The organism is Nocardioides marinisabuli (assembly GCF_013466785.1).
Taxonomy (GTDB): domain Bacteria; phylum Actinomycetota; class Actinomycetes; order Propionibacteriales; family Nocardioidaceae; genus Nocardioides; species Nocardioides marinisabuli.
Genome location: NZ_CP059163.1, coordinates 2,429,658 through 2,541,148 on the forward strand (window position 1 = coordinate 2,429,658; position 111,491 = coordinate 2,541,148).

Below are 111,491 nucleotides of genomic sequence, written 5' to 3' on the forward strand. Positions count from 1 at the left end.
TGCCCAGCCCCGACGTGTCGGGCACGGCCAGCGCGTCGAGGAAGGCCTGCTCGACGTCTCCGCGCGGGCGCCCGACCGCCACGTGCCCCACGACGCGGCCCCCGACCTCGGCGACCCACGCGCGCTCCTGGCCCTCGCGCACGACGAACTGCTCGACGGGGAACGGCAGCGGCCACCGCATCGGGTACGACGAGGTCGGCTGCTGCCCGGCCAGCGACGACACCAGGGCGGGCAGGTCGCGGGGCTCGCGCAGGCGCACGACGGGGGAGGGGAGCACCGCGCCATCCTGCCCACCGACCCCCGGAAAGGCCCGCGGGACGGGCCCTCGAGGGGGTGGCGACGCCCCGAATTGACGCTTCCGGGACAGCCGACCTAATGTTCTTCTCGTTGCCCCGGCAGCCGGCCGAAAGGCCCGGTGAGGGGGAGACAGCAGGACCCGAGGTCACCGCCTCGCACCTCCAGCAGCAGGACTCGCTGGCAGGTCTGTCGGTGTGCCTGGGGGCGGATGCTCGCCAGCCGAGTGTCGCGCAGCTCCCCGGAGTTGACGCGGTACACCCGGACGGGTAAGTTTCTGCAGGTTGCCCCGCCGCTGGTGCCGAGAGGTGCTGGGACGGTGTGCGTCTGATTCTTGAGAACTCAACAGTGTGTCATAGTCGACGAATTAGTTTGTTATGCCCCGTCGATCATGGATGTCTTTGGATGTTTGTGGTTGATGGTTTCTTTGGTAAGACGATAATTCTGACAATTGTCAGTTTTGTTCTCTTGTCAGGCATCTCTTTTTCCGCATCCTGCTCTTTTGGGTGGGTGTGGTGTTGTTTTTCAACGGAGAGTTTGATCCTGGCTCAGGACGAACGCTGGCGGCGTGCTTAACACATGCAAGTCGAGCGGTAAGGCCCTTCGGGGTACACGAGCGGCGAACGGGTGAGTAACACGTGAGTAATCTGCCCCTCACTTCGGATAAGCCTCGGAAACGGGGTCTAATACCGGATATGACCGCTTCTCGCATGAGATGGTGGTGGAAAGTTTTTTCGGTGGGGGATGTGCTCGCGGCTATCAGCTTGTTGGTGGGGTAATGGCCTACCAAGGCTTCGACGGGTAGCCGGCCTGAGAGGGTGACCGGCCACACTGGGACTGAGACACGGCCCAGACTCCTACGGGAGGCAGCAGTGGGGAATATTGGACAATGGGCGGAAGCCTGATCCAGCAACGCCGCGTGAGGGATGACGGCCTTCGGTTGTAAACCTCTTTCAGTAGGGACGAAGCGCAAGTGACGGTACCTACAGAAGAAGCACCGGCCAACTACGTGCCAGCAGCCGCGGTAATACGTAGGGTGCGAGCGTTGTCCGGAATTATTGGGCGTAAAGGGCTCGTAGGCGGTTTGTCGCGTCGGGAGTGAAAACACCGGGCTTAACTCGGTGCTTGCTTTCGATACGGGCAGACTAGAGGTATTCAGGGGAGAACGGAATTCCTGGTGTAGCGGTGAAATGCGCAGATATCAGGAGGAACACCGGTGGCGAAGGCGGTTCTCTGGGAATGACCTGACGCTGAGGAGCGAAAGTGTGGGGAGCGAACAGGATTAGATACCCTGGTAGTCCACACCGTAAACGTTGGGCGCTAGGTGTGGGGTCCATTCCACGGATTCCGTGCCGCAGCTAACGCATTAAGCGCCCCGCCTGGGGAGTACGGCCGCAAGGCTAAAACTCAAAGGAATTGACGGGGGCCCGCACAAGCGGCGGAGCATGCGGATTAATTCGATGCAACGCGAAGAACCTTACCTGGGTTTGACATACACCGGAAAGCTGTAGAGATACGGCCCCTTTTAGTCGGTGTACAGGTGGTGCATGGCTGTCGTCAGCTCGTGTCGTGAGATGTTGGGTTAAGTCCCGCAACGAGCGCAACCCTCGTCCTATGTTGCCAGCACGTCCTTCGGGATGGTGGGGACTCATAGGAGACTGCCGGGGTCAACTCGGAGGAAGGTGGGGATGACGTCAAGTCATCATGCCCCTTATGTCCAGGGCTTCACGCATGCTACAATGGCCGGTACAAAGGGCTGCGATCCCGTGAGGGGGAGCGAATCCCAAAAAGCCGGTCTCAGTTCGGATTGGGGTCTGCAACTCGACCCCATGAAGTCGGAGTCGCTAGTAATCGCAGATCAGCAACGCTGCGGTGAATACGTTCCCGGGCCTTGTACACACCGCCCGTCACGTCACGAAAGTCGGCAACACCCGAAGCCGGTGGCCTAACCCCTTGTGGGAGGGAGCCGTCGAAGGTGGGGCTGGCGATTGGGACGAAGTCGTAACAAGGTAGCCGTACCGGAAGGTGCGGCTGGATCACCTCCTTTCTAAGGAGCACACGCCCCGATACCAGACGACTGTTCTGGTACGCATGGTGGTGTTCACTAGTGGAATCGTCGATGATGTCTCCGTTCCTGGTGGGCGGGGTCTTCTCAGTACTACCCGTATGCACGCTCTGCTGAGCGTGTGTGGGGGTGTGGAACCTGGAGATCTCTGCTGGTCGGGTCGGGGTTGGCACACTGTTGAGCTTTGAGGGATCAGGTGACTGGTTGCTCGTTGCCTCCTGGTATCCCAGGTCCACCGGATGGTGGGGTTGGGGGCTTGGTGGGCTGGTTGTTTGTGAATTGGATAGTGGACGCGAGCATCTGACGCGATCAATGTGCCTGCCTCTTGTGTGGGGTGGGTGTGGTTGGTCGTGTCTTTCTAGATGTGTAATTAATCTAGTCTTTGTAGTTTTTGTTGAGTGTTTGTGAGACAAGCTATGAAGGGCACATGGTGGATGCCTTGGCATCAAGAGCCGATGAAGGACGTAGGAGCCTGCGATAAGCCCTGGGGAGTTGGCAACCAAGCTGTGATCCGGGGGTGTCCGAATGGGGAAACCCAGCTGGAGTCATGTCCAGTTACCCGCGCCTGAATATATAGGGTGTGTGGAGGGAACGTGGGGAAGTGAAACATCTCAGTACCCACAGGAAGAGAAAACAATAGTGATTCCGAGAGTAGTGGCGAGCGAAATCGGATGAGGCCAAACCACGTACATGTGATACCCGGCAGGGGTTGTGTATGTGGGGTTGTGGGATCGCATGGGTGGGTCTGCCGGCCTACCACACAGTAAGAAATCGTCTGTGAAGTTGAAGTCCGCTGGAAAGTGGCGCCGTAGAGGGTGATAGCCCCGTAAGTGTAAGCAGTCGACTGTGATGCGACATCCCAAGTAACACGGAACCCCTGAAATTCCGTGTGAATCTGGCGGGACCACCCGTTAAGCCTAAATACTCCTTGATGACCGATAGCGGACAAGTACCGTGAGGGAAAGGTGAAAAGTACCCCTGGCGGGGAGTGAAATAGTACCTGAAACCGTGTGCCTACAATCCGTCGGAGCCTTACTCATCCTTGTGGTGATGGGGTGACGGCGTGCCTTTTGAAGAATGAGCCTGCGAGTTTGCGTTGTGTTGCGAGGTTAACCCGTGTGGGGAAGCCGTAGCGAAAGCGAGTCCGAATAGGGCGTCTGAGTAGCACGATCAAGACCCGAAGCGAAGTGATCTATCCATGGGCAGGTTGAAGCGCGGGTAAGACCGCGTGGAGGACCGAACCCACTTAGGTTGAAAACTGAGGGGATGACCTGTGGATAGGGGTGAAAGGCCAATCAAACTTCGTGATAGCTGGTTCTCCCCGAAATGCATTTAGGTGCAGCGTTGCGTGTTTCTTGCCGGAGGTAGAGCACTGGATAGCCGATGGGCCCGACCAGGTTACTGACGTTAACCAAACTCCGAATGCCGGTAAGTGAGAGCGCAGCAGTGAGACTGCGGGGGATAAGCTCCGTAGTCGAGAGGGAAACAGCCCAGACCATCAGCTAAGGCCCCTAAGCGGTGACTAAGTGGAAAAGGATGTGGAGTCGCACTGACAACCAGGAGGTTGGCTTGGAAGCAGCCACCCTTGAAAGAGTGCGTAATAGCTCACTGGTCAAGTGATTCCGCGCCGACAATGTAGCGGGGCTCAAGTCATCCGCCGAAGCTATGGCATTCACATAAGCCCAGCACCCACTTGATGGGTGTTCAGGTGTGTGGATGGGTAGGGGAGCGTCGTGTCGCGAGTGAAGCGCCGGAGTGATCCAGGTGTGGATGCGACACGAGTGAGAATGCAGGCATGAGTAGCGAATCACGTGTGAGAAACACGTGCGCCGAATGATCAAGGGTTCCAGGGTCAAGCTAATCTGCCCTGGGTAAGTCGGGACCTAAGGCGAGGCCGACAGGCGTAGTCGATGGACAACGGGTTGATATTCCCGTACCGGCAAAGTAGCGCCCATGACGAACCCGGTGATGCTAACCATCTGAAACTCAGCCGACCGGACCCTTCGGGGCGAGGCGGTTGAGCGTAGCGTGGGACCCGAACTGGTAGTAGTCAAGCGATGGGGTGACGCAGGAAGGTAGTCCAACCGTACCGATGGTTGTGTACGGCTAAGCATGTAGGGCGAGATCTAGGCAAATCCGGATCTCTGACTTTGATGTCGGGCTTGAGATGTGATGGGGACCCCGTTGGGGGGAAGTGGATGATCCTATGCTGTCGAGAAAAACCTCTAGCGAGCTATGCGCCGCCCGTACCCCAAACCGACTCAGGTGATCAGGTAGAGAATACTAAGGCGATCGAGCGAACCACGGTTAAGGAACTCGGCAAAATGCCCCCGTAACTTCGGGAGAAGGGGGGCCCGGAACGTGAACACCCTTGCGGTGGGAGCGGGAAGGGCCGCAGAGACCAGGCCCAAGCGACTGTTTACTAAAAACACAGGTCCGTGCGAAGTTGTAAGACGATGTATACGGACTGACTCCTGCCCGGTGCTGGAAGGTTAAGAGGACCTGTTAGAGCAGCAATGTTCGAAGCGGAGAATTTAAGCCCCAGTAAACGGCGGTGGTAACTATAACCATCCTAAGGTAGCGAAATTCCTTGTCGGGTAAGTTCCGACCTGCACGAATGGAGTAACGACTTGGGCGCTGTCTCAACCGTGGACTCGGCGAAATTGCACTACGAGTAAAGATGCTCGTTACGCGCGGCAGGACGGAAAGACCCCGGGACCTTTACTATAGTTTGGTATTGGTGTTTGGTTCGGCTTGTGTAGGATAGGTGGGAGACTGTGAAGCATTCACGCCAGTGAGTGTGGAGTCATCGTTGAAATACCACTCTGGTCGTACTAGATGTCTAACCTAGGTCCGTTATCCGGATCAGGGACAGTGCCTGATGGGTAGTTTAACTGGGGCGGTTGCCTCCTAAAGAGTAACGGAGGCGCTCAAAGGTTCCCTCAGCCTGGTTGGCAATCAGGTGGCGAGTGTAAGTGCACAAGGGAGCTTGACTGTGAGACAGACATGTCGAGCAGGGACGAAAGTCGGAACTAGTGATCCGGCGTCGGCATGTGGAAGCGACGTCGCTCAACGGATAAAAGGTACCCCGGGGATAACAGGCTGATCTTCCCCAAGAGTCCATATCGACGGGATGGTTTGGCACCTCGATGTCGGCTCGTCGCATCCTGGGGCTGGAGTAGGTCCCAAGGGTTGGGCTGTTCGCCCATTAAAGCGGCACGCGAGCTGGGTTTAGAACGTCGTGAGACAGTTCGGTCCCTATCCGCCGCGCGCGCAGGAAACTTGAGAAAGGCTGTCCCTAGTACGAGAGGACCGGGATGGACGAACCTCTGGTGTGCCAGTTGTCCCGCCAGGGGCACGGCTGGTTAGCTACGTTCGGAAGTGATAACCGCTGAATGCATCTAAGCGGGAAGCACGTTTCAAGATGAGGTTTCCCACCGGGTCAACCGGGTAAGGCCCCCAGCAGAACACTGGGTTGATAGGCCGGAGGTGTACAGCAGCAATGCCTAGCCGACCGGTACTAATAGGCCGAGGGCTTGTCCCACAACCACTCAGCTGAACCTGCAAAGGCTGTTCGCGTCCACGAATCCAACACACACAACACACGTGTCATCACATGTGAATAATGGCTTGGCACACACGCCACCCAGTGATCATCTACCTGGGGTGTGTGCCGCAAGAGTTACGGCGGCCATAGCGAAAGGGAAACACCCGGTCCCATCCCGAACCCGGAAGTTAAGCCTTTCAGCGCCGATGGTACTGCAACCGAGAGGTTGTGGGAGAGTAGGACGCCGCCGGACAATTCTTCGCAGCAGCCCCACCGCACCGCGGTGGGGCTGCTGTCATTTGCGGGCCCGGTGTGATGATGGGGCTCCTGCCGTCGCACCGAGAGGCCCGCGCCCATGGCCGAGACCGAGCACCGCGTCATCCGCGTCTTCCTCCTCGACGACCACGAGGTCGTGCGCCAGGGCCTGCGCGCCCTGCTCGAGGCGGCGGGCGGCATCGAGGTGGTGGGGGAGTCAGGGCTGGCCGAGGAGGCCACCGCGCGCATCCCGGCGCTGCGCCCCGACGTCGCCGTCCTCGATGCCCGGCTCCCCGACGGGTCCGGCATCGAGGTGTGCCGAGCGGTCCGGGCCGTCGACCCGTCGGTGCGGGCGCTGATCCTGACGTCGTACGACGACGACGAGGCGCTGTTCGCCGCGATCATGGCCGGCGCCTCGGGCTACGTGCTCAAGGAGGTGACCGGCCTCAACCTCGTGGGTGCCGTCCGTCAGGTGGCCGACGGCAACTCGCTCATCGACCCCGCCCTGACGGCACGGGTGCTCGAGCGGGTGCGCAACGGCCCCGCGAGCGCCCCCGAGCTCGCCGACCTCACCGAGCGTGAGCTCGAGCTGCTGGCGCTGATCGCGGAGGGGCTGACGAACCGCCAGATCGGGGAGCGGATGTTCCTGGCGGAGAAGACGATCAAGAACTACGTCTCGGCCATCCTGGCCAAGCTCGGTCTCCAGCGGCGCACCCAGGCCGCCGTCCTGGCGAGCCGGCTGCTGGGCCCCGACGGCAACGCCCGCTGACGCACTCAGCCGACCGGGACGCTCCACACGAAGGAGGTGCCGGTGGGCTCGCGCCGCGAGATCTCGCAGGAGCCGCCGAGGGCCTCTGCGCGGCGCCGGGCGTTGCGCATGCCGCTCTCGACGACCTGGGCGGGCAGGCCCACCCCGTCGTCGTCCACGCGCAGCACCAGCGCGCTCTCGCCCAGCGTGAGGTCGACCTCGGCGTGGTCGGCCAGGGCGTGGCGCGACAGGTTCGAGAGCGCCTCGCGCAGCACCGGGACCAGCTGCTCGCGCACCGACCCGGGCACACCGGTGTCGAGGGGGCCAGCGGTGCGCACGACCGGCGAGAAGCCGAGAGCCGGCACGTACTCGCGCACCAGCGTGCGGACCTCCGAGCGCAGCGAGGACCGCTCGCGGTGCTGCAGCTCGAAGATCGAGCCGCGGATGTCGCGGATGGTCAGGTCGAGGTCGGCGACCGCCTTGTCGAGACGCGTGGCCAGATCGGGGTCGGCGAGCATCTGGGCGCCCTGCAGCTGCAGGCCGGTGGCGAAGAGCCGCTGGATCACCACGTCGTGCAGGTCGCGGGCGATCCGCTCGCGGTCGGAGATGACGGCCAGCTCGGCCCGCTCGTCGAGGGCCTGCGCCCGGTCGAGGGCGAGGGCGGCCTGGTCGGCGAAGGAGATCATCAGCTCGCGCTCCTCGACCTCGAGGGGGCCGACGCCCTCGAAGAGCAGCACCAGCGCGGTGCGCTCGGCCAGGTGGGCGCGCAGCGGCACGACGAGGACCCGCCTCGACCCCACGTCGCCCTCCTCCGCCTCGGAGCCGTGGGCCAGCGTCTCCAGGGCCCGGGCGACCAGCTCGCGGACCTCGCCGCCTGCGGACCCGTGGCCCCGGTCCGGGCCCGCCACCACCGCGTTCTGGGCCGCCTCGCGCGGCGGACGGGAGAGGCTGACGATGGCCGCGGCGTCGGCGCGGGCCATCGCGCAGGCCGACCAGGCGATCCGCTCGAGCGCGTCCTCGCGAGGCACCGGTGGTTGCAGCGCATCGCTGAGCTCGGCGGCGGCCTGCAGCCACTGGCGTCGTCGCTCGCTGAGCCCGTAGGCCCTGGCGTTGTCGATGACGAAGCCGGCTGCCGAGGCCAGTGCCTCCACGAGCACCGTGTCGGCGTCGCTGAACTGCGCGGCCCCCTCCTTCTCGGTCAGGTAGAGGTTGCCGAAGACGGTGCCACGGATTCGTACGGGCACCCCCAGGAAGGACCGCATCGGCGGGTGGTTCGGCGGGAAGCCGTACGACGAAGGGTGCTCGCCCAGGTCGGGCATCCGCAGCGGCTCCGGGTGCTCGATGAGCAGGCCCAGGATCCCGCGGCCCCGGGGTGGGGCGCCGATCTGCTCGCGCTCGTGGGGGTCGAGGCCCGAGGTGATGAACTCGCTGAGCCCGCCGTCGGGGCTCACCACCCCCAGCGCGCCGAAACGGGCCCCGGTCAGCTCGCGGGCCGACTCGACGATGCGGGACAGCACGCTGGGCAGGTCGAGGTCGGAGGAGATGGCGACCACCGCGTCGAGCAGGGCCTGCGCCGAGCCGGCGAGCTCGGGGTGGCGTCGCTGCTGGGTCATCGCCCCATTGTCACAGCAGGGCTCACAGCACGCGACGTGACGGCAGGGTGCTCATCGGGTCCCAGGTCCCGCCCAGGCGACGTCCGGAGACCTGGGTCCACGGGATCGCGACGTAGAGGGAGCGGGTGCCGGCCGCCCACGGCCGCGGCTCCCAGACCTTGCGCACCTGCTCGAGCTCCTCGGCGTCGTGGACGACCTCGCTGCGTCCCCGCGCGACGACGCTCCAGCCGCGCTGGCGCTCGTGGTCGAAGCCGTCGACCTCGAAGGCGAGCACCGCCCCGCGCGCGTTGCTGCCCAGCACGGAGTACGGCGTGGTGCGCACGATGACGCGGCTGTCGACGACCGCGTAGTTGACCGGCACGATGTGCGGGCCGTCGGGTGTCGAGATCGCGACCCTGCCCACGACGCCGGCGCGCAGCAGCGCCTCGCACTCGCTCTCGGACAGCTCGACTGACTCCTGCACGATGACCTCACGGTGGAAGGGGACGGTGGAAGGGGGACGTCGCCCATCGTCACGCCCGCCCGGAGCGAGCCCCCAGGGTCCTTGGTCCCGACGTCAGCCGCCGAAAGTGCCGTCGACGTAGAACCAGCGACCGGCCCGCCGCTCGAAGCGGCTCAGCTCGCGCAGGGTCCCGCGGGTGACCACGCCCGAGGCGGCCGTGTCGCGGTGGTGGGCCACGAACTCGACCCAGTCGTCGCCGTGGTCGAGCACCTCGAGGCCGGTCCAGGTGCGGGCGGGGTCGAGGCCCTCCTCCACCAGGTCGGCGGGGCGGGTGCGCGGGTGCCAGGTCCGGAAGAGGTGGTCGACGCGGCCGAGCGCGAAGGCGCTGTAGCGGCTGCGCATCAGCTCCACCGGCGTCTCGGCGAGCCGGGCGCCCCGGTGCAGCGGACCGCAGCAGGCGTCGTACGACGCGCCGGTGCCGCAGGGGCAGGGGCCGGCGGCTGCGCCCAGGGCGTGCTGGTCGTCGCTCACGTCTCCACCACCAGCCGCCACAGGATGTGCTCGCCGGGCAGGCCCTTGAGCTCGATCTCGCCGGCCTCCTCGAAGCGCATCCGCCGCTCGTCGGCGCCCTCGACCTCGGCCCGCACGGCCTCGGTCACCAGCACCTCGCCCCCGTCGGCGAGGTCGGCGACGCGTGCCGCGAGCGCCACGTTGCGCCCGAAGTAGTCGCCGTCGCGCGAGATCACCGGCCCGCAGTGCACCCCGATGCGCACCCGCACCTGGGTCAGCCGCAGCCGTGGGTCGAGGGTGCGGGCCAGCGAGCGCTGGATGCCGCGGGCGGCGCGCACGGCCGCGTAGGGGTCGCGGAAGGCGACCATGAAGCCGTCGCCCGCGCTCTTGACGACCTGGCCTCGGTGCCGCTCCACGTGCGAGCGCACCAGCTGGTCGTGCGCCTCGAGCACCTTGACCCAGGCGCGGTCGCCGAGCCGGTGGTTGAGGGTGGTCGAGCCCTCGATGTCGGAGAAGAGCAGCGTCAGGGTGCCATCGGCGGCCGCGACCTGCAGGATGTCGGGGCGCTTCTCCAGGGCCCAGGCCTGCAGGTCCTCCAGCGAGGAGCCCAGCATCCCCGCGACTCCCTCGCGGCGCACGCGCGAGGCTGTCCCGACCACCGCCCGCAGGGCGCGCTCGGTGGGGGAGAGCGCGGGGGAGGGGCGCAGCGCGGCGTCGAGGTCGGCCTCGAGCTGGACGACCATCCGGCGCGACACGTCGAGCTCACGCCGGGCGCGCACCAGCAGCACCCCGCACACCGCGAGCGCGGCCGCGAGCACCGCCACCGCCACCACCGCCGCCGTCTGCACCCCCGCAGCCTAGGACCAGCCCCGTCCAGCCCCGTCCAGCCCCGTCCGTGCCCGCGGGTCGCTCGGGACCAAGGTCCCGCGGGTGGGCGACCACAGCCCCTCGGCGTGCGACCCGGCCGCGGGCAGGGTGAAGCCATGGACACCACACCGGAGAACCTCGAGAACGCGCAGACGCAGCCCACCGGCCACAAGATCGCCGACCACGTGTCGTCCACGGGGGCCGTCGTGGTCGCCGTCGACGGGTCCGAGCACGCCGAGGAGGCGCTGGCCTGGGCGGCCCGGCAGGCCCACCTGCACCACCGCCCGCTGGCGATCGTCTCGGTGTGGGAGCCGGTACCGAGCATGTGGCTCGACACCGCCGGCATCGACCACGCGGTGCTCTACGCCGAGCTCTCCTCCGCCGGGGCCGACCGGGTCAACGCCGCCCGCGACAAGGCGCTCTCGCTGCACCCCGACCTGACCGTCGAGACGGCGGTCGGCCGGGGCGACGTGCGCGGCGAGCTGCTGCGGCTCTCCAAGCACGCCTCGCTGCTGGTGCTGGGCTCGCGCGGACGCGGGCCGCTGCGCTCGCTGCTGCTCGGCTCGGTCAGCGCCGCCGTGGCGCGCCACGCCCACTGCCCGGTCGTGGTCGTGCGGCCCGGGGGCACCGGGGGCGGCGGCATCCTGGTGGGCATCGACGGCACGCAGCGCTCGATGGGTGCGGTGGCGGCGGCGTACGACCAGGCGGCCGCGACCGGCGAGAAGGTCACGGTGCTGCACTGCTTCTGGGACGCCCGCGTGGCCTACGCCGGCGCGATGGTCGTCGACGAGACAGATGACGCCGCCGACGTGCGCAGCCTGGTCGCCGAGACGACCGCGGGGCTCGCCGAGAAGCACCCCGACGTGGAGGTGGAGACCCGCATCGTGCGGGGGCTCGCCGACCAGGTGCTCGTGGCGGAGGCGCAGGGACGCGACCTGGTCGTGCTCGGCTACCACCGCCAGCACGGTCTGGGTGAGCTGCTCTTCCCGTCGGTGGTGACCTCGGTGCTCGAGCACGCGCACGGCGCGGTGATGGTCGTCCCCTCCCCGGAGTAGGCCGAGCCGACCCCGGGCCGCGTGGTTGGCCCGCGCAGTAGCGTGGTCGTGTGACCGCCGAGACCGTGCCTGCCACCGCCCAGCCCACGATCGTTACGCTCGGGGAGCTGCGCGCCTCGGGCCACCAGCACAAGCCGCTGCGCACCGAGCTGCGCGACAACCTGCTGGCCCACCTGCGCGAGGGCCGCGACCCGTGGCCGGGGCTGCACGGCTTCGAGGACACCGTCGTGCCGCAGCTCGAGCGGGCCCTGATCGCCGGCCACGACGTGGTGCTCCTCGGCGAGCGCGGCCAGGGCAAGACCCGGCTGCTGCGCACCATGGTCGGCCTGCTCGACGAGTGGACCCCGGTGATCGCCGGCTCCGACCTCGGCGAGCACCCCTACGAGCCGATCACCGTCGCCTCGCGGCGCCGGGCCCTCGAGCTCGGCGACGACCTGCCCGTCGAGTGGCGGGCCCGCGAGGAGCGGTACGCCGAGAAGCTCGCGACCCCCGACACCTCGGTGGCCGACCTGATCGGCGACGTCGACCCGATGAAGGTGGCCGAGGGGCGCTCGCTGGGCGACCCCGAGACGATCCACTACGGCCTGATCCCGCGCAGCCACCGCGGCATCGTGGCGATCAACGAGCTGCCCGACCTCGCCGAGCGGATCCAGGTCTCGATGCTCAACGTGATGGAGGAGCGCGACATCCAGATCCGCGGCTACGTGCTGCGCCTGCCGCTCGACGTGCTGGTCGTGGCCAGCGCCAACCCCGAGGACTACACCAACCGCGGCCGGATCATCACCCCGCTCAAGGACCGCTTCGGCGCCGAGATCCGCACCCACTACCCGACCGAGCTGCACGACGAGGTCGCGGTGATCCGGCAGGAGGCCGCGATCGACCCCACGCTCGTCGACGTGCCCGACCACCTGGTCGAGATCCTGGCCCGCTTCACCCGCCACCTGCGCGGCTCGACCTCGGTCGACCAGCGCTCCGGCGTCTCGGCCCGCTTCGCCATCGCGGGCGCCGAGACCATCGCCGCGGCCGCCCTGCACCGCGCGACCGCGCAGGGCGAGGACGCGGCCGTGGCCCGCGTCGTCGACCTCGAGACCGCCGTCGACGTGCTCGGCGGCAAGATCGAGTTCGAGAGCGGCGAGGAGGGCCGCGAGGCCGAGGTGCTGACCCACCTGCTGCGCACCGCCGTGGCCGAGACCGTGCGCGAGCACTTCCGCGGCCTCGACATGGGCCTGCTCGTCGACGCCCTCGAGGCCGGGAAGATGGTGACCACCGGCGAGCAGGTCACCGCCCGCGACCTGCTCGCGGGCCTGCCCGTGCTCGGTGAGTCCGAGCTCTACGACGACATCTGCGACCGGCTCGACGCCGACACCGACGGCCGCCGCGCGGGCGCGATCGAGCTGGCCCTCGAGGGGCTGTTCCTGGCGCGCCGGGTCAGCAAGGCCTCGGGCCGGGGCGAGAGCGTCTATGGCTGACATCTGGTCGCAGCGCCGCGCCTCGCGCTACGGGCGCTACGACGGCGGGCCCGACCCCCTGGCGCCCCCGGTCGACCTCGCCGAGGCCCTCGACGAGATCGGCGAGGACGTGATGGCCGGCTACAGCCCCGAGCGGGCGCTGCGCGAGCTGCTGCGCCGCGGCGCCGGCGACCGGCAGGGCCTCGACGACCTGGCCCGCCGGGTCGCGGAGCGGCGTCGCGAGCTGTTGGAGCGCCACGACCTCGACGGCACCCTGCAGGAGGTCCGCGAGCTGCTCGACGCGGCCGTGCTCGAGGAGCGCAAGCAGCTGGCCCGCGACGTCGAGATGGACGACGGCGACCGGGCCCTGCGCGAGATGCAGCTCGACAGCCTGCCGCCCAACGCGGCGGCCGCGGTCAGCGAGCTGGCGTCGTACGACTGGCAGAGCCGCGAGGCGCGGGAGACGTACGAGCAGATCAAGGACCTGCTGGGCCGCGAGCTGCTCGACCAGCGCTTCCAGGGGATGAAGCAGGCCCTCGAGAACGCCACCGACGAGGACCGGGCCGCCATCGACGCGATGCTCACCGACCTCAACGAGCTCCTCGAGAAGCGCGAGCGCGGCGAGGACACCCCGGAGGACTTCGAGGAGTTCATGCGCCAGCACGGGGAGCACTTCCCCGAGCAGCCCGGGAGCCTCGACGAGCTGCTCGACGCGATGGCGGCCCGCGCCGCGGCCGCGCAGCGGATGCTGGCCTCGATGAGCCCCGAGCAGCGCCAGCAGCTCATGGAGCTCTCGGCGCAGGCCTTCGGCTCGCCGCAGCTGATGGAGTCGCTGGCCCGCCTCGACTCGCACCTGCAGGCGCTGCGCCCCGGCGAGGACTGGACCGGCTCGGAGCAGATGGGCGGCGAGGGCGCGCAGGGCGTCGGCCTCGGCGACGGCACCGGCGTCTTCCAGGACCTCGCCGAGCTCGACGCGCTCTCCGAGCAGCTCTCGCAGTCCTACGGCGGCGCCCGGATGGACGACCTCGACCTCGACGCGCTGGCCCGCCAGCTCGGCGACGACGCCTCGACCAGCGCGCGCGAGCTGCAGCAGCTCGAGCGCGCGCTGCGCGAGGCCGGCACCCTGCAGCGCGGCTCCGACGGCGCGCTGCGGCTGACCCCCAAGGCGATGCGCCAGCTGGGCCGCTCGCTGCTGCGCGACGTCGCGCAGCGGATGTCGGGGCGCCAGGGCCAGCGCGACATGGACCGGGCCGGCGCGGCGGGGGAGCGCTCGGGCGCCACGCGCGCCTGGGCCTTCGGCGACACCGAGCCGTGGGACGTCACCCGCACCGTCACCAACGCCATCACCCGCACCGTCGGCGAGGGCGGCTCGGCCACCTCGGGCGTGCGGCTGCAGGTCGACGACGTCGAGGTGCAGGAGACCGAGGCCCGCACCCAGGCGGCCGTCGCGCTGCTGGTCGACACATCGTTCTCGATGGCCATGGACGGGCGCTGGGTGCCGATGAAGCGCACCGCCCTGGCGCTGCACACCCTGATCCGCAGCCGCTTCCGCGGCGACGCGCTGCAGCTGGTCGGCTTCGGCCGGCACGCCGAGGTGATGGAGATCGAGCAGCTCACCGCCCTCGACGCGCGCTGGGAGAAGGGCACCAACCTGCACCACGCGCTGCTGCTGGCCAACCGGCACTTCCGCAGGCACCCCAACGCCCAGCCGGTGCTGCTGGTCGTCACCGACGGCGAGCCGACCTCGCACCTCGAGGCGGGCGGCGAGGTCTTCTTCTCCTACCCGCCGCACCCGCTGACGGTGGCGCACGCGGTGCGCGAGCTCGACACGTCGATGCGCCTCGGCGCCCAGACCACCTTCTTCCGCCTCGGCGAGGACCCGGGGCTGGCGCGGTTCATCGAGCAGATGGCGCGCCGGGTGGACGGACGGGTGGTCGCCCCCGAGCTCGACGACCTGGGCGCCGCGGTCGTCGGCTCCTACCTCGGGGGCCGGGCGGGTCGCAGCGGTGGCGCCGGCGGGTCGATGGGCGACTGGTTCGGCGGCCGCGGCTTCTGGGTCGGCGACTGAGGCCGACGGGTCAGGCCCCGGTCCGCCGCGGCCGGCGCTCCCAGTGCCGGCACGGCCGGCTGCTGGTGGGCCCCCCCCGGCGCAGCCGGGCCACCGCTCGGGCTCCTCGAGCTCGTCGGTGTGCAGGTCACGCACCATCACCTCGCGCACCGGGCGCAGCCCCCGGCCCACCACCGCGCAGCCGCAGCCGCCGAGCGCGTCGAGGCGGCGTACGAGCGAGTGGGCGGTGGGCGAGCGCAGGTCGCGGAAGCGCTCGCCCCAGGCCGGCGTGTGGTCGCAGCCGTGCTCGGCGACGACCCGGCGCAGGTAGCAGGCCACGCACTCGTCGGGGTAGGGCTCGGGGGCGTCGGGGTCGGTGGGCAGCACGGACCGGTTCTACCCGCCGGCACCGACGGGCGCACCGGACCCGGACGTGAGGGGTCGTCTGCTAGACACCTGGTGTGACCCTCGTGCTCGGCCGCCACACGTTCGCCGACGACCAGAAGCTGATGATGGCGATCGTCAACCGCACCCCCGACTCGTTCTACGACAAGGGCGCGACCTGGGCCGAGGACAAGGCCTTCGAGCGGGTCGCCACGGTGGTGGAGCAGGGCGCCGAGATCGTCGACATCGGTGGCATCAAGGCCGCTCCCGGGGTCGAGATCGACGCGGCCGAGGAGAAGAGCCGGGTCGTCGACTTCGTGGCCCGGGTGCGCGAGTCCTTCCCCGGCCTGGTCATCTCGGTCGACACGTGGCGCGCCGAGGTCGGCGACGCGGTGTGCCGGGCCGGCGCCGACGTGCTCAACGACGCCTGGGGCGGGGCCGACCCCGAGCTGGTCGACGTCGCCGCCGCCCACGACGCCGCGGTCATCTGCACCCACACCGGCGGGGCGACCCCGCGCACCCGCCCCTACCGCGTCGAGTACGACGACGTCGTGGCCGCGGCGATCGCGGACACCACGGCGTACGCCGACCGGGCGGTGGCGGCCGGCGTCGACCCCCGCAGCGTGGTGATCGACCCGGCGCACGACTTCGGCAAGAACACCTTCCACTCCCTCGAGCTGACCCGCCGGCTGGGGGAGATGGTGGCCACCGGTCGCCCGGTGCTGGTGTCGCTGAGCAACAAGGACTTCGTGGGCGAGTCGCTCGACCTGCCGGTCGGCGAGCGGCTGACCGGCACCCTGGCCGCCACCGCGGTCTGCGCGCTGGCCGGGGCCCGGATCTACCGGGTGCACGAGGTGGTCGAGACGCGGCAGACCGTCGACATGGTCGACGTGATCGCGGGCCGGCTGCTGCCGGCGCGGGCGATCCGCGGGCTGCAGTAGCAGCGCGGGCCGGCAGGGCCGCTCAGCCGAGCAGGCTCTGGGCCTCGAGCGCGGCGCGCAGGTCGGCGACCCCGTCGGCCACCCGTGGCCCCGGGCGGGCCCAGTGGGCGTTGGCGTCGACGGCGTGCACCGCGACACCCGCCGGCAGCAGGGCCTCGGCGACCAGCCGGTCGGCCTGCTCCTGGGCGGCGGCGGCGGTCGTAGCCGCAGGGCGCGACCACGACCAGGTCGGGGCGCGCGGCGTGCACGTCGTCCCAGGTGACCCGCACCGACTTCGCGCCGGCGGTGCCGAGCGCGCACTCGGCACCGGCCGCCTCGACCATCTCGGGGATCCAGTGCCCGGGCGCGTACGGCGGGTCGGTCCACTCCAGCACCACCACGCGGGGGCGGCGGGCGCCGTCGCGGGTCGCCGGCACGGGCAGGTCGAGCCGGGCGGCCAGCACCTCGGCCTCGGCGGGCCGGCCCACGGCCGCCCCGATGCGCAGCACGCTCTCGCGGATCTCGGCGAGGGTGTGCGGGTCGAAGGAGAGCACCTCGGCGCGGCAGCCCAGGTGGGCCAGCGCCTCGTCGACGGTGCCGACGTCGACCGCGCACACCGCGCAGAGGTCCTGGGTCAGCACCAGCTCGGGGTCGAGGTCGGCCAGGGCGCCCGCGTCGAGCCGATAGAGGTCCTCGCCCGCGGCGGCGGCAGCGGCGACGTACGCGTCGATCTCGGCGGGGGCCAGGCCCTCGGGCATCGTGGTCGACGAGACGATCCGGCGCTCGCGTGCCTCGGCGGGGTGGTCGCACTCGAAGGTCACGCCGACGACCTGGTCGCCGACGCCGAGCCCGAAGAGGACCTCGGTGGTCGAGGGCAGGAGGGAGACGATCCGCTGTGGCCGCATGTGGGACACCGTAGGTCGCGGGCCCAGGCAGCACATCTAGGGTCGCGGTGTGGAGGACCCGACCCTGACCGTGATGCTGCTCCTGGCGCTCGCCGCGCTGGTGGCCGGCTTCGTCGACGCGGTCGTCGGGGGAGGCGGGCTGGTCCAGCTGCCGGCGCTGCTGGTGGGGCTGCCGGGCGCGAGCCCGGTGCAGGTCCTGGCCACCAACAAGCTCGCCTCGATCTGCGGCACCAGCGTCAGCAGCGTGACGTTCTACCGCCGGGTGCGCCCCGACCCACGCACGTTCGGGCCGCTGATGCTCACCGCGTTCCTCGGGTCGGCGGGCGGGGCCGCGGTGGCGAGCCTGATCCCGCGCTCGGCCTTCGAGCCGATCGTGGTGGTGGTGCTGCTGCTGGTGGGTGCCTACGTGGTCCTCAAGCCCAGCCTCGGCCAGGTCACCGCGCTGCGCTTCGCGGGGCACCGCCACACCGGTGCGACGGCGGCGACCGGTTTCGCCATCGGCTTCTACGACGGCGCGCTGGGCCCCGGCACCGGCTCGTTCTTCGTCTTCGCGCTCGTCGGGCTGCTCGGCTACGGCTTCCTCGAGGCCTCGGCGAAGTCGAAGATGGCCAACTGGGCCACCAACCTCGCCGCCCTCGTCGTGTTCATCCCCCAGGGTGCGGTGCTGTGGGAGGTCGGCCTCCTGATGGGGCTGGCCAACCTCGTCGGCGGGTACGTCGGGGCGCGCACCGCCGTGGCCAAGGGGTCGCGGTTCGTGCGGGTCTTCTTCATCGCCGTGGTCGGGGCCTTCGTGGTCAAGATCGGCGGCGACGTGCTGGGGGTCTGGTGAGGGGGCTCTGGTGAGCGGGCACGCGTCGTACCTGGTCGTGGGGCGCGACGCCGAGGTCGAGATCGAGGTGCGGCGCTCGCGGTTCCTGGCGACGGTGGCGCGGGTCGCGACCGAGGACGAGGCGCGGGCGGTGGTCGAGCGGCTGCGCAAGCGCCACCACGACGCGCGCCACCACTGCTCGGCGATGGTCGTGGGGCCACCGCCGGTGCCGGTCGAGCGGTCCTCCGACGACGGCGAGCCGCCGGGACGGCGGGGGCGCCGATGCTCGAGGTGCTGCGCGGCGCCGGGCTGAGCGACACCGTCGCGGTGGTGACGCGGTGGTTCGGCGGCACCCTGCTGGGCGCCGGCGGGCTGGTGCGGGCGTACGGCGACGCGGTGCGCGCCGCGCTCGAGGCGGCCGGCACCCGCGAGCGGCGGCTGCTGCGCGAGGTCGGCCTGGAGGTCGAGCACGCCGAGGCGGGCCGGGTCGAGGGCGAGCTGCGCAGCCGCGGGGTCGAGCTGCTCGACGTGCAGTGGGGTGCCAGCGTGCACCTGGTGCTGGGCGTGGCGCCGAGCGACGACGCCGCGACGCGGGCGCTGCTGGCCGAGGTGACCGCGGGTGCCGCCGAGCCGGTGGCGCTGGGGGAGCGCTGGGTCGACGTCGGCGGGGTCGCGGGCGCCTAGGGTGGGGTGCATGAGCATCCCCGTGGCGGTCGACGAGCTCGCCGAGGCGCTGGCGCCCTTCGCCGACGCGTTCCTGATGACCACCGACCCCTCGACCGTCCCGGCGCGGGTCAAGGTGGTCTCCGTGCGCCCGGTGCTCGACGACGGCGTGCTGGTGGTGACGGCGCCGGGGCGCGGGTCGCTGGCCAACGCCGGGGCGAACCCCGTGGTCACCGTCCTGTGGCCTCCGGTCGAGGAGGGCGGGATGTCGCTGATCGTCGACGGCGACGCCGAGGTGCGCAACGGTGGGCTGCGGGTGCGCCCGACGGGCGGGGTGCTGCACCGACCGGCCGGGGAGGGCCACGGCGCATGAGCGCTCCGGGTCCGGTGTCGAGCCCGCTGTGGATCAGCGCGTTCCTCGACCTGGCCGCCGACGAGGTGGAGCGCGGCTCGGCCTTCTGGGCGCAGGTGACGGGGTCGACGCTGTCGGCGGTGCGCGGCGAGCGGCACGAGTTCCACACCCTGGTGCCGCCCGACGGGGACGACCACCTGCGGGTGCAGCGCCGCGACGAAGGCCCCTCGCGGGTGCACCTCGACCTGCACGTGCCCGACCAGGCCACGGCGGCGGAGCACGCCGTGACGCTGGGTGCCGAGGTGGTGCGGGCTGCCGACGAGGGGTACGTCGTGCTGCGCTCGCCGGGCGGGCTGGAGTTCTGCTTCGTGGGGCACCCGGCCGAGACCCGCAGCCGTCCTGCGGTGTGGCCCACCGGGCACCGCTCGCAGGTCGACCAGCTCTCGATCGACGTGCCCGCGCGGCTGCTGGAGCCCGAGCGGGGGTTCTGGCGCGACCTGACGGGCTGGCCGCTGCGCCGCACGGCGTACGAGGAGTTCCACCTGCTGGAGGTGCCCGCGGGCCAGCCGCTGCAGGTGCTGCTGCAGCGTCTCGACGACGACGCGACGGAGGTGTCGGTGCACCTCGACCTGACCACCGACGACGTGGGTGCCGAGCTCGAGCGGCACGTGGCGCTGGGGGCGCGGGTGCTGACCCGCCACGAGCACTGGACGGTGATGGTCGACCCCGGCGGGCTGCGCTACTGCATCGCCGGCGATCCGCCCGACGACGACGTGCCCGCATGAGCCCGACCCCGCTGCCGGAGATCCCGTTCGTCGCCGACGAGGTGACGGCGGTGCGCTCGTTCCTCGCCTTCTACCGGGTCACCCTGCGCCGCCAGGCCGAGGGGCTCACCGCCGAGCAGCTCGACCGGGCGCTGGCGCCGAGCCCGATGACGCTGGGCGGGCTGTTGTCGCACCTGGCGTTCGTCGAGGACTACTGGTGCAGCCACGTCTTGCACGGCGCCGAGCCCGCCGAGCCGTGGCGCAGCCTCGACTGGGCGGCCGACCCCGACCGCGACTGGCACCGCGCGCCGGGCAGACGCCCGAGCAGCTCCTCGCGGCGCACGACGCCGCGGTGGTCGCCGCCGACGCGGCCATCGACCGCGCCCTGGCGGTCAAGGGCCTCGACACGCTCGCCGCGCTGGAGCGCCACGGCTCGGTGGCCAGCCTGCGCTGGATCCTGCTGCACCTGGTCGAGGAGTACGCCCGGCACGCGGGCCACGCCGACCTGATCCGCGAGTCCATCGATGGCACCACCGGCCTCTGACCGCGAGCCGGCCGGTTCGAACGGGCCGGCTCGGCGCGTCAGCCGGGTGGTCCTCATGTGCGGCCCGTCGGGGTCCGGCAAGACCACGTACGCGCGAGGGCTGGAGGAGGAGGGCATGGTCCGGCTCTCCTTCGACAGCGAGATCTGGGCACGCGGGATCACGGCCGTGCCGCTAAACCCGGACGTGCGGGCCGAGATCGAGGCGGGGCTGCGGGCCCGGCTCCTCGAGCTCGTCGAGCAGGGCGCCGACGTCGTGCTCGACTTCTCGTTCTGGTCGCGGGCCACGCGTGACGACTACCGCACGCTGCTCGCGAGCGTCGGTGTCGTCCCCGAGACCGTCTACCTGGCCACGACGCGGGGGACGGTGCTGGCCCGGATGCGGGCACGTCGGGGCAGCCACCCCGACGACTTCGTCCTCGACGAGGACCTCGTCGCCGCGTACGTCGACCACTTCGAGGTCCCCTCGCCGGACGAGGGGCCGCTGACCGTGGCGCGGGAGCCCGGACCGCCCGACTGAGAGCGGCGCCGGACGTGCCGATGCCCCCGTCGCGGTGGTGCTGCGGCGGGGGTGTGGCGAGTCGGCTGGTTCACACGGGCCGGGTGGGTGGTCTGGGTGCTTGGCCGAGGTCGGTGGTGCCGTGTGGTTCGACGAGGTACTGGTAGCGCTGCGGGCTGGTCCAGAGGAACCCGGTGGGGGTGGGTCGGTAGGTCCAGGGGGTGTGGGTCTTGGCGCGGTGGTGGCGTCGGCACAAGGTGGCGAGGTTCGAGGTGGTGGTTTGGCCGGGTGGACCACCGGGGTCGTAGGTGCTGATGTGGTCGAGGTCGGCGTGGGGTTCGTCGGGGCGGCGGCGTCGGGCGCGGCGGGTGCAGTGGGGGAACACGCAGCGGGGATGGCGGAGCCGGATCTGCTCGGCGAGCCGCTCGCTGGGGGTGTAGCCGTCGGTGGTGATGTCCTCGGAGAGGTCGACCGGTCGGCGGGGGTGGGGGCGGAGGTCGGGGTTGCTGGCGAAGCCGCGGATGTCCTCGGCCGTGATGTCTCGGGCGGCTGGGGTGTTGACCTTGCGGAAGGGGTGCTCGTAGGCCTCGGGGTCCGACCCGCTGCCGGTGATGGTGCGGTAGGTGACGTGGGTGTCGGGCACGCGGAGCCACTCGCAGACCTGGTCGGTGGTGACGAAGCTGCGGGTCTCCTCGACGCGGGCGAGGTGCAGCCCGGCGGAGAGGTTGTTCGACCTGAGGGTGGTGGGGTCGATACCGGCCAGGGCTACGTCGGTCAGGTGGACGTTGAGCACGACCTGCCGTGCAGGCACCCGAGGCGCGTCGTCGTCGGTGCCGGTGCCGGTGAGGTCGAGGGTGGTCTGGGTGCGGGCGAGGATACCGAGGGCCATGCTGCGGCGTACGTCGAGGGGCTGGTCGGAGCCGGCCAGCGCCAGGTTGCGGGCCTCGCGGGTGACGGCGTTGTCGAGGTCGAGGGCGTCGGCCAGGTCGAGGCAGCCGATCGCGTCGACTACCCCGTCGATGCACTGCCCGCCGCGGGTGGCGGCGTCGAGGTGGATGTCGAGCTTGCGGTCCTCGGCGGCGATGGCTCGCTTGTCCTCGGCGGCCTCGGGGTCGAAGCGGCACAGGGCTTCTTCGACGAGGCGTCCCAGGACGGCGTAGGAGCAGGTGGCGGCGACGCCGGCGAGGTGGTGGTCGACCCAGGCGGCGGCCTCGCGGGGGAGGCCGAGGGTGGCCTCGGCGATGCGGCGGGCCCGCCAGACCGGTACTCGACCGGAGGCGACGGCTGCGTGCAGGCGGGGGAGTCGGTAGCGGGTCTCGACGACGTGGGCGACGTAGCGGATGGCCGCATCGGCCGACATCCCGAGGGCGGTGCCGTACTCGATGACCGCGAACTCGGAGACCTTGGGTGCGCCGGGCCCGGCGAGGGTGATGAGCATGTCGGTGCCGGGCAGGACCGCGGCCTTGGCCTCGTCACGGGTGGAGTGCATGGCCGCGTACGTGCAGGTGGCCTCGTACATCGCGACCTCGGCGGCGTCGCGGGCAGCACGCTGGGAGCGGGCGTAGGCGAGGACCGCGTCGGCGGTGTCGCAGCGCTCGAGCTCCTGGGTGATCATGCTCCTATTCTAATCGAACGCGTGTTCGAGTCAATGGTCATGTGGCATCTGTGGAGAGTGGCTTGGAGGCAGTGATGGGGGCTCTGGGCGCACCCCCACGACCTACGGTGGGGAGATGCCGACGACGACCTCGAACGCCCCCAGTCGCCTGCTCGTCACGGCCTTCGCCGCGGGGCTGCTGCTGGCCCTGCTCGGCCTGGCCGGCTGCGGCTCCGACGAGCAAGGCGCGAGCCCCGCGAGCGACGGCGGGGCGAGCGGCGAGAGGATCTCGCTGGTCGACGAGGGGGACGCGTTGCGCTGGGGTGACGGCTCGTACGGCGTCGTGCTCGCCCACGGCGCGGCCTTCGACGCCGCGAGCTGGCAGGACCAGGCGGTGGCGATCGCCGAGCAGGGCGCGACCGTGGTCGCGGTGGAGGACCTGACCGCCGAGGCGATGACGGCCGCGGTCGAGCGGCTGCGCGAGGACGGCGCCGAGGAGGTCGCCCTGGTCGGCGGGAGCGCGGGCGCCGACGCGGCGCTGCGGCTGCTCAGCGAGCAGCCCGAGCTGGTCGACCGGGTGGTGACGCTCTCGGCCAACAGCGTCGTCGAGGGGCTGGGCGAGCAGCCCAAGCTCTTCATCGCCAGCGAGGACGAGCCGGTGGCGGAGGTCTCCGAGCAGCTGGCCGCGACCGCGCCCGGCGACGACAACGAGGTCCTGCTGCTGCCGGGCTCCGACCACGCCCAGCACCTCTTCGACGGTGACCAGGCCGAGGCCGCGCTCGACGCCCTGCTCCGGGCGCTCGACCCGCGGTAGACCTCAGACGGGCTCGGCGAACCCGGGCAGCAGCTCGCGCAGGATCTCGCCGAACGCGACGTCCGCCTCGAGCTGGGAGAGGATGCCGACCGCGCCCAGCCAGGTGCGGTGGATCAGCAGGTACGACGGCGGCAGGTTGATCTTCATCGCGACCGTGAACGACGGGTTCTTGGGGTCGTTGATGCGCTGGAACTGCTCCTGCATCCACGCGCGGGTGAACTGGAAGCGCTCGGTGCGCGCCGGCTCCACGAACGGGGCGAGGTAGTCGAGCAGCTCGCGGGAGCCGATGCTGACCCCGGGCTTGACGAAGCCCTCCGCGCGCAGCCCCTCGAGCAGCGTCGCGTCGTCCTCGATGCTGGCGATCCGGATCAGGGTGCCCATCGCGGTCGGCAGGCCGTCGGGCAGCCGCGCCACGGCGCCGTAGTCGAGCACGCCCATCCGCGGCGGTCCGCCGTCGACGCCCGGCACGACCCGGAAGTTCCCGGGGTGCGGGTCGGCGTGCAGCATCCCTGTGCGCCCCGGGGCGCCGAGCAGGAACCGGGTGAAGAGGTCGCCGAATCGGTCGCGCTCCTCCTGGGAGCCCTCCGCGATCACCTTCGCCAGCGACGAGGTCGAGTCGAGCCACTCGGTGACCAGCGTCGCGGGGCCGTGGGCCACCACGTCGGGCACCACGATGTCGGGGTCGTCGGCGTACGCCGCCGCGAAGGCGCGCTGGGCGGAGGCCTCGAGGTCGTAGTCGAGCTCCTCCTCCATCCGGGCCTGCATCTCGGCGACCAGCGGCTTGACGTCGAGGCCGGGCACCAGCGGGCCGAGGCTGCGCGCGACCCGCGCGAGCTGGCGCAGGTCGGAGCGCAGCGCCTCGCCGGCGCGGGGGTACTGCACCTTGACTGCGACCTCGCGGCCGTCGTGCCAGCGTCCCTTGTGCACCTGGCCGATGGACGCGGCCGCGGTCGGCCCGCCGTCGAGCCAGACCAGCTGGTCCTGCCATTCGTCACCCAGGTCGCGGGCGAGCGTCTCGCGGACGGTCTGCGTGGGCATCGGGGGGAGCGGAGTCCTGCAGCCTGGTCAGCTGCTCGCGGTAGGGCGCCGCTAGCTCGTCGGGCAGCGCCGACTCGAGCACCGACAGCGCCTGGCCGAACTTCATCGCCCCGCCCTTGAGCTCGCCCAGGGTGCGGAAGAGCTGCTCGGCGGTGCGCATCTGGATCTCGCTCATCACCGCCTCGGCCGGGCGTCCGCCCAGCCGCTTGCCCAGACCGATCGCGTTGCGCCCGGCGTACCCGAGCGGGAGCGCTGCCAGGCGTGCGGTGCGTCCGAACGCCTTGCGCGGCATGTCGCTCATGACGACCATCCTCCTCGGTCGCGCAAGGCCGCGCGGGTGAGCCGGGCTGCGGACAGCGCGCCGCGAGCGCGGCCGCAGGGGACTCGGGTAGGAACGGAGCATGTCCGACTCGGCGAACACTCCTGTTGCCCCTGGCTACGACGACTTCGCGGCGGCGTACTCGGCCAGGAACGAGAAGAGCCTCTTCAACGCCTACTACGAGCGGCCGGAGATGCTGCGGCTGGCCGGCGACGTCGCGGGCCTGGAGGTGCTCGACGCCGGGTGCGGGTCGGGGCCGCTGGCGAAGGCCCTGCGGGCGAGGGGAGCGGCCGTGTCCGCCTTCGACCTGAGCCCGGTCATGGTCGAGCTGGCGCGCGAGCGGCTGGGAGGGGACGCGGACGTGAGGGTCGCGGACCTCGGGGCGCCCCTGCCGTACGCCGACGACAGCTTCGACCTCGTGGTGGTCTCGCTGGCCCTGCACTACGTCGAGGACTGGGACTCGGCGCTGGCCGAGCTGCGGCGGGTGCTGCGGCCGGACGGGCGGCTCACCGTCTCGATCATCCACCCGATGATCTACGCGATCGTCTACCCCGAGGCCGACTACTTCGCCCTCACCAGGTACTCCGAGGACTACGACTACGGCGACCGGACCGTGTGGATGACCTACTGGCACCGCCCGCTGGGGGAGGTGGTGAGCGCGTTCCTGCGCGCGGGCTTCCAGGTCCGGGCGATGACGGAGCCGCCGCCCGCCGCCGACACCCCACCGGACCTGCTGCCCCACCCGGACGGCCGCCCCTTCATCTGCTTCCTCTTCCTCGAGCTGCAGGCACCCGGGGAGTGACCAGCCCCGTCAGGCGGTCGTCGGGAACGGCACCCCGGTGTTGGAGTGGCAGCGGTAGCCGTAGGGGTTCTTGGCCAGGTACTGCTGGTGCACGTCCTCGGCGTAGTAGTACGTCGGCGACTCGCGGACCTCGGTGGTGATCTCGCCCAGACCGCGACGGGCGAGCTCCTCGCCGTACACACGGGTCAGCTCGAGGGCGGTCTTCTCCTGCTCGGGCGTGGTCCAGTAGATCGCGGAGCGGTACTGGGTGCCGACGTCGTTGCCCTGGCGCATGCCCTGGGTCGGGTCGTGCACCTCGAAGAACGCCTTGACCAGGTCGGCGTAGGAGACGACGGCGGGGTCGAAGACGACGCGCACGGCCTCGGTGTGGTTGGTGCGCCCCGAGCAGACCTCCTCGTAGGAGGGGTGCGGGGTGTCGCCGCCGGCGTACCCGACCGACGTCGACCAGACGCCGGGCATCTTCCAGTAGAGCTCCTCGGCGCCCCAGAAGCAGCCGAGGCCGAAGACCGCGACCTCGTGGCCGGCGGGGGCCTCGTCGGTGACGACGGGCGCGTCGAGCACGACGTGTCGCTCGGCGATGTGCCAGGGGCTCTCGCTGCGCCCCGGCAGCGTCTCGTCGGGGGCGATCAGGTCGGTCTGCTTGCGGGTGAAGAACATGCGGTGGTCCTCCTGGGAGTCGGTGTCCACCCTGCACAACACCGGGGGAGCCGCAATGGTTCCCGCCGTGGGTACCCTCGACGGGTGAGTGAGCAGCAGCACCTGGCCAAGGCGGGCTTCGAGACCCGCGCCATCCACGCCGGCTACGAGCCGGACCCCACGACGGGGGCGGTGATCCCGCCGATCTACGCCACGTCGACGTACAAGCAGGACGGCGTCGGCGGCCTGCGCGGCGGCTACGAGTACTCCCGCTCGGCGAACCCCACGCGCACCGCGCTCGAGGGCAACATCGCCGCCCTCGAGCAGGGTGAGCGCGGCTTCGCCTTCGCCTCCGGCCTGGCGGCCGAGGACACCCTGGTGCGCTCGCTGTGCACCCCGGGCGACCACGTGGTCATCCCCGACGACGCGTACGGCGGCACCTACCGCCTCTTCGACAAGGTCGAGAAGGCCTGGGGCCTGGAGCACAGCCCGGCGCCCGTCTCCGACGTCGACGCGGTGCGGGCCGCGATCCGCCCCGGGCAGACGAGGCTGGTCTGGGTCGAGACCCCGACCAACCCGATGCTGACCATCGGCGACATCGAGGCCCTGGCGGCCGTGGCCCACGAGGCCGGCGCGCTGCTCGTCGTCGACAACACCTTCGCCTCGCCCTACCTGCAGCAGCCGCTGATCCTCGGCGCCGACGTGGTGCTGCACTCGACCACGAAGTACTGCGGCGGGCACTCCGACGTGGTCGGCGGCGCGCTGGTCGTGCGCGACCTCGAGGTCGCCGACAAGGTCGCCTTCCACCAGAACGCCATCGGCGCCGTGGCCGGGCCCTTCGACGCGTGGCTGACGCTGCGCGGGCTCAAGACCCTGGGCGTGCGCATGGACCGGCACTGCGACAACGCCGAGAAGGTCGTCGACTTCCTGCTCGACCACCCGAAGGTCGAGCAGGTCGTCTACCCCGGGCTCGAGTCGCACCCCGGCCACGACGTCGCCGCCAAGCAGATGAAGCGCTTCGGCGGGATGGTCTCCTTCCGCGTCACCGGCGGCGAGCAGGCCGCGCTGGCGGTCTGCGAGGGCACCGAGGTCTTCACCCTGGGTGAGTCGCTCGGCGGCGTCGAGTCGCTCATCGAGCACCCCGGCCGGATGACCCACGCCAGCGTCGCCGGCACCGACCTCGAGGTCCCCGCCGACCTCGTGCGGCTCTCCGTCGGCATCGAGACCGCCGACGACCTCATCGCCGACCTCGACCGCGCCCTCGGGTGAGCGCCGCGGACGGCCGGGTCGCATAGGTTGACCGGCGTGGACGAGCAGCTGAGCAGCCCCGACCCCGCCGGCCCCGACCCGGCAGGTGACGTCGCGGTCGCGCAGCCCGACCCCGCCGCGCCGGCCCCCGGCGGGCGGCTGCGACGCCGCACCCGGCGGCCCCGCTCGGTCGAGGAGGAGGAGGGCCTGGCCCACCGGCTCTTCCAGCAGTGGAGCCAGCTGCGCGACGAGCGCGAGCGCCGGCTCACCCCGCCCGAGCTGGCCAGCGGCGCCGACGCCTACCCCCGCACCCACGTCCCCCCTGGGGTCGACCTGGCCGCCGCGTGGGCGTGGCGGTTCCTGGTGATCGTGGCCGCCGGCGCGGTCATCGCCTGGACCGTCGGCTACCTGTCGGTCATCGTGCTGCCGATCGTGGTGGCCCTGCTCGTGACCGCGCTGGCCGTGCCCGCGGTCGACCTGCTCGTCCGGCTGCGGGTGCCCCGCGGGCTGGCCGCGCTGCTCGTCGTCGTCGGCGGGCTGGCCACGGTCGGCGGGCTGCTGACCTTCGTGGGCCAGCAGGTGGCCAACGGCGCCACCGACCTGGCCGAGCAGACGGTCGCCGGCCTCGGCCAGATCCGCACCTGGCTCGAGGACGGCCCCCTCAACGCCAGCGACTCCCAGGTCGACCGGTGGATCAACGACGCGCAGCGCCTGATCACCGACCAGACCAGCGACGGCGAGGTCGTCAGCCGGATCACCGAGGTCGGCACCACGCTGACCCACGTGGTCGCCGGCTTCTTCATCGTGCTCTTCGCGACCTACTTCTTCATGGCCGACGGCCAGCGGATCTGGTCGTGGCTGGTGCGGCTGGCCCCGCGCGCGGCCCGCCCCCGGGTGGACTCCTCGGGCCGGGTCGCCTGGATCTCGCTGACGCAGTTCGTGCGGGCCACCGTCATCGTGGCGCTCGTCGACGCCATCGGCATCGCCACCTGGGCCTGGTTCCTGGGCGTGCCGTTCGTGGCCGCCATCGGCGTGCTGGTCTTCCTGGGCGCCTTCGTGCCGATGATCGGTGCCACCATCGCCGGTGTCGTGGCGGTCCTGGTGGCCCTGGTCGCCCAGGGCCCGGTGGCCGCGCTGCTGATGCTGGTCGGCGTCATCGTCGTCCAGCAGGTCGAGGGCCACGTGCTCCAGCCGTTCCTGATGGGGCGCTGGGTCTCGGTGCACCCGCTCGCGGTGATCCTCGCGATCGCGGCCGGCGTGATCGTCGCCGGGATCGCCGGGGCGCTCGTCGCGGTGCCGCTCGCGGCGGCCGTCAACGCCGTCGTGCAGCACCTGGCCGCCAACACCGCGCCCGGCGACGACCCACAGGAGGAGCTCGCCGAGGACTACGAGGAGAGCGGCGCCAGCGTCGACGTGCAGGAGCATCCCGAGGAGGCCCCGTCGTGAGCCACCAGCCCACCGTCGGCCTGGCCGAGATCGAGGCCGCCCGCGAGGTCCTCGCCGGCGTTGCGGTGCGTACGCCGATGGAGGAGTCGCGCTGGCTCTCCCAGCTGGTCGGCGGCGAGGTGCGCCTCAAGGCCGAGAACCTCCAGCGCACCGGCTCCTTCAAGGCCCGCGGCGCCTACGTGCGGATCTCCCGGCTCAGCGAGGCGGAGCGCGCCCGTGGCGTCGTCGCCGCCTCGGCCGGCAACCACGCGCAGGGCGTGGCGCTGGCCGCGCAGCTGCTCGGGATCTCCGCGACCGTCTTCATGCCCGAGGGCGCCCCGATCCCCAAGGAGCGCGCCACCCGCGGCTACGGCGCCGAGGTCGTCTTCACCGGGCAGTACCTCGAGGACGCGCTGGTCGCGGCCCACGAGTTCGCCGAGCGCACCGGGGCGGTGCTGATCCACCCCTTCGACCACGCCGACGTCGTCGCCGGTCAGGGCACCGTGGGTCTCGAGATCATCGAGCAGCTGCCCGAGGTGGCCACCGTGGTGGTGCCCACCGGCGGCGGTGGGCTGCTGGCCGGTGTCGCGCTGGCGGTCAAGGCGCTGCGCCCCGACGTACGGGTCGTGGGCGTGCAGGCCAAGGACGCCGCGGCCTACCCCGGGTCGCTGGAGGCCGGCCGGCCCACACCGCTGGCGGTGATGCGCACGATGGCCGACGGCATCGCCGTCGGCCGCCCCGGAGACCTGACCTTCGCCGCCGTCGTCGAGCACGTCGACGAGGTGGTCACCGTCAGCGAGGACTCCCTGGCGCGGGCGGTGCTGTCGCTGGCCGAGCGCGCGAAGCTCGTCTGCGAGCCGGCCGGCGCGGCCGCGGTCGCGGCGCTGCTGGACCGGCCCGAGGCGTTCGAGGCGCCGGTGGTGGCCGTGCTCTCGGGCGGCAACATCGACCCGCTGCTGCTGGGCAAGGTGATCCGCCACGGCATGGCCGCGGCCGGGCGCTACCTCAACCTCGACGTCACGATCCCCGACGCCCCCGGCGGCCTCGCGCGGCTGCTCACCGAGGTCAGCGCCGCCGGCGCCAACGTGCTCGAGGTCGCCCACGAGCGCATCTCGCCGGCATTGTCGATGGACGAGGTCGAGGTGCACCTGCAGCTCGAGACGCGAGGCCCCGAGCACTCCGACTCCGTGCTGACGCGGCTGCGCGAGCACGGCTACCGCGTCCAGCAGTAGCGGCGACGAGCGCTGGCGAGGAGCGTCGTCGAGGCCGGGTGAGGACCGTGCTCGCCGTACGCCGTTCGGTTGCGGGGTCTCGGCGACGCTCGAGCCTTCGGCCCCTGCTGCTCGACCAGCGGCGGTGCTTCGTTGGTCGAGCAGTGACGAGCGTCAGCGAGGAGCGTCGTCGAGGCCGGGTGAGGGCCGTGCTCGTCGTACGCCGTTCGGTTGCGGGGTCTCGGCGACGCTCGAGCCTTCGGCCCTCGCTGCTCGACCAGCGGCGGTGCTTCGTTGGTCGAGCAGTGACGAGCGTCAGCGAGGAGCGTCGTCGAGGCCGGGTGAGGGCCGTGCTCGCTGTACGCCGTTCGGTTGTGGGGTCTCGGCGACGCTCGAGCCTTCGGCCCTCGCTGCTCGACCGACGGGGCTGGACATGCGTCGAGCCGGCCGGTTCACACCGGCCGGCTCGCGCGTCGTGCGTGGCTCAGATCGTGTACGGCACCGCGTCGAGGATGACGACCTCGAGCATCTTGCCGTTGGGGGCCTCGTAGGAGACCGTGTCGCCGCGGCTGGCGCCGTTGATGGCCTGGCCCAGCGGGGACTGCGGCGAGTAGACCTTCAGGTCCTCGACCGAGTCCTCGATCTCGCGGGCACCGAGCAGGAAGGTCTCGGCCTCGTCGTCGTCGTCGCCGACGAACTTGTAGGTGACCTTCATGCCGGGCTCGACGACACCGTCGTCGGGAGGGGTCTCGCCGATCTCGGCGCGGCGGAGCATGTCCTCGAGCTGGCGGATGCGGCCCTCGATGCGGCCCTGCTCCTCACGGGCGGCGTGGTAGCCGCCGTTCTCCTTCAGGTCGCCCTCGTCGCGGGCGTTGCTGATGCGCTCGATGACGTCCGCACGCACCGGGCCCTTGAGCTCCTCGAGCTCGGCGCTGAGCTTCTCGAAGGCGTCCTTGGTCAGCCAGATCTTGCCCGGCTCGGTCGACTGCGTCATGGGTGGCTCCTACGGGGGGTGCGTCAGGGTGTGGTCGTCCGCACCCGTTGTCGTGGGTGTGTCTCGTGCGGATCTGACGACGTCGGTGGCGCAGGTGAGGCGCTCGACGGTGGTCGCGGGCCTTCGTCCTGGCGGGCCCGGCGGGTGCGTCAGAACGACCACCTTAACAATCCCCGGCCCAAAAAGCAGACCGGTCCATCGACTCGGAGGGGTGAAAGGGCCCGGAGGCGGGGCCTCAGCGCGGTCGCGACTGGCCGTCGGCGGTGCAGCCGACGTTCTCGATGGCCGTCGCGAGCCGCTCGGTGCGGACGCTGACCTCGGTGCGCCCGTCGCCGGTGGGGGTGAAGACCCGCTCGCCGACCACGACCTTGTCGGCGGCGTAGGCGCGCACCAGGCACTGCACGTCGGTGGCGTCGGCGCCCACCCGCACGTCGACCACGGCGGTGGTCGTGTGGTCGTCGACCACGTCGAAGCCCACGATGTCGGAGCGCACCGACGGGTTGGCGTGCACGAGCGTGGTCCAGGCCAGCCAGGCCAGCGAGACAGCGGCCACCACCGCGACCGCGGCGAGCAGCGAGCGGCGCCGCCACGGCGCGGGGGCGCCGTACCGCTCGGTGAGGAGGTCCTGCGAGGTCACTGCTCCATGGTGACACCTACGATGGAACGCATGTCGCAGCACCCCCAGGAGCGGCCGTACGACGGCCTGCGTCTCATGCACGTCCACGCCCACCCCGACGACGAGTCGAGCAAGGGTGCGGCGTCCACCGCGCGCTACGTCGACCAGGGCGCCGAGGTGCACGTGGTCACGTGCACCGGCGGGGAGCGAGGCTCGATCCTCAACCCCAAGATGGAGCGCCCCGACATCCTGGCCAACATCACCGAGGTGCGCCGCCAGGAGATGGAGCGGGCCCGCGACATCCTCGGCATCACCCAGCACTGGCTCGGCTTCGTCGACTCGGGCTGGCCCGACGGCGACCCGAAGCCGCCGCTGCCCGAGGGCTGCTTCGGCGTCGCCCCGCTGGAGGAGTCGGTGGAGGCGCTGGTGCGGATCGTGCGCGAGGTGCGCCCGCACGTGCTGACGACGTACGACGAGCGGGGCGGCTACCCGCACCCCGACCACGTGCGCTGCCACGAGGTGAGCGTCGCGGCGTTCGAGGCGGCCGGCGACCCGGAGCGCTTCCCCGACGCGGGGGAGCCGTGGCAGCCGCTCAAGCTCTACTACCACCACTCCTTCAACCGCCCCCGCATGGAGGCGCTGCACGCCGCGATGCAGGCCCACGGCCTGGAGTCGCCGTGGGAGGAGCGGCTGAAGGACTGGAAGCCCGAGCCCGAGTGGGACGCCCGGATCACCACCAAGGTCGAGTGCGGCGCCTACTTCGGCGTGCGTGACCAGGCACTGCTGGCGCACGCCACCCAGATCGACCCCGACGGGCACTGGTTCGCGATCCCGCGCGAGCTGCAGCTCGAGGTGTGGCCGACCGAGGACTACGAGCTCGTGGTGAGCCATGTCGCGTCGACGACGCCCGAGGACGACCTCTTCGCGGGCATCGACCGCCCGGGTGGCACGCTGTGAGCATGCTGCTGCCCGAGCTCGTCGTCCACCTCGCGCCCGTCCTCGAGCTGGTCCGGCTCACCGACGAGGTCCCCGAGCCCGAGGACGTCAAGGCCGGCTGGGGTGCCCTCGCGATCTTCGCGCTGATGGCCGCGGCCGTGGCGCTGCTGGGCTGGAGCCTGTTCCGCCAGCTGCGCAAGGTCGAGCACGGCCGGGTGACCGGCGTGTACGGCGACGTCCCGGCCGATCCGGAACAGCGTCCGGGGGCCGAGGACGACGCCGACGACAACACCGGCGACGCCGGCCGCGCCTGAGCCGGCTCAGCCCTCCTGGGCCTGGGCGCCGTCCTGGGCCTCGATCTGCTGGCGCACCTCGTCCATGTCGAGGTCGCGCACGGCCTGGATGACCTGGTCGAGCGCCGGCGCGGGCAGCGCGCCGGGCTGGGCGAAGACCAGGATGCCCTCGCGGAAGGCCATCAGGGTCGGGATCGACTGGATGCCGGCCGCGGCGGCCAGCTGCTGCTCGGACTCGGTGTCGATGGAGCCGAAGGTGATGTCGGAATGCGCCTCGGAGGCGGCCTCGTAGGTCGGTGCGAACTGCTTGCACGGCCCGCACCACTCCGCCCAGAAGTCGACCAGGAGGATGTCGTCCTCCTTCACGTGGGTCTCGAAGTTGGCCTCGGTCAGCTCGATGGTTGCCATGCCTCCACCGTACGACGCCCGCGTGAGGTCCTCGAGTCAGCCGACGCAGGCGCGGGCGAAGCGGCCCAGCAGGTCGGGCCAGTCGCTGCAGCGCTCGCGCAGGTGCAGGTTCGTGGCGTCCCAGCCGCCGTGGCGGAACTCGACCAGGCAGACGCCGCCCTCGGCGGTGAACGCGACGTCGAGCCAGGTGGGGTGCGCGTCGGTGGGCTGCCACCAGTGCGGCCGGTAGGTCTGGGCGTAGCGGACCCCGGGCTCCCAGGTCGTCACCCGCCCCAGCGGGCGGCGCTCGCCACCGACCAGCAGGACCACCTCGCCGTCGACGCCCGGTACGACCTCCGGGCCGGCGAACGCCTCGGGGTCGGGGGTCGAGGCGGGGTCCCACCAGCTGCCCAGGTCGGTGAAGACCTCGAAGGCGCGCCCCGGGTCGCAGGCGACGTCGACCGCGTGCTGGAGCGGGGCGTCGGGAGCGCTCACCGGCGCTGCTCCTGCTGCGGGCCCCGCTGCTGGTCGGCCGGCTCGTCCTCGCCAGCGGCCAGGCCGGCCACCAGCACCAGCAGCAGGATCGCGGTGACCGCGCCGGCGACACCGCGCTGGTGCGCCGGCATCGTCTTGGCCCGGGCCAGCAGCCGGCCCGGGGCGTGCGCGATCGCCGCGCCGGCCCGGTCGGGGAAGCTCTCGCCCGGCACCCGCGCCGGGCGCGGCTGCTCCTCGGGGGCGCCCGACGTCTCGGGGGCGTCCGACGCCTCCGGGGCCGCGGCCGGCACCTGGGTGGTCACCGCGACGGGCGCCGTCATCACCGCGGTGTGGTCGTCGCGGGGCGGGGCCGCCTGGGCTGCCGGCTCCGCCGGCGTCCGCAGCTCCTCGAGCGAGGTGGCGACCTGGTGGGCCGAGGGCCGGGCGGAGGCGTCGGCGGCGGTCATGGCGACCAGCAGGCGCTGCCAGCGCTCGTCGAGGGTGCCGGGCACGACCGGGTCGCGGTGCAGCCGCGCCAGCGCGGACTCGGTGGGGCTGCCGGGGAAGGCACGCTCGCCGGTGAGCGACTCGAGCAGCACCAGGCCGAGGGAGTAGACGTCGACGGCGGTGGTGACCTGCTCGCCGCGCACCTGCTCGGGGGAGAGGTAGGCGGCGGTGCCGACCGCGGTGCCGGTGCGGGTGTGGCTGACCGTGTCGCCGATCAGTCGGGCGATGCCGAAGTCGGCGAGCTTCACCCGGCGGTCGGTGCCGAGCAGCACGTTGCCGGGCTTGATGTCGCGGTGCACGACTCCGCGGTCGTGGGTGTGGGCCAGGGTGGCGGCCAGCTCGGCGCCCACCCGGGCGGTCTCGTCGGCGCCCAGCGGCCCCTCGTCGAGCGCCCGCGCCAGTGAGCGGCCCTCGACGAGCTCCATGACCAGGAACGGGTGCTGCTCGTCGATGCCGGCGTCGAGCACCGTCACCAGACCGCGGTGGGAGAGGTTCGCGAGCGTGCGCGCCTCCGAGGTGAAGCGGGCGCGGTCGGTCGGGTCGCCGGCGACGTCGCGCAGCACCTTGACCGCCACCTGGCGGTCCAGGAGCCGGTCGGTGGCGCGGTGCACGTCGGCCATCCCGCCCGAGCCCAGCAGCGGGCCGAGCTCGTACCTGTCGTTGAGGAGGGGGGAGACCACGGGCGCAGTCTGTCAGCACCCGGAGCCCGCCGCGCCCTCCCGTCGGGGTGGTGGGGCGGTACGCCCGCGTGGCTAGGGTCGAGAGATGAGCCAGCAGCAGGGACAGCAGTCCGCACCGCAGCCCGGACAGCAGCAGGGTGCGCCGCGCGTGGTGGTCCTCGACGTCAACGAGACGCTCTCCGACCTCTCGCCGCTCGACGACGCCTTCGTCGAGGTGGGCCTCGGCGCCCACGAGCGCCAGGCCTGGTTCGCCGGGGTGCTGCGCGACGGGTTCGGCCTCGGCCTGGCCGGCGCCTCCGCGGCGTTCGCCGACGTGGCCTCGGGGGCGCTGCGGGTGCGGCTGCTCGAGAGCGGCACCCCCGCGGAGGAGGTCGAGCAGAAGGTCGAGACCGTGATGGGCCGGTTCTCGACCCTGCGGGTGCACCCCGACGTGCCGCCCGGCATCCGGGCGCTGCGCGCGGCCGGGCTGCGGATCGTGACCCTGACCAACGGCTCGACCTCCGTCGCCGAGGGCCTGCTCGAGCGGGCCGGGCTGCGCGACCACCTCGACCTGCTGCTCTCGGTCGAGGACGCGCCGGCGTGGAAGCCCGCCGCGTCGGCGTACGAGCACGCGCTGGAGGAGTGCGGCGTCGAGGCGCACGAGGCGATGCTGGTCGCGGTGCACCCCTGGGACATCGACGGTGCGGCGCGCGCCGGGCTGCGCACCGGCTGGGTCGACCGCAGCGGCCGGGGTGCCTACCCGGCGTACCTGCGGGCGCCGGAGCTCAGCGCACCGTCGCTGGCCGAGCTCGCCGGCGACCTGCTCACCGCCGAGCTGAAGTAGGCCCCGCCGCACCACCGGACGTGCCACCGGCCCGTCCGGGGGCGGGCGTGCGCCCCGGACGGGCCGGCGGGTCAGGTGGTGATCAGGTGGTGATCAGGTGGTGATCAGGGCGTCGCCGGCACCGGGGTGCCATCGATGGTGAACACGCCGCCGTCGTTGTGGTTGTCGGGGTTGGTCGGGGCGGTGTTGCCCGTGACGACCACGTCGGTGACGGTCAGGACGCCGGTGGCGCTGTTCCACAGCCCGCCGCCCTCGTTGTCGGCGTTGTTGCCGGTGACCCGGCCGCCGTCGTAGGTCACCACGCCCGCGGCGGTGATGTGCAGGCCGCCGCCGTTGCCGGGCGCGGCGCCGGTGTCGTTGCCGGTCATCACGACGTCACGCAGGGCCACCGTGGTGGCGTCGGTGGTCTCGATCGCGCCACCGGCACGCACCGAGGTGTTGGCGTCGAACGTGGTGCCGACGACCTCGAGGGTGCCCTTGTTGAGCAGGCCGCCGCCCGAGCCGGCGGTGCCGGTGGCGGTGTTGTCGCTGACCGTGGAGTCGCGGAGGGTCAGGGTGCCGCCGTCGTTGTAGAGGCCGCCGCCGCCCTGGTCGGCGTCGTTGCCGCCGGCGGTGTTGCCGACGATCTCGGAGCCGGTGACGGTGAAGGTGCCGCCGGCGCTGTTCCAGAGCCCGCCGCCCTCGGCGCTGGCGCTGTTGCCGCGGACCTCGGTGCCGGCCACGTCGACGACGCCGGCACCGGTGAGGTGGAAGGCGCCGCCGTTGCCGGGGGCCGCGCCCGCGGTGTTGTCGTTGAGCGAGGAGCGCAGCACCGAGGTGGTGCCGACGTTCGCCTCGATCGCGCCACCGGCGCGCTGGGCGTCGTTGCCGCTGACGTCGCTCTGCACGACGGCGAGGGTGCCCTGGTTGTTGAAGATGCCGCCGCCGGAGCCGGCGGCGCCGGGGGCGGTGTTGCCGGTGACGGTGCTGCCGCGCACGGTCAGGTCGCCCATCTCGTTGTAGAGGCCGCCACCGCCCTGGTCGGCGGCCGCGCCCGCGGCGACGTTGTCGGTGATCTCGGAGCCGCGCACGGTGAAGACGCCGCCGGCGCTGTTCCACAGCCCGCCGCCCTCGGCGAGGGCGGTGTTGCCGCTGACGACCGAGCCGACGACGTCGACGGTGCCGGTGCCGGTGATGTGCAGGCCGCCGCCGTTGCCGGGGGCCGCGCCGGCGGTGTTGTCGGTGAGCGAGGAGCGGCGCACGGTGGTGTCGCCGCCGTTGGCCTCGATGCCGCCACCGGCGCGGGGCGCCTCGTTGTCGGCCACGGTGGTCTCGACGACCTCGACGGTGCCGAGGTTGTTGAGGAGGCCGCCGCCCGAGCCGGCGGCGCCCGTGGCGGTGTTGCCGGTGATGCTCGAGCCGGTGACCTGCAGGAAGCCGCCGTCGTTGTAGATGCCGCCGCCGCCCTGGTCGGCCTCGGCGCCACCGGCGGTGTTGCCCTCGATGCGGGTGCGGTCGACGATGAACGTGCCGTCGGCGGAGTTCCACAGGCCGCCGCCCTCGGCGCCGGCGGAGTTGCCGCCCACCCAGCTGCTGGTGATCTCGACCGCGCCGGCGCCGGTCAGGTGCAGCGCGCCGCCGTTGCCGGGCTCGTCGCCCGTCGAGTTCTTGACCATCCGGGTGCCGATGAGCTGGGTCAGGCCCTCGTCCGCCTCGATCGCACCGCCCGCGCGGGTCGCGGTGTTGCGCGCCAGCCGCGAGTCGGAGATGAGCACCTTGCCGCCGTCGTTGAAGACCGCGCCGCCCGAGGCGCCGGTGCCGGTGACCTGGTTGGCCAGCATCGAGGTGTTGCGCACCACCAGCTCGCCGTTGACCAGGATCGCGCCGCCGCTCTCGCCGGTCGCGGGCGCACCGCCGCGCAGGCGGGCGTTCTTGACGACCAGCCGGGCGCCGTCGGCCACGGTGAAGATCCGGTCGACGCCCTTGGCGTCGATCGTGAAGCCACGGGCGTTGAGCACCAGGTCGTCGGTGACCTCGATGGCCCCGCCCAGGCGGCCGTTGAAGCGCACGTCGTCGCGCAGCTTGAGGCGGTCGAGGCCGTCCTTGCGGTTGGCCCTGGCCACCGCGGCGCGCAGGCCCGCCTCGTTGCCGGCCTTCGAGGATCGCTCCGCGGCGGGCCGCTCGGCCGCCTGCGCGAGGCTGGGGGTGGCCGCGACCGCGGCCAGCGCGAGCGCTCCGGCCGCGGCGCCGCTGAGCAGCCGCGCGCCTCGGGTCCTGGGTGTCGTCATGTCGTGCCCTTCTCTGGGGTGCGACCGCCTGGCCGCGCTGGCGCGCCCCGACCCGGGGCGCGGTGGTGCGTCAGGGGTGGGTACGCCGCCCGCGGCACCCGCGTTCACCCGGCGCGCAAGAAATCCCAGCCGGCCCGGATCTGTGCCGGCTCGCGGTGGGGCCATCCCTGCGGCTGGTGGTTCCGAATGAACGGCGAGCAGGCGGCCGCCGTACTCATCGACAGGGATGGGCGCGACGGGTCCTGGAGAGGGCGGCGCGATCTTCATGGGGACGCAGGTCGAGGGGTGGGCGGGTGCTCGGAGGACGAGAGCGGCACGGACGGCTGAGCCGCGGGCCGACGCGCGGCCTGAGGTGGGGCTGGGTGACGAGGACGGCGTCCACGCCGCCTACCTGCAGCACGGCCCGGAGATCTACCGCTTCGTGCTGCGCTCCCTCGGCGACCCCGGGGCGGCCGAGGACGTCACCCAGGAGACCTTCCTCAAGGCCTGGCGCCACGCCGAGCGCTACGACCCGGGCCTCGCGTCGCTGCGGGTGTGGCTCTTCGGGATCGCGCGCAACGCCGTGATCGACCACGTGCGTGCCGCCCGGGTGCGGCCCTGGCAGTCGGCGCTGGCCGGTGACGAGGCGGTGCAGGCCGCGGTGCACGACGCCGGCGGCCCCGCGGGCGACCCCTCCGAGCGACTGGTGGGACAGTGGGTCGTCGAGGAGGCGCTGCTGCGCCTGAGCGAGCAGCACCGGGTGGCCATCGTGCAGACCCACCTGCGCGAGCGGCCCTACGACGAGGTCGCCGCCGAGCTGGGGGTGCCCGTGGGCACGCTGCGCAGCCGCGTCTTCTACGGGCTCAAGGCGCTGCGCGCCGCGATGGACGAGATGGGGGTGGCGCCGTGAACGACGCCCATGAGCACGGGCAGCAGGAGCAGCACGAGCGCCTGCGCGAGCTGCTGGGGGCGCACGTGCTCGGCCACCTCGTCGCGCCGGAGGCCGACGCGGTGCGTGCGCACCTCGACGGCTGCGCCGGGTGCCGCGCCGAGGTCGCCGAGCTCGAGCCCCTGGTGGCCCGGCTCGACGCCGTCGACCCCACCCACCTCGACGAGCGGCCCTCGCCGGCGGGCGACCTGGGCGCCCGCATCCACAGCGGGGTCGCCGCCGAGCGGGCCGCGCGGGAGGCCCGCGCGCGCGAGGACGAGCGCGCGGCCGCCCGCCACCGCTCCCGGCGTCGTACGACGCTGCTGGCCGCGGCCGCCGCCGTGGTCGTGGTGGCGCTCGCCTCGGGGATCGCCCTGGGCCGGGCCAGCGCACCGCAGCCGCCCGCCGTGCCGCTGGAGGCGATCAGCCTCGAGGTCGACGGGCCGGGGCAGCAGGGGGAGGGCGGCATTGAGCTCGAGAGCGCGGGCCTGGTCGCACACACCTGGGGCACCGAGCTGCGCTTCGTGGGGACGGGCTTCGAGGAGGGCGTGGTCTACCGGGCCGCCTTCCGCGACTCCGGGGGTCGGCTGACGCCGGCGGGGGAGTTCCTCGGCACCGGCGCCGCGGAGATGAGCTGCCAGCTGCAGTCGGCGCTGCTGCGCCCCGAGGTGGTGGCCGTGGTGGTCACCGACGCCGAGGGCGAGACGGTGCTCAGCAGCGAGGTCTGAGCGTCGGTCCCTGCCTCGACACGCTGGCTGGTCCAGACCAGCCACCGACGTGTGACCTGCGTTACAGAGTCGTGACCCGGGAATCCTTGACGCGGACGGTGCGTAAACGCTTGCATCATCTAAGCACCACTGTCCGGAGCACGTCAGAGAAGGGGACCCCAGATGCGCTCACGCAAGATCAGGCACGCGACGATCGCGGCCATCGCCACCGGCATCGTCCTGGCCGGTTGCGCCAGCGACCCGGCCAGCAACGAGGTACAGACCGCCGAGGGCACCTCGCCGGGCGAGGGCGTCGAGGGCTGTGAGGACCTGACCCAGTTCGGTGACCTCACCGGCACCGAGGTCTCGGTCTACACCTCGATCATCGCGCCGGAGGACGCGGCCCACAAAGCCTCCTACGAGAAGTTCACCGAGTGCACCGGGGCCGAGGTCGCCTACGAGGGCTCCAACCAGTTCGAGACCCAGCTGATCGTGCGCGTGCGTGGCGGCAACGCCCCCGACATCGCCTACGTCCCGCAGCCGGGCCTGCTCGGCACCCTGGTCGACACCGGTTCCGTGGTGCCGGCTCCCGAGCCGACCGCCGACAACGTCGACGAGTGGTGGGGCGAGGACTGGAAGGGCTACGGCACGGTCGACGACACCTTCTACGCCGCCCCGCTGGGCGCCAACGTGAAGTCGTTCGTCTGGTACTCGCCCAAGATGTTCCAGGAGAACGGCTGGGAGGTCCCCGAGACCTGGGACGACATGGTCGCGCTCTCCGAGGACATCGCCGCCAGCGGCACCAAGCCCTGGTGCGTGGGCATCGAGTCCGGCGAGGGCACCGGCTGGGTGCTCACCGACTGGCTCGAGGACGCGCTGCTGCGCGACGCGGGCCCCGACGTCTACGACCAGTGGGTCGAGCACGAGATCCCCTTCGACGACCCGCAGGTCGTCGAGTCGCTCGACCGGGTCGGCGACATCGTCAAGAACCCCGACTTCGTCAACGGCGGTCACGGTGACGTGAACTCCATCGCCACGACCACCTTCCAGGACGGCGGCCTGCCGATCCTCAAGGGTGACTGCGCGATGCACCGCCAGGCGAGCTTCTACGCCGCCCAGTGGCCTGAGGGCACCGACATCTCCGAGGACGGCAAGATCTTCGCCTTCTACCTGCCCACCACCAACGAGGACAACGGTCGCCCGGTGCTCGGTGGCGGCGAGTTCACCGTCGCCTTCGACGACCGCCCGGAGGTGCAGGCCTTCCAGACCTACCTCTCCAGCGACGTGTGGGCCAACGAGAAGGCCGAGGCCACCCCTGACGGTGGCTGGGTCAGCGCCAACACCGGCCTCGACGTCGAGCTGCTGAACAACCCCATCGACCGCCTGTCGGCCGAGACCTTCCAGGACCCCGAGGCCGTCTTCCGCTTCGACGGCTCCGACCAGATGCCCAGCGCCGTCGGCGCCGGCTCCTTCTGGAAGGAGATGACCTCCTGGGTCACCGGGGACGACAGCGAGGCCGTCCTGGCCAACATCGAGGACTCCTGGCCGAACTGATCGAGACGACCCGTACGCCGGGTCGCGGCACCCCCGCGACCCGGCGTACGGCCCCTCGGTCGGTGCGCGAGAAAGGTGTGGGTAGGACGTGACGACTCCCGAGAAGCTCATCCAGATGGTGATCGCCATCGCCCTGTTCGTGGGCGTGATGGCCGCCATCCTGCTCCTGACGGCTCGACTGAAATCGCGCAACGGCGAACGGGTCCAGGCCGTGGCCTTCGTCGGTCCGGCGCTCTTCCTGGTCGCGGTGGGGCTGCTGTACCCGGCCCTCAAGACGGCCTACCAGTCGTTCTTCGGCGCCAACGGCGACAACTTCGTGGGGTTCGACAACTACGTCGACATCTTCACCAACTCCAGCCTGCTGACCGTGCTGCGCAACACCATGCTGTGGGTGCTGCTCGTCCCGACGCTCTCCACCTTCATCGGCCTGGTCTACGCGGTGCTGGTGGACCGGTCCCGCTTCGAGAAGCTGGCCAAGGCGCTGGTCTTCCTGCCGATGGCGATCTCGCTGGTGGGCGCCTCGATCATCTGGAAGTTCGTCTACGAGTACAAGGGCACCGAGAACGAGCAGATCGGTCTGCTCAACGGTGTCCTCAAGGCCCTCGGCTTCGAGACCTACAACTTCTTGTTCTACGCGCCGTGGAACACGCTCTTCCTGATCGTGATCCTGATCTGGATCCAGGCCGGGTTCGCGATGACGATCCTCTCCGCCTCGATCAAGGCGATCCCTGACGACATCGTCGAGGCCGCCAGCCTCGACGGGGTGAGCGGGCTGAAGATGTTCTTCTTCATCACCGTGCCCAGCATCCGCCCCTCGCTGATCGTCGTGCTCACCACGATCAGCATCGGCACGCTCAAGGTCTTCGACATCGTGCAGACCTCGACCGGTGGTCGCTTCGACACCAGCGTGCTGGCCTACGAGTACTACTTCCAGTACTTCGTCTCGCTCAACCAGGGCCTCGCAGCGGCGCTGGCCGTGGTGATCTTCGCGCTGGTCACCCCGATCATCATCTACAACGTCCGTCAGATGCGTCGGCTGGAGGCACGATGACCACGACCCCCACCCCCGAGCCCGCCATGGTCGAGCAGACCCCGGGCCCGGAGACCGGCCGGAAGAAGGGCTCCAAGTCGGCCGCCTCGGCGGCCCGCGACGGCCTCAGCGGCCGCACCGCCTCCGCCATCAGCCTGGTGATCGCGCTGCTCTGGACGCTGCCGACCTTCGGTCTGTTCGTCTCCTCGTTCCGGCCCGAGACCGACGCCAAGACCACCGGGTGGTGGAACGTCGTCACCGACCCCAGCTTCACCCTCGACAACTACCGCGAGGTGCTCTCGGGCGAGGGCAACGCCGGGCTGATGACGTTCCTGGTCAACACCATCGTCATCACCATCCCGGGCGTGCTGATCCCGATCACGCTGGCGACCCTGGCGGCGTACGCGTTCGCCTGGATGAAGTTCAAGGGTCGTGACGCGCTCTTCGTGGCGATGTTCGCGCTGCAGATCGTGCCGATCCAGGTCACCCTGATCCCGCTGCTCTCGCTCTACACCTCACCGCCGTTCAACCTGCGGCCGCTGGCCGGGCGGGACGCGCCCGCGGGCGGTCTCTACGAGCTGTGGCTCTCGCACGCGATCTTCGCGATGCCGCTGGCGATCTTCCTGCTGCACAACTTCATGCGCGAGATCCCCGGCGAGCTCATCGAGTCGGCGCGCGTCGACGGCGCCGGCCACGTCGAGATCTTCACCCGCATCATGCTGCCGCTGATGGCGCCGGCGATCGCGGCGTTCGGCATCTTCCAGTTCCTGTGGGTGTGGAACGACCTGCTGGTCGCCCTGGTCTTCAGCGGGCCGGACGTCGCGCCACTGACGGTCAAGCTGGTCAACCTGGTGGGTCAACGAGGAGAGGACTGGCACCTGCTCTCCGCGGGCGCCTTCGTCTCGCTCGTCATCCCGCTCGCGGTGTTCCTGGGCCTGCAGCGCTACTTCGTGCGCGGGCTGCTCGCCGGCAGTGTGAAGGGATGAGCCTCCCCCCGGACCGGGGGGAGGCGAGCGGGTCAGGCAGGGCCGCTGGTGCGGCGCCTGCTGCGGTCGCGGGCGACGCCCGCCAGCCAGTCGTACGACGCCTTGGGCGTGCGCGTCTGGTCGGCGGGGTCGATGTGGACGAGCCCGAACGTCTTCGTGTAGCCGTAGGCCCACTCGAAGTTGTCGAGCAGCGTCCAGACCACGTAGGCGCGCACGTCGGCGCCGGCCGCCCGCGCCGCCTCGGTGGCGGCCAGGTGGTCGCGCAGGTAGTCGATGCGGTCCTGGTCGGCGACCCGGCCCTCCTCGACCCGGTCGTCGGCGCAGGCCGCGCCGTTCTCCATCACCAGCAGCGGCAGCCCGGTGCGGCGGTGGGTCTCGACCAGCAGCTCCTCGAGGCCCGAGGCGTCGATCTCCCAGCCGATGTCGGTGCGCGGGTCGCGTTCGACCAGGGTGAAGGGGGCGACGCCGGGGTAGGCACCGCCCTCGGGGTGCTCGTCACCGGCGCTCGTGCCGGCGACGTCGGGTCGCACGGGGGTGTAGTAGTTGATGCCGATCCAGTCGGCCGAGCCCTGCATCAGCGCCAGGTCGCCGTCGCGGACCAGCTCGGGGTCGGCCAGCTCGGGGGCCACCCGCAGCAGGCCGTCGTCGTACGCGCCGTCGACGAGGGGGGCGAGCCAGACCCGGTTGCGGATCGCGTCGACCCCGTCTGCGACGTCGGCGGCCTCGGGCCGCTCCGCCCACACGGGGGCGAGGTTGAGCACGATGCCGACGTCGTGTGCGCCGGCGGCGCGCATCCGCTCGGCGGCCATCGCGTGCCCGAGGACCAGGTGGTGGGCCGCCCGGTGGGCGGCGCCGCCCTCCTGGCGACCGGGGGCGTGGACGCCGGCGGAGTAGCCCAGGTAGGCCGCGCACCACGGCTCGTTGTGGGTGGCCCACAGGCCGACGCGGTCGCCGAGGCGCTCGTGGACGATCTCGGCGTAGTCGGCGAACGCCTCGGCGGTGCCGCGCTCGAGCCAGCCCCCCTGGTCCTCGAGGGCCTGGGGCAGGTCCCAGTGGTAGAGCGTGGCGGTGGGCTTCACGCCGCGCTCGAGCAGGCTGTCGACCAGGCGGTCGTAGTAGTCGAGGCCGCGGGTCTCGACGCGGCCGCGGCCCTCGGGCTGCACCCGGGGCCAGGCGATCGAGAAGCGGTACCAGTCGACGCCGAGCCCGGCGACGAGGTCGGCGTCCTCGGCGTAGCGGTGGTAGGAGTCGCAGGCCACGGAGCCGTCGCTGGCGTCGGCGATCGCGCCGGGACGAGCGGAGAACGTGTCCCAGATCGAGGGGCCACGGCCGTCCTCGGTCGCGCCCCCCTCCACCTGGTACGACGCGGTGGCGGTGCCGAGTTCGAGGTCGGCGTGGGCGGCGGGCAGACGGGAGGGCGTGCTCATGCGCCTACGGTAGACCAGGTGGTTGACCGGTACAATCGGGAGGCGGCATGACCAGCATCCACGACCTCGCCAGGGAGACGGGCGTCTCCACCGCGACCGTCTCGCGCGCGCTGCGCGGGCTGCCGCGCGTCTCGGAGGAGACCCGGCAGCGGGTGATGGAGGCGGCCGTGCGGCTGGGCTACGTGCCCTCACCTCACGCGGTCGGGCTGGCCAGCGGCGGCCAGACGCGCACGGTGGCGATCGTGGTGCTCTTCGTGACCCGCTGGTTCTTCGCCACGGTGATCTCGGGGGCCGAGCAGGTGCTGCGCGAGCGCGGCTACGACGTGCTGCTCTACAACCTCAACGACGACGAGGAGGCGCGGCGCCGGGTGCTCGGCACCCACCTGCTGACCAAGCGCGTCGACGCCCTGCTGGTGGTCGGGCTGGGCCCCACGCCGCAGGAGGTGCACTGGCTCAGCAGCCAGGGGATGCCGGTCGTGACGGTGGGCGCCCGGATCGCCCAGTGGCCCAGCGTGCGCGTCGACGACGAGCTGGTCGCGCGCACCGGCGTGGAGCACCTGCTCGCGCTGGGGCACCGCCGCATCGCCTACGTCGGCATGATCCACGACACCGGCATCAGCCTGGCCACGCCCCGTGCGCGGGTGCGGGGCTACCGCGACAGCCTGCGCGACGCCGGCATCGAGCACGACCCGGAGCTCGAGCTCGAAGGTCAGTTCACGCTCGACGGCGGGGTCGCGGCCGGGCGGCGCCTGGTCGAGCTCGCACCGCGCCCGACCGCGGTGTTCTGCGCCTCCGACGAGATGGCCTTCGGGGTGCTGCGCGCGGCTCGCGACGCGGGGCTGCGGGTGCCCGAGGACCTGTCGGTCGTCGGGGTCGACGACCACGAGATGGCCTCGTTCTTCGACCTGACCACGATCCGCCAGCCCGTCGTCGAGCAGGGCCGGTACGCCGCCCGGCAGGTGCTCGACCTGATGGCGCCCGACCGGCCGGGCCAGGGGGAGGACCCGGCCGTGGCCCACCACGTCGAGCTGTCGACCGAGCTGGTGGTGCGCGGGACGACGTCCGCCCCGGGGCTGCCGGCTCAGCGCAGCGAGTAGGTCGCCAGCGAGACCCCGATGTAGTGGGTGATGAAGGCCAGGATCGTGAAGGTGTGGAAGACCTCGTGGAACCCGAACCAGCGGGGGCTGGGGTTGGGGAACTTGAAGCCGTAGACCGCCCCGCCGAGCGTGTAGAGCAGGCCGCCGACCGCGATCAGCACGAGCACGCCGATGGCCATGCCGGTGCCGAGCCGCGAGGTGGCGCCGTCGATGAAGCCTGGGATGAAGAAGAGCGCCGACCAGCCCATCGCGATGTAGATCGGGGTGTAGAGCCAGCGCGGCGCATCGGTCCAGAAGACCCGGAACAGCACGCCCAGCACCGCACAGGTCCACACCGTGGTGAGCAGCACGACCCGTTCGGTGCCCTGCAGCAGGATCAGCGCCAGCGGCGTGTAGGAGCCGGCGATGAGCACGAAGATGTTGGAGTGGTCGAAGCGGCGCAGGAACGCCCATGTGCGCGGCGACCAGGTGCCGGTGTGGTAGATCGCCGAGACCGTGAAGAGCAGCAGCGCCGAGCCGGTGAAGACCGCCGAGCCGATGCGGGTGGTGGTGTCGGGGGAGAGGGCCACCAGGACGATGCCGGCCGCCAGCGTCAGCGGCGCCGTGGCCAGGTGCAGCCAGCCGCGCAGCTTGGGCTTGATCTCGTTGAGCTTGTGGTGCACCGACTCCTGGAGGTGATCGACGCTCTGCCGGACCGACTCGGGGAGATGGGCGCTCATGCCGGGACAACCTACCGCCTGCGCCCAGGTCACGCGTCGGCTCGGTCCCGCTGCGCGGTGAACATCACGTGTCGGTCACGGACCGGGGCGCCCAGGCCGTAGCCTGAGCAGGTGGCGGACTGGAAGCGGGGCGTGCGTCGGGTGCTCTACCCGGCGTACGAGGCACGACTGCTGCGCCGGCTGCCCGAGAACCTGCCGCGCCACGTCGGGGTGATGCTCGACGGCAACCGGCGCTGGGCGAGGGCCGTGGGCCACGACACCGCCCACGGCCACCGGGCCGGCGCCGCCAACATCGAGCCGCTGCTGGGCTGGTGCGACGAGGTCGGCATCGAGGTCGTCACCCTGTGGCTGCTCTCGACCGACAACCTCAACCGGCCGGCCGCCGAGCTCGAGCCGCTGCTGCAGATCATCGCCGACGCCGTCGACTCCCTGGCGGTGCAGCGCCGCTGGCGGCTGCACCCCGTGGGTGCCCTCGACCTGCTGCCGACCGAGACCGCCGAACGGCTCAAGGCGGCCGAGGAGGCCACCCGCGACGTCGACGGGATGCTGGTCAACATCGCCGTCCCGTACGGCGGGCGGCGCGAGATCGCCGACGCCGTGCGCTCGCTGCTGCTCGAGCACGCCGAGAAGGGCACCTCGCTCGAGGAGCTGGCCGGCATCGTCGACGTCGACATGATCGGCTCGCACCTCTACACCCGCGGCCAGCCCGACCCCGACCTGGTGATCCGCACCAGCGGCGAGCAGCGCCTCGGCGGCTTCCTGCTCTGGCAGAGCGCGCGCTCGGAGTTCTACTTCTGCGAGGCCTACTGGCCCGAGTTCCGCCGCGTCGACTTCCTGCGCGCCATCCGCGCCTACGCCCTGCGCGAGCGCCGGCACGGCACCTGACCGGCGCGTCGGCCGTGCGTCGCGCACAGTGGTCACAGACGACATGTCGGCGAGGCTCCTGGCTGTCACCAGTGACCACTCTGCGTCGCGGCCCCGTGCTCGTACGTCGTGTGGTTGCGGGGTCTCGGCGACGCTCGAGCCTTCGGCCCTCGCTGCTCGACCAACGGCGGCGTTCGTTGGTCGAGCAGGGACGAGCGCCAGCGAGGAGCGTCGTCGAGGCCCGGTGAGCGGCGCGTCGGTCGTGCGTCGCGCACAGTGGTCACAGACGACACGTCAGCCATGGTCCGAGCTGTCACCAGTGACCACTCCGCGTCGCGGCCCCGTGCTCGTCGTACGTCGTGTGGTTGCGGGGTCTCGGCGACGCTCGAGCCTTCGGCCCTCGCTGCTCGACCAACGGCGGGCCCTCGCTGCTCGACCAACGGCGGGGCCGCCACCGGGTGTTCACCGGCCGCTCGACGCGGCGTACCGGCGTGTTGCCCGGATCCTCCCCGGGCCCGGCGTAGGTTCGTGGTCATCGGTGAGTGGGGAAGCTCACCGCACCTGGAGGCCCGCTCGTGGACGTTCACGACTGCACCGCACGTCAGGCCCGCGCCTGGCGCGCGGACGGAGGCGGGCACTCCCGTCTTCGGGTCCCCTCCCGGTCCGAGATCAGGTACTAGGGCCGGGCGACGAGTGCGCGCCGCGACCCGTGAGGGGTAACCGTGCCGACCAAGGTCACGTCGCAGCAGTCGCAGTCGCTTCACACCGCGCGCACCTACGTCCTCGACACCAGCGTCCTGCTGGCCGACCCCGGGGCGCTGCGGCGCTTCGCGGAGCACGAGGTCGTGCTGCCCGTCGTCGTCATCACCGAGCTCGAGGGCAAGCGCCACCACCCCGAGCTCGGCTACTTCGCGCGCGCCGCGCTGCGCGCCCTCGACGAGCTGCGGGTCTCCCACGGCCGCCTCGACGCCCCGGTGCCGGTGGGGGAGGAGGGGGGCAGCGTGCGGGTCGAGCTCAACCACACCGACCCCGCGGCGCTGCCCTCGGGCTTCCGGCTCGGGGACAACGACACCCGCATCCTCGCGGTCGCCAAGAACCTCGCCGACGAGGGCGCCGACGTCACCCTGGTCTCCAAGGACCTGCCGCTGCGCATCAAGGCCTCGGCGGTCGGGCTGGACGCCGAGGAGTACCGCGGCGAGGCGATCTCGGAGTCCGACACCGGCTACTCGGGGATGGCCGAGCTCGACGTGCCCGCCGCCGACATCGACGTGCTCTACGAGGACGGCGTGATCGACCTCGACGAGGCCCGCGACCTGCCCTGCCACCAGGGACTGGTGATGCTCTCGGAGCGGGGCACCGCCCTGGGTCGGGTGGGCGCCGACAAGCGGGTGCACCTGGTGCGTGGCGACCGTGAGGCCTTCGGCATCCACGGCCGCTCGGCCGAGCAGCGGGTCGCCCTCGAGCTGCTGCTCGATCCCGAGGTCGGCATCGTGTCGCTGGGCGGCCGCGCCGGCACCGGCAAGTCGGCGATGGCGCTGTGCGCAGGTCTGGAGGCCGTGCTGGAGCGCCGCCAGCACCAGAAGGTCGTGGTTTTCCGTCCGCTCTTCGCCGTCGGCGGCCAGGAGCTGGGCTACCTGCCGGGCTCGGAGTCGGAGAAGATGTCGCCGTGGGGCCAGGCGGTCTTCGACACCCTGGGGGCGATGACCTCGCGCGAGGTCGTCGACGAGATCCTGGCCCAGGGCATGCTCGAGGTGCTGCCGCTGACCCACATCCGTGGCCGCTCGTTGCACGACGCGTTCGTCATCGTCGACGAGGCGCAGTCGCTGGAGCGCAACGTGCTGTTGACGGTGCTCTCGCGCATCGGGGCCAACTCGAAGGTGGTGCTGACCCACGACGTGGCCCAGCGCGACAACCTGCGCGTGGGTCGCCACGACGGCGTGGTGGCGGTCATCGACAAGCTCAAGGGCCACCCGCTCTTCGCGCACGTGACCCTGACCCGCTCCGAGCGCTCCCCGATCGCGGCGCTGGTCACCGAGATGCTGGAGAACGTCACTCTGTAGGGCCTGCTGAGGCTGCTGTGGCCTGTGGGGCGGATCTGCCGTGACGCGGCGAGATCCGCCCCACAGGTTCCGCCGTTCGGTTTGCGTGGCCGTGGCGGCTCCTGCACAGTGGCCCGTGATCGTTTCGTGACCTCGTCCTTCCCCCGTCGGGTCACGGCGGTGCCCGGCCCCGGTGCCTGGCGCCGCAGTCCTGTCCTCGAGCATCGCGAGCCCTCCCCTGTGTCGAAGAAGCCCAAGTACGTCGGCAAGCACGCCGCCCCGAAGTCCCACCGTGCCACCGCCGCGCCCCGCGTGGCGCTGCGCTCGACCATCGTGATGTCGACGATGGCGGTCGGGGCGACCGGCGCTGCGGTGACCGGCGGCGTCCTGGGCGGGGCCTCGACCACCGCCGGCGCCGAGACCCCGGCCTCGATCGTGCCGCTGGCCGCCGACGTCGTCTCGGCCGCCGACCGCGAGGTCATCCTGGGCGAGCGCGAGGAGGTCGTCTCGCGCACCGACCGGCGCGAGGAGGCGGACCCGGCCAAGAAGGCGGAGCTCTCGACCACCGACGGGCAGGCCATGACGCAGTCCGAGCGCCTCGCCGACGCCGACCCGCGCGAGATCGGGCGGGCCCTGCTCGACGACTTCGGCTTCTCCGACGACCAGTTCGGCTGCCTCGACGCGCTGTGGGTCAGCGAGAGCGACTGGGAGGTCGACGCCGACAACCCCACCTCGTCGGCGTACGGCATCCCGCAGGCGCTGACCCAGCTGCACGACCTGCCGGCCGACTACATGACCTCCGCGGAGAGCCAGATCCGCTGGGGTCTCGGCTACATCCAGGACTCCTACGGCTCCCCCTGCAGCGCCTGGTCCTTCAAGCAGGCCAACAACTGGTACTGATCGCCGGTCGCACGCCGCCCGCTGCGAGGATGAGGCGCGTGAGCGACGTCTTCGAGTGCGAGATCCAGGCGCGGGTGCGCGACATCAACCTCGGCGGCCACGTCGACAACGTCGAGGCCATCCGGATCCTCGACGAGGCGCGCATCCTCTTCCACCACCACGCCGAGCTCTCCCCGCCCACCGGTCCACGCCCCGGACTCCTCGGAGGCCTGCCCGAAGGTGTCGTCGAGCTCGTCGGCTCCCAGCGCGTCGACTACCACGCCGAGATGCGCTACGTGGCCTTCCAGCCGTTCCTGATGAGGCTGTGGGTCCAGCAGGTCGGCCGCTCCTCGTTCACCGTGGCCACCGAGATGCGGGTCGAGGCCGACCACGGGCCCGCCCTGGTGGCGGCCACCACGGTGGTGCTGTGGGACCACGCCACACAGGCCTCCTGGCCGATGAGCGACGACGTCCGCGCGACGCTGGGCCGGTACGCCGGCGCACCGGTCACGCTGCGCTGAGCCCACGGCCCCCGGAGGTGTGGGAAGGTCTCGGCGTGGACGAGAAGCTCGGGGACCTGGCTGCACGTGGGTACGACGTCGACAACGACCCGCGGGAACGCGCTCGCCAGAGCCGCCGCCGACGCCGGCTCCAAGCTCTCGGGGCGGTCGTCGTGCTGGGGCTGGTCCTGGGCGGCCTGGCCGTGCTCGACGAGGTGGACCGCCGCCGCGCCGAGGCCGTCCTGCCCGACCTGGCCCGGGAGCTGGCCACGCGGGTCGACGAGGCGCAGGCGCGCGATGTCGACATGCCGGTCGCCGAGGCCGCTGACGACTTCCGCGACGACCCGTCGCTGGAGCTGCCCGGCGTCGGCACCTACCTGCTGGCGTCGAACGGCCGAAAGCTCGCGGCGTGCGTCGACCTCGACCCCTGGCTGGGCGGTCGGCGCTACTCCTGCGTGCCGCTCGCCGACCCCGACGCAGAGCCCACGGGCTTCGAGGGCGGCGCCACGTTCTACGTGCTCGCTCCCGAGTAGCGCAGCCGGACCGGGGCGGGCAGGCGGGTAGCAGCGCGCCCGCTCACGGGTGGGTCATGCTCTCGACGTCGAGGGCGCTGTCGAGCTGCGCCTCGGTCAGGTCCCCGCGCTCGACGTAGCCCATCGCCAGCACCTGCTCGCGGATCGTGCGCCCCTCGGCCAGCGCGGCCTTGGCCACCTTGGCGGCCTCCTCGTAGCCGATGTGCTTGTTGAGGGGCGTCACCACCGAGGGCGAGGACTCTGCGTAGGTGCGCATCCGCTCGGCGTCGGCGGTGATGCCGTCGACGGTCCGCTCGGCGAGCACCCGCGACGAGGCGGCCAGCAGCCGCACCGACTCCAGGACGTTGCGCGCGATCACCGGCATGGCGACGTTGAGCTCGAAGGAGCCGCTGGCCCCGGCCGCGGTCACCGCCGCGTCGTTGCCGACGACCTGGAAGCAGACCATGAGCGTCGCCTCCGGGATGACCGGGTTGACCTTGCCCGGCATGATGCTCGAGCCCGGCTGCAGGTCGGGCAGGTGGATCTCGGCCAGCCCGGTCGTCGGTCCGGAGGCCATCCAGCGCAGGTCGTTGCAGATCTTCGTCAGCCCGACGGCGTACGTCTTGAGGGCGCCGCTGAGCTCGACGAGGGAGTCGCGGGTGCCCTGGGCCTCGAAGTGGTTGCGGGCCTCCGAGAACGGCTGCCCGGTGCGCTCGCCCAGCACCTCGATGACCCGGGCGGCGAAGCCGGCGGGGGTGTTGATGCCGGTGCCGACCGCGGTGCCGCCGAGCGGCAGCTCGCGGACCCGGGGGAGCACCGCCTCCAGCCGCTCGGCGGCGTAGCGCACGGTGGCGGCGTACCCGCCCATCTCCTGGCCGAGCATCACCGGGGTGGCGTCCATCAGGTGCGTGCGCCCCGACTTCACCAGGCCGGCGAACTTCTCGGCCTTGGCCTCGAGGGAGGCGGCCAGCGTGTCGATGGCGGGGAGCAGGTCGTCGACCACGGCGAGGGCCGCCGCGACGTGGATGGCGGTGGGGAAGGTGTCGTTGCTCGACTGGCTGGCGTTGACGTGGTCGTTGGGGTGCACCTCGGTGCCGGCCCGGGCCGCCAGCGAGGCGATCACCTCGTTGGCGTTCATGTTGGACGAGGTGCCCGACCCGGTCTGGAAGACGTCGACGGGGAAGGCGTCGTCGTGCTCACCGGCCGCCACCCGCTGCGCGGCCTCGGTGACCGCACGGGCCTGCTCGGGCTCCAGCACGCCCAGCTCGCCGTTGACGGTGGCGGCTGCGGCCTTGACCTGGCCGATGGCGTGCACCAGGGCCGGCTCGATCGGGGTGCCGCTGATCGGGAAGTTCTGCACCGCCCGTTGCGTCTGCGCGCGCCACAGCGCGTCGCGGGGCACCTCGACCTCGCCCATGGAGTCGTGCTCGATCCGGACCTCGGCGCTCTCGTCGTGCTCGCTCATGCAGCCACGCTAACGACTGCCGGACACCGCGCGCCTCACCGCTACGGTGGGGCCTGCTCACCAGGCGCACCGAGGTGGAGGACGGACCATGACGCAGTGGCTCGAGGACCTGAGCACGCTCCAGGTGCTGCTCCTGGTGCTCGCGGTGACCGTGGGCGGCTCGGTGCTGGCGGCGCTCCTCGGAGCGGTGCTCGTGCGGCTGGGGATGCGCCGGCCGTGGGTGCTGCGGCTGGCCAGCAGGCTCGCCTACAAGGGTCTCGAGATGATCAAGCGGCCGCTGACCATCACGGTGCTCGACGAGGTCGCGGCGGTCATGCGCACCGGCCACTACACCAAGAACATCTCCGACGCGCTGCTCGAGAACCACGACGAGCTCAAGGCGCTGGTGGCCGAGAAGGTCCGTGAGGACCCCAACGCCCGGCTGGTGTCGCGGCTGCCCGGCTACGACACGATCGTCTCCGAGGTCACCGAGACCACCCTGCGCGTGATGATCGAGATGCTGTCGGACCCGCGCACCGACGAGCTGGTCTCCGACCTGCTGCGCAACAACCTCCAGCAGATCCAGCGCGCCGTGCGCGACCGCGACCACGAGCGGCTCGAGGGCCACGAGCCGGCCGACCCGGTGCCGGCGAGCGCGCCGCGACCGCCCTCGTCGGGTCGGCCGGGTCAGTCGCGGGGGCCGGGGCGCGCCACGTAGAGCAGGTACTGCTCGTCGCGGTCCTGCAGCCGCACGTCGTGGCGGCGTACGTCGACCTCGGCGAAGACCGCGCGCAGGGCCGTCTCGAGGTCGGGGGCCTCGGCGGCCGACCAGACGACCAGCGCACCGCCGGGGCGCAGCACCGCCTCCACGGTGCTGAGGAAGGCCTGCTCGTAGAGCCCGGCGTTGCCCTCGTGGACCAGGTAGCCGGGCCCGTTGTCGACGTCGAGGAGCACGAGGTCGTAGGTCGCCGGCCGGGCCTCGGCCATCGCGACCGCGATGTCGGCCTGCACCACGGTGACCCGCTCGTCGGCGAGCAGGGTCGGGCCGTGGGGGATCGTGCCGTCGCGCATCCAGCCGACCAGCGCCTCCTCGATCTCCACCACCGCGCACCGCTCGACGCGCGAGTCGGCCAGCACCTCGTGCATCGTGTAGCCGAGGCCCAAGCCGCCGACGACGACCGCCCGCGGCTCCTCGACCAGGGCCAGGGCGGCGGTCGCCAGGGCCCGCTCGGTGGCGACCTCGACGGTGTCCATCACGAAGACGCCGTTGGCGCGCAGCTCGAGCGAGGCCGGTGCGTTGTCGTCACGGCGCTCGCTGAGCACCAGCTCCCCGCGCTCGGTCTCGGCCCGGGCGATCTCCACGTGCTCCACGCCAGCATCCTGCCCGACGTACGGGCCGGGCATGCGCGCCGCGGGGGTGAGGGCGCGCCTGGGAGCGCTTGGCTAGCGTCGAGGGGACACCGACACGAGGAGGACCTGTGAGCCAGGGCCAGCACGAGCGTGAGCAGGAGCGCAAGCGCGACAAGCAGCGCGACGCCGACGAGGGCGCGGCAGCCGAGGGCGGTCAGGTCTCGGAGGTGCAGAGCATGGACGACGCCGCCCAGCCGATCTCCGACGACCAGGCGGTCGCCGGGCAGCCGGACGCCGAGAGCGGACGCGTCGACGAGGGCCCCACCGGCCCCAACGCCCGCAGCGGCGCCGACAAGAACTGACCCCGAGCCGGCCGGTTCGAACCGGCCGGCTCGCGGCTACTGCGCGGAGCGGACCCGGATGCCCGAGATCGGCACGGTCACCGCGCCGCCGGGGTCGGTGAAGAAGTCGTTGCCCTTGTCGTCGACGACGATGAAGGCGGGGAAGTCCTCGACCTCGATCTTCCAGACCGCCTCCATGCCGAGCTCGGGGTACTCCAGCACCTCGACCGACTTGATGCAGTCCTGCGCCAGGCGGGCGGCGGGGCCGCCGATCGAGCCGAGGTAGAACCCGCCGTGCTCGTCGCACGACTCGGTGACCTGCTTGGAGCGGTTGCCCTTGGCGAGCATCACCATCGAGCCGCCCTCGGCCTGGAAGGACTTCACGTAGGAGTCCATCCGGCCGGCGGTCGTCGGGCCGAAGGACCCGGAGGCGTAGCCCTCGGGGGTCTTGGCCGGGCCGGCGTAGTAGACCGCGTGGTCCTTGAGGTACTCCGGCATGCCCTCGCCGGCGTCGAGGCGCTCCTGGATCTTGGCGTGCGCGATGTCGCGGGCCACGACCAGCGGCCCGGTCAGCGAGAGCCGGGTCTTGACCGGGTGCTTGGTGAGCTCGGCGAGGATGTCGGCCATCGGCTGGTTGAGGTCGATCTGCACCACGTCGGAGGCCGCCTCGAGGGCGTCGTCGGTGGTCTCCGGCAGGTAGTGCGCCGGGTCGGTCTCGAGCTGCTCGAGGAAGACGCCCTCGGGGGTGATCTTGCCCAGCGCCTGGCGGTCGGCCGAGCACGACACGGCGATCGCGACCGGGCAGGAGGCGCCGTGGCGGGGCAGGCGCACCACGCGCACGTCGTGGCAGAAGTACTTGCCGCCGAACTGCGCGCCGATGCCGAACGACTGGGTCAGCTCGAAGACCTGCTCCTCCAGCTCGAGGTCGCGGAAGCCGTGGGCGTCCATCGAGCCCTCGGTGGGCAGGTTGTCCAGGTAGTGCGCCGAGGCGTACTTGGCGGTCTTGAGCGCGAACTCCGCGCTGGTGCCGCCGATGACCACGGCCAGGTGGTACGGCGGGCAGGCGGCGGTGCCGAGCGAGCGGATCTTCTCGTCGAGGAACTGCAGCATCCTCGTGGGGTTGAGGATCGCCTTGGTCTCCTGGAACAGGAACGACTTGTTGGCCGAGCCGCCGCCCTTGGCCATGAAGAGGAACTTGTACTCCGGCTTCCCGCTGGTCTGCGGGGTGGAGTAGATCTCGATCTGGGCCGGCAGGTTGGTGCCGGTGTTCTTCTCCTCGTACGTCGTCAGCGGCGCGAGCTGCGAGTAGCGCAGGTTGAGCTTCGTGTAGGCCTCGTGGACGCCGCGGCTGATCGCCTCGCCGTCGTCGACGCCGGTCAGCACGCCCTCGGACTTCTTGCCCATCACGATCGCGGTGCCGGTGTCCTGGCACATCGGCAGCACGCCGCCGGCGGAGATGTTGACGTTCTTGAGCAGGTCGGTGGCCACGAACCGGTCGTTGCCCGACGCCTCGGGGTCGTCGATGATCTTGCGCAGCTGGGCCAGGTGGGCCGGGCGCAGGTAGTGCGCGATGTCGTGCATCGCCTCGGCGGTCAGGCGCTGGATCGCCTCCGGGCTGACCTTGAGGAAGGTCTGGCCCTCGACGTCGACGGTCGAGACGCCCTCGGTGGTGATCAACCGGTAGGGCGTGTCGTCCTTGCCGGTCGGCAGCAGGTCGGAGTAACGGAACTCGGCTTCGCTCACGAGCGCCCAGGGTACGCCGCTCGCACCGGCACTAGTCTGCCGCCCATGGGAGAGATGGAGGGACGCCCACCGGAGCCGTCGATGATGCGGATCTCGCACGCCGACCGCGAGCGCGTCGCCGAGCTGCTGCGCGTGGCCGCCGGCGAAGGCCGGCTCGACCTCGACGAGCTCGAGGAGCGCCTGGACCAGACCTGGGCGGCCAAGACGTACGCCGACCTGGTCCCGATCACCCACGACCTGCAGCCCGTCGACGGGTCTCGCACCCAGGTGCCGTCGCCCCGGCCGGGGGCGAGCCCGGTCAGGGCGCCCGAGCACCTGTCGTCGCGCGCGATCATGGGCGAGTGCAAGCGCCAGGGCGAGTGGCGGGTGCCGGCGCAGCACACCGCGTTCGCGCTGATGGGCAGCGTGCTGCTCGACCTGCGCGAGGCGGTCCTGGAGAGCCACGAGACCCGCATCCAGGCGAGCTCGGTGATGGGCGAGGTCAAGGTCGTGGTGCCGGCCCACGTGCGGGTGCTGGTCGACGGGACCCCGGTGATGGGGGAGTACTCCCAGGGCAAGGACAAGACGCCGCCCGACCTGGGCCCCGACTCCCCGGTCGTGCGGGTGGAGGGCGTGGCGGTGATGGGCTCGGTGACGGTGCAGCGGCTGCCCCCGCCGGGCACTCCGAAGAAGTATCTCGGCACCTACTGAGATCGGCCCGTCCACAGGTCGTCTCCTGGGTGGATCTCGTTGTCGGTGGCTGGTGCTTGAGTGGGTTCATGCTCGGGAAGCCGGTGGTGGGGGAGATGTCGGAGGACGCTGTCCTCGACACTGCTGCCTCGCTCGCGACCACCGCGCAGCAGGCGGAGGTGCAGATGCTGGTGGTGGCGTATCGGTGGGCGGTGCTCAACGATCCCGACCACAAGCTGGACCCGACCGAGTCCGCTAAGCCGGGGCGGGAGCAGGCCAGGCAGTACGGCGGTGTGGGGACGCGGCCGGTCAGTGAGTTCGCGGCGTCGTTGCTGGGGGCACGGATCGGGCGCAGCACCTATGCGGCGTCGGCGTTGATCGCGGATGCGCAGGACCTGCAGGACCGCCACCCGGTGTTGTGGGGGCGGGTGCTGGCTGGTGAGGTCCGTGCCTCCTATGCCCGGTTCGTGGCGTCGAAGACTCGCGAGCTCGACGCCCTGGAGGCGGGCTGGGTCGATGCGGAGGTGGCGGAGTCCGCGGACGGGCGTATCCCGTGGACCCGGTTCGAGGCGCTGGTGGTCGGGAAGGTCGCGGCTGCGGCACCGGAGCTGGCGCGGGAGAAGGAGGAACGGGCCCGGCGGGCGACGTTCGCGAAGAGGATCGGCACACCCGAGCACGGGATGGCCTCGTTCCTGATCCGCGCCCCCATTCCCGTGATCGAGCAGCTCGACACCGCCATCGGCGCCGTCGCGGAGCGGCTGCGCGAGCAGTTCCCCGATGATCCGCACGCGGCCGAGGTCCTGCGCCAGCCGGTGGGTGAGGAGCAGCCCGACGCCGCTCCCACCGCGGTCAACAACGACGAGCGGCGGGTGCTGGCGGTGCTGATGCTTGCCAACCCCGACACCCGCCCAGACGACCTGGACCTGACCGGTCTGGCACCCAGAGCAGAGATCGTGGTCCACCTCGACGGCCGCTCCATCGCTGATGCCGGCGAACCTCTGCCGCCGATCGGCCGCGTGGAGGGCCACGGCCCGGTGACCCGCGAGTGGGTCCGCGACGTCCTCGGACCCCACGCGAAGTTCACGATCCGCCCGGTGCTGGACCCGTTGGGACAGGTGCCGGTCGACGCCTACGAGATCCCGGCCCGACATAGGCGGGCCGTGCGGGTGATCTCGCCGGCCGACGTGTTCCCCTTCTCCTCCTGCACCAGCGACAGCATGCAGGTCGACCACACCGACCCCTGGGCACCCGGGGACGCCGGGGGTACGAGCGAGGTCGGGAACTACGGGCCGATGACCACCCTCCACCACCGCGTCAAGACCCACGGGCACATGCGGGTCAAGCAGCCCTACCCCGGCGTGTTCGTGTGGCTCGACCCCTACGGCGCGCTCTACCTCGTCGACCACACCGGCACCCGCCGCATCGACCACGCCGCCTGAGCCCTCGCGGTGTGGGGGAGAGGGCCTTGACGTCGGTCCCCACCCCCGCGCTAGGTTCGTCCTCGTCCACCACGGGAGCTCGCGGCAGCGGGCTGAGAGGGAGCTGAGCCGCTCCGACCGTCGAACCTGATCCGGGTAAAGCCGGCGAAGGAAGCGAGGAGCGATGGTGCTGCCACGTCTGTTCTGCCTGGTCGGTCCGACCGACGACCTGTCCGTCCTGCCCGACCTGGCCCGGCTGGGGGTGCGCGGCTTCCAGGTGCGCGCCAAGCACTGGTCGACCCGGGTCGACGACCGCATGGCGCTGCGCCTGGCCCGTGACGTGGTCGCGGCGGTCCGCCCGCACGGGGCCACCGTCGTCGTCGACGACCGTCTCGACGTCGCGCTGGCGGCGGGCGCCGACGGGGTGCACCTGGGTGCGCTCGACCTGCCGGTCGCCGACGCGCGCCGCCTGGCACCGGGCCTGCTCGTCGGCGCGACCTGCCGCGACGCCGACGACGTACGCCGCGCGACCCAGGACGGCGCCGACTACGCGGGCTTCGGCCCGGTCTTCGACACCCTGAGCAAGCCTGGTCTGCCGGCGCCGCTGGGGCTCGACGCGATCAGCGCGGCCACCGGCGACCTGCCGCTCCTGGCCATCGGCGGGATGGACGCGCCTCGCGCCCGTGAGGCGCGGTCGGCGGGCGCCCACGGCGTCGCCGTCATCGGCGCCCTCTGGCGACAACCCGACCCACTGCTGGCCGCCCGGGAGCTGCTCGACGCCGTCGCGTGAGCGCCCCCGGCACCACCCGGGTCGAGGTGCTCGGGGCCGGGATCGTGGGCCTGTCGCTCGCCGAGGAGCTGCTGCGCCGCGGCCACGACGTGCGGGTGATCGACCCGGCACCGGCGCGGGGCGCCTCGTGGGCGGCCGCGGGCATGCTCACCCCGGCCGCCGAGGTCTGGCACGACGAGCCCGCGCTCCTCGACCTGGGGCGCCGCAGCCTCGCCCTGTGGCCGGCGTACGCCGAGCGGCTGGGCGTCGCGCTGCGTCTCGAGGGCACGCTGCTGGTCGGCCGCGACGCCGCCGACCTGCAGGAGGTCGAGCGCCAGGCCGCGCTGGTGCGCCGGCTCGGTGGACGCGTGGAGGAGCTCGACCCCCGCGGGCTGCGCGGCCTCGAGCCGACCCTCTCGGGCCGGGTGCTGGGCGGCGTGCTGCTGCCCGACGACCCGAGCATCGACCCGCGCCGGGTCCTGGCGGCGCTGCTCGAGCGCGTGCCCGTGCAGCCCGTGCCGACCCCCGGCTGGGCCGAGGTGACGGTGCTCGCCACCGGCGCGACCCCGCTGCCGGCGGCGTACGCCGAGCGGGCCGGCCTGCCGCCCGGGTGCGTGCGCGGCGTGCGCGGCGAGGTCCTGCGCGCGCGCAGCGACGACCGCCGGCCCGCACGGTGCGCGGCTGGGTGCGCGGACGGGCCGTCTACGTGGTGCCCCGGGCGGGTGGCGAGGTCGTCATCGGCGCGACGAGCGAGGAGCACGACTCGCCGCCCGTGGTGACCCTGGGCGGGGTGCACGCGCTGCTCGAGGCCGCCCGCGAGCTGCTGCCCGGCCTCGACCGCGCCGAGCTGCTCGAGGCGTTGGCCCGGGACCGGCCGGGCACCCCCGACGGGCTGCCGCTGGTGGGCCCGACCCGCGACCCCGGCCTGGTGCTGGCCACCGGCCACTTCCGCCACGGCGTGCTGCTGGCGCCGCTGACCGCCGAGCTGGTCGCGGACCACCTCGAGACCGGCCGGGTCGACCCGGCCACCGATCCCCGACGACTCCGACCACTCCTGGAGAACCGATGAGACCCACCGAGCAGATCCTGCTCAACGGGCGGCCCGCGCCGCTCGTCGAGACCGTGCGCGACCTGGTGCCCGACCCCGACGGCCGGGCGGTGGCCGTCAACGGCGACGTGGTGCCGCGCGCCGAGCACGCCACCCGCCGGTTGCGACCCGGCGACGTCGTCGACGTGGTGACGGCGGTGCAGGGCGGATGAGCGACGTGACCACCACCGCTCCCGGGCTGCGGATCGCGGGGGAGGACCTGTCCTCCCGCCTGTTCCTCGGGACCGGCGGCCTGCCCCGCCTGTCCCTGCTGCCGGCCGTCCTCGAGGCCGCCGCCCCCGCGCTGGTCACGGTGTCGGTGCGGCGCACCTCGAGCACCGGCAGCGGCGGCCTGCTCGACCTGCTGCGCCGCGCCGGGGTGCGGGTGCTGCCCAACACCGCCGGCTGCACGTCGGCGCGCGAGGCGGTGCTCACCGCCCGCCTGGCCCGCGAGGCGCTCGGCACCACCTGGGTCAAGCTCGAGGTGATCGGCGACGAGACCAGTCTGGCGCCCGACGTCGTCGAGCTGCTCGACGCCGCCGCGACCCTGGTGCGCGACGGGTTCACGGTGCTGCCCTACACCACCGCAGACCCGGTGGTCGCGCGCCGGCTCGAGGACGTCGGCTGCGCCGCGGTCATGCCGCTCGGCTCCCCGATCGGCTCCGGCCTCGGCGTCCTCGATCCGCACGCCGTCGAGGCCGTCGTCGCCGCCACCAGCCTGCCGGTCGTCCTGGACGCCGGGGTGGGCACCGCCAGCGACGCGGCCCTGGCGATGGAGCTGGGCTGCGCGGCCGTGCTCGCGGCCAGCGCCGTCACCCGGGCCGAGGACCCGGTGGCGATGGCGGCGGCGCTGTCCCGGGCCGTGGAGGCCGGGCACCTCGCACGCTGTGCGGGCCGCATCCCGAGGCGGGCCGTGGCCCGGGCCTCGAGCCCCACCGCGGGGAGGATCGGGTGAGCGCCGGCCACGCCGGGTCCGGCCGGCCCCTGCCCCGGCTGCTGCTGCTCACCGACCGGGCCCAGCTGGCCAAGGGCCGAGGGCTGGCCGCGACCGTGCGCGAGTGCGCCGCCGCAGGGCTGGAGGCGGTCGTGGTGCGCGAGCACGACCTCGACGAGCGCTGCTTCGGCGCCCTGGTCGAGACCCTGCTGGCGGTCCCCGGCCTGACGGTGCTGACCTCGCGCCGGCCCCACCCCGGCGCCGCCGGGCTCCACCTCGCCGCCCACCAGCCGGCCCCGACGACCGGGCGCTTCGGGCGCTCGTGCCACGACGCCGGCGAGCTGGCCCGCGCCGCGGCCGAGGGTGCCGGCTGGGCGACCCTGTCGCCGTACGCCGCCAGCGCGAGCAAGCCGGGCCACGGCCCGGTCGTCGACCCGGGGCTGCTCGCCCACCCGGGCCTGCCGATCTGGGCGCTCGGCGGCATCGACGAGACCCGTGCCGCCGACGCGCTGCGCCACGGCGCGGCCGGGGTGGCGGTGATGGGCGCGGTGATGCGTGCCCGGGAGCCGGCCGGCGTGGTCGCCGCCCTGCTGGCGGCGCTCGACGGAGCGGACCGGTGAGCTCCGGGACGCCGCCGGTCGTGCTGAGCGTCGCCGGCACCGACTCGGGAGGTGCGGCCGGCACCGCCGCCGACCTCACCACCTTCGCGGCCCTGGGCGCCACGGCGCCTGCGTCGTGACCGCGGTGACCGCGCAGGACACCACCGGCGTCCGCGACGTGCACGCCGTGCCGCGGGCGAGCGTCGCCGCCCAGCTCGACGCGGTGCTCGAGGACCTCCCGGTGGCGGCCGCCAAGACCGGCATGCTCGGCACGCCCGAGGTGGTGCGGCTGGTCGCCGAGCGGCTCGGCGGGCGGCGCCTGGTCGTCGACCCCGTGCTGGTGGCCACCAGCGGGGCGGTGCTGGGCGGGGCCGACGTGGCCCGCGCCTACGTCGAGCACCTCCTGCCCGTCGCCGCCGTCGCCACCCCCAACGCCGACGAGGCCGCCGCCCTCCTCGGCCGCGACGCGGCGCCGCACGACCTGGCCTCGGCCCTGGCCGACCTCGGCTGCGCCGTCGTGGTGACCGGCGGGCCCGACGGCGACCCGGCGGGGGAGGCCTGCACCGACTGGCTGGCCCTGCCCGGGCACCCCCCGACAGCCCTGCGGCACCCGGCGCTGCGCACCACCAACGACCACGGCACCGGCTGCACCTTCAGCGCCGCCCTGGCGGTGGCCCTGGCCGGGCGCCGGACCCCCGCGGGCCTGCCGACCTCGAGGCAGCCGTCGCCGAGGCCGCCTCCCACACGCTCGCCGCGCTGCACCGCAGCCGGTGCTGGGACCTCGGCCGCGGCCGGGGCCCGATCGCCCACACCTTCCCGCACCCCACCGCCTCCCGAGGAGACCTCCGATGACCCAGCAGCCCGTCCACCCCGCCCACTCCCGCGTGCTCGTCGACCACGACGGCGTGCAGGTCCCGGTGACCCGGGTCGCGCTGACCAACGGCGAGACGTTCGACCGCTACTGCACGACCGGGCCGGGCGGCGACCCCGCCGTCGGGCTGCCGGCCCTGCGCGCGCCGTGGATCGAGGGACGCGGCGACACGACGACGTACGACGGGCGCGGCCCGGACCCGCTCGACGACGGGCGCGGCGCGGCTCGTCGCGGGGGCGCCCGCCAGGCCTGGACCGGCCCGCGCCGGCCCCCGCGGCGCGCCACCGGCGGCGCGGTCACCCAGATGGCCTACGCCCGCCGCGGCGAGGTGACCCAGGAGATGCGCTACGCCGCGGCGCGGGAGGGCTGCGACGTCGAGCTGGTGCGCAGCGAGGTGGCCGCCGGCCGCGCGATCATCCCGGCCAACCCCAACCACCCCGAGGCCGAGCCGATGGTCATCGGCAAGCGCTTCCTGGTGAAGATCAACGCCAACATCGGCAACAGCGCGGTCACCTCGAGCATCGCCGAGGAGGTGGAGAAGCTGACCTGGGCCACCACCTGGGGCGCCGACACCGTCATGGACCTCTCCACCGGCGACGACATCCACACCACCCGCGAGTGGATCCTGCGCAACTCGGCGGTCCCGATCGGCACGGTGCCGATCTACCAGGCGCTGGAGAAGGTCGACGGCGAGGCCGACCGGCTGACGTGGGAGGTCTACCGCGACACCGTCATCGAGCAGGCCGAGCAGGGCGTCGACTACATGACCGTGCACGCCGGCGTGCTGCTGCGCCACGTGCCGCTGACCGTCGACCGGGTGACCGGCATCGTCTCGCGCGGCGGGTCGATCATGGCCGGCTGGTGCCTGGCCCACCACGAGGAGAACTTCCTCTACACCCACTTCGACGAGCTCTGCGAGATCTTCGCGGCGTACGACGTCGCGTTCAGCCTGGGGGACGGGCTGCGCCCCGGCAGCGTCGCCGACGCCAACGACGCCGCCCAGCTCGCCGAGCTGCGCACCCTGGGTGAGCTGACGCTGCGCGCCTGGGAGCACGACGTGCAGGTGATGGTGGAGGGGCCCGGCCACGTGCCGCTGCACCTGGTCGAGGAGAACGTGGTGCTGCAGCAGGACTGGTGCCACGGCGCGCCGTTCTACACCCTGGGCCCGCTCGCGACCGACGTCGCGCCGGGCTACGACCACATCACCAGCGCCATCGGGGCCGCGGCGATCGCGATGCACGGCACCGCGATGCTCTGCTACGTCACCCCCAAGGAGCACCTGGGCCTGCCCGACCGCGACGACGTGAAGACCGGGGTGATCACCTACAAGCTCGCCGCGCACGCCGCCGACGTCGCCAAGGGGCACCCGGGCGCCCGGGCCTGGGACGACGAGCTGTCGAAGGCGCGCTTCGAGTTCCGCTGGCACGACCAGTTCGCGCTCTCGCTCGACCCGCCGACCGCGCAGGCGATGCACGACGAGACGCTGCCGGCCGAGGCGGCCAAGACCGCGCACTTCTGCTCCATGTGCGGCCCGAAGTTCTGCTCGATGCGGATCAGCCAGGACGTGCGCGAGCGGTTCCGGGAGAAGTCGGAGGAGTTCGTCGAGCTCGGCTCGACGGTGTACGTCGACCCGCTCGACCCGGCGGTGGCGGCCCGCGCGTGACCGCTCGGGCGGGCTCCCGGGGCACCGCTGCCCGGCGGGTCCGCCCCGGGCGCCCGGGTGCTGCCCGAGTGGTGGCACCCGGGCCGGGGGCCCTCGCGCGCTGCTAGGGTGATCCACGTCACCCCGTCTCGGGGTGCGTCCACTTCACTACGGATCGTCCGGCACGTACCTGCCGGTGAAGGAGATCGACATGGCTTCAGTGTCCTTCCAGAAGGCCCAGCGCTGGTATCCCGGCGCCGACACCCCCGCCGTCCCCGGCATCGACCTGGACATCAAGGACGGCGAGTTCATGGTCCTCGTCGGCCCGTCCGGCTGCGGCAAGTCCACGACCCTGCGGATGCTCGCCGGGCTCGAGGAGGTCAACGAGGGCAACATCTACATCGGTGACCGCGACATCACGCACCTGCCGCCCAAGGACCGCGACATCGCGATGGTCTTCCAGAACTACGCGCTCTACCCGCACATGAGCGTGGCCGAGAACATGGGCTTCTCGCTCAAGATGGCCAAGGTGCCCACCGACGAGCGCAACAAGCGCGTCGAGGAGGCCGCGGCGATGCTGGGCCTCACCGAGTTCCTCGACCGCAAGCCCAAGGCCCTCTCGGGTGGTCAGCGCCAGCGCGTGGCGATGGGCCGCGCGATCGTGCGCCAGCCGCAGGTCTTCTGCATGGACGAGCCGCTGTCGAACCTGGACGCCAAGATGCGCGTGCAGACCCGTACCGACATCGCCAAGCTCCAGTCCGACCTCGGCATCACCACCGTCTACGTCACCCACGACCAGGTCGAGGCCATGACGATGGGCGACCGCGTCGCGGTGATGAAGCTCGGCGAGCTGCAGCAGGTCGCGACCCCGCTGGAGCTCTACGACAAGCCCGCCAACCTGTTCGTCGCCGGGTTCATCGGCTCGCCGCAGATGAACCTGATGGAGGCGGTGGCCAAGGACGGCCGCGCCAGCATCGGTGGCTACGAGGTGCCGGTCGACCCCGCCGCCGAGAAGAAGATGCACGGCGAGATCACCGTGGGCGTGCGCCCCGAGGCCTGGCGGGTCGTCGGGCCGGGCGAGGGCCTGCCGGTGAAGGTGACGGTCGTCGAGGAGCTCGGCGCCGACAACTACCTGTACGGCACCTCCGACGTCGAGGGTGTCCCGAGCACCGTCATCGTGCGTGTCCACGGTCGCGACCACGCCCGCAAGGGCGAGGTCATGCACGTGACCACCGACCCGCACCACGTGCACGTCTTCGACACCAAGACGGGCGCGCGCCTCAGCGACTGACCCACCGACGAGTCGGCGCCACTTCCTGCAGGAGGTGGCGCCGACTCGTGCGTGCGGGCTCAGCCGGTGACGGCCAGCGCGTCGTCGGGGATCTCGCCGGCGTGCTCGCGGTCGACGGTGAGGTTCTCGCCGGTGGCGGGGTCGAAGAGGTGCATCTTGGCGGCGTCGACGTAGATCTCGGCCTTGTCGCCCTCCTTGATCCGGCTGGAGCCGTCGAGGGAGACGACGAGCTGGGTGCGCAGCCCCTCGCCGTCGAGGTCCGCCTCGAGCTCGCGCATCTTCGCCTCCACCTCGGGGGGCGCCTCGAAGGGGATGTAGGCGTAGGTCTCGTTGCCCAGCCACTCCACGAAGTCGATGTCGGCGGAGAAGGTCGAGTCGGAGCCGACCTTGTCGGCGATCTCGGCGTCCTCGAAGTACTCGGGGCGGATGCCGGCCATCAGCACCCCCTTGCCCTGGGCCCGCTCGGCCTTCTCCTCCGGGATCTGCACGGTGCCGAAGGGCAGCGTCACCGTGGTGCCGTCGACCTCGGCGGGCAGGAAGTTCATCGGCGGGGAGCCGATGAAGCCGGCCACGAACAGGTTGCCGGGGTTCTCGTAGAGCTCGCGCGGGGTCGCGAGCTGCTGCAGCAGGCCGCGCTTGAGCACCGCGACGCGGTCGCCGAGCGTCATCGCCTCGGTCTGGTCGTGGGTGACGTAGACGGTGGTGATGCCCAGGCGCTTCTGCAGCCGGGCGATCTCGGTGCGCATCTGCCCGCGCAGCTTGGCGTCGAGGTTCGACAGCGGCTCGTCGAAGAGGAACGCGTCGGCCTCGCGGACGATCGCGCGCCCCATCGCGACCCGCTGGCGCTGGCCGCCCGAGAGGTTGCCGGGCTTGCGGTCGAGGTGCTCGTCGAGCTCGAGGGTCTTCGACGCCTCGCGCACCTTGCGGTCGACCTCGTCGTCGGACTCGCCGGCCAACCGCAGTGGGAAGGCGATGTTCTCGTAGACCGACAGGTGCGGGTAGAGCGCGTAGTTCTGGAAGACCATCGCGAGGTTGCGGTCGCGGGGTGCGAGGTCGTTGACCTTGCGGTCCCCGATCATCATCTCGCCCGAGGTGATGTCCTCGAGGCCCACGATCATCCGCAGCAGCGTCGACTTCCCGCAGCCCGAGGGGCCCACCAGGATGACGAACTCGCCGTCGGCGATGTCGATGGAGACGTCGTTGACGGCCGGGAAGCCGTCCCCGTACTTCTTGACGATGTTCTTGAGGGTGATGGCGGCCATCGGACCTGCCTTTCTGTGTCTGACTCAGCCCTTGACGGCGCCGGAGGTCAGACCGGCGACGATCTTGCGTTGGAAGACGAGCACGATGAGCACGATCGGGATCGTGGCCACCACGGCCGCGGCGGCCAGGAGGCCGGCGGGGCGCTGGAAGGGGTCGGGGCCCACGAAGAACGACAGCGCCGCGGGGATCGGGCGGGCGTTCTCGGTGGAGGTGAGGGTGATGCCGAAGACGAAGTCGTTCCAGGCGAAGAAGAACGTCAGGATCGCGGCGGTGAAGACGCCCGGTGCGGCCAGCGGCACGATCACCTTGCGGAACGCCTGCCACGAGGTGGCGCCGTCGACCTGGGCGGCCTGTTCCATCTCCCAGGGGATCTCGCGGAAGAACGCCGAGAGCGTCCAGATCGCCAGCGGCAGCGTGAACGACATGTAGGGCAGGATCAGCCCCGGCCAGGTGTCGTAGAGCCCGATCGTGCGCCACAGGTCGAAGAGCGGGCTGACCAGCGAGACGACCGGGAACATCGCGATCGCCAGCGCCGTGGTCAGCACCAGCTTCTTGCCCTTGAACTCCAGCCGCGCGATGGCGTACGCCGCCAGGGTCGCGATGATGACCGAGAGCAGCGTCGCGATCAGGCTGATGCCGATCGAGTTGATGATGGCCCGGCGGAACTGCTCGTCGGCCAGCACGTCGGCGTAGTTGGCGAAGCCGGTGAAGGAGTCGAGCGGCAGGAAGCCGGGGTCGGTGCCGCCCGAGACGGCCGCCTGGCTCTTGAACGACAGCGAGATGATCCACACGACGGGCAGCAGGCACCACACGAGCACCAGCCCCACGCCGACGACGAGTCCGAGCTTGCGCATCCCGGTCACTCCCCTCGGGCCTGGGCCAGGTCGACCTTGAACATCTTGACGATGAGGAAGGCCACCAGCAGCACGGACAGGAACAGCAGGACCGCCAGCGCCGAGCCCATCCCGAGCTGGAACTGCTCGATGCTCTGGCGGTAGGTCAGGAACGAGATCGACTCGGTGCCCTGGGCACCCGCGGTCATCACGAAGATGTTGTCGAAGATCCGGTAGGCGTCGAGGGCGCGGAAGAGCACCGCGACCATGATCGCCGCCTTCATGTTGGGCAGGATCACCTTCCACAGCCGTTGCCACCAGGTGGCGCCGTCGACCTTGGCGGCCTCGACCATGTCCTCGGAGACCTGCGCCAGACCGGCCAGCAGCAGCAGCGACATGAACGGCGTGGTCTTCCAGATCTCGGAGACCATGATCGCGATCACCGCCGGCACCGGTTCGCCGAACCAGTTGAAGTCGTCGCTGATGAACGGCAGCCAGCCGTTGACGAAGCCGTTCTGGTAGGTGAAGGCGAACTGCCAGGCGAAGCCGGAGACGACGGTGATGATGCCGTAGGGGATCAGGATCGAGGTGCGGATCAGGCCCCGGGCGAAGACCACGCGGTGCATCACCAGCGCGAAGGCGAAGCCGATGACCAGCTCGATCGCCACCGTCACGACCATGTAGAGCACGGTCACGCCGATGTCGCGCCAGAAGAGCGTGTCGGTCAGCGCCGTGACGTAGTTGGACAGCCCGATGAACTGCCGGTCCTCGGGTGCGGTGAGCGAGTAGTTGTAGAGCGAGAGGTAGAGGGCCCGCAGGATCGGGAAGGCGGTGACCACGAGCATCACCACCACCGCGGGGGCCACCAGGCGCTGGCCCAGCCGGTTCTCGTGGCGGGCCCGGTCGCTGACCTCGGGCGGGGCGGACGTGGGGCCCTTGCCGGCGTCGGTGGCCGGCGTGGCGACGGTCGCGGAGGTCACAGCAGCGCCTTCCCTTCCAGCACGGCCTGCAGGTACTCCTGCGACCTCTCGGGCGTGGTCTCGGGGTCGACCTCGCTGGGCGGGTGCCAGCGGGACTGGATGGCCCCGGAGATGGTGGCGTAGAAGGCGCTCTTGGGGCGCGGCCCGCCCTCGTCGACGCTGGTGCGGAACAGGTCGAGCAGGTCGGGCGGGTAGGCCTCGGCCAGCTCCCCGGCGTCGTACGCCGACTGGGTGGCGGGCATCAGGCCGTCGGTGACCGCCAGCTCGACCTGGTTCTCGACCGAGGTGATGCAGGCGGCGGCCTCGCGGGCGAAGTCGGGGTGCTCGGTGAAGGCGCCGACACCGATGTCGATGCCACCCACGGGGGGAGCGGACTCCTGGCCGTCGACGGTGCGCGGGTAGCGCGCCCAACCCAGGTCGTCGAACTGCTCCTTGGTGTAGTCGTTGGCGTCGGAGGGCTCGAAGTTCTTGTAGACGAACGTCCAGTTGACCATGAACGCGCCGGGCCCGTCGCCGTACATGTAGGCCAGCGCGGTGCCCTCGTTGGAGACCGACAGGTCGGCCTGGGCGGCGGGGGAGGAGGCCAGCTCGTCGACCACCCGGGCCGCCTCGCGGGCGGCGTCGGAGTCGAGGGCCACCTCGGCGTCGACGCCGGCCTCCGGGTTCTCCAGGATGGTGCCGCCGGCACCCTCGATCATCGCGTTGATCCACACCACGTAGGCCTCGTACTTGTTGGCCTGCACGCCGACCGTGGCCCCGTCGACCGACGAGGCCGCCTCGACCACCTGCGACCAGGTGACCGGCTGGCTCATGTCGAGCCCGGCCTCCTGGGCCAGGGACTTGCGGTACCAGAGCACCTGGGTGTTGGCCCACAGCGGCGCGGCGTAGATCTTGTCCTCCCAGCGCACCGTCTCGGCGATCCCCTCCAGGGTGTCGTCGGTGACCGTGTCGCCCGGCAGCTCCAGCAGCCAGCCCGCGTTGGCGAACTCGGGCACGAAGACCGGGTCGAGGTTCATCAGGTCGGTCTGGCTGTCCTCGGCGGCCAGGCGACGCGCCAGCTGCACCCGCTGGTCGGTGGCGCTGGTGGGCAGCAGCCGGGTCTGGATGTCGTACTCGTCGGTGCTGCACTGCTCGGCGAAGGCCTCGAAGGTGGCCTGGCCGTCGGGGTTGAGGTACCAGGTCAGCGTCGGCTTCCCCTCGGAGCCGCAGGCGCCGAGCAGGCCGGCCGAGAGCGCCACGGCGGCGGCGACGGCCAGCCCGCGGCGTCGGCGTACGCCGGGTGGTCGCCGGGGCGGCGACGGCGTGGTGGGGCTCTCGTGCGGCATGCGACCTCCCGAGGACGACGTGGGTCCACCGGTCTAGTCGCTGGGTAAAGCGACCACAACCCCCCTGTCGGTGCCGCGGGGGTGAGACGTCGGCCGGCTCAGGCCCGGTCGGCGGTGCGCCGGATCGCGGCGGCGAACGTCTCGTGCAGCGCGGCGGGCAGGTCGTGGCCCATGCCGTCGATCAGCAGCAGCTCGCTGCCGCGCAGGGCGCGGGCGGTCGCCCGCCCACCCGAGGGGTGCACCATCTTGTCGGCCAGGCCGTGCACGACCAGCGAGGGCAGGTCGAGGGCCTGCAGCGCCGGGCCGCGGTCGGGCTGGGTCAGGATCGCCACCATCTGGCGCAGCGTGCCCGCGGCGCTGACGCCGTGGTCGTAGGTGTCGGCGGCGCGCTGACGGTTCTCCTCGGCGCTCAGCGGGTAGCCCGGCGAGCCGATCAGGCGCCACAGGCGGGCGCTCTGCTTGATGTAGGCCTCCTTGCCCTGGGCGCCGCTGCCGATGAGCATCGGCAGCAGGGCGGGGTGCTGCCACCCCACGGTGCGCCGCCCGGTGGTCGACATGATCGAGGTCAGCGACCGCACCCGGGTCGGGTGCTCGACGGCCAGGGTCTGCACGATCATCCCACCCATCGAGGCCCCGGCGACGTGCGCGGACTCCAGGCCCAGGTGGTCCATCAGGCCGACGACGTCACCGGCCATGTCGCCCAGGGTGTACGGCGCCCGCGTGGGCAGGCCGGCGAAGGCGCGCACCAGCGTGGCCCGGGTGACCCGGCCCTGCCCGCGGCTGGAGCGGCCGGCGTCGCGGTTGTCGAAGCGCACCACGTAGAAGCCGCGCCGGGCCAGGTGCGTGCACAGGTCGTCGTCCCACCAGGTCAGCGGGGCGCCGAGGCCCATCACCAGCACCAGCGGGTCGCCGTCTGGGTCGCCGAAGGTCTGGTAGCACAGCTCGACCCGCGGCCCCACGGGGGCGCGGAGCTGGTCGGACACGGTCACCGGAGGGCGAGCAGACATGTGTCAAGTACACCGCATCGGGTATGTGGACCGGGCCTCCGGTCACAATTGGGTGTCACACCTCACAGGGTGGTGCACGTCACGCTAACGTTGAAGGATGAACGAGTCGCCGCTCGCCTCCTTCCTGCTCCCGGAGGGCTTCCGACGCCCTCCGGTGGTCGCCGTGCTCAACGAGGCCAGGATCGCGGGAGAGGCCGGGCGCTGGGCCACCAGCGCCGTCGGGGGGCGCCGCGAGCGCCGCCGGGCGCCGTACGTCGCGGGCGCGCAGCAGCGCGACCTCGACCCGGTGCTGCTGGTGCCGGGCTTCCTGGCCGGCGACTACACGCTGCGGCTGATGGCCGGGGCGCTGCGCGCCGAGGGGATGCGCACCTACCGCTCCCGCATCCTGGCCAACGTCGGCTGCACGCTCGACGCCGCGCACCTGATCGAGCAGCGGCTCGAGGTGATCGCGGCCAAGCGCGGCTCGCGGGTGCAGCTGGTGGGCCACAGCCTCGGCGGCATGCTGGCGCGTGGCATCGCCGTGCGCCGCCCCGACCTGGTCTCCGGCATCGTCACCATGGGCAGCCCGATGATGGCCCCGGCCGCCCACCACCGGGCGCTGACCGCGAGCCTGGGCGGCGTGATCGCGCTGAGCAAGCTCGGCGTGCCGCGCACCATGACCACCGACTGCGTCGGCGGGCCCTGCGCCCGACAGAGCTTCGAGGAGAGCCGCGAGCCGCTGCCGGCGGGCGTGGAGTTCACCGCGATCTACTCGCGCCACGACGGCATCGTCGACTGGCGCGCCTGCATCGACCCCGCGGCCACCACCCAGGTCGAGGTCACCACCTCCCACGTCGGGATGGCCATCGACCCGCGCGTCATCACCGCCGTCACCGAGGCGCTCGTGCGCCACCGCGCCGCGCGCGAGGAGGCGCAGAGCTGGGTGGCCACCGCCTGACCCCCACCCCCGTTGGTTGAGCAGCGAGGGCCGAAGGCTCGAGCGTCGTCAAACCGGGTGAGCCCATGGCGTACGGCGGGCGCGGTTCTCGCGGGGTCTCGACGACGTTCCTCGCTGGCGCTCGTCACTGCTCGACCAACGGAGGCCGCCGTTGGTTGAGCAGCGAGGGCCGAAGGCTCGAGCGTCGTCGAAACCCGGTGAGTCCATGGCGTACGGCGGGCGCGGTTCTCGCGGGGTCTCGACGACGTTCATCGCTGGCGCTCGTCACTGCTCGACCAACGGGCACCGCCGTTGGTTGAGCAGCGAGGGCCGAAGGCTCGAGCGTCGTCGAAACCGGGTGACCCCATGGCGTACGGCGGCCGCGGTTATCACGGGGTCTCGACGACGTTCCTCGCTGGCGCTCGTCACTGCTCGACCAACGGAGGCCGCCCGCACGCCGTACGCCGACCGGTCACCTCACCGGGTCTCGACGACGTTCCTCGCTGGCGCTCGTCACTGCTCGACCGACGGCGGAGGCCCTCAGCGGTCGAAGTCGACCGCGGAGTAGGCACGCAGCTTGTGCAGCTGGTGCTCGGAGTGGATCTGGCGGATCGTGCCGGAGCGCGAGCGCATCACCAGCGAGTGGGTGGTCACGCCGCCGGCGCCGTACCGCACGCCGCGCAGCAGCTCGCCGTCGGTGATGCCGGTCGCCACGAAGAAGCAGTCGTCGCCGGTGACCAGGTCGTCGGTGGTCAGCACCTGGCCCAGGTCGAGGCCGGCGTCGATGGCCTTGCGGGTCTCGTCGGCGCCCTGCGGCCAGAGCTTGCCCTGGATGGTGCCGCCCATGCACTTCATCGCGCAGGCGGTGATGATGCCCTCGGGGGTGCCGCCGATGCCGAGCAGCAGGTCGATGCCGGTCTCGGGGCGCGCGGCCATGATGGCGCCGGCGACGTCGCCGTCGCTGATGAACTTGATCATCGCGCCGGTCGCGCGGATCTCGGCGACGAGGTTCTCGTGGCGGGGGCGGTCGAGCAGCACGACGGTGACGTCCTCGGCGCGCTTGCCCTTGGCCTTGGCGACCGCGGCGATGTTGTCGGCGACGGGGGCCTCGATGTCGACGACGTCGGCGGCCTCGGGGCCGGTGACCAGCTTCTCCATGTAGAAGACCGCGGAGGGGTCGTACATCGAGCCGCGCGGCGAGACCGCGAGCACCGACACCGCGTTGGTCATGCCCTTGGCAGTCAGGGTGGTGCCGTCGATCGGGTCGACCGCCACGTCGCACTCCGGGCCGGTGCCGTCGCCGACCTGCTCACCGTTGTAGAGCATCGGGGCGTTGTCCTTCTCGCCCTCGCCGATCACGACGGTGCCGTTCATCCCGATGGTCGAGATCAGCACCCGCATCGCGTTGACGGCCACGCCGTCGGCGCCGTTCTTGTCGCCGCGCCCGACCCAGCGCCCGGCCGCCATGGCGGCCGCCTCGGTGACCCGCACCAGCTCGAGCGCCAGGTTGCGGTCGGGGCGGGAGGAGGGGCCGGTCAGCGGCGAGGTCGTCGTCATGGGCGCATGCTATCGGTCTGCACGGCCGTGGCCTTGACGCTCAGCCACACCTCGGCCCCCGCCTGCAGGCCGAGCTCGACGGCCGCGGCCGGCGTGACGTCGGCGATGAGCTCGGGGCCCGGCTCGCCGTCGCTGCCGGTGGCCACCAGCAGGCGCACCGCGTCACCGTGCGGCGCGACCGCGGCGACGCGCCCGGCCCAGCGGTGCCGGGCCGAGGTGGCCGGCGCGTCGTGACCGGTGCCGCCGACCGTCCCGCGGGGCGAGACGGTGACGGCGCTGGGGGCGAAGGAGCGCAGCTCGTCGCCCTCGCGCACCACGTTGAGCCCGACCAGGCGCGCGACGTGCTCGGTGCGCGGGTGGGCCGCGACGTCGCGGGGCGACCCGGTCTGCACCACGCGGCCCTCGTCGAGCACCAGCACCTCGTCGGCCAGGGTGAGCGCGTCGAGCGCGTCGTGGGTGACCAGCAGCGCGACGCCGCCGTACGCCGCCAGGTGGCGGGCCAGCTCGATGCGCAGGCCGGTCGCGACCCCGACGTCGAGGCCGGCGAAGGGCTCGTCGAGCAGCAGCAGCTCGGGCTCGCCGGCCAGGGCCCGGCGATGGCGACTCGTTGGGCCTGGCCGCCGGAGAGCTGGGCGGGGCGCCGGTCGGCGAGGTCGCCGACGCCGAGGCGGTCGAGCCAGGCCAGCGCGCGGCGGTCGGCCTCGCGCCGCGGCACCCCCCGGGCCCGCAGGCCGAAGGCGACGTCGTCGCGGGCGCGCAGGTGGGGCAGCAGCGAGCGGTCCTGGAAGACCACGCCCAGTCGGCGCTCGCGCACCGGCAGGTCGCTCCAGTCGCGGCCGGCGACCTCGACGCGGCCGGTGGCCGCGACGGTGCCGGCCAGGGCGCCGAGCAGGGTGGACTTGCCGGCGCCGTTGGGACCGATGACGGCGACGACGCGGCCGGGCGCGGCGTCGACCCGGGCGACCAGGCGGCCGGGCACCGTGACGTCGGCGTGCAGCCCGGGGGCGCTCACAGCGGCCTCAGCCAGCGGTGCCGCAGACCGGCCAGCACCCCGATCGAGACCACCAGCAGGATCATGCTGAGCGTGCGCGCGGCGGCCGGGTCGGCCTGCAGGGTGGTGTAGATCAGCGACGGCATCGTCTGGGTGGTGCCGGGGAAGTTGCCGGCGAAGGTGATCGTCGCGCCGAACTCGCCCAGGCTGCGGGCCCAGGCCAGCACCGCCCCGGCGACCAGCCCGGGCAGCGCGAGCGGCAGCGTGACCCGCCGGAAGGTCGTCCAGCGGGTCGCGCCCAGGGTGGCGGCCACCACGTCGTAGCGCTCGCCGGCGGTGCGCAGCGCGCCCTCGACGCTGAGGACGTAGAACGGCATCGAGACGAAGACGTGGGCCACGACCACCGCGGCGGTCGTGAACGGGACCGTCAGGCCGGTGGTCTCGCGCAGCAGCGAGCCGACCACGCCGTTGCGGCCCAGCGCCGTCACCAGCGCCACGCCCGCCACGACCGGCGGCAGTACCAGCGGCACGGCCACGGCGGCCCGCAGCAGCCCGCGGCCGCGGAACTCCACCCGCGCCAGCAGCCAGGCCAGCGGGGTGCCGAGCGCCACGCACACGACCACGGTGAGCCCGGAGGTCAGGGCGGAGAGGGCGAGCGCGCGGCGTACGGGCTCGGAGCGCAGCTCGCTCCAGAACGTGCCCCACGGGGTGTCGAGCACCAGCGTGACCAGCGGCAGCACCAGCAGCGTCGCGGCCAGCACCGCCGGGACCAGCAGCACCAGCGGCGGGCGGCCGAGGTGGCGGGTGGTCGTGGCGCTGCGCGGCGGCGGGGCGGTCAGCGTCACGGGACCCCGAAGCCGGCGTCGGCGAGCACCTGCCGACCGGTCTCGCCGAGCACCAGGTCGGCGAGCTCCTGGGCCAGGTCGGGCCGGCTGCTCTGCGCCAGCACCGCGATCGGGTACGACGTCACCTGCTGCTCGGCGCCCGGCAGCTCGATGGTCTCGACGGCGTCACCGGCCGCCACCGCGTCGGTGGCGTAGACGATGCCGGCGTCGACCTCGTCGGCGACCACGCGCGCCAGCACCGCCTTGACGTCGACCTCGAGGCTGGCCGGGTCGGCGTCGATGCCGTTGTCGGCGGCGAGCGCGGCCCAGGTCGCGCCGCAGGGGGCGGTCTCCACGCAGGCGACGTACCCCCCGTCGACCAGGTCGTCGACCGAGGTGACGCCCCCGGGGTTGCCGGCCGGGACGACCAGTACCAGCGTGTTGGTCGCGAAGATCTCGGGCGCGGCGGCGAGCGCATCGGCGGCCGACTCGATGGTGCGGGTGTCGGCGGTGGCCAGCAGGTCGGCCGGGGCGCCCTCGAGCGCCTGCTGGGCCAGGGTCGCGGAGGAGTCGAAGGCGAGGCTGACCTCGACGCCGGGGTGCTCGGCCTCGAACTCCTCGGCCAGCGTCGTGAAGGTCTCGGTGAGAGAGGCGGCCGCGAGCACGGTCAGGGTGTCGTCGGGGGCGGGCTCGCTCCCGTCGTCGGCGGCGCCGCCGCCGGCCGAGCAGCCGGTGACGGCGAGCAGCGTGAGCAGGGTGGCGGCGGCGCGGGCCCTCACGGGAGCTCCACCACGACGTTGGTCGACTTCACCGACGCCACGACCTTCGAGCCCGCGGCCAGGGCGAGGTCGTCGGCGGCCTCGGCCGACATCAGCGAGACCAGGCGGTAGGGACCGCAGACCATGTCGACCTGCGCCATCACGGTGTCCTTGCGGACCCGGGTGACGATGCCCAGCAGCCGGTTGCGGGCGCTGACGGCCGAGGCCCGGGCGGGGTCGGGGGCGTCGGCCAGCGACTCGGCCAGGGTCGCGAGGTCGGGCCCGGCGATGGTGGTGCGGCCCTCGCTCTGGCGCGCCGGGACCCGGCCCGCCTCGACCCAGCGCCGCAGGGTGTCGTCGCTGACGCCGAGCAGGTCGGCGGCCTCCGCGATCCGGTAGGTGCTCACACAGCGAGTATGCCGCATCTGCGGTTGGCAGCCCGGTGTTGATCCGCATCTGCGGGCTGCGAGCGCCCCGAGGGCCGACGGGCTGGGAGGACCCGGGACAATCGGTGACATGAGTGAGACGGGCCGCCCAGGGCGCTACACACGCTCCGCCAACGGGTTGGTGGGCGCCATGCTGATCCTGCTGGTCGCGGTCATCGCGCTCGGGCTCTTCCGCGACGCCTTCCGCAACGAGCCCGAGTACACCCCGCCCGACACCGACTACTTCGAGGTCGTGAGCGCGGTGCAGGGCGCGGACGGCGAGATCGTCTACCCCGCCGCGCTGCCCGAGGGGTGGGTGGTCAACAACGTCGACTACGAGCCCGGCGACCCGCCGTCGTTCTCACTGGCCCTGCTCACCGACGACGAGACGTTCGCCGGGTTCCTCGAGGAGGCCGACGACGTCGACGTCATCGTGGAGGCGTTCGTCGACGAGTCCGCGGTCGAGGGCGACCCGTTCGTCCTCGACGAGGCGTCGGCGGTGGCCGAGGAGTGGCGCACCTTCACCGACGACGGCGGCGACACGGCGTACGTCGCCGAGGTCGGCACGGGCGACGCGGCCCGCGTCGTGATGGTCTACGGCTCCGCCGACCCCGAGGACCTCCAGGCGCTCCTGGCCTCGCTCACCACCGCGCCCCTCACCTGACCCGGCCCATATCTCGCGCTGACCCGGCCCGAATCTCGCGCTGACCCGGCGCAGATCTCCCGGTTCAGGCGTCGGTGTCCTGCTCGAGGACCTCGTCGAGGCGGGCGCGGGCGCCGTCGAGCCAGCGCTGGCAGGTGCCGGCGAGGTGCTCGCCGCGCTCCCACAGCGCCAGCGACTCCTCGAGCGTGGTGCCGCCCGCCTCCAGGCGGCGTACGACGTCGACGAGCTCCTCGCGCGCCGCTTCGTACGACGGCTGCTCGGGCTCGCTCGCGCCGGCGGGGTCGGTGGTCGGCTCAGCCATCGGTCTCGTCCTCTGCTGGGTCTGCCGCGGTGTCGGCGGTGGGGTCGGCGGTCGGGTGGTCGAGCAGCGGCTCGAGCCGGGTGGTGGTGGCGTGCACGCGCCCGTCGGCGACCCGCACGCTGACCTCGGCGCCCGGTGCGAGGGCGCCGACGGAGGTGACGACGTGGCCGTCGGGGCCCTGCAGCACGGCGTAGCCGCGGCGCAGCGTCGCCAGCGGGGACAGGGCCCGGGCCCGGGCACGCTGGTGGTCGATCTCGTCGGCGGCCCGGTCGAGACGGTGCGAGAGCGAGCGGCGGGCCCGCTCGCGCAGCGCCGTCAGCTCCTCGACGCGGGCGTCGACCAGCGAGCGCGGGTCGGCCAGGGCGGGGCGGGAGCGCAGGGCGTCGAGCCCGGCCTGCTCGCGCGCGACCTGGGCGGCGACCAGGGAGCGCAGGCGGTCGCGGGTGCGGGCCACGCCGGTCAGCTCCTCGACGACGTCGGGCACCAGCAGCTTGGCGGCGTCGGTGGGGGTCGAGGCGCGCACGTCGGCGACCAGGTCGAGCAGCGGGGAGTCCTGCTCGTGGCCGATCGCGGAGACCACGGGGGTGCTCATGCGGTGCACGGTGCGCACCAGCGCCTCGTCGGAGAACGGCAGCAGGTCCTCGACCGAGCCGCCGCCCCGGGCCACCACGACGACGTCGACGGCCGGGTCGCGGTCGAGGCGCTCGAGCGCCTCCATCACCTCGCCCGCGCAGCGGGTGCCCTGCATGGTGGCGTGGGCGACCTCGAAGGCCACGGCCGGCCAGCGGCGGCGTGCGTTGTCGAGCACGTCGCGCTCGGCGGCGCTGCCGGGGGCGGTGACCAGCCCGACCCGACCGGGCAGGAACGGCAGCCGACGCTTGCGGGCGGGGTCGAAGAGCCCCTCGGCGGCCAGCAGCTGGCGGCGCCGCTCGAGCTGGGCCAGCAGCTCGCCCAGGCCGACCATGCGGATCTCGCGCACCTGCAGCGACATGCTGCCGCGGTTGGCGTAGTACGACGGCTTGGCGTGCACCACGACGCTGGCGCCCTCGACCAGCGGCGGGTTGAGGGAGTCGACCAGGGTGCGCGGGGCGGTCAGCGGCACCGACACGTCGGCGACGGTGTCGCGCAGCGTCATGAAGACCGTGGCCATGCCCGGGCGGCGGTTGACCTGCGCCAGCTGGCCCTCGACCCAGACCGCGCCGAGCCGGTCGACCCAGCCCGCGATCGCCGTGGCGATCTGGCGCACCGGGGCGGGCGCGGCGGCGGAGGTCTCGAGGGCCATGGCCGCGAGGTTAGGCCATCACGCCGACACGCCTACGATGGAGCACATGAGCACCGACGCATCGACCAGCACGGGCGTGAGCATGGGCATGCCTCCCGTCCTCAGCCCCGACGAGGCCGAGAAGGCCGTGCTCCTGGCCGCGCCCCGCGGCTACTGCGCCGGCGTCGACCGCGCGGTGGTGACCGTCGAGCAGGCCCTCGACCTGTACGGCGCCCCGGTCTACGTGCGCAAGCAGATCGTGCACAACAAGCACGTCGTGGCCGACCTCGAGTCGCGCGGCGCGGTCTTCGTCGAGGAGATCGCCGAGGTGCCGGCCGGCGCCACGGTCGTCTTCTCCGCCCACGGGGTCAGCCCCGAGGTGCACCGCCAGGCCGCCGAGCGCGAGCTCAAGACGATCGACGCGACCTGCCCGCTGGTGACCAAGGTCCACCACGAGGCCAAGCGCTTCGCCGCCGACGACTACGACATCCTGCTGATCGGCCACGAGGGCCACGAGGAGGTCGAGGGCACCGCCGGCGAGGCGCCCGAGCACATCCAGCTCGTGCAGAGCCCCGCCGACGTCGCCGACATCGTGGTGCGCGACCCCAGCCGGGTCGCCTGGCTCTCGCAGACGACGCTGTCGGTCGACGAGACCCTCGAGACGGTCGCGGCGATCCGCGAGCGCTTCCCCGAGCTGCTCGACCCGCCCAGCGACGACATCTGCTACGCCACCCAGAACCGCCAGCTGGCGGTCAAGGAGATCTCCGAGGGCTGCGACCTGCTGATCGTGGTCGGCTCGGGCAACTCCTCCAACTCGGTGCGCCTGGTCGAGGTGGCCCTCGAGGCCGGCGCCAAGGCGTCGTACCGCGTCGACGACGCCAGCGAGATCGACGAGGCCTGGCTCGAGGGCGTGCGCACCGTCAGCGTCACCTCGGGCGCGAGCGTGCCCGAGAACCTGGTCGAGGGCGTGCTGGCCTACCTGGCCGAGCGCGGCTACCCCGACGCCAAGGCGGTGCACAGCGCCGAGGAGTCGCTGATCTTCTCCCTGCCCAAGGAGCTGCGCCGCGACATGAAGGCCGCCCAGGCCGCGGCCCGCGGCTGAGGCGGGGCACCCCGATGGCCAGGTACGTCGACCTGCACCCCGTCGACCCGCAGCCGCGACTGGTGTCGCAGGTGGTGGAGGCGCTGCGCGACGACGCGCTGATCGCCTACCCGACCGACTCCGGCTACGCGCTGGGCTGCCGGATCGGCAACCGCGACGGGCGCGACCGCATCCTGCGGATCCGCGGTCTCGACGACAAGCACCACTTCACGCTCGTGTGCCGCGACTTCTCCCAGCTCGGACAGCTCGTGCACGTCGACAACGCGGCCTTCCGCGCGATCCGCTCGGCGACGCCGGGTCCCTACACCTTCATCCTGCCGGGCACCCCCGAGGTGCCGCGGCGGCTGCTGCACCCCAAGAAGAAGACCGTCGGGGTGCGCATCCCCGACCACGTGGTCGTCACGGCCCTGCTCGAGGAGCTCGGCGAGCCGCTGCTGTCGAGCTCGCTGATCCTGCCCGGTGAGAATGAGGTGCGCACCATGGGCTGGGACATCAAGGAAGAGCTCGAGCACCAGGTCGACATCGTGATCGAGGCGGGCGAGACGACCGCGGAGCCTACGACGGTCGTGGACTGGTCGGGCCCGGAGCCCGAGGTGCTGCGCCACGGCTCGGGCGACCCGTCGCGCTTCGAGTAGGCCACGCGATGGCCGCGCCGCGCCCGTGGGCGCGGGCGAACCGGTCGCGCACCACCAGCACGACCAGCGCCAGCGCGTAGCCGAGCACCAGGGCGAGGGCGTGGTCGGCGAGCCCGGAGAAGACTGCCTGCACCGCGCCGTCGTCGTCACGGGCCACCGAGCCGGGGCTGGTGGTGCCGAGCAGCACCAGCGCGGTGAGCATCAGCGGGGGCGGCAGCACGCCGACGGTGAAGAAGTCGCGGGGGCGCACCAGCAGCGCGCAGGCGGTGCAGACCAGCACGAAGGCGACGTCGTAGACCCAGCCCAGGCCGGGGGAGAGCACCAGGTCGAGGGCGACCGCCGTCAGGGTGAGCGCGAGCCCGAGCGCCACCACCGCGGCGCCGGGGGTGGTGCCCTCCTCCCACAGCGTGGGCGCGCGACCAGGACTGCTCACCGGTGTCGCACCTCCGCTCCGACGTGGGCGCTGCGTGGACGGGCCTCGAGGCCTACAGCGCCACGCTAGGGCGCTCGCCGGTCTCCTCGGTGTCGGCGCGCCGGTCGACCGCGCGCAGCTCGACGGTGCGCGGGGAGCCCAGCTCCTCGTCGGTGACCGCCAGGTCGGTGAACCGGCGCGCCGAGACCAGCACCCGCGACTCCAGCGAGGCGACCGCGCTGTTGTAGTGGCCCACGGCGGCGTTGAGGGAGCGTCCGACCGCGTCGACGTGGGTGCCCAGGGTGCCCAGGCGCCCGTGCAGGTCGCGCCCGAGGCGGTGGATCTCGCGGGTCTGCTCGGCCAGCGCCTCGTGCTGCCAGCCCTGCGCGACGGTGCGCAGCAGCGCGATCAGGGTGGTCGGCGAGGCCAGCACCACCTGGCGGGCGGCGGCGTGCTCGATCAGGCCCGGGTCGGCCTCGAGCGCGGCGGCCATGAACGACTCGGCCGGCACGAAGAGCACCACGAACTCGGGCGTCTGCTCCAGCGAGCGCCAGTAGGACTTGGCCCCGAGCTGCTCGACGTGGGTGCGCACCTGGCGCGCGTGCCGGGCCAGGTGGGCGCGCTGGACCTCCTCGTCGTCGGCCGAGGTGGCGTCGAGGTAGGCGTCGAGCGGCACCTTGGCGTCGACGACCACCTGGCGCTCGCCGACCAGCTGCACGACCAGGTCGGGGCGCTGCGCCCCGTCCTCGAGGCGCACCTGCTCGCGGAAGTCGCACCGGTCGACGAGGCCGGCCAGCTCGACGGCGCGGCGCAGGTGCAGCTCGCCCCACTGCCCGCGCACCTGCGGCTTGCGCAGCGCGGTGCTCAGCGCCCGCGTCTCCTTGCCGAGCAGGTCGGTGGTGTGGCGCATGTCGGCGACCTGCTGGTGCAGCTGGCCCTGCCACGAGACCCGGTTGTGCTCGAGGTCGCGCAGCTGGTCCTGGAGCCGCTCCAGGCCCTCGCGCACCACCGCCTGGTCGGCCGCGCGCTGGTCGAGCGCGGAGCCCACCCGGTCGTCGTACGGCGCCGCGGCGGCGGCCTCGGCGTGGCGCAGCCGGGCCCACAGCAGCCCCAGCACGGCCCCGATGGCCAGGCCGATCAGCAGGGTGGTGGTCAGTGCGGCGACCGTCGAGACGTCCATGTGGCCAGCATGGACGCGACCACCGACAACGGGCGGGACGTCACAGGTCCAGGAAGTCGGCCAGCCGTCGCGCTCGCGCTCGTCGGCGAGCCCGGTCAGGTGCTCACCCAGCGCCAGGTGGGCGGCGGCCGCCTGAGCCCTCAGGCGGGGTGCCCTAGGGTCCACTCCCGTGGAGAGGGATGCGACAGGTCAGGGGCACAAGACTCAGGTCATCGTCTTCAACCGTGGCGAGGACTGGGAGTCGATCGCCACCTGCAGCTGCGGGTGGAGGGAGTCGTGCCTCAGCGAGTCGAGCAGCGCCGCGGGCGCTCGTGCGTCCGACCAGGCCCGGGCCCACGTCGGTGCCGCAGACGTGGGCCCGGGCACAGACGCGGTGCGAGCGAGCGCGACGCCGTCCGGTGTCTGGTCGCCCGTGCTGCTGCTGGCAGTTCCGGTCCTGCTGGTGGCCGGACTCGTCTGGTACCTCACCAGCGACGGGGGCGACGGAGCCCCTGTCGCTGAGTCGAGTGAGCCTCCGTCCGTCTCTCCGCCGGCCACGGCAACGCCGACCCCGACGGCCGAGGCGCCGCGTGCCCGGAAGCGCCAGGTGAAGACACCTGCTCCCGCTGACAACGAGCTGGGACTGCCGCGCGCAGTGGTGGTGCAGCTCGGCCAGGTTGCTGACCTCTACGGCTACGGGCTCGGTCCGGGCACCAGCCTCGACTACGAGCAAGCCACCAACTTCGCCTACGCAGTGTCCATCATCTGCGACGGCCTGCGATCAGGAGCGATGACGCTGCAGGAGTCGATCGACGAGGACGTGGTGAGCGGAGCTCCGCCCGGTGACGCACGGGGCTTCAACCGCTACCTGAAGGGCGTGTTCTGCCCGGAGTACTACGCGGCTGGGAACTGAGTCCCGGTCGCGGTCGAACGCCGGTGCTCGCTCAGTCGGCCAGGTCGACGACCACGGGCGCGTGGTCGGAGGCGCCCTTGCCGGCCCGCTCGTCGCGGTCGACGAACGCGCCGGTCGTGCGTGCGGCGAGCGCGGGGGAGCCGAGCAGGAAGTCGATGCGCATGCCGCGGTTGCGCTCGAAGCGCTGGCGGTAGTAGTCCCAGTAGGTGTAGCTGTCGGGCTCGGGGGTGAACGGGCGGGCCAGGTCGGCGTACCCGTCGTCGAGGAAGCCCTGGAAGGCGGCGCGCTCGGGCGGGGTCACGTGGGTGCTCGTCTTGAACTGGGCGATGTCGAAGACGTCCTCGTCGCGCGGGGCGATGTTCCAGTCGCCGACCAGGGCGGTGGGGGTCTCGGCCCAGCCGCGCGCGGCCTCGCGCAGGCGGGCCAGCCAGTCGAGCTTGTAGGCGTAGTGCGGGTCGTCGACCTTGCGGCCGTTGGGCACGTAGAGGCTCCACACCCGCACCCCGCCGCAGGTGGCGCCGATGGCGCGCGCCTCGGGCTCGCCCTCCTCGCCCCAGCCGGGCTGCTCGGGGAAGCCGACCTCGACGTCGTCGAGGCCGACGCGGCTGATGACGGCAACGCCGTTCCACTGGTTGACCCCGGCGGCGGCGACCTCGTAGCCGGCCGACTGCAGGCCCATCAGGGGCAGCTGGTCGAGCCGGGCCTTGGTCTCCTGCAGCGCCAGGACGTCGACGTCGTGGCGGGCGAGGAAGGCCTCGACGCGGTCGATGCGGGAGCGGAGGGAGTTGACGTTCCAGGTGGCCAGGCGCACGCTCACAACGTACGGGGCGCGGTCGCCCGGAGGTCGACCGGGATGTCGCCGGCCCCGGTTATGGTCCCTGATGGAACCTCCGGTCCATAAGGAATCATCATGATGTCGCTGCCCAGTCCGTACACCCCCGGTGCCGCCCCCAGCGTGCTCGCCGGACGCCGCGAGCAGCTCGAGGCCGCCGAGGCGGACCTGGCGGTGGTGGCCACCTTCGCCCGCTTCCAGGGGCGGGTGCGGGTCGACATCGGGTCCCGGGGCGTGGGCAAGACCTCGCTGCTCAAGCGGGTGCGCGAGTCGGCGGCCGGGGTCGGCATGGTGACGGCCTGGGTGACCGCGCGCGGCGACGAGTCGCTGGTGACCTCGCTGGTGCACGCCCTGGCCGCCGAGCTCGACCGGATCGGGGTCGACGTCGCACGGCGGGCGCCGTGGCGCGAGCGCCTCGAGCGGCTCAGCCTCGAGCTCGGCGCCGGGCCCGCCAAGGCCGGCATCGAGGTCGATGTCAGCCCCGGCGTCCCGGGGCCGGGCCAGCGCGCCGCCTCCGCCGCGTTCGGCGAGCTGGTCACGACCGCCGCCCTCGAGGCGCGCCAGCGCGGCTCGGCCGGGCTGTGCCTGATCGTCGACGAGATCCAGGCCGCCCCGCGCGCCGACCTGCGCACCCTCGCCTACGCCTGGCAGGAGCTGCAGAACGCGGTCCCCGAGCCGCCTGCGGTGCTCTTCGCGGCCGGCCTGCCCAACGCACCCGACGTGCTGACCGCCGCCGTCACCTTCAGCGAGCGCTTCGCCTTCCGCACCCTGGAGCGCCTCGACGACGCCGACGCCGCCGAGGCCCTCGTGGTGCCGGCCGCCCAGCACGACGTCGCCTGGAGCCCCGACCTGCTCGAGGCGGTGGTCTCGCTCGCCCAGGGCTACCCCTACTTCCTCCAGCTCTACGGCGACGCGCTGTGGCGCCGCGCCCGGCCCGCGGCCGGAGGACGCCTGGGCCTCGCGGAGCTCGACGCCGCCCACGCCGACGTCGAGCGCGAGCTCGAGACGATGTTCCGGGCCCGCTGGGCCAAGGCCGCCCCGGGCGAGCGGCGGCTGCTGGTGGCGATGGCCGCGCTGGGCGACGACGCCGTACGCCGCGGCGACGTGGCGCAGCGCATGGGCGTGGGCACCAACGAGATCAGCGTCGCCCGGCGCAGCCTGCTCGACAAGGGCCTGATCGAGGTCGCGGCCCGGGGCATGCTGCGCTTCACCGTGCCCGGCTTCGCCGCCTTCGTGCGCAGCGAGTCGGGCGAGGAGGCCTGAGGCGCCGTACGCCATGGGGTCGCCGGGTTTCGACGACGCTCGAGCCTTCGGCCCTCGCTGCTCAACCAACGGCGGCGCCCTCGCTGCTCGACCAACGGCGGCGTCCTCGCTGCTCGACCAGCGGCGGGGGTGCTCAGACGAAGGCGCTCTCACCGGTGATGGCGCGCCCGACGATGAGGGTGTTGATCTCGCGGGTGCCCTCGTAGGAGTAGATGGCCTCGGCGTCGGCGACGAAGCGGCCGACGTGGTGCTCGAGCAGGATGCCGTTGCCGCCGAGCACCTCGCGCGCCCAGCCGACCGTCTCGCGCATCCGCACGGTGCTGTGCACCTTGCACAGCGAGGCGTGCTCGTCGCGCAGCAGCCCGGCGTCCTGCAGCTGGGAGGCGCGCACGTTCATCGCGGTGCCGGCGGTGACGTTGGAGAGCATCTTGACCAGCAGGTCCTGCACCAGCTGGAAGGAGGCGATCGGCCGGCCGAACTGCTCGCGCGCCTTGGTATAGCGCACGGCGTGCTCGTAGGCGCCGCGCGCGCAGCCGACGGCCTGCCAGGCCACGCCCATCCGGGTCACCCGCAGCACCTCGGAGGTGCTGGCGAAGCTGGTGGCGCCCTGGAGGCGGTGGGTCTCGGGCACGTGCACGTCGCGCAGGTGGATCTCGGAGTTCTGCACGACCCGCAGCGCGATCTTGTCCTGCTGGACCTCGAAGGTCATCCCCTCGGTGCCCTTCTCGACGACGAAGCCCTTGACCTCGCCGTCGTCCTCGTCGCGCGCCCAGATGATCACCAGGTCGGCGAAGGAGGCGTTGCCGATCCACTTCTTCTCGCCGTTGAGCACCCAGCCGTCGCCGTCGCGGCGGGCGGTCGTGGCCAGGCCCATCGAGATCGCCGAGCCGACGTCGGGCTCGGTGAGGCCGAAGGCGCCGATCAGCTCCATCCGCGCCATCGCCGGCAGCCACCGCTCGCGCTGCTCCTCGGAGCCGCACAGCTGGATCGAGCCCATCGCCAGCCCGCCGTGGACCCCCATGAAGGTGCCGATGGAGGGGTCGATGCGGCTGAGCTCCATCGCCACCATGCCGTCGACCAGCGCGCCCCGGGCCGGGCAGCCGGGGCCGTCGTAGGCCAGGCCGGCGATCCCCAGCTCGGCGATCGCCGGCACCAGCTGGTGGGGGAACTCGCCCCGGGTCCAGTGCTCGTTGATGACCGGCTCGACCTCGCGGGTCATGAACGCCCGCACCCGGCTCAGCAGCTCGCGGTCCTGCTCCTCGAGCAGCAGCTCGAAGCCCAGGAAGTCGGAGAAGGGGGAGTCGTGCAGGTCGGCGACCTCGGGCTCGTGGGCGTTCACGCGGGGGCCTTTCCGTCGGGTTCGATGTAGGGACGCAGGCCGAGCAGGAACTGCTCGACCACCGGCACCAGGCGCTCGGCCTCGGTGACGATGTCGAGGTGGCCGCCCTCGTAGAGGTGCAGCCGGGCGTGGGGGATCAGCCGCGCCTGCAGCCGCGGGTTGGCGACCGGGATGATCGGGTCGTCGGTGCCGCCCATCACCAGCGTCGGCTGCCGCAGCAGCCGCAGGAACGGCAGGCTCGTCCAGCCGGCCATCGCGCCCAGCTGGTAGTAGTAGCCGCGGCGGGGGCCCGACCGGGTCACCGAGTGCAGCAGCCGGGCGCCCTTGGCGGGGTCGGTGCGCATCGTGCCGCCGTAGATGTCGCCGGCGATCCGCGCGGCGTACTCGGGGTCGCGGTGGCGGCGCGGGGTCGACATCTTGAGCAGCACCGAGGGGTGCGCCGGCACCATCAGGGCGCCGGTGCCGGTCGCGACCAGCACCACGCGGCGTACCCGCCGACGGTGCTGGACCGCCAGCTGCTGGGCCAGCCCGCCGCCCCACGAGAGGCCGAGCACGTCGAAGCGCTGGTGCCCGAGCCCGGCCATCAGCCGGGTGACCCAGGAGGCCAGCGCCGCGATCGGGTACGGCGTCGGCGGCAGCGCGCTGCCGCCCACTCCGGGCACGTCGAAGCGCACCACGCCGCGGCGCGGGTCGAGGGCGTCGACCAGCGGCTGGAGCACCTCGAAGGAGACCCCGATGCCGTTGCACAGCAGCAGCGGCGGCTCGTTGACGAAGGGCCCCACGCCCTCGCGCACCGAGATCCGCGCGGTGATGCCGCGCACCGAGACCGAGCGGACCCGGTCGGGGGCGGCGTCGGACGAGGCGGGGGTGCCCACGGGCGGCTCAGCGGTCGTGGACATAGGTGCCCGGGGCCGCGCAGACCGGCTCGTAGGCGGCGGAGCCGGTGCGTCGCGGCCGGTTGCGCTCGGGTCCGCTGCGCTCGGCCAGCCAGTCGACGTAGTCGCTCCACCAGCTGCCCCTGACCTTGGTGGCGCCGGCCAGCCACTCGGCGGCCCCGGGCGGGTTGGTGTCGCGGGTCTGGAAGCTGGCCTTCTCGTTGCTCGGCGGGTTGACCATGGCGGCGATGTGGCCGCTGGTGGACAGCACGAACCGCGAGTCGCCACCCAGCAGCTGGGTGGTGCGGTAGCAGGACTCCCACTGGCACAGGTGGTCGGCGATGCCGGCCACGACGTAGGAGTCGACGTCGACCTTGCCCAGGTCGACCGGCGAGCCGAGCATCGTCGCGGCGTCGGGCTCGACCAGCGCGTTGCGCACCGCGAGGTCCATGAAGTCGCGGTGCATGGCCGCGGTCATCCGCACCGGGTCGGCGTTCCAGTAGAGGATGTCGAAGGCCTTGGGGGCGTGGCCCATCAGGTAGTTGTTGACCCAGTAGTTCCAGATCAGGTCGTTGGGCCGCAGCCACGCGAAGATCTCAGCCAGCGCCCGGCCGTCGAGGTAGCCCTTCTCCCGGGAGGCACGCGTCGAGGCGGCGGCGCCCTTGTGGGAGAGCAGCGCGCTGGGCAGGCCGGCCTGGTGCTGGTCGAGCACCGTGACGGCGAGGCTGAAGGCCGCGACCCGGCCCAGGTCGCCGGTGGCGGCGAGATGCGCCATCACCATCGAGGCGATCATCCCGCCCGAGCAGATCCCGAGCAGCGCGACCTGCTCCTGGCGCGAGATGTCCTGCGCGGCGGTCATCGCCTCGAGGATCGACTGGCCGTAGGTGTCCAGGCCCCAGTCGGCGTGCCGGGCGTCGGGGTTGCGCCAGGAGATGCAGTAGACCTGCTGGCCGGCCTGCACCAGGTGCTCGACCAGGCTGCGCTGCTCGGCGAGGTCGATGACGTAGTACTTGTTGATCGTCGGCGGCACGATCAGCAGCGGCACGCTGCGCACCTTGGTGGTCTGCGGGGTGTACTGGATGAGCTCGAAGACGTCGGTGCGCAGCACCACGTCGCCGGGGGTGACCGCGACGTCCTCGCCGACCGAGAAGGCGTCGGGCTCGACCATCGAGGGCACCCGGGGCGAGGTCGCGAAGTCCTTGACGAAGCGCCGCCCACCGGCCAGCAGGTTGCCGCCGCCGGTGTCGATGGTCCGCTTGAGCACCTTGGGGTTGAGCGCGGGGCTGTTGGTGGGGGAGAGGGCCTCGACGACGTTGTCGACGATGAAGCCCATCCGCTGGGAGTCGCCGTAGCCGAGGTTCGCGTCGGCGACCAGCCCGCGCAGCGCCTGCCCGGTGGCCAGGTAGCTCTGCAGGGTGCGCTTGAGGAAGGGGTTCTTGGCCCAGGCCTCGTCGGCGAAGCGACGGTCCTTGGGGTGGGGCCCGACCTCGGAGCGACCGACCTGCACGCGGGCCAGCTCGGCGGCCAGCCCCGCGGCCCGCCCGGCCACGGCGCCCGGACGGCGCGCCAGGCCGGCGGCCAGGCGCACCCCCGACATGCCGGGCAGGAACCGGCGCAGCGGGCCGCGCCCGGCCTCGGAGAGCAGCAGGTCGAGGGGGGTGCTGAGCTCGGAGGCCCCCGGTTCGTCGCGGGACCGGGCCTCGGCGATGCGGTCGTCGGCCCGGCGAGCGGGCTCGGTGCGGGTGGCGGTCATGGTGTTCCCTCCCGAGGACGTCGAGCCCCGGCACCGGGTCGGCACCAGGGCACGTCCCGAGTGTGACCCACACCACCACACCGGTGTCACCACCCCCGTCGTACGACGGGACGGGCGCGGGCACACTGGGCGCCGTGACCGACACCTCCACCGACCTGCCGGGTCTCGACGACTTCCCCGCCCGCAGCCGCGACAAGCTGCGCTACGGCGACACCGACCGGCAGGGCCACGTCAACAACGCGGTCTTCTCGACCCTGCTCGAGACCGGCCGCGTCGAGCTGCTCTACCCCGGTGACGGGACCACGATGAGCGACGAGGGTGCCGCGTGGGTGATCGTGCGCATCGAGCTCGACCTGGTCGGCGAGATCACCTGGCCGGGCAGCGTCGACATCGGCACCCGGGTGGCCAAGGTCGGCCGCTCCTCGGTGACCATGCAGCAGGGCCTCTTCCAGGACGGCCGCGCCGTCGCCCGCGCCACCACGGTGATCGTGCAGATGGACGACAAGACCCGCGGGTCCCGGCCGCTGAGCGAGGAGCTGGCGGAGCGGTTCCGCGCCCTTCAGGGGTGACCTGCGGGGGTGACCTGGGGGCCGGTGGGCCGACGTACGTTCGAGGTGACCCGACCCGCTCCCCAGGAGGCCCCGTGACCAGCAGCCACACCGACGACGAGCAGCGCGTGCTCGACCTCGTCAACGACGCGAAGATCGCGATGCTGACCTACGTCGACCCCAGCGGCAAGCTGCTGAGCAAGCCGATGGCCACCCAGGACACCGACGTCGACGGCTCGCTCTACTTCATCGCCGAGCTGCACTCCGAGAAGGTGCAGGCGCTGCAGGCCGACCCGCGGGTCAACGTCTCCTACAGCGACCGCGGCTCCTGGGTCTCGATCGCCGGCACCGCGTCGGTGGTCGACGACGAGGCCAGGCTCGCGGAGCTGTGGAGCGCCTTCACCGACTCGTGGCTGCAGGGCGGGCCGGACAACCCGGAGAACATCCTGATCGAGGTCGACGCCGAGACCGCGGAGTTCTGGGACGCCCCCGGCGGCTCCAAGGTCGTGCAGCTGGCCAACCTGGTGAAGGCGAAGGTCGCCGGCTCGCGCATCGAGGGCGACAACGAGACCGTCGAGATGTGACCGGGCGTCGCAGCGACACCTAGACTCACCGCCCGTGGCTCTCACCATCGGCATCGTCGGTCTCCCCAACGCGGGCAAGTCGACCCTCTTCAACGCCCTGACCAAGAACGACGTGCTTGCGGCGAACTACCCGTTCGCCACCATCGAGCCGAACGTCGGCGTCGTGGGCGTCCCCGACGACCGGCTGCCCCGCCTGGCCGAGGTCTTCGGCTCGGCCAAGCAGCTGCCGGCGACCGTGGAGTTCGTCGACATCGCCGGCATCGTGCGCGGCGCCTCGGAGGGCGAGGGCCTGGGCAACAAGTTCCTCTCCCACATCCGGGAGTCGGCCGCGATCTGCCAGGTGACCCGGGTCTTCCGCGACGAGGACGTCACCCACGTCGACGGCGAGGTGAACCCGCAGAGCGACATCTCGACCATCCAGACCGAGCTGATCCTGGCCGACCTGCAGACGGTCGAGAAGGCGATCCCGCGCCTGGAGAAGGAGGCGAAGGGCAACAAGGACCTCGCCCCCGTCGTGGCCGCGGCCAAGGAGGCGCTGGCCCACCTCGAGGCCGGCACGCCGGTCATCGACACCGACCTCGACACCGCGCTGCTGCGCGAGCTGTCGCTGCTGACCGCGAAGCCCTTCATCTACGTCTTCAACTGCGACGCCGACGAGCTGGCCGACGAGGACCTCAAGCAGCAGATGCGCGACCTGGTCGCGCCGGCCGAGGCGATCTTCCTCGACGCGAAGTTCGAGTCCGAGCTCGTCGAGCTCGGCGACGAGGACGAGGCCCGCGAGATGCTCGCCGAGATGGGCGTCACCGAGCCCGGCCTCGACGTGCTCGCCCGCGTCGGCTTCGACACCCTGGGCCTGCAGACCTACCTGACCGCCGGCCCCAAGGAGACGCGGGCCTGGACGATCAAGAAGAACGCCACCGCCCCCGAGGCCGCCGGTGTCATCCACACCGACTTCCAAAAGGGCTTCATCAAGGCCGAGATCGTCTCCTTCGACGACCTGATGGAGCACGGCACCATGCAGAAGGCCAAGGAGGCCGGCAAGGTGCGCATGGAGGGCAAGGACTACGTCATGGCCGATGGCGACGTGGTGGAGTTCCGCTTCAACGTCTGAGCGCGCCGCCTGGCGGGGAGCTGGCGCCGCCTCGCGCTCACACGCCGGCGAGGACCCGGGAGTGCACCTCGAGGACCAGCTCGATCGCGCGCGCCTCGAGGGCCGCGTCGAGCCGGAACATCGGGATGGAGATGCTGATGGCGTCGGTGGCCGGGCCGGGGGAGGCCGGCGGCAGCGCGGCCGCGAAGCACCGGATGCCCGCGCTGTTCTCCTCGTTGTCGGTCGCGTAGCCGTCGCGCCGCACCCGGGCCAGCTCGGCCAGCAGCGCGTCGTGGTCGGTGACGGTGTGGTCGGTCAGGGCCACCAGCTCCTCGGGCAGCATCGCCAGCACCGCCTCGTCGGTGTACGTCGCCAGCACCGCCTTGCCCAGCCCGGTCGCGTGCGCCGGCAGTCGGCGCCCGATGGCTGAGTAGAGCCGCACCGGGTGGGTCGAGTCGCGCTTGGCCAGGTAGACCACGTCGGAGCCGTCGAGGCGCCCCAGGTGCGTGGCCTCGCCGATCTCGGCGGAGATCCAGTCGAGGGTCCGCGCGGTGCGGGTGACCATGTCGTCGGTGTCGACGAAGGAGGAGCCCACCCGCAGCGCCCGCAGCCCCAGGCTGAAGCGGGTGCCGGTGGCGTCGCTGACCACCCAGTTGCGCTGGGTCAACGTGCGCAGGATGCCGTGCAGGCTGCTCTTGGGGATGCCCAGGTCACGCGACAGGTCGCCCAGGCTCGGGGGCTGGCGCGCGTCGGCCAGGGCCTCGAGCACCGCCAGCGTGCGATCGGCTGACTTGACCGGCTGGAAGCCGTCGATCTCGTCACTCACAGGGGGTCCTCTCGAGCGCGCGCGGCGCCGGTCGGTCAGGCATCGAGATTCAGTATAGGGATTGACATTCAGTATGACGTACGGCACATTCATGTCTGTGACCAACGTTCAAGAGTGTGAACCGGCTGCGAGCCACGACGTGGTGACCCTCGGTGAGCCGCTCATCTGCCTGACCGCCGCCGACGGACGCCTGCCCTCGACCAGCCACCTTGTGAAGTCGGTGGTGGGCGCGGAGTCCAACGTGGCCATCGGCCTGGCCCGCCTCGGCCGCTCCTCGGCCCTGGTCAGCCGCGTCGGGCAGGACCCCTTCGGCGACGAGGTCGTGCGCACCCTGCGCGGCGAGGGCGTCGACACCCGCTGGATCGTCCGCGACCCCGACGAGGTCACCGGCCTGATGATCAAGGAGCGCCGCGCGCCCGACGACATCCACGCCTACTACTACCGCCGCGGCTCGGCGGCGGCCGGCCTCACGCCCGCCGACGTCGACGAGCAGGCCGTGGCGGGGGCGCGCCGGGTGCACGTCACCGGCATCACCCTGGCCCTGGGCCAGGGCCCCCGCGAGGCCACCGCCCGCATGGTCCAGCTCGCCGGCGAGAGCGGCGTCCCGGTCAGCTTCGACCCCAACTTCCGGCTCAAGCTCTGGTCCGAGCAGGATGCCGCCACGATGAGCGTGGCCTTCCTGCCCTCGGTGAGCGACCTGCTCGTCGGCGAGGACGAGCTGCTGGCGATGGCCCAGGTCGGCGGCGCCGCCCGCGGCCTGCCCGCCGCGCTGCGCTGGCTGGAGTCCTACGACCTGTGCTCCGTCGTGGTCAAGCGCGGCGCCGCCGGCGTCGTGGGCGTCAAGGACGGCGTCTGCCTCGAGCGCCCGGCCTACCCCGTGGCCGCGGTGGTCGACACCGTCGGCGCCGGTGACGCCTTCAACGTCGGCTACCTGCACGCCACGCTCGGCGGCGCCGACCTCGGCGACGCCCTCGACTCCGGTCGCTGGGTGGCCAGCCGCGTGGTCTCCCACCTCGGTGACTACGAGGGCCTGCCCAGCGCCAGCGAGTACGCCGCCCACCTCGCCGAGGAGGAGGTGGCCCCGCGATGACCGCCACCACTGAGATCGCCAACGCGACCGGCCCCGACCTGCGCACCCTGCTGCCCGGCCCCTCCGTGCTGGCGGTGCTGCGCACCCGCACGGCGCGCACGGCCGTCGAGATGGCCGCCCCGCTCAAGGCCGGCGGCATCACGGTGCTCGAGGTGACCACCACGGTCCCCGACGCCGCAGGCGTGATCCGCGAGCTCGCGGGCGACCCGGAGCTGCTGGTCGGCGCCGGCACGGTCACCACCACCGCCCAGCTCGACGAGGTGCTCGCGGCCGGGTCCCGCTTCGTCGTCTCCCCGGGCCTCGACGAGGACGTCCTCGTGGCCGGCCTGGCCGCGGGCGTCCCCACCGTGCCCGGCGTCCTGACCCCGACCGAGGTCATCCGGGCGCGGGCGCTCGGCGCCGGCACCATCAAGCTCTTCCCGGCCGACACCGTCGGCATCGCCCACCTCCGGGCCCTGCAGTCGGTCTTCCCCGACACCGGGTTCATCCCCACGGGCGGGGTCGACGCCACGAGCATCGCGGGCTGGCTCGGCGCCGGCCCGGTCGCCGTCGGCGTCGGCAGCGTCCTGGAGAAGACGTACGTCGACCACGGAGCCGCCGCGCTGGAGGCGTTGGCGGCCGAGCTGGTCGCCCACCTCGAGAAGCACTGAGTAGCACCCAGCACCACCGAGCCACCCAGGCACAGCACCACCCACAGCCACACCCACAGCCACACCACAAGGAGCAGCAGAGATGAGAAGCAGGACAACCGGGGCCCTCGCGGCTCTCGCCGTGACCGCCGCCGTGAGCCTGTCGGCCTGCGGTGGCGGGGGCAACGCCGCCGACGGCACCACCGAGCTGAAGCTGCTCACCCCGATCTTCGAGGGTGAGAGCGGCAAGCAGGTGCTCGAGGAGGAGCTCCTGCCGCAGTTCGAGAAGGAGAACCCGGGCGTCACCGTCTCGGTCGACTACACCGACTACGGCAGCCTCAACGAGAAGCTGACCACCTCGATCGCCAGCGGCCTGGTGCCCGACGTGATGATGATGGGCGTCGGCTGGATCGAGGGCTTCGCCGACAAGGGCGTGCTCCAGGGCCTCGGCGAGTTCGGCATCGACTACGACGAGCTGTCCGACGAGGTCACCGCCGAGGTGCTCGACGCCGGCATGTGGGAGGACGAGCTCTACGCCGTCCCGATCATGCTCGACACCCGCATCGGCATCGCCCGCAAGGACCTGCTGGCCGAGGCCGGCTTCGACGAGCCGCCCGCCGACTGGGAGGAGATGCGCGAGTACGCCGTCGCCCTCACCGAGCGCGACGGCGACAAGCTCCAGCAGGCCGGTCTCGACGTGATGACCCTCGACCCGCGCCAGATGTTCGAGGTGCTGCTCTTCTCCAACGGCGGCAGCCTCTTCAACGACGACCTGAGCGCGCCGGCCTTCAACTCGCCCGAGGGCGTCGAGGCCCTGCAGTACGTCGTCGACCTGGTGCGCGAGGACCGCGTCGAGGACATCGGCTACTCCAGCGCCGACGTCGACACCTACCCGGTGGTCAACGGCCGCGCGGCGATGATGATCGGCCACAACGACGTGTGGGTGAAGGCCCAGGCCTCCAACCCCAAGGTCGCCGAGCAGCTGGTGCCCTTCATGGTCGACGGCACCGAGGAGGCCATGTTCCACGGCGGCACCCTGGTGGCCATGTCGGCCCGCTCGCAGGAGAAGGAGGCGGCCGCGGCCCTGCTGGAGTTCCTCACCAGCGCCGAGGCCTCGCTGGCCGCCAGCGAGCAGCGCGGCAACGTGCCGGCCCGCACCGAGCTGCTGGAGTCCGACTACGTGCAGTCCAACCCGATGGTGCAGTTCGCCATGGAGAACCTCGACAAGGCCCACCCCGAGGGTGGCGTGCCCGAGTGGCTCGAGATCCGTGGTGACTTCGCGGCGGCCGTCGAGGCCGCGCTCCTGGGCCAGAAGACGCCCCAGGAGGCGCTCGACGACCTGGCCGCGGACGCCCAGGCGGCGATGGACCGCTCCTGACGCCCGGCGGCGTGCCCGGACCCCGGGCACGCCGCCCCCTGACCCGACCACTTGAGGTGCACGATGACCCAGACAGCGCATGACGCGGCCCAGCTGGCCGCCCCCGCCGCCCGAGACGCCGGCCCGCCCCCGCGGGGCCGTGGCTCGATGGCGCGCACGCAGAGGCGGACCGGGTGGCTGATGGTCGCCCCCGCGGTGATCCACGTGGGCATGTGGATCGCCCTGCCGGTGCTCGCCACGATCGTCCTCAGCTTCACCGACTACTCGGTCTTCGACAGCCCGCGGTTCATCGGCCTCGACAACTACACCGAGCTCTGGAACGACGACGTCTTCCGCAAGGCGACGATCAACACGATCGTCTACACCTTCTTCACCGTCCCGTTCTCGATGGCCATCGCGGTGGTGATCGCGGTGCTGCTGAACCAGAAGCTGCGCGGCCGGGCGATCTACCGGGCGGCGTTCTTCCTGCCCCAGGTCACCGCCACCGTCGCGATCGCCATGGTCTGGCTGTGGATGTACGACCCGCAGTTCGGCCTCTTCAACGGGTTCCTGTCGTTCTTCGGCATCCCGGGCCAGGCGTGGTTGGCCAACCCCGACTTCGCGCTCGGCTCGGTGATCCTGGTCGGGATCTGGCAGGGCATCGGCCTGAAGATGCTGATCTACATCGCGGCCCTGCAGAACATCGACCCCGGTCTCTACGAGGCCGCCTCGATGGACGGCGCCTCGAGCGTGCGCCAGTTCTTCTCCATCACCCTGCCGATGCTCAAGCCGGCCACGTTCTTCGTGTTCGTCGTCTCGATCATCTCGGCGTTCCAGGTCTTCGACCAGATCTACGTGCTGACCAACGGCGGACCCGCCAACGCGACCACGATGATGACCTACGAGGTCTACCGCAGCGCCTTCCAGAACTTCCGGATGGGCATGGCCTGCGCGCAGTCGGTCGTCCTCTTCGCCTTCCTGCTGGTCCTGACCGTGGTCAACCGACGACTCACCGGAGGCGACGAGGCATGAGCACCACCGCACCCCACCTGGACGCCCCCGAGGCGCAGACCGCCCCGAGCGCACCGCCCCACGCCCCGCAGAGCCGGCGGCCCAAGCCGGTGGCCCGCGTGGTCCTGCACGTGGTCCTGGCGCTCTCGGCGCTGACGATGATCCTGCCCTTCGCCTGGATGATCCTGACGTCGCTGAAGACGCCCGCCGACCTGGCGCAGTTCCCGCCGTCGTTCCTGCCCGAGGACTGGGCCTGGAGCAACTACTCCGAGGCGCTGCAGGCGGCCCCGTTCGCCACCTACTTCCGCAACAGCATGATCATCTCGGTGGGCCACACCGTCATCACCGTCGTCTTCGGCGCGATGGCCGGCTACGCCCTGGCCCGGGTCCAGTTCCGGGGCCGCGAGCTGATCTTCCTGGCCTTCGTCGCGATGCTGATGATCCCGACGTACACCAAGATCGTGCCGCAGTTCCTGATCGTGAAGTTCATGCCGCTCTTCGGCGGCAACGACATCTTCGGCCAGGGCGGCAGCGGCTGGCTCGACTCCTGGTGGGCGCTGATCGTGCCCGGCGGGCTGAGCCCCTTCGCGATCTTCCTGTTCCGCCAGTTCTACCTCTCGCTGCCCAAGGAGCTGGAGGAGGCCGCCCGCCTCGACGGGGCCGGCGAGCTGGCGATCTGGGCGCGGGTCTACACCCCGCTCATCAAGCCGGCCATCGCCACGGTGTCCCTGCTGACCTTCCAGGACAGCTGGAACAACTTCCTGTGGCCGCTGCTGGTCACCACCCGTGACGACCTGCGCGTGATCCAGGTCGGCCTGGCGGTCTTCCAGCAGGAGGGCACCACCCAGTGGGCCTACCTGATGGCCGGCACCACCCTGGCGACCGTGCCGATGGTGCTGCTCTTCCTCTTCGCCCAGCGCTACTTCATCCAGGGCTTCACCAACGCCGGCATCAAGTAGCCGGCACGCCCCCCCCCGAGCACCACCCCGCACCACCAGCACGACCGCAGCACGACCACACCACGACAAGAAAGCGACTCATCATGACTCTCGACCTCACCGGACGCCGCGCCCTCGTCACCGGCGGCGGCAGCGGCATCGGCCGCGCGGTCGTCGCCGCCCTCGTCGAGGCGGGCGCCGACGTGGCCGTCCACTACGCCCACAGCTCCGAGGGTGCGGCCCAGGCCGTCGCCGACGCCGAGGCGGCCGGACGCCGCGCGGTGGCCATCGGCGCCGACCTGACCGACTCCGCCCAGGCGCAGCGCTGCGTCGAGGAGGCGACGGCGTACCTCGGCGGGCTCGACGTGCTCGTCAACAACGCCGGCCACCTGGTCGGCCGCAGCCCGGTCGAGGAGATGAGCGACGAGTTCTTCCGCCAGGTCATCGACCTCAACATCTCCACCGCCTTCTTCGTCACCCGCGCCGCCACCAAGGCGCTGCGGGCCTCGGGCAGCGGCCGGGTCGTCAACATGGCCTCGCTCGCGGCCGAGAACGGCGGCGGGCCGGGCTCGGTGGCCTACGCCACCGCCAAGGCCGGGATGCTCGGCTTCACCAAGGGCCTGGCCAAGGAGCTCGCCGGCGACGGGGTCACCGTCAACGCCGTGGCGCCCGGCTTCATCGGCGAGACCGCCTTCCACGAGACCTTCACCGCCCCCGAGGCGCGCGAGCGGATCGTGTCGGGCGTGCCGCTGCAGCGGGCCGGCACCCCGGCCGACGTGGCCGGCGCCGTGTGCTACCTGGCCTCCGACCTGGCCGCCTACGTGACCGGCGAGACCATCGACGTCAACGGTGGTGTGCTCACCCGGTGACTGCCCCGACCGCGGACGCCCCCACCCCGCAGCGCCCCGTCGTCCCGTCGGGGCGCGCCGGGTGGTGGCACGACTACGTCTGCCCCACCCACGGCACCGAGCTGCTCCACGACCCCGACCGGGTCGAGGGGGAGCCGCACCTGTGCCCGCACGGCTGCCGGCTCTCGGGCGCCGAGCTCGACGGCGCCTGGCGGGTGCTGTCCCACCAGGCCTGCGCCCGCACGCTGCGCACCAGCGCGCGCCGCTACCTGCGCACCGGTGACGCCGGCGACCGGGCGCTCGCGGTCGGCCTCGTGCACGACTACGTGGAGGTCTACCGCGAGGTCCTGGCCGCCGGCTGGAGCTCCTCGTCGCAGGAGTGGATGCTGCGCGGCAAGCTCTTCTCGCAGGCCCTGACCGAGTCGATCTGGGGGGTGGCCGTCGCCGACGGCGTGCTGGCCCTGGCGACCGGGTCGGCCGTGCACGGCCACGACGCGGCCGACCTGCAACCCGCGCGCGACCTGCTCACGCCGCTGGGCGAGACCGTGCACGCCGCGCGCCGCACCCTGGTCGAGGAGCGCGGCGAGCTGCGCAACAACTACACCGCCTGGCTCGACGCCGCCGGTGCCCTGTGTGCCCGCGCGAGCCTCGCCCTCGGCGACGAGGCTGCCGACCTCGAGCAGTGGCAGGAGGGCCCGCACGGCCTGCACGCCTTCCTCGAGGCCGCCGTCGGCGACGACGGCTGGGAGTGGGAGGGCTCGACGTACTACCACCTGTTCGTGCTGCGCGCCTGCCTGCTCGGCCTGGGCGGCAGCGCCCCCCGCTCGCTGCCCGAGCCGGTCGCCGACCGGCTCGAGCGGATGCTCGCGGTGCTCGTCGGGCTGGCCACCGAGGCCGGGGTGCTGCCGGTGCTGCACGACGGGCCGTACGCCCGGGTGCCCGCCCAGCAGGAGCTCCTCGAGGTCGCGGTGCTCGGTCGCCAGCTGGTCGACCTGCCCGGTCTCGACCGGCTCGAGGCGCACGCCCGCGCCGCCCTCACCCCGGCCGGCACGGGCCTCGAGGACGATCTCGACGGCTGGTTCGACGGGCCGCCCCGCGCGGCGCGCGAGCCCCGGCCGGCCCGGTCGGTGCACTGGCCCGAGGCCGGCTTCCTGGTGCTGCGCCCGCCCTCGGGCCGCTGGCAGGCCGTCGTCGACGCCGGCCCGCACGGCGGCAGCCACGGCCACCACGACAAGCTCGGGCTCTACCTCTACGGGCGCGAGGAGCAGTGGCAGCCGGCACCCGGCGTGCCGCCGTACGCCAGCCACCTGCGCCTGCAGCACTACGCCCGCACCCTGGCCCACCCCACCGTGCGCGTCGACGACGCCGATCAGGCACCCTGCACCGGTCGGGTGGCCCGCTGGGAGACCACCGAGCGGGGCGCCCGCGCGAGCGTGGCCGCCGACGACGCCTACGACGGCGTACGCCTCGAGCGGCACCTGGAGATGACCGAGCGCTACCTGCTCGACGCCGTCCTGGTGCGCGCCGAGACCCCGCGCACCCTCGACCTCGGCCTGCGACCCGCGGCCGGGATCGCCGTGCAGGGCGGCGCCGACCACTGGCGCACCACCTGGGGCAGCGGCGCCCAGGAGGGCTCCGAGCTCGTCGCCCTGCACGTCGCCTCCGGGCCCTCCGCCTTCCGGGTCGTGCCCGGGCGCGGGCCCTCCGACGACCCCGCCCGGGTGCTGCCCGTCGTCGACTGGCACGCCGAGGGCGACCAGGTCTGGTTCGTCTCGGCCTACCAGCCCGCCGACGACCCGCACGGCCCGCGCTCGGTGCAGGTGCGCACCACGCCCGAGGGCCTCACCGTCGAGGTGGGCCTGGGCGACGGCACCACCGAGACACACCGGCTCCACCCGCTCCCTCCGACCACCCCCACCACACCAGCAGAGGACCCCCAGTGAGCGACCCGACCACGACCACCACCCGCCCCGGCCCCGACGGCGGCTCCGACGACGGCGCCGGCCGGCTCCTGCTCGAGGGCCGTCTCGACGCGCTGCGCGAGGAGGTCACCACGGTGCGCCGGGTGCAGTTCAAGCGGCTGCTGGGGGAGTGCGAGCGCTACCGCTCGATGGAGCTGCCGACCGAGCACCCGAGCGCGAGCATCACCTACTTCGGCCCGGCCGCGGCCAACCTGGCGCTGGCCTACCGCCTGACCGGCCAGCAGCACTTCCTCACCGAGCTCGAGCGCTGGCTCGAGTCGCCGCTGGGCTTCCCGCACTGGGGCAAGGCCAACATGCCCGACCACGACCTCGACGCCGGGTGGATCCTGCACGGGCTCTCGCTGGCGCTGTCCTGGGCCGGCGACGCGCTGCCCGAGGAGACCCGCGAGCGCCTCGAGGCCAAGCTGCTGCTGCAGGGCCGCCGGCTCTACGACTTCGCGGTCGAGTCGGAGGGCGGCTGGTGGTCCTCGTCGTACTGGCAGAACCACAACTGGATCTGCTACGCCGGGCTGGCCACCGCCGGCTACGTGCTCGCGCCGCGCCACCCCGAGGCCAAGGCCTGGACCGAGCGGGCCAAGGAGAACTTCACCGAGGTGCTCGGGCTGCTGCCCGAGGACGGCTCCAACAACGAGGGCGTCGTCTACTGGCGCTACGGCGTCCCGTGGATCGTCAGCTACCTCGACGTGCTCGAGGCCGCCGAGGGCATCGACCTCTTCGAGGGCAGCGACTACCTGCGCCACACCTTCTACTACCGGCTCTACCAGGCCGCGCCCGACCTCGAGCGCATCATCAACCACGGCGACTGCCACGACCGGCGCAGCGGCCACAGCGTCTCGATGTACTACAAGCTCGCCTCGAAGTACCGCCTCGGGCACGCCCAGTGGCTCGCCGACCGGGTCAGCGAGCGCTTCTACTGGCGCGAGGCCTACGAGAGCGGGGTCAAGCCGGGCGTGCGCCCCGAGGCCTACCAGGAGCTGCTCTGGTACGACCCCAGCGTCGAGCCCGAGCCCGTCGACACCTTGCCGACCAGCCGGTTCTTCGCCGACCTCGGTCTCGTGGTCGGGCGCACCTCGTGGGACGACGACGCGGTGATGGTCTCCTTCAAGGCCTCGCCCGGCGGCGGGCACAAGGCGTGGGAGTCCTCGCACCGGCTCGACCGCGAGCGCGGCTGGCGCACCCTCAACGCCGGGCACCACCAGCCCGACGCCGGCACCTTCACGCTGCTGGGCCACGACGCCTACCTGGCGATCGACGAGGGCTACTCCAACCGCAAGCGCCACGGCCACCAGAACGGCATCCTGGTCGACGGGCAGGGCTTCGCCAACGAGGACCGCTACCACGTCTACGAGGACCTCGCCGAGCACCACGTCGCCCGGATCACCGAGACCGTCCTGGAGGCCGGCTGGACCTGCGCCTCCAGCGAGACCGGCGCCATGTACGCCGACGAGCTCGGCGTGCGCCGGGTCGACCGGCACCTCGCGCTGTCGCCGCGCGGCACCCTGCTGGTCGTCGACCACCTGGAGAGCGAGACCCCGCGCACCTGGTCGTGGCTGCTGCACGCCGACCACCCCTTCGACGTCGCCGACGGCACCGCCCTGACCGAGGCCGCCCCCGGCCGGCTGCGGGTCTCCGGCCCCGCGCCGGGCGACGCGACCTGGTCGACCCGGCCCACCGAGGTCTTCGCCAACCCGACCGCGAGCACCCCGAGCCTGGCGGTGCAGAGCGTGCAGCACACCCTGGTGCGCGAGACCGGGCCCACCACCCGGGCGGTCCTGGTCAGCGTGCTCGAGCCGCTCGCGTGGCACGACGACACGCCCTCCTCCGCCCACGTGCGCGAGCAGGACGGCACAGTGGTGGTCGGGATCAGCCGAGGAGGGGTCGTGGAGGAGCTGGCAGTGGCGCTGGAGGACGGCGCCGACGCGAAGGCCGCGCTGGCCGGGGAGTGCGCCGCCGCGGGCACCCGGATCGCCGTCGGCACGTCGTCGCTGGGCGGGTGAGCACGCTGCGTCGCCCCTCCGGCCGTGGTGCCGGTGCCGGCCCCGGTTGGGAGGGGGCGGCGCTGCGCTGGTTGGCCTACCCCGCCAACCTGGCGTTCGCCGGCATCGCCGGCTTCGTCATCGCGCTGGGCGTGGTGACCTGGCTGTGCGCCGCCGTGGCGCTGGTGCGGGCGCTGCAGCGCTGGCTCGAGGACGACCTCGACACGGTCTTCACCACCACCTTCCGCGAGCTCGCCGCCACCTGGCGGCGCACCCTGCCGCTCAGCGTCGCGGCCACGGTCGTGGTGGCGCTGGTGGTGGCCGACGTGGTCTTCCTGGCGACCCGGTCGTCGCCGTGGGCGGTGCTGCTGCTGGCCGCGCTGGTGCCGCTGGCGGCGCTGGGTGCCCTGGTGGTGGCCCACCTGCCGGCCGCGGCGGCGCTGGCCCGAGACGGCTCGGCGCGGCAGTGGCTGCGGCTGGCCCTGGGGCTGGTCGTGACGGCCCCCGCCCGCTCCGCGGGGGTGCTGGTCGTGCTGGTCACCTGGGTCGCGCTGTGCACGGTCCTGCCGACGCTGGTGCCGGTGCTGGGCCTGAGCGTGCCCGGCCTGGCCGCCCTGGTCGCGGCCCGGCGCACCGTGGAGCGGCACGGCAGCCTGCTCGGACGCCCCGCATGACCAGCAGCGACACGAGACCGGGCCGCACCCGCCTCGAGGCGCCGCTGCTGGTGCTGCTCGCCGACACCTTCACGATGGCGGTCGGCTTCTACATGCTGGTGCCGCTGCTGGCCTACCACCTGCTCAACAACCTGGCGCTCACCGTGGGCGTGGTCGGGGTGCTGGCCGCGATCCGCGGCGCCAGCCAGCAGGGGCTGATGCCCTGGTCGGGCCTGCTGGCCGACCGGCTGGGGCACCGGCGGGCGATCGCGACGGGCGTGCTGCTGCGCGCCACCGGCTTCGGGCTCTTCGCCGTCGTCACCACGGTGCCGGGGCTGGTCGTGGCCAGCGTCCTCGCCGGGCTCGGCGGCTCGCTGTTCCACCCCGCCAGCTACGCGGCGTACACGCTGCTCTCCGGCGAGCGCAACCGGGTGCAGGTCTACTCGCTGCGCGAGATCCTCAGCAACCTCGGGTTCGTCTGCGGGCCGCTGCTGGGCGGGCTGCTGGCCGGCTTCGACTTCCAGTGGGTCGCCGCGGCGTCGGCCGGGCTGTTCCTGGTCGCCTTCGTCATCACCCTGGTCGGGCTGCCCCGCGACATGCACGCCGAGGGCACCGCGCCCGACCCCGCCGGGCTGTTGCCGGTGCTGCGCGACCGGCCGTTCCTGGGCTTCTGCGCGCTGGTGGCCGGCACCTGGGTGCTGGTCTCCCAGCTCTACCTCGCGGTGCCGGTGCTGGCCCGCGACGTGCTGCCGAGCTCGGTGGGCCTGGGTGCGGTCTACTCGCTGGCGGCGGTGGTGATGGTCGTGGTGATGCTGCCGATGACCCGTGCGGCCGACCGCTGGCTGGCGCCGCGGCAGTCGCTGGCCCTGGCCACGCTCGGGCTCGCCGCGGGCCTGGTGGTGATGGGGCTGTGGCAGAGCGCCGTCGGGCTGTCGGTCGGCGTCGTGGTCTTCACCCTGGGCCAGGTGCTCTTCTCGCCGATCATGAACTCGGAGGTCTCGCGCTACGCCGACCCCTCCTCGGTCGCCTCCTACTTCGGCGTGCACGGCCTGGCGCTGGCGATCGGCGGTGTCGTGGGCAACCTCGGCGGCGGCTTCATGTACGGCCGCCTCGGCGGCACCGACGCCGCCGCGGTGCCGTGGCTGGTGCTCGGGGGCTGGGGCCTGGTGGTCTGCGCGCTGTTCCTGCGGCGCTCGCGCCCCGTGCCCGCCTGAGGCCGGGCGCCTGCGATGCTGGCGCGCATGACACGTCGATCCGTCCTGGTCACCGGCGCCGCCGCCGGCATCGGCCGCGCCGTCGCCCGCCGCTTCGCCGCCGAGGGCTGGCTGGTCGGGGCGTACGACGTCGACGAGCCCGGCCTGGCCTCGCTCGCCGCCGAGCTGGGCGATGCCGTCGTGACCGGCCACCTCGACGTGCGCGACGCCGACCAGTGGCGCGCCGGTCTCGCGACGCTGACCGCGCACACCGGCGGGACCCTCGACGTGCTGGTCAACAACGCCGGCATCCTGGTGGCCGGGCGCTTCGCGGACGTCCCGCTCGAGGCCCAGCAGCGCGAGGTCGACGTCAACGTGACCGGCGTGGTCAACGGCTGCCACACCGCGCACCCCTACCTGGCAGCCACGCCGGGCGCGCACGTGGTCAACCTGGCCTCGGCCTCGGCGATCTACGGCCAGCCCGAGCTGGCGACGTACTCGGCGACCAAGTTCGCGGTGCGCGGGCTGACCGAGGCGCTCGACCTGGAGTGGGCCGCCGACGACATCACCGTGCGCGCGCTGTGGCCGTTATTCGTGCAGACCGCGATGACGCAGGGCGTCGAGACCGCCTCGACCCGCTCGCTGGGCGTCCGGCTCACCGCCGACGACGTGGCCGCGGAGGTGCTCGCCGCGGTCCGCCCCGGTCGGCGGCTCAGCGCGCACCGCGCGGTCGGGCGGCAGGCGCAGCTGATGCTGGGCTCGGCCGGGGTGACGCCGAGCTGGCTGCTGCGGGCGGTCAACCGCCGCATCAACGCGGGCTGAGCCGCGCGGCGCCGCGTCGGTGCAGCAGCCACCCGCCGATCACCAGGAGCGCCCCGGCGGCCAGGAAGCCCAGGTCCCACGACAGCGGCGCGCCCAGGTCGTCGCGCACGTGGTGCACGCCCAGGAGCTGGTGGTTGACCAGGCCCTCGACCAGGTTGAAGACGCCCCAGCCGGCGAGCACCAGCCCGAAGTGGAAGCTCCAGCTCGGCGCGAGGCGCCCCTGCTGCCAGGTGCGGATCGCCAGCACCGAGGCGAGCAGCAGCAGCAACCAGGTGGCGACGTGGAAGAAGCCGTCGGCCAGCGTGTTGGCCTCCAGCCCCGCCAGGGTGGTGGTGGGGTAGTCGTCGACGTCGCTGACCATGTGGTGCCACTGCAGGATCTGGTGCAGCACGATGCCGTCCACGAAGCCGCCGAACCCGAGGCCGTAGACCAGGCCGAACGACCTCGAGGGCAGGCCGGTCGAGGTGCCGCTCGCTGTGGTGGGTGCGTCGTCCATGCTGGTCGGCTACCCGGCCCGCGCGGCGCGGAAACCACCCGTGGGAGCGGGGCGGGGACGGCTCCGGGTCGCTCGGGCCGCTCGGGATGAGGTGGCGCCACCGTCGGCGACGTAGGTTCGCGGTGACGTGCCGCACAGCCTTGGGAGGGGCCGGATGACGCTCGAGGACAGGACCACGCCGTGATCGGGCACCGCACCGAGCACCGGGTCGACCCGGTCGACGCGATCTGGCTCGGCATGGACCGGCCGCAGAACCTGATGGTCATCGAGTGCCTGATGTTCCTCGACGGCCCGCTCGACCGCGAGCGCTTCGACCGGGTCGTGCGCACCCGCCTCCTCGACGTCTACCCGGTCTTCTCCCGCCGGCCCGTGGCCGGCACCGGACGCCGGCGCCGCAGCAGGTGGCGCGACGTGCCCGACCTCGACCTCGACCAGCACGTGCGCGAGGTGCGGCTCCCGGCGCCCGGCGACGACGCCGCGCTGCAGGCCTACGTCAGCGGCTTCCTCGGCACCCCGCTGCGCCGCGACCGCCCGCTGTGGGAGATGCACCTGGTCGAGGGCCTCGACCGCGGCACCGCCCTCTACGTGCGCCTGCACCACGCGCTGGCCGACGGGATCGCGCTGACCCAGGTGCTGCTCTCGCTGACCGACGAGACCTCCGAGGGCGACCGCGACGGCACCCACGAGCCCGCGGCGCCGCACCGCGCGCTGGCCGACGTCGTGCAGGCCGCTCGCCGGGCCGCGCCCGAGGTGCCGGCGCTGCTGCGACCGGAGCGGGTGCGCCGCACCGTCCTGGAGGGCCTGCGCCTGGGCCTGAGCGGGGTGGCGGCGCTGCGCAAGCTGCTGGTGACCCGCAACCCCGACACCGGCCTGTCCGGCGACGCGGGGGAGCACAAGGTGGCGGTGTGGTCGGAGCCGATCGACCTCGGCGTCGTCAAGGACATCGCGCGGGGCTCGGGGGCCACGGTCAACGACGTGCTCGTCGCGGCGCTGGCCGGGTCGCTGGAGCAGTACCAGCTGGCCCACGACGGGCGCTCGGTCGACATCCCCACGATGATCCCGGTCAACCTGCGCCCGATGCACCTGCCGCTGCCGCGCGAGCTCGGCAACCGCTTCGCGCTGGTGCTCCTGCTGCTGCCCTCGGGGCTGCTCACCGCCGCCGACCGGCTGGCCGAGACCAAGCGGCGGATGGACACGATCAAGCGCTCCCCGGAGCCGGTCATCACGTTCGCGCTCATCCAGGGCATCGGCCGGCTGGGCGCCCGGCTGAGCCGGATGCTGGTGACCTTCTTCGCCGGCAAGGCCACCGGGGTCACCACCAACGTGCCGGGCCCGCGCGAGGCGCGCTACTTCGCAGGCACCCGGATCAGCGGGCTGCTGGGCTGGGTGCCCGGGTCGGGCGACCAGACGCTCGGGACCTGCATCTTCACCTACGCCGGCACCGTGCGGGTCGGCTTCAAGGCCGACACCCGCGTCATCCCCGACCCCGAGAAGATCCTCGAGGCCTTCCACACCGAGCTCGACGACCTGGCCCGGACGGTCGCCGCCACCGGCTGAGCCGGGCTCAGCCCTCGGCCAGCCGGGCGAGCATCTCGGCCTGCGGCACCACCGGCCGCACGTCGCCGCGCGAGCCGACCCAACCCACGTCGGGCTCCAGGCGGCGTACGACGCGCGCGGGGTTGCCGGCCACCACCGCGTGGTCCTCGACCTCGCCGCGGACCACCGACCCGGCGGCCACCACGACGTTGCGCCCCAGCCGGGCGCCCGGCATCACCATCGCGCCGTGGCCCAGCCACGAGCCGGCGCCGACGACGACCGGGTCGTGGGCGCCGAACTGCTTGCCGACCGGCATCGTGGGGTCCTGGTAGCCGTGGCTGGTGTCGGTGATGAAGACGCCCTGGCCGCAGAACACCCCGTCGCCGATCTCGATCGACTCGTGGGCGGTGAAGGAGCTGCGGGCGCCGATGGCGCACCGGTCGCCGATCACCAGCCCGCGGGGCGGGGCGGTGGGGTCGCCGGCGCCGTACCCGACCGAGAGCGTCACCGAGCGCCCGATGAGGGTGTCCTCGCCGATGTGGATCGAGGCGGGGTTGAGGATGGTGGCGGGCGCGAACCCGATGCTGCTGCCGCGCCCCAGGCTGCCGAACGCGGCGGCCGAGGGGGAGCCGGGCACGATCTCGCCGAGGCCGTCGACGTAGCGCCACGCGGCGTGCAGGCCCCGGTGGAGGCCCCGGTGGAGGCCTCGGTGGAGGAGCGCGCTGAGAGGGGTCACGGCGGCGACTGTAGTGGGCGCGGGCGTCGGCCGGGGCGCCTACGCTGCCAGGCATGGGCACGGATCGAGGTAGCAGCGGCCCGCGCGTGCTGAGCGCCCAGCAGGCGCGCCGGGTGGCGGTGCGCGCCCAGCTGCTCGACGCGCCGGCCCGGCGTCGCGGCCTCGACGTGCTCGAGGTGGTGCGGGCGCTGACGATGGTGCAGGTCGACCTGACCACGCGGGTGGCGCCGAGCGCCGAGCTGGTGCTGTGGAGCCGGCTCGGCGGGGGCCTCGACCGCGGCGAGCTGGCCGACCGCTGCGAGGAGCAGCGGCTGGTCGAGATCTCGATGCGCCTGGTGCACCACGCCGACGTCGCGCTGCACCGCGCCGAGATGGCGGTGTGGCCCGACCCCGACCTGCACGACGCCTACGAGCACCAGGCCTGGGAGTGGGTGCTCGACAACGGCGGCTGCCGCGCCGACGTGCTCGAGCGGCTGCGCGCCGACGGGCCGCTGCCGGCCACCGCGCTGCCCGACACCTGCGTGCGCCCGTGGGGCTCCTCGGGGTGGAGCAACGGCAAGAACGTCGCCAAGCTGCTGCAGGTGCTCGCGGCGCGCGGCGAGGTCGCGGTCGCCGGGCGCGAGGGCTGCGCTCCGCTGTGGGACCTCGCCGAGCGGGTGTACGCCGACGACGAGCTGCCGCCGGTCCACGACGCGCTGCACGAGCGCGCCGTACGCCGCCTGCGGGCGCTTGGCCTGGCCCGGGAGCGCTCGGCGAAGGTGCCGGGCCCCGACCCCGACCACGTCGGCGCGGTGGGGGAGGCGGTGGTGGTCGAGGGCCTGCGCGGGCAGTGGCGTGCCGACCCCGACCAGCTCGCCGCCCTCGACGAGCCCTTCGAGGGCCGGGTGGCGCTGCTCTCGCCGCTCGACCGGCTGGTCTTCGACCGGAAGCGGATGGCCGAGCTCCTCGACTTCGACTACCAGCTCGAGATGTACAAGCCGGCCGCGAAGCGGCGCTGGGGCTACTACGCGCTGCCGGTGCTGGTCGGCGACCGGCTGCTCGGCAAGGTCGACGCCACCGCCGACCGGCGCGCCGGGGCGCTGGTGGTGCACGCCGTGCACGAGGACGAGCCCTTCGACGCCGCCACCCGCGAGGCGGTGCGCGCCGAGGTCGAGGACCTCGCCGGGTGGCTCGGCCTGGAGCCGGTGCTGCCCAGTTGAGGCGGCGGATCGAGGGGAGCCCACCCCTCCGCGCGCGTGGACGGGGCCCCGATCGGGTATGCAGGGTGGGCGAGCAACGGCCCCGCCAGGGGCGCCGAAGGGGGAACGGATGGCACCGGAGCTGATCGCGGGGCGCTACCGCGTCGAGCGCGAGCTGGGGCGCGGCGGGATGGGCGCGGTCTGGCTGTGCCGTGACGAGCTGCTGGGCCGCGAGGTCGCGGTCAAGGAGATCGGGGCGCTGCCCGGCGAGGCGGCCGACCTGGCCCGGGCGCTGCGCGAGGCCCGCCGCTCGGCGGCGCTGCAGCACCCCAACGTGGTCTCGGTCTTCGACGCCGTCGAGGAGGGCGACCACACCTGGCTGGTCATGGAGTACGTGCCCTCGCGCACGCTGTCGCAGCTGGTGCGCGAGGAAGGGCCGCTCGCACCGCGCCGGGTGGCCGCGATCGGGGCGCAGGTCGCCGACGGGCTCGCGCTGGCCCACGAGAGCGGCACCGTGCACCGCGACGTCAAGCCCGGCAACATCCTGGTCAAGGAAGGCGACCACGCGAAGATCTCCGACTTCGGGATCGCCCGCAGCGACACCCTCGACGAGCACCGCACCCAGACCGGGCTGATGACCGGCACGCCCGCCTACTTCTCGCCCGAGCTGGCCCGCGGCGCCGACTCCTCGCCCGCCTCCGACGTGTGGGCGCTGGGCGCCACCCTCTACTCCGCGGTCGAGGGCCGCCCGCCCTTCGCGACCCGCGAGAACGCCATCGCCACCCTGCACGCCATCGCCCACGAGCAGCCCGAGCCGCCCCGCCGGGCCGGTGCGCTCGCCGGGCTGCTGGGCCACATGCTCGAGCCCGACCCCCAGGCCCGCTGGTCGATGGCCCAGGTGGCGCGCGAGCTGCGCGCCGTCGCCGACGGCGGGGCGGGCGTCGAGGACACCCGCGTCGACGAGACCGGCGCCGCCACCCAGCTGTTCCCCGCGCCCGCTCCGCAGCCGGAGCCACAGCCGGAGCCGGAGCCGGAACCACGACCGACGCCCGTGGCCGCGGCCGCACCCGCCGCGCCCGCCCCGCAGGAGCGGCGTACGCGCCGGGCGGGGTGGGTGGTCGCGGCCGTCGTGCTGCTGCTGCTGCTCGCGGTCGGCGGGCTGGTGTGGGTCGCCACCTCCGGCGACGACGAGGGCGACGCCCCCTCGGCGGGGGAGAGCACGTCGGCGCCGTCGGGGTCGTCCGAGCCCACCGACGAGCCGACCGAGGACCCGACCGATGAGACCACCGGCCCCACGTCCGAGCCCAGCGGGTCGAGCGAGCCGCCGGCCGCGACCCAGGGGGTGCGCGGTCAGGAGGCCGTGGCGCTGCTGGAGGACTACTACGCGGCGCTGCCCGGCGACCGCGACGCGGGCTGGGCCACCCTGTCACCCGACCTGCAGGACCAGATCGGGCGCGAGAGCTACGACGGGTTCTGGTCGACCATCTCCACCGTCGAGATCATCGCCATCCAGGACGTCGGCGGCGGCTCCGTCGACGTGACCCTCACCTACGACGGCGGCTCGCGCGAGACCCGGCGGCTGCAGGTGGCCGAGGTCGACGGGGAGCCGAGAATCGTCGCCGACCGCGTGGTCGGCTGAGCCGGCCACCACCAAGGGGTGAGGTGGCATGACCCGGCGCGGCGCTGGGTAGGGGAGTGGGGTCCACGCAAGATCAGTCGGCGCAGCGCGCCGGCGAGGAGGGAGACACCATGATCGGCAGCATCGTGAGCAGGTTCCTGGGCAAGGGCGGCGGTCGTCGTCCGGCCGGCGGCGGCATGGGCGGTGGCATGGGCGCGGGCGCCGGCCGCGCCGGTGGCTCGAGCAGCGACGCGGCGATCGGTCGCGGCGTGAAGGGCCTGCTCGGCAGGTTCATGCGACGCTGAGGCACCCGCACCGACGATGAGCGAGCAGCCGCCCCTGGGGGTACGCGCGCTCGACGCGCTGTTCCGCGCCACGCCGGCGATGTCGGTGGCGCGGATGAGCGAGGAGCGGTTGCGCCGGGTCCAGGGGGCCACCATCCCCGCCCGGGGCCCGGCCAACCTGCTCCTGGGTCGCCCGCGCGGCGGGGTGCGCATCAGCACCCGCACCTTCCCCGCCAGCCACGGCGAGCTGCCGCTGCGGCTCTACGTGCCGCAGCGGCCCGCGCTCGGGCCGCGCCCCGTGGTGCTGCACCTGCACGGCGGCGGCTTCGTGCTCGGCAGCGCCCGCCAGGGCGACTGGCTGTGCAGCGCGGTCGCCGACGACCTCGACGCCGTCGTGGTGGCCGTCGACTATCGGCTCGCCCCCACCCACCGCTTCCCCGCCGCGCTCGACGACTGCTACGAGGCGCTGCTGTGGACCGTCGAGCACGCCCACGTCCTGGGCGCCGACCCCGAGCGCCTGGGCCTGATGGGCGACAGCGCCGGCGGCAACCTCGCCGCGGTGCTCGCGCTGCGGGCCCGCGAGGAGTCCGGGCCGGCGGTGCTGCACCAGGCGCTGCTCTACCCCGCGACCGACCTCACCGAGGCGCTGCGCGAGCACGCGTCGTACGTCGGCAACCGCGGCATCGTGCTGAGCAACGACGACCTCGAGATCTTCTACGGCCACTACCTGCCCGAGGGGACCGACCCGACCGACTGGCGGCTCTCGCCGGTGCACGCCCCCGACCTGGCCGGCCTGCCGCCGGCCGTGGTGGTCGTCGCCGGGCTCGACCCGCTGCACGACAGCGGGGTGCGCTACGCCGAGGCGCTGGTCGCCTCCGGCACCCCGGCCCGGGTGGAGGACTTCCACCTGATGCCGCACGGGTTCCTCAGCTTCCCCTACCTGGCGCGCAGCGCCCGGCCCGCGCTCGAGGCGGTGGTCGCCGACCAGCGCCGGCACCTGGGCGGGGACCCGCCGATCAGTGGGCACCGCTGAGGTTCAGCCCGACCACGCCGACCACCACCAGACCCAGCGACACGGCGCGGACCCAGCCCAGCGGCTCGCCCAGCAGCACCACGCCGACGACCGCGACCAGGGCGGTGCCCAGGCCGGCCCACACGGCGTACGCCACCGAGACCGGCATGGTGCGCACCACCAGCGACAGCAGCCACAGGGCGACGGCGTAGCCGGCGACCACCACGGCGGTCCACCCCGGTCGGGTGAACCCGTCGGTGCGCGGCAGGCTGGCCGTCGCGGCCACCTCGACCACGATCGCCAGCGTCAGGAGCAGGGCAGGCACCCCGCCAGTGTAGCGATCGCTACACTTGTCGGATGCCCCGACGCGAACAGCTGCTCGACGAGGTCACCGACCACGTCCTCGAGCACGGCCTGATCGGGCTGACGCTGCGCCCGGTCGCGGCGGCGATCGGCACCAGCGACCGGATGCTGATCTACCACTTCGAGAACCGCGACGCGCTGGTCTCGGCGGTCGTGCAGCGGG

Annotated in this window: 111 protein-coding genes, 3 rRNA genes, 5 pseudogenes and 1 riboswitch (2 of these 120 cut by a window edge); of the genes and pseudogenes, 74 read left to right on the forward strand and 45 right to left on the reverse strand. The window is 72.5% G+C overall.

Features of this window, described 5'->3' with window-relative positions; translation table 11 throughout:
• Positions 1-277: the 5' portion of a GNAT family N-acetyltransferase gene (locus H0S66_RS11600; RefSeq protein WP_218876298.1), read on the reverse strand. Its footprint begins 248 nt before the window's first position; the window shows 277 of its 525 coding nt (coding positions 1-277); its start codon is at positions 275-277; its stop codon lies off the left edge, out of view.
• 542 nt (positions 278-819) lie between these two features.
• Between H0S66_RS11600 and H0S66_RS11605 the strand changes: the two genes are divergently transcribed.
• The 4 genes from H0S66_RS11605 to H0S66_RS11620 all read left to right on the forward strand — a co-directional run bounded on the left by H0S66_RS11605 (position 820) and on the right by H0S66_RS11620 (position 6,930).
• Positions 820-2,341 (forward strand): 16S ribosomal RNA (locus H0S66_RS11605).
• A gap of 425 nt (positions 2,342-2,766) precedes the next feature.
• Positions 2,767-5,903, forward strand: a 23S ribosomal RNA gene (locus tag H0S66_RS11610).
• Between the two features lie 139 nt (positions 5,904-6,042).
• A 5S ribosomal RNA gene (rrf, locus tag H0S66_RS11615) occupies positions 6,043-6,159 on the forward strand.
• The 16S, 23S and 5S rRNA genes sit together here, the layout of an rRNA operon.
• A 102-nt stretch (positions 6,160-6,261) precedes the next feature.
• Positions 6,262-6,930: a response regulator gene (locus tag H0S66_RS11620; protein ID WP_179615526.1), complete on the forward strand. Its 669-nt coding sequence runs from the start codon at positions 6,262-6,264 to the stop codon at positions 6,928-6,930.
• Positions 6,931-6,935: 5 nt separating this feature from the next.
• On the opposite strand, the gene H0S66_RS11625 is transcribed toward H0S66_RS11620, so the two are convergent.
• The 4 genes from H0S66_RS11625 to H0S66_RS11640 form a co-directional block, all read right to left on the reverse strand.
• Positions 6,936-8,522, reverse strand: coding sequence for a GAF domain-containing sensor histidine kinase (locus H0S66_RS11625; protein ID WP_179615527.1), 1,587 nt, complete (start codon positions 8,520-8,522; stop codon positions 6,936-6,938).
• Between the two features lie 22 nt (positions 8,523-8,544).
• Positions 8,545-8,985: a pyridoxamine 5'-phosphate oxidase family protein gene (locus tag H0S66_RS11630; protein WP_179615528.1), complete on the reverse strand. Its 441-nt coding sequence runs from the start codon at positions 8,983-8,985 to the stop codon at positions 8,545-8,547.
• Positions 8,986-9,078: 93 nt separating this feature from the next.
• Positions 9,079-9,495 carry a YchJ family protein gene (locus tag H0S66_RS11635; RefSeq protein WP_258016875.1) on the reverse strand — a complete coding sequence of 139 codons (417 nt, stop codon included), beginning with the start codon at positions 9,493-9,495 and terminating at the stop codon, positions 9,079-9,081.
• On the reverse strand, positions 9,492-10,322 hold the full coding sequence (locus H0S66_RS11640) for an adenylate/guanylate cyclase domain-containing protein (RefSeq protein WP_179615529.1): 831 nt from the start codon (positions 10,320-10,322) through the stop codon (positions 9,492-9,494). The genes H0S66_RS11635 and H0S66_RS11640 overlap by 4 nt, the downstream gene beginning before the upstream one ends.
• Before the next feature lie 135 nt (positions 10,323-10,457).
• Between H0S66_RS11640 and H0S66_RS11645 the strand changes: the two genes are divergently transcribed.
• Genes H0S66_RS11645 through H0S66_RS20110 form a run of 3 tightly spaced genes read left to right on the forward strand, consistent with a single transcriptional unit; the run spans position 10,458 to position 14,912 of the window.
• Positions 10,458-11,396 carry a universal stress protein gene (locus H0S66_RS11645; RefSeq protein WP_179615530.1) on the forward strand — a complete coding sequence of 313 codons (939 nt, stop codon included), beginning with the start codon at positions 10,458-10,460 and terminating at the stop codon, positions 11,394-11,396.
• A gap of 50 nt (positions 11,397-11,446) precedes the next feature.
• Positions 11,447-12,865: a sigma 54-interacting transcriptional regulator gene (locus H0S66_RS11650; RefSeq protein ID WP_258016876.1), complete on the forward strand. Its 1,419-nt coding sequence runs from the start codon at positions 11,447-11,449 to the stop codon at positions 12,863-12,865.
• Complete coding sequence (locus H0S66_RS20110) at positions 12,858-14,912, forward strand: vWA domain-containing protein (protein ID WP_179615531.1); 2,055 nt, start codon at positions 12,858-12,860, stop codon at positions 14,910-14,912. The genes H0S66_RS11650 and H0S66_RS20110 overlap by 8 nt, the downstream gene beginning before the upstream one ends.
• A gap of 228 nt (positions 14,913-15,140) precedes the next feature.
• On the opposite strand, the pseudogene H0S66_RS21025 reads toward H0S66_RS20110, so the two are convergent.
• Positions 15,141-15,278: pseudogene (locus H0S66_RS21025) on the reverse strand (hypothetical protein); the annotation flags it as partial.
• Between the two features lie 74 nt (positions 15,279-15,352).
• Between H0S66_RS21025 and folP the strand changes: the two are divergent.
• On the forward strand, positions 15,353-16,216 hold the full coding sequence (gene folP, locus H0S66_RS11660; protein WP_219633562.1) for a dihydropteroate synthase: 864 nt from the start codon (positions 15,353-15,355) through the stop codon (positions 16,214-16,216).
• Here folP and H0S66_RS11665 read toward each other — a convergent pair.
• Complete coding sequence (locus H0S66_RS11665; protein ID WP_219633563.1) at positions 16,114-17,100, reverse strand: ABC transporter substrate-binding protein; 987 nt, start codon at positions 17,098-17,100, stop codon at positions 16,114-16,116. The genes folP and H0S66_RS11665 overlap by 103 nt on opposite strands.
• 49 nt (positions 17,101-17,149) lie before the next feature.
• Here H0S66_RS11665 and H0S66_RS11670 point away from each other — a divergent pair, with 49 nt between their 5' ends.
• The 7 genes and pseudogenes from H0S66_RS11670 (at position 17,150) to H0S66_RS11695 (ending at position 20,748) form a co-directional block, all read left to right on the forward strand.
• The gene (locus H0S66_RS11670) at positions 17,150-17,929 is read left to right on the forward strand and encodes a sulfite exporter TauE/SafE family protein (RefSeq protein ID WP_219633564.1); all 780 of its coding nucleotides are present in this window, start codon (positions 17,150-17,152) and stop codon (positions 17,927-17,929) included.
• A gap of 130 nt (positions 17,930-18,059) precedes the next feature.
• A pseudogene (locus H0S66_RS20835) lies at positions 18,060-18,259 on the forward strand (YigZ family protein); the annotation flags it as partial.
• Positions 18,260-18,304: 45 nt separating this feature from the next.
• Complete coding sequence (locus H0S66_RS20500) at positions 18,305-18,592, forward strand: DUF1949 domain-containing protein (RefSeq protein ID WP_338037252.1); 288 nt, start codon at positions 18,305-18,307, stop codon at positions 18,590-18,592.
• Positions 18,593-18,602: 10 nt separating this feature from the next.
• Positions 18,603-18,944: a pyridoxamine 5'-phosphate oxidase gene (locus H0S66_RS11680; RefSeq protein ID WP_179615534.1), complete on the forward strand. Its 342-nt coding sequence runs from the start codon at positions 18,603-18,605 to the stop codon at positions 18,942-18,944.
• A complete protein-coding gene (locus H0S66_RS11685; RefSeq protein ID WP_179615535.1) occupies positions 18,941-19,708 on the forward strand; it encodes a VOC family protein in 768 nt (255 codons plus the stop codon). Before H0S66_RS11680 ends, H0S66_RS11685 begins: the two co-directional genes overlap by 4 nt.
• Positions 19,705-20,231: pseudogene (locus tag H0S66_RS11690) on the forward strand (mycothiol transferase). Before H0S66_RS11685 ends, H0S66_RS11690 begins: the two are co-directional and overlap by 4 nt.
• Before the next feature lie 55 nt (positions 20,232-20,286).
• A complete protein-coding gene (locus H0S66_RS11695; protein WP_179615537.1) occupies positions 20,287-20,748 on the forward strand; it encodes a P-loop nucleotide/nucleoside kinase family protein in 462 nt (153 codons plus the stop codon).
• Positions 20,749-20,818: 70 nt separating this feature from the next.
• On the opposite strand, the gene H0S66_RS11700 is transcribed toward H0S66_RS11695, so the two are convergent.
• Positions 20,819-22,342: an HNH endonuclease signature motif containing protein gene (locus H0S66_RS11700; protein WP_179615538.1), complete on the reverse strand. Its 1,524-nt coding sequence runs from the start codon at positions 22,340-22,342 to the stop codon at positions 20,819-20,821.
• Positions 22,343-22,457: 115 nt separating this feature from the next.
• Between H0S66_RS11700 and H0S66_RS20120 the strand changes: the two genes are divergently transcribed.
• Positions 22,458-23,135 carry an alpha/beta fold hydrolase gene (locus H0S66_RS20120; RefSeq protein WP_218876299.1) on the forward strand — a complete coding sequence of 226 codons (678 nt, stop codon included), beginning with the start codon at positions 22,458-22,460 and terminating at the stop codon, positions 23,133-23,135.
• Positions 23,136-23,138: 3 nt separating this feature from the next.
• Here the strand turns inward: H0S66_RS20120 and H0S66_RS11710 are convergent, their stop codons facing one another.
• On the reverse strand, positions 23,139-24,173 hold the full coding sequence (locus tag H0S66_RS11710) for an ABC1 kinase family protein (RefSeq protein WP_338037205.1): 1,035 nt from the start codon (positions 24,171-24,173) through the stop codon (positions 23,139-23,141).
• Positions 24,127-24,474 carry a hypothetical protein gene (locus H0S66_RS20840; RefSeq protein WP_338037206.1) on the reverse strand — a complete coding sequence of 116 codons (348 nt, stop codon included), beginning with the start codon at positions 24,472-24,474 and terminating at the stop codon, positions 24,127-24,129. Before H0S66_RS20840 ends, H0S66_RS11710 begins: the two co-directional genes overlap by 47 nt.
• 100 nt (positions 24,475-24,574) lie before the next feature.
• Between H0S66_RS20840 and H0S66_RS11715 the strand changes: the two genes are divergently transcribed.
• Entirely contained in the window at positions 24,575-25,294 is a 720-nt protein-coding gene (locus tag H0S66_RS11715; protein ID WP_179615540.1) for a class I SAM-dependent methyltransferase, read from the forward strand.
• 9 nt (positions 25,295-25,303) lie between these two features.
• On the opposite strand, the gene msrA is transcribed toward H0S66_RS11715, so the two are convergent.
• Entirely contained in the window at positions 25,304-25,981 is a 678-nt protein-coding gene (msrA, locus tag H0S66_RS11720) for a peptide-methionine (S)-S-oxide reductase MsrA (protein ID WP_338037207.1), read from the reverse strand.
• Positions 25,982-26,035: 54 nt separating this feature from the next.
• On the opposite strand from msrA, the gene H0S66_RS11725 reads away from it, so the two are divergent.
• The 3 genes from H0S66_RS11725 to ilvA are packed head-to-tail and all read left to right on the forward strand — an operon-like array spanning position 26,036 to position 29,835.
• The gene (locus H0S66_RS11725) at positions 26,036-27,199 is read left to right on the forward strand and encodes a cystathionine gamma-synthase (RefSeq protein WP_179615541.1); all 1,164 of its coding nucleotides are present in this window, start codon (positions 26,036-26,038) and stop codon (positions 27,197-27,199) included.
• Positions 27,200-27,235: 36 nt separating this feature from the next.
• On the forward strand, positions 27,236-28,624 hold the full coding sequence (locus tag H0S66_RS11730) for an AI-2E family transporter (RefSeq protein WP_258016879.1): 1,389 nt from the start codon (positions 27,236-27,238) through the stop codon (positions 28,622-28,624).
• A complete protein-coding gene (gene ilvA, locus H0S66_RS11735) occupies positions 28,621-29,835 on the forward strand; it encodes a threonine ammonia-lyase (protein WP_179615542.1) in 1,215 nt (404 codons plus the stop codon). The genes H0S66_RS11730 and ilvA overlap by 4 nt, the downstream gene beginning before the upstream one ends.
• A 463-nt stretch (positions 29,836-30,298) precedes the next feature.
• Here the strand turns inward: ilvA and greA are convergent, their stop codons facing one another.
• Both greA and H0S66_RS11745 read right to left on the reverse strand, forming a co-directional pair.
• Complete coding sequence (gene greA / locus H0S66_RS11740; protein WP_179615543.1) at positions 30,299-30,808, reverse strand: transcription elongation factor GreA; 510 nt, start codon at positions 30,806-30,808, stop codon at positions 30,299-30,301.
• Between the two features lie 235 nt (positions 30,809-31,043).
• On the reverse strand, positions 31,044-31,445 hold the full coding sequence (locus H0S66_RS11745) for a DUF4307 domain-containing protein (RefSeq protein WP_179615544.1): 402 nt from the start codon (positions 31,443-31,445) through the stop codon (positions 31,044-31,046).
• Positions 31,446-31,475: 30 nt separating this feature from the next.
• On the opposite strand from H0S66_RS11745, the gene mca reads away from it, so the two are divergent.
• Both mca and H0S66_RS11755 read left to right on the forward strand, forming a co-directional pair.
• On the forward strand, positions 31,476-32,381 hold the full coding sequence (gene mca / locus H0S66_RS11750) for a mycothiol conjugate amidase Mca (protein ID WP_179615545.1): 906 nt from the start codon (positions 31,476-31,478) through the stop codon (positions 32,379-32,381).
• Positions 32,382-32,383: 2 nt separating this feature from the next.
• Complete coding sequence (locus H0S66_RS11755) at positions 32,384-32,674, forward strand: hypothetical protein (RefSeq protein ID WP_179615546.1); 291 nt, start codon at positions 32,384-32,386, stop codon at positions 32,672-32,674.
• A gap of 6 nt (positions 32,675-32,680) precedes the next feature.
• On the opposite strand, the gene trxA is transcribed toward H0S66_RS11755, so the two are convergent.
• From trxA to H0S66_RS11770, 3 genes are read right to left on the reverse strand one after another with little or no spacing between them, the layout of a single operon-like run.
• Positions 32,681-33,061 (reverse strand): thioredoxin, encoded by a 381-nt coding sequence (gene trxA, locus H0S66_RS11760; protein WP_179615547.1) that lies wholly within the window; start codon positions 33,059-33,061, stop codon positions 32,681-32,683.
• Positions 33,062-33,097: 36 nt separating this feature from the next.
• Positions 33,098-33,535, reverse strand: a complete 438-nt coding sequence (locus H0S66_RS11765; protein WP_179615548.1) for an SRPBCC family protein — start codon at positions 33,533-33,535, stop codon at positions 33,098-33,100.
• On the reverse strand, positions 33,532-34,701 hold the full coding sequence (locus H0S66_RS11770; protein ID WP_179615549.1) for a serine/threonine-protein kinase: 1,170 nt from the start codon (positions 34,699-34,701) through the stop codon (positions 33,532-33,534). The genes H0S66_RS11765 and H0S66_RS11770 overlap by 4 nt, the downstream gene beginning before the upstream one ends.
• A gap of 85 nt (positions 34,702-34,786) precedes the next feature.
• Here H0S66_RS11770 and H0S66_RS11775 point away from each other — a divergent pair, with 85 nt between their 5' ends.
• Positions 34,787-35,524 (forward strand): haloacid dehalogenase type II, encoded by a 738-nt coding sequence (locus tag H0S66_RS11775; RefSeq protein ID WP_179615550.1) that lies wholly within the window; start codon positions 34,787-34,789, stop codon positions 35,522-35,524.
• Between the two features lie 104 nt (positions 35,525-35,628).
• Here H0S66_RS11775 and H0S66_RS11780 read toward each other — a convergent pair whose 3' ends face one another.
• Positions 35,629-37,791 carry a hypothetical protein gene (locus tag H0S66_RS11780; protein WP_179615551.1) on the reverse strand — a complete coding sequence of 721 codons (2,163 nt, stop codon included), beginning with the start codon at positions 37,789-37,791 and terminating at the stop codon, positions 35,629-35,631.
• Between the two features lie 352 nt (positions 37,792-38,143).
• Between H0S66_RS11780 and H0S66_RS11785 the strand changes: the two genes are divergently transcribed.
• From H0S66_RS11785 to H0S66_RS11805, 5 genes are all read left to right on the forward strand, one after another.
• Entirely contained in the window at positions 38,144-38,680 is a 537-nt protein-coding gene (locus H0S66_RS11785) for a sigma-70 family RNA polymerase sigma factor (protein WP_258016880.1), read from the forward strand.
• Positions 38,677-39,426, forward strand: a complete 750-nt coding sequence (locus tag H0S66_RS11790) for an anti-sigma factor family protein (RefSeq protein WP_179615553.1) — start codon at positions 38,677-38,679, stop codon at positions 39,424-39,426. Before H0S66_RS11785 ends, H0S66_RS11790 begins: the two co-directional genes overlap by 4 nt.
• Before the next feature lie 162 nt (positions 39,427-39,588).
• Positions 39,589-40,959 carry an ABC transporter substrate-binding protein gene (locus tag H0S66_RS11795; protein ID WP_179615554.1) on the forward strand — a complete coding sequence of 457 codons (1,371 nt, stop codon included), beginning with the start codon at positions 39,589-39,591 and terminating at the stop codon, positions 40,957-40,959.
• 88 nt (positions 40,960-41,047) lie between these two features.
• The gene (locus H0S66_RS11800; protein WP_219633566.1) at positions 41,048-42,010 is read left to right on the forward strand and encodes a carbohydrate ABC transporter permease; all 963 of its coding nucleotides are present in this window, start codon (positions 41,048-41,050) and stop codon (positions 42,008-42,010) included.
• Positions 42,007-42,975 (forward strand): carbohydrate ABC transporter permease, encoded by a 969-nt coding sequence (locus H0S66_RS11805; RefSeq protein WP_179615555.1) that lies wholly within the window; start codon positions 42,007-42,009, stop codon positions 42,973-42,975. The genes H0S66_RS11800 and H0S66_RS11805 overlap by 4 nt, the downstream gene beginning before the upstream one ends.
• Positions 42,976-43,007: 32 nt before the next feature.
• Here H0S66_RS11805 and H0S66_RS11810 read toward each other — a convergent pair whose 3' ends face one another.
• Positions 43,008-44,402: a GH1 family beta-glucosidase gene (locus tag H0S66_RS11810; RefSeq protein ID WP_179615556.1), complete on the reverse strand. Its 1,395-nt coding sequence runs from the start codon at positions 44,400-44,402 to the stop codon at positions 43,008-43,010.
• Between the two features lie 47 nt (positions 44,403-44,449).
• Between H0S66_RS11810 and H0S66_RS11815 the strand changes: the two genes are divergently transcribed.
• Positions 44,450-45,499: a LacI family DNA-binding transcriptional regulator gene (locus H0S66_RS11815; RefSeq protein ID WP_179615557.1), complete on the forward strand. Its 1,050-nt coding sequence runs from the start codon at positions 44,450-44,452 to the stop codon at positions 45,497-45,499.
• Here H0S66_RS11815 and trhA read toward each other — a convergent pair.
• Entirely contained in the window at positions 45,484-46,218 is a 735-nt protein-coding gene (gene trhA / locus H0S66_RS11820; protein WP_179615558.1) for a PAQR family membrane homeostasis protein TrhA, read from the reverse strand. The genes H0S66_RS11815 and trhA overlap by 16 nt on opposite strands.
• 111 nt (positions 46,219-46,329) lie before the next feature.
• Between trhA and H0S66_RS11825 the strand changes: the two genes are divergently transcribed.
• From H0S66_RS11825 to H0S66_RS11845, 5 genes are all read left to right on the forward strand, one after another.
• Complete coding sequence (locus H0S66_RS11825; RefSeq protein ID WP_179615559.1) at positions 46,330-47,103, forward strand: isoprenyl transferase; 774 nt, start codon at positions 46,330-46,332, stop codon at positions 47,101-47,103.
• 701 nt (positions 47,104-47,804) lie between these two features.
• Positions 47,805-49,142 carry a PhoH family protein gene (locus H0S66_RS11830; protein WP_179615560.1) on the forward strand — a complete coding sequence of 446 codons (1,338 nt, stop codon included), beginning with the start codon at positions 47,805-47,807 and terminating at the stop codon, positions 49,140-49,142.
• 219 nt (positions 49,143-49,361) lie between these two features.
• Positions 49,362-50,021, forward strand: coding sequence for an aggregation-promoting factor C-terminal-like domain-containing protein (locus H0S66_RS11835; RefSeq protein WP_179615561.1), 660 nt, complete (start codon positions 49,362-49,364; stop codon positions 50,019-50,021).
• A 38-nt stretch (positions 50,022-50,059) separates the two neighbouring features.
• Positions 50,060-50,521 carry an acyl-CoA thioesterase gene (locus tag H0S66_RS11840; protein ID WP_179615562.1) on the forward strand — a complete coding sequence of 154 codons (462 nt, stop codon included), beginning with the start codon at positions 50,060-50,062 and terminating at the stop codon, positions 50,519-50,521.
• Positions 50,522-50,556: 35 nt separating this feature from the next.
• Positions 50,557-51,033, forward strand: a complete 477-nt coding sequence (locus tag H0S66_RS11845) for a hypothetical protein (RefSeq protein ID WP_179615563.1) — start codon at positions 50,557-50,559, stop codon at positions 51,031-51,033.
• Between the two features lie 43 nt (positions 51,034-51,076).
• Here the strand turns inward: H0S66_RS11845 and H0S66_RS11850 are convergent, their stop codons facing one another.
• Positions 51,077-52,477: a class II fumarate hydratase gene (locus H0S66_RS11850; RefSeq protein ID WP_179615564.1), complete on the reverse strand. Its 1,401-nt coding sequence runs from the start codon at positions 52,475-52,477 to the stop codon at positions 51,077-51,079.
• 88 nt (positions 52,478-52,565) lie between these two features.
• On the opposite strand from H0S66_RS11850, the gene H0S66_RS11855 reads away from it, so the two are divergent.
• The gene (locus H0S66_RS11855; protein WP_179615565.1) at positions 52,566-53,174 is read left to right on the forward strand and encodes a hypothetical protein; all 609 of its coding nucleotides are present in this window, start codon (positions 52,566-52,568) and stop codon (positions 53,172-53,174) included.
• Here H0S66_RS11855 and H0S66_RS11860 read toward each other — a convergent pair.
• Positions 53,144-53,827, reverse strand: coding sequence for a spermidine synthase (locus H0S66_RS11860; protein WP_258016881.1), 684 nt, complete (start codon positions 53,825-53,827; stop codon positions 53,144-53,146). The two genes, H0S66_RS11855 and H0S66_RS11860, sit on opposite strands and share 31 nt — an antisense overlap.
• Positions 53,828-53,934: 107 nt before the next feature.
• On the opposite strand from H0S66_RS11860, the gene H0S66_RS11865 reads away from it, so the two are divergent.
• Positions 53,935-54,168: a hypothetical protein gene (locus H0S66_RS11865; RefSeq protein WP_179615567.1), complete on the forward strand. Its 234-nt coding sequence runs from the start codon at positions 53,935-53,937 to the stop codon at positions 54,166-54,168.
• A gap of 36 nt (positions 54,169-54,204) precedes the next feature.
• On the opposite strand, the gene H0S66_RS11870 is transcribed toward H0S66_RS11865, so the two are convergent.
• Positions 54,205-55,890, reverse strand: coding sequence for a fumarate hydratase (locus H0S66_RS11870; protein WP_179615568.1), 1,686 nt, complete (start codon positions 55,888-55,890; stop codon positions 54,205-54,207).
• A gap of 45 nt (positions 55,891-55,935) precedes the next feature.
• Between H0S66_RS11870 and H0S66_RS11875 the strand changes: the two genes are divergently transcribed.
• From H0S66_RS11875 to H0S66_RS11925, 12 genes and pseudogenes are all read left to right on the forward strand, one after another.
• Positions 55,936-56,580, forward strand: a complete 645-nt coding sequence (locus tag H0S66_RS11875; protein ID WP_246305139.1) for a DUF1707 SHOCT-like domain-containing protein — start codon at positions 55,936-55,938, stop codon at positions 56,578-56,580.
• A 68-nt stretch (positions 56,581-56,648) separates the two neighbouring features.
• Positions 56,649-57,998 carry a DUF222 domain-containing protein gene (locus H0S66_RS11880; RefSeq protein ID WP_179615569.1) on the forward strand — a complete coding sequence of 450 codons (1,350 nt, stop codon included), beginning with the start codon at positions 56,649-56,651 and terminating at the stop codon, positions 57,996-57,998.
• Between the two features lie 61 nt (positions 57,999-58,059).
• A riboswitch (TPP riboswitch) is annotated at positions 58,060-58,169 on the forward strand.
• Positions 58,165-58,767, forward strand: a complete 603-nt coding sequence (locus H0S66_RS11885; RefSeq protein ID WP_179615570.1) for a thiamine phosphate synthase — start codon at positions 58,165-58,167, stop codon at positions 58,765-58,767. It overlaps the preceding riboswitch by 5 nt.
• A complete protein-coding gene (locus H0S66_RS11890) occupies positions 58,764-59,525 on the forward strand; it encodes an FAD-dependent oxidoreductase (protein WP_180923595.1) in 762 nt (253 codons plus the stop codon). Before H0S66_RS11885 ends, H0S66_RS11890 begins: the two co-directional genes overlap by 4 nt.
• A complete protein-coding gene (locus H0S66_RS11895) occupies positions 59,456-59,815 on the forward strand; it encodes an FAD-dependent oxidoreductase (RefSeq protein ID WP_258017221.1) in 360 nt (119 codons plus the stop codon). Before H0S66_RS11890 ends, H0S66_RS11895 begins: the two co-directional genes overlap by 70 nt.
• Entirely contained in the window at positions 59,812-60,006 is a 195-nt protein-coding gene (thiS, locus tag H0S66_RS11900) for a sulfur carrier protein ThiS (RefSeq protein ID WP_179615572.1), read from the forward strand. Before H0S66_RS11895 ends, thiS begins: the two co-directional genes overlap by 4 nt.
• Complete coding sequence (locus tag H0S66_RS11905) at positions 60,003-60,788, forward strand: thiazole synthase (protein WP_179615573.1); 786 nt, start codon at positions 60,003-60,005, stop codon at positions 60,786-60,788. Before thiS ends, H0S66_RS11905 begins: the two co-directional genes overlap by 4 nt.
• Entirely contained in the window at positions 60,785-61,387 is a 603-nt protein-coding gene (locus tag H0S66_RS11910; protein ID WP_218876302.1) for a thiamine phosphate synthase, read from the forward strand. Before H0S66_RS11905 ends, H0S66_RS11910 begins: the two co-directional genes overlap by 4 nt.
• Positions 61,384-61,506 carry a hypothetical protein gene (locus H0S66_RS20505; protein WP_258016882.1) on the forward strand — a complete coding sequence of 41 codons (123 nt, stop codon included), beginning with the start codon at positions 61,384-61,386 and terminating at the stop codon, positions 61,504-61,506. The genes H0S66_RS11910 and H0S66_RS20505 overlap by 4 nt, the downstream gene beginning before the upstream one ends.
• Positions 61,507-61,511: 5 nt before the next feature.
• A pseudogene (gene thiD / locus H0S66_RS21030) lies at positions 61,512-61,997 on the forward strand (bifunctional hydroxymethylpyrimidine kinase/phosphomethylpyrimidine kinase); the annotation flags it as partial.
• Between the two features lie 217 nt (positions 61,998-62,214).
• Positions 62,215-63,900 (forward strand): phosphomethylpyrimidine synthase ThiC, encoded by a 1,686-nt coding sequence (thiC, locus tag H0S66_RS11920; RefSeq protein ID WP_179615575.1) that lies wholly within the window; start codon positions 62,215-62,217, stop codon positions 63,898-63,900.
• Positions 63,901-64,090: 190 nt separating this feature from the next.
• On the forward strand, positions 64,091-65,170 hold the full coding sequence (locus H0S66_RS11925; protein WP_179615576.1) for an ABC transporter ATP-binding protein: 1,080 nt from the start codon (positions 64,091-64,093) through the stop codon (positions 65,168-65,170).
• A 59-nt stretch (positions 65,171-65,229) separates the two neighbouring features.
• Here H0S66_RS11925 and H0S66_RS11930 read toward each other — a convergent pair whose 3' ends face one another.
• The 5 genes from H0S66_RS11930 to H0S66_RS11950 all read right to left on the reverse strand — a co-directional run bounded on the left by H0S66_RS11930 (position 65,230) and on the right by H0S66_RS11950 (position 70,578).
• Positions 65,230-66,432, reverse strand: coding sequence for an ABC transporter ATP-binding protein (locus H0S66_RS11930; protein ID WP_179615577.1), 1,203 nt, complete (start codon positions 66,430-66,432; stop codon positions 65,230-65,232).
• 24 nt (positions 66,433-66,456) lie between these two features.
• Positions 66,457-67,287 (reverse strand): carbohydrate ABC transporter permease, encoded by an 831-nt coding sequence (locus H0S66_RS11935; RefSeq protein WP_179615578.1) that lies wholly within the window; start codon positions 67,285-67,287, stop codon positions 66,457-66,459.
• A gap of 5 nt (positions 67,288-67,292) precedes the next feature.
• A complete protein-coding gene (locus H0S66_RS11940) occupies positions 67,293-68,246 on the reverse strand; it encodes a carbohydrate ABC transporter permease (protein WP_258016883.1) in 954 nt (317 codons plus the stop codon).
• Positions 68,243-69,571, reverse strand: coding sequence for an extracellular solute-binding protein (locus tag H0S66_RS11945; protein ID WP_179615579.1), 1,329 nt, complete (start codon positions 69,569-69,571; stop codon positions 68,243-68,245). The genes H0S66_RS11940 and H0S66_RS11945 overlap by 4 nt, the downstream gene beginning before the upstream one ends.
• Positions 69,572-69,669: 98 nt before the next feature.
• Positions 69,670-70,578, reverse strand: coding sequence for an alpha/beta fold hydrolase (locus H0S66_RS11950; RefSeq protein ID WP_179615580.1), 909 nt, complete (start codon positions 70,576-70,578; stop codon positions 69,670-69,672).
• 97 nt (positions 70,579-70,675) lie between these two features.
• On the opposite strand from H0S66_RS11950, the gene H0S66_RS11955 reads away from it, so the two are divergent.
• Positions 70,676-71,515: an esterase/lipase family protein gene (locus H0S66_RS11955; RefSeq protein ID WP_179615581.1), complete on the forward strand. Its 840-nt coding sequence runs from the start codon at positions 70,676-70,678 to the stop codon at positions 71,513-71,515.
• Between the two features lie 519 nt (positions 71,516-72,034).
• Here H0S66_RS11955 and glpX read toward each other — a convergent pair.
• From glpX to H0S66_RS11980, 6 genes and pseudogenes are all read right to left on the reverse strand, one after another.
• Entirely contained in the window at positions 72,035-73,051 is a 1,017-nt protein-coding gene (gene glpX / locus H0S66_RS11960; protein ID WP_179615582.1) for a class II fructose-bisphosphatase, read from the reverse strand.
• Positions 73,048-73,470, reverse strand: a complete 423-nt coding sequence (locus H0S66_RS20125) for a TOBE domain-containing protein (RefSeq protein ID WP_219633568.1) — start codon at positions 73,468-73,470, stop codon at positions 73,048-73,050. Before H0S66_RS20125 ends, glpX begins: the two co-directional genes overlap by 4 nt.
• Before the next feature lie 233 nt (positions 73,471-73,703).
• A pseudogene (locus tag H0S66_RS21035) lies at positions 73,704-74,063 on the reverse strand (ATP-binding cassette domain-containing protein); the annotation flags it as partial.
• Complete coding sequence (locus H0S66_RS11970; RefSeq protein ID WP_179615584.1) at positions 74,060-74,887, reverse strand: ABC transporter permease; 828 nt, start codon at positions 74,885-74,887, stop codon at positions 74,060-74,062. The gene H0S66_RS11970 and the pseudogene H0S66_RS21035, both read right to left, overlap by 4 nt.
• Positions 74,884-75,645, reverse strand: coding sequence for a molybdate ABC transporter substrate-binding protein (modA, locus tag H0S66_RS11975; RefSeq protein ID WP_179615585.1), 762 nt, complete (start codon positions 75,643-75,645; stop codon positions 74,884-74,886). Before modA ends, H0S66_RS11970 begins: the two co-directional genes overlap by 4 nt.
• Complete coding sequence (locus H0S66_RS11980; RefSeq protein ID WP_179615586.1) at positions 75,642-76,031, reverse strand: TOBE domain-containing protein; 390 nt, start codon at positions 76,029-76,031, stop codon at positions 75,642-75,644. Before H0S66_RS11980 ends, modA begins: the two co-directional genes overlap by 4 nt.
• 109 nt (positions 76,032-76,140) lie before the next feature.
• Here H0S66_RS11980 and H0S66_RS11985 point away from each other — a divergent pair, with 109 nt between their 5' ends.
• Positions 76,141-76,713 carry a DUF4245 family protein gene (locus H0S66_RS11985; protein WP_179615587.1) on the forward strand — a complete coding sequence of 191 codons (573 nt, stop codon included), beginning with the start codon at positions 76,141-76,143 and terminating at the stop codon, positions 76,711-76,713.
• A 64-nt stretch (positions 76,714-76,777) separates the two neighbouring features.
• On the opposite strand, the gene H0S66_RS11990 is transcribed toward H0S66_RS11985, so the two are convergent.
• Both H0S66_RS11990 and xseA read right to left on the reverse strand, forming a co-directional pair.
• The gene (locus H0S66_RS11990; protein ID WP_179615588.1) at positions 76,778-77,014 is read right to left on the reverse strand and encodes an exodeoxyribonuclease VII small subunit; all 237 of its coding nucleotides are present in this window, start codon (positions 77,012-77,014) and stop codon (positions 76,778-76,780) included.
• Positions 77,007-78,296 (reverse strand): exodeoxyribonuclease VII large subunit, encoded by a 1,290-nt coding sequence (xseA, locus tag H0S66_RS11995; protein ID WP_179615589.1) that lies wholly within the window; start codon positions 78,294-78,296, stop codon positions 77,007-77,009. Before xseA ends, H0S66_RS11990 begins: the two co-directional genes overlap by 8 nt.
• Positions 78,297-78,378: 82 nt before the next feature.
• Here xseA and H0S66_RS12000 point away from each other — a divergent pair, with 82 nt between their 5' ends.
• Both H0S66_RS12000 and H0S66_RS12005 read left to right on the forward strand, forming a co-directional pair.
• On the forward strand, positions 78,379-79,377 hold the full coding sequence (locus H0S66_RS12000) for a 4-hydroxy-3-methylbut-2-enyl diphosphate reductase (protein ID WP_179617361.1): 999 nt from the start codon (positions 78,379-78,381) through the stop codon (positions 79,375-79,377).
• Between the two features lie 14 nt (positions 79,378-79,391).
• Complete coding sequence (locus H0S66_RS12005; protein ID WP_179615590.1) at positions 79,392-80,012, forward strand: L-threonylcarbamoyladenylate synthase; 621 nt, start codon at positions 79,392-79,394, stop codon at positions 80,010-80,012.
• Here H0S66_RS12005 and H0S66_RS12010 read toward each other — a convergent pair.
• Together H0S66_RS12010 and H0S66_RS12015 are read right to left on the reverse strand one after the other, a co-directional pair.
• Complete coding sequence (locus H0S66_RS12010; RefSeq protein ID WP_179615591.1) at positions 79,933-80,445, reverse strand: DUF6542 domain-containing protein; 513 nt, start codon at positions 80,443-80,445, stop codon at positions 79,933-79,935. The genes H0S66_RS12005 and H0S66_RS12010 overlap by 80 nt on opposite strands.
• Before the next feature lie 52 nt (positions 80,446-80,497).
• On the reverse strand, positions 80,498-81,604 hold the full coding sequence (locus tag H0S66_RS12015) for a DNA recombination protein RmuC (protein ID WP_179615592.1): 1,107 nt from the start codon (positions 81,602-81,604) through the stop codon (positions 80,498-80,500).
• A 412-nt stretch (positions 81,605-82,016) separates the two neighbouring features.
• On the opposite strand from H0S66_RS12015, the gene H0S66_RS12020 reads away from it, so the two are divergent.
• On the forward strand, positions 82,017-82,496 hold the full coding sequence (locus H0S66_RS12020) for a hypothetical protein (protein ID WP_179615593.1): 480 nt from the start codon (positions 82,017-82,019) through the stop codon (positions 82,494-82,496).
• A gap of 31 nt (positions 82,497-82,527) precedes the next feature.
• On the opposite strand, the gene H0S66_RS12025 is transcribed toward H0S66_RS12020, so the two are convergent.
• Positions 82,528-83,307 (reverse strand): exodeoxyribonuclease III, encoded by a 780-nt coding sequence (locus H0S66_RS12025; protein ID WP_179615594.1) that lies wholly within the window; start codon positions 83,305-83,307, stop codon positions 82,528-82,530.
• Between the two features lie 102 nt (positions 83,308-83,409).
• Between H0S66_RS12025 and H0S66_RS12030 the strand changes: the two genes are divergently transcribed.
• On the forward strand, positions 83,410-84,591 hold the full coding sequence (locus tag H0S66_RS12030) for an AAA family ATPase (protein WP_179615595.1): 1,182 nt from the start codon (positions 83,410-83,412) through the stop codon (positions 84,589-84,591).
• Positions 84,592-84,724: 133 nt separating this feature from the next.
• Here H0S66_RS12030 and H0S66_RS12035 read toward each other — a convergent pair whose 3' ends face one another.
• Genes H0S66_RS12035 through H0S66_RS12045 form a run of 3 tightly spaced genes read right to left on the reverse strand, consistent with a single transcriptional unit; the run spans position 84,725 to position 88,558 of the window.
• Positions 84,725-85,930: an acyl-CoA dehydrogenase family protein gene (locus H0S66_RS12035; protein WP_218876304.1), complete on the reverse strand. Its 1,206-nt coding sequence runs from the start codon at positions 85,928-85,930 to the stop codon at positions 84,725-84,727.
• Positions 85,927-86,805, reverse strand: coding sequence for an alpha/beta fold hydrolase (locus H0S66_RS12040; protein WP_218876305.1), 879 nt, complete (start codon positions 86,803-86,805; stop codon positions 85,927-85,929). Before H0S66_RS12040 ends, H0S66_RS12035 begins: the two co-directional genes overlap by 4 nt.
• A gap of 7 nt (positions 86,806-86,812) precedes the next feature.
• Complete coding sequence (locus H0S66_RS12045; protein WP_179615597.1) at positions 86,813-88,558, reverse strand: PHA/PHB synthase family protein; 1,746 nt, start codon at positions 88,556-88,558, stop codon at positions 86,813-86,815.
• A 134-nt stretch (positions 88,559-88,692) separates the two neighbouring features.
• Here H0S66_RS12045 and H0S66_RS12050 point away from each other — a divergent pair, with 134 nt between their 5' ends.
• The 3 genes from H0S66_RS12050 to ychF all read left to right on the forward strand — a co-directional run bounded on the left by H0S66_RS12050 (position 88,693) and on the right by ychF (position 90,801).
• Positions 88,693-89,127 (forward strand): acyl-CoA thioesterase, encoded by a 435-nt coding sequence (locus tag H0S66_RS12050; protein WP_218876306.1) that lies wholly within the window; start codon positions 88,693-88,695, stop codon positions 89,125-89,127.
• Between the two features lie 74 nt (positions 89,128-89,201).
• Complete coding sequence (locus H0S66_RS12055) at positions 89,202-89,690, forward strand: pyridoxamine 5'-phosphate oxidase family protein (protein ID WP_218876307.1); 489 nt, start codon at positions 89,202-89,204, stop codon at positions 89,688-89,690.
• A gap of 34 nt (positions 89,691-89,724) precedes the next feature.
• The gene (gene ychF / locus H0S66_RS12060) at positions 89,725-90,801 is read left to right on the forward strand and encodes a redox-regulated ATPase YchF (protein WP_179615598.1); all 1,077 of its coding nucleotides are present in this window, start codon (positions 89,725-89,727) and stop codon (positions 90,799-90,801) included.
• A 37-nt stretch (positions 90,802-90,838) separates the two neighbouring features.
• Here the strand turns inward: ychF and H0S66_RS12065 are convergent, their stop codons facing one another.
• Positions 90,839-91,606, reverse strand: a complete 768-nt coding sequence (locus tag H0S66_RS12065) for an IclR family transcriptional regulator (RefSeq protein ID WP_218876308.1) — start codon at positions 91,604-91,606, stop codon at positions 90,839-90,841.
• Positions 91,607-91,748: 142 nt separating this feature from the next.
• Here H0S66_RS12065 and H0S66_RS12070 point away from each other — a divergent pair, with 142 nt between their 5' ends.
• The 11 genes from H0S66_RS12070 (at position 91,749) to H0S66_RS12120 (ending at position 104,105) form a co-directional block, all read left to right on the forward strand.
• A complete protein-coding gene (locus H0S66_RS12070) occupies positions 91,749-92,696 on the forward strand; it encodes a sugar kinase (RefSeq protein ID WP_179615600.1) in 948 nt (315 codons plus the stop codon).
• The gene (locus H0S66_RS12075; protein ID WP_179615601.1) at positions 92,693-93,346 is read left to right on the forward strand and encodes a bifunctional 4-hydroxy-2-oxoglutarate aldolase/2-dehydro-3-deoxy-phosphogluconate aldolase; all 654 of its coding nucleotides are present in this window, start codon (positions 92,693-92,695) and stop codon (positions 93,344-93,346) included. Before H0S66_RS12070 ends, H0S66_RS12075 begins: the two co-directional genes overlap by 4 nt.
• 82 nt (positions 93,347-93,428) lie before the next feature.
• A complete protein-coding gene (locus H0S66_RS12080; protein WP_179615602.1) occupies positions 93,429-94,703 on the forward strand; it encodes an ABC transporter substrate-binding protein in 1,275 nt (424 codons plus the stop codon).
• Positions 94,704-94,766: 63 nt separating this feature from the next.
• Positions 94,767-95,714: a carbohydrate ABC transporter permease gene (locus H0S66_RS12085; RefSeq protein WP_179615603.1), complete on the forward strand. Its 948-nt coding sequence runs from the start codon at positions 94,767-94,769 to the stop codon at positions 95,712-95,714.
• Positions 95,711-96,652: a carbohydrate ABC transporter permease gene (locus H0S66_RS12090; protein WP_179615604.1), complete on the forward strand. Its 942-nt coding sequence runs from the start codon at positions 95,711-95,713 to the stop codon at positions 96,650-96,652. The genes H0S66_RS12085 and H0S66_RS12090 overlap by 4 nt, the downstream gene beginning before the upstream one ends.
• 83 nt (positions 96,653-96,735) lie before the next feature.
• Positions 96,736-97,500 (forward strand): SDR family NAD(P)-dependent oxidoreductase, encoded by a 765-nt coding sequence (locus H0S66_RS12095; RefSeq protein WP_179615605.1) that lies wholly within the window; start codon positions 96,736-96,738, stop codon positions 97,498-97,500.
• Positions 97,497-99,422, forward strand: a complete 1,926-nt coding sequence (locus H0S66_RS12100; RefSeq protein WP_179615606.1) for a heparinase II/III domain-containing protein — start codon at positions 97,497-97,499, stop codon at positions 99,420-99,422. The genes H0S66_RS12095 and H0S66_RS12100 overlap by 4 nt, the downstream gene beginning before the upstream one ends.
• Entirely contained in the window at positions 99,419-101,458 is a 2,040-nt protein-coding gene (locus H0S66_RS12105; protein ID WP_179615607.1) for a DUF4962 domain-containing protein, read from the forward strand. Before H0S66_RS12100 ends, H0S66_RS12105 begins: the two co-directional genes overlap by 4 nt.
• Positions 101,455-102,111: a hypothetical protein gene (locus tag H0S66_RS12110; protein WP_179615608.1), complete on the forward strand. Its 657-nt coding sequence runs from the start codon at positions 101,455-101,457 to the stop codon at positions 102,109-102,111. Before H0S66_RS12105 ends, H0S66_RS12110 begins: the two co-directional genes overlap by 4 nt.
• On the forward strand, positions 102,108-103,304 hold the full coding sequence (locus H0S66_RS12115) for an MFS transporter (RefSeq protein ID WP_179615609.1): 1,197 nt from the start codon (positions 102,108-102,110) through the stop codon (positions 103,302-103,304). The genes H0S66_RS12110 and H0S66_RS12115 overlap by 4 nt, the downstream gene beginning before the upstream one ends.
• A 27-nt stretch (positions 103,305-103,331) precedes the next feature.
• Positions 103,332-104,105, forward strand: a complete 774-nt coding sequence (locus H0S66_RS12120; RefSeq protein ID WP_179615610.1) for an SDR family oxidoreductase — start codon at positions 103,332-103,334, stop codon at positions 104,103-104,105.
• Here H0S66_RS12120 and H0S66_RS12125 read toward each other — a convergent pair.
• Positions 104,092-104,601 carry a DUF2243 domain-containing protein gene (locus tag H0S66_RS12125; RefSeq protein ID WP_179615611.1) on the reverse strand — a complete coding sequence of 170 codons (510 nt, stop codon included), beginning with the start codon at positions 104,599-104,601 and terminating at the stop codon, positions 104,092-104,094. The two genes, H0S66_RS12120 and H0S66_RS12125, sit on opposite strands and share 14 nt — an antisense overlap.
• Before the next feature lie 180 nt (positions 104,602-104,781).
• Between H0S66_RS12125 and H0S66_RS12130 the strand changes: the two genes are divergently transcribed.
• Positions 104,782-106,158: a wax ester/triacylglycerol synthase family O-acyltransferase gene (locus tag H0S66_RS12130; RefSeq protein ID WP_218876309.1), complete on the forward strand. Its 1,377-nt coding sequence runs from the start codon at positions 104,782-104,784 to the stop codon at positions 106,156-106,158.
• A gap of 7 nt (positions 106,159-106,165) precedes the next feature.
• Here H0S66_RS12130 and H0S66_RS12135 read toward each other — a convergent pair whose 3' ends face one another.
• Positions 106,166-106,873, reverse strand: a complete 708-nt coding sequence (locus tag H0S66_RS12135) for an acyltransferase (RefSeq protein WP_258016884.1) — start codon at positions 106,871-106,873, stop codon at positions 106,166-106,168.
• A gap of 53 nt (positions 106,874-106,926) precedes the next feature.
• On the opposite strand from H0S66_RS12135, the gene H0S66_RS12140 reads away from it, so the two are divergent.
• The 4 genes from H0S66_RS12140 (at position 106,927) to H0S66_RS12155 (ending at position 110,986) form a co-directional block, all read left to right on the forward strand.
• A complete protein-coding gene (locus tag H0S66_RS12140; RefSeq protein WP_179615612.1) occupies positions 106,927-108,072 on the forward strand; it encodes a DNA glycosylase AlkZ-like family protein in 1,146 nt (381 codons plus the stop codon).
• A 109-nt stretch (positions 108,073-108,181) separates the two neighbouring features.
• Positions 108,182-109,690: a serine/threonine-protein kinase gene (locus tag H0S66_RS12145; RefSeq protein ID WP_179615613.1), complete on the forward strand. Its 1,509-nt coding sequence runs from the start codon at positions 108,182-108,184 to the stop codon at positions 109,688-109,690.
• Positions 109,691-109,800: 110 nt separating this feature from the next.
• Positions 109,801-109,974: a hypothetical protein gene (locus H0S66_RS12150; RefSeq protein ID WP_179615614.1), complete on the forward strand. Its 174-nt coding sequence runs from the start codon at positions 109,801-109,803 to the stop codon at positions 109,972-109,974.
• Positions 109,975-109,990: 16 nt separating this feature from the next.
• The gene (locus tag H0S66_RS12155; RefSeq protein ID WP_179615615.1) at positions 109,991-110,986 is read left to right on the forward strand and encodes an alpha/beta hydrolase; all 996 of its coding nucleotides are present in this window, start codon (positions 109,991-109,993) and stop codon (positions 110,984-110,986) included.
• Here the strand turns inward: H0S66_RS12155 and H0S66_RS12160 are convergent.
• On the reverse strand, positions 110,970-111,290 hold the full coding sequence (locus H0S66_RS12160; RefSeq protein WP_179615616.1) for a DMT family transporter: 321 nt from the start codon (positions 111,288-111,290) through the stop codon (positions 110,970-110,972). The two genes, H0S66_RS12155 and H0S66_RS12160, sit on opposite strands and share 17 nt — an antisense overlap.
• Positions 111,291-111,322: 32 nt before the next feature.
• Here H0S66_RS12160 and H0S66_RS12165 point away from each other — a divergent pair, with 32 nt between their 5' ends.
• Positions 111,323-111,491, forward strand: partial view of a TetR/AcrR family transcriptional regulator gene (locus tag H0S66_RS12165; RefSeq protein ID WP_179615617.1) — the start only. It continues 395 nt past the right edge of the window; only the first 169 of its 564 coding nucleotides appear in the window; it begins with the start codon at positions 111,323-111,325; the stop codon falls past the right edge of the window.

What these genes read in the sequence shown, in the direction of transcription:
- H0S66_RS12075 (WP_179615601.1), top strand. Translation starts at nt 92,693, where the DNA reads ATGACCGCCACCACTGAGATCGCCAACGCGACCGGCCCCGACCTGCGC.
- H0S66_RS12005 (WP_179615590.1), top strand. Translation starts at nt 79,392, where the DNA reads ATGGCCAGGTACGTCGACCTGCACCCCGTCGACCCGCAGCCGCGACTG.
- H0S66_RS12140 (WP_179615612.1), top strand. Translation starts at nt 106,927, where the DNA reads ATGGGCACGGATCGAGGTAGCAGCGGCCCGCGCGTGCTGAGCGCCCAG.
- H0S66_RS11695 (WP_179615537.1), top strand. Translation starts at nt 20,287, where the DNA reads ATGTGCGGCCCGTCGGGGTCCGGCAAGACCACGTACGCGCGAGGGCTG.
- H0S66_RS12115 (WP_179615609.1), top strand. Translation starts at nt 102,108, where the DNA reads ATGACCAGCAGCGACACGAGACCGGGCCGCACCCGCCTCGAGGCGCCG.
- greA (WP_179615543.1), bottom strand. Translation starts at nt 30,808, where the DNA reads ATGACGCAGTCGACCGAGCCGGGCAAGATCTGGCTGACCAAGGACGCC.
- H0S66_RS12015 (WP_179615592.1), bottom strand. Translation starts at nt 81,604, where the DNA reads ATGGACGTCTCGACGGTCGCCGCACTGACCACCACCCTGCTGATCGGC.
- H0S66_RS20120 (WP_218876299.1), top strand. Translation starts at nt 22,458, where the DNA reads ATGCCGACGACGACCTCGAACGCCCCCAGTCGCCTGCTCGTCACGGCC.
- H0S66_RS11880 (WP_179615569.1), top strand. Translation starts at nt 56,649, where the DNA reads ATGCTCGGGAAGCCGGTGGTGGGGGAGATGTCGGAGGACGCTGTCCTC.
- H0S66_RS12095 (WP_179615605.1), top strand. Translation starts at nt 96,736, where the DNA reads ATGACTCTCGACCTCACCGGACGCCGCGCCCTCGTCACCGGCGGCGGC.
- H0S66_RS11710 (WP_338037205.1), bottom strand. Translation starts at nt 24,173, where the DNA reads ATGCCCACGCAGACCGTCCGCGAGACGCTCGCCCGCGACCTGGGTGAC.
- H0S66_RS11815 (WP_179615557.1), top strand. Translation starts at nt 44,450, where the DNA reads ATGACCAGCATCCACGACCTCGCCAGGGAGACGGGCGTCTCCACCGCG.
- H0S66_RS11875 (WP_246305139.1), top strand. Translation starts at nt 55,936, where the DNA reads ATGGGAGAGATGGAGGGACGCCCACCGGAGCCGTCGATGATGCGGATC.
- H0S66_RS11780 (WP_179615551.1), bottom strand. Translation starts at nt 37,791, where the DNA reads ATGACGACACCCAGGACCCGAGGCGCGCGGCTGCTCAGCGGCGCCGCG.
- H0S66_RS12080 (WP_179615602.1), top strand. Translation starts at nt 93,429, where the DNA reads ATGAGAAGCAGGACAACCGGGGCCCTCGCGGCTCTCGCCGTGACCGCC.
- H0S66_RS11700 (WP_179615538.1), bottom strand. Translation starts at nt 22,342, where the DNA reads ATGATCACCCAGGAGCTCGAGCGCTGCGACACCGCCGACGCGGTCCTC.
- H0S66_RS11620 (WP_179615526.1), top strand. Translation starts at nt 6,262, where the DNA reads ATGGCCGAGACCGAGCACCGCGTCATCCGCGTCTTCCTCCTCGACGAC.
- mca (WP_179615545.1), top strand. Translation starts at nt 31,476, where the DNA reads ATGTCGCAGCACCCCCAGGAGCGGCCGTACGACGGCCTGCGTCTCATG.
- H0S66_RS12045 (WP_179615597.1), bottom strand. Translation starts at nt 88,558, where the DNA reads ATGACCGCCACCCGCACCGAGCCCGCTCGCCGGGCCGACGACCGCATC.
- H0S66_RS11850 (WP_179615564.1), bottom strand. Translation starts at nt 52,477, where the DNA reads ATGAGCGAGCACGACGAGAGCGCCGAGGTCCGGATCGAGCACGACTCC.
- trhA (WP_179615558.1), bottom strand. Translation starts at nt 46,218, where the DNA reads ATGAGCGCCCATCTCCCCGAGTCGGTCCGGCAGAGCGTCGATCACCTC.
- H0S66_RS11925 (WP_179615576.1), top strand. Translation starts at nt 64,091, where the DNA reads ATGGCTTCAGTGTCCTTCCAGAAGGCCCAGCGCTGGTATCCCGGCGCC.
- H0S66_RS11955 (WP_179615581.1), top strand. Translation starts at nt 70,676, where the DNA reads ATGAACGAGTCGCCGCTCGCCTCCTTCCTGCTCCCGGAGGGCTTCCGA.
- H0S66_RS12150 (WP_179615614.1), top strand. Translation starts at nt 109,801, where the DNA reads ATGATCGGCAGCATCGTGAGCAGGTTCCTGGGCAAGGGCGGCGGTCGT.
- trxA (WP_179615547.1), bottom strand. Translation starts at nt 33,061, where the DNA reads ATGGCAACCATCGAGCTGACCGAGGCCAACTTCGAGACCCACGTGAAG.
- H0S66_RS11855 (WP_179615565.1), top strand. Translation starts at nt 52,566, where the DNA reads ATGACGCAGTGGCTCGAGGACCTGAGCACGCTCCAGGTGCTGCTCCTG.
- H0S66_RS11625 (WP_179615527.1), bottom strand. Translation starts at nt 8,522, where the DNA reads ATGACCCAGCAGCGACGCCACCCCGAGCTCGCCGGCTCGGCGCAGGCC.
- H0S66_RS11990 (WP_179615588.1), bottom strand. Translation starts at nt 77,014, where the DNA reads ATGGCTGAGCCGACCACCGACCCCGCCGGCGCGAGCGAGCCCGAGCAG.
- H0S66_RS11905 (WP_179615573.1), top strand. Translation starts at nt 60,003, where the DNA reads ATGAGCGACGTGACCACCACCGCTCCCGGGCTGCGGATCGCGGGGGAG.
- H0S66_RS11930 (WP_179615577.1), bottom strand. Translation starts at nt 66,432, where the DNA reads ATGGCCGCCATCACCCTCAAGAACATCGTCAAGAAGTACGGGGACGGC.
- thiC (WP_179615575.1), top strand. Translation starts at nt 62,215, where the DNA reads ATGACCCAGCAGCCCGTCCACCCCGCCCACTCCCGCGTGCTCGTCGAC.
- H0S66_RS11755 (WP_179615546.1), top strand. Translation starts at nt 32,384, where the DNA reads ATGCTGCTGCCCGAGCTCGTCGTCCACCTCGCGCCCGTCCTCGAGCTG.
- H0S66_RS11795 (WP_179615554.1), top strand. Translation starts at nt 39,589, where the DNA reads ATGCGCTCACGCAAGATCAGGCACGCGACGATCGCGGCCATCGCCACC.
- H0S66_RS11805 (WP_179615555.1), top strand. Translation starts at nt 42,007, where the DNA reads ATGACCACGACCCCCACCCCCGAGCCCGCCATGGTCGAGCAGACCCCG.
- H0S66_RS11645 (WP_179615530.1), top strand. Translation starts at nt 10,458, where the DNA reads ATGGACACCACACCGGAGAACCTCGAGAACGCGCAGACGCAGCCCACC.
- H0S66_RS11950 (WP_179615580.1), bottom strand. Translation starts at nt 70,578, where the DNA reads ATGTCTGCTCGCCCTCCGGTGACCGTGTCCGACCAGCTCCGCGCCCCC.
- H0S66_RS11810 (WP_179615556.1), bottom strand. Translation starts at nt 44,402, where the DNA reads ATGAGCACGCCCTCCCGTCTGCCCGCCGCCCACGCCGACCTCGAACTC.
- glpX (WP_179615582.1), bottom strand. Translation starts at nt 73,051, where the DNA reads ATGACGACGACCTCGCCGCTGACCGGCCCCTCCTCCCGCCCCGACCGC.
- H0S66_RS12125 (WP_179615611.1), bottom strand. Translation starts at nt 104,601, where the DNA reads ATGGACGACGCACCCACCACAGCGAGCGGCACCTCGACCGGCCTGCCC.
- H0S66_RS20840 (WP_338037206.1), bottom strand. Translation starts at nt 24,474, where the DNA reads ATGAGCGACATGCCGCGCAAGGCGTTCGGACGCACCGCACGCCTGGCA.
- H0S66_RS12155 (WP_179615615.1), top strand. Translation starts at nt 109,991, where the DNA reads ATGAGCGAGCAGCCGCCCCTGGGGGTACGCGCGCTCGACGCGCTGTTC.
- xseA (WP_179615589.1), bottom strand. Translation starts at nt 78,296, where the DNA reads ATGGCCCTCGAGACCTCCGCCGCCGCGCCCGCCCCGGTGCGCCAGATC.
- H0S66_RS11935 (WP_179615578.1), bottom strand. Translation starts at nt 67,287, where the DNA reads ATGCGCAAGCTCGGACTCGTCGTCGGCGTGGGGCTGGTGCTCGTGTGG.
- thiS (WP_179615572.1), top strand. Translation starts at nt 59,812, where the DNA reads ATGAGACCCACCGAGCAGATCCTGCTCAACGGGCGGCCCGCGCCGCTC.
- H0S66_RS11680 (WP_179615534.1), top strand. Translation starts at nt 18,603, where the DNA reads ATGAGCATCCCCGTGGCGGTCGACGAGCTCGCCGAGGCGCTGGCGCCC.
- H0S66_RS12030 (WP_179615595.1), top strand. Translation starts at nt 83,410, where the DNA reads ATGTCGCTGCCCAGTCCGTACACCCCCGGTGCCGCCCCCAGCGTGCTC.
- H0S66_RS20110 (WP_179615531.1), top strand. Translation starts at nt 12,858, where the DNA reads ATGGCTGACATCTGGTCGCAGCGCCGCGCCTCGCGCTACGGGCGCTAC.
- H0S66_RS12145 (WP_179615613.1), top strand. Translation starts at nt 108,182, where the DNA reads ATGGCACCGGAGCTGATCGCGGGGCGCTACCGCGTCGAGCGCGAGCTG.
- H0S66_RS11665 (WP_219633563.1), bottom strand. Translation starts at nt 17,100, where the DNA reads ATGCGGCCACAGCGGATCGTCTCCCTCCTGCCCTCGACCACCGAGGTC.
- H0S66_RS11685 (WP_179615535.1), top strand. Translation starts at nt 18,941, where the DNA reads ATGAGCGCTCCGGGTCCGGTGTCGAGCCCGCTGTGGATCAGCGCGTTC.
- H0S66_RS11985 (WP_179615587.1), top strand. Translation starts at nt 76,141, where the DNA reads ATGAGTGAGACGGGCCGCCCAGGGCGCTACACACGCTCCGCCAACGGG.
- H0S66_RS12000 (WP_179617361.1), top strand. Translation starts at nt 78,379, where the DNA reads ATGGGCATGCCTCCCGTCCTCAGCCCCGACGAGGCCGAGAAGGCCGTG.
- H0S66_RS12090 (WP_179615604.1), top strand. Translation starts at nt 95,711, where the DNA reads ATGAGCACCACCGCACCCCACCTGGACGCCCCCGAGGCGCAGACCGCC.
- H0S66_RS12085 (WP_179615603.1), top strand. Translation starts at nt 94,767, where the DNA reads ATGACCCAGACAGCGCATGACGCGGCCCAGCTGGCCGCCCCCGCCGCC.
- H0S66_RS12120 (WP_179615610.1), top strand. Translation starts at nt 103,332, where the DNA reads ATGACACGTCGATCCGTCCTGGTCACCGGCGCCGCCGCCGGCATCGGC.
- H0S66_RS11945 (WP_179615579.1), bottom strand. Translation starts at nt 69,571, where the DNA reads ATGCCGCACGAGAGCCCCACCACGCCGTCGCCGCCCCGGCGACCACCC.
- H0S66_RS11775 (WP_179615550.1), top strand. Translation starts at nt 34,787, where the DNA reads ATGAGCCAGCAGCAGGGACAGCAGTCCGCACCGCAGCCCGGACAGCAG.
- H0S66_RS11715 (WP_179615540.1), top strand. Translation starts at nt 24,575, where the DNA reads ATGTCCGACTCGGCGAACACTCCTGTTGCCCCTGGCTACGACGACTTC.